General features: G+C 46.1%; 129 protein-coding genes and 3 tRNA genes (1 of these 132 only partly in view). 53 read left to right on the top strand and 79 right to left on the bottom strand.

What is annotated here, in order from left to right:
• Positions 1-509, top strand: partial view of an NAD(+)/NADH kinase gene (locus VX730_08995; GenBank protein ID MEC9292523.1) — the 3' portion only. It extends 343 nt beyond the left edge of the window; the window shows 509 of its 852 coding nt (coding positions 344-852); its start codon lies off the left edge, out of view; its stop codon occupies positions 507-509.
• Positions 510-545: 36 nt separating this feature from the next.
• Here VX730_08995 and VX730_08990 read toward each other — a convergent pair whose 3' ends face one another.
• The 5 genes from VX730_08990 to VX730_08970 all read right to left on the bottom strand — a co-directional run bounded on the left by VX730_08990 (position 546) and on the right by VX730_08970 (position 3,566).
• Positions 546-872: a hypothetical protein gene (locus VX730_08990; GenBank protein ID MEC9292522.1), complete on the bottom strand. Its 327-nt coding sequence runs from the start codon at positions 870-872 to the stop codon at positions 546-548.
• A gap of 25 nt (positions 873-897) precedes the next feature.
• The gene (locus VX730_08985) at positions 898-1,200 is read right to left on the bottom strand and encodes a hypothetical protein (GenBank protein ID MEC9292521.1); all 303 of its coding nucleotides are present in this window, start codon (positions 1,198-1,200) and stop codon (positions 898-900) included.
• Positions 1,201-1,331: 131 nt separating this feature from the next.
• Entirely contained in the window at positions 1,332-1,937 is a 606-nt protein-coding gene (locus VX730_08980) for a hypothetical protein (protein ID MEC9292520.1), read from the bottom strand.
• Between the two features lie 58 nt (positions 1,938-1,995).
• Entirely contained in the window at positions 1,996-2,667 is a 672-nt protein-coding gene (locus VX730_08975; GenBank protein ID MEC9292519.1) for a hypothetical protein, read from the bottom strand.
• 41 nt (positions 2,668-2,708) lie between these two features.
• Positions 2,709-3,566: an N-formylglutamate amidohydrolase gene (locus VX730_08970; GenBank protein ID MEC9292518.1), complete on the bottom strand. Its 858-nt coding sequence runs from the start codon at positions 3,564-3,566 to the stop codon at positions 2,709-2,711.
• Between the two features lie 152 nt (positions 3,567-3,718).
• Here VX730_08970 and VX730_08965 point away from each other — a divergent pair, with 152 nt between their 5' ends.
• From VX730_08965 to VX730_08950, 4 genes are all read left to right on the top strand, one after another.
• Positions 3,719-4,387: an OmpA family protein gene (locus VX730_08965; protein ID MEC9292517.1), complete on the top strand. Its 669-nt coding sequence runs from the start codon at positions 3,719-3,721 to the stop codon at positions 4,385-4,387.
• A gap of 12 nt (positions 4,388-4,399) precedes the next feature.
• Positions 4,400-5,671 carry a hypothetical protein gene (locus tag VX730_08960; GenBank protein MEC9292516.1) on the top strand — a complete coding sequence of 424 codons (1,272 nt, stop codon included), beginning with the start codon at positions 4,400-4,402 and terminating at the stop codon, positions 5,669-5,671.
• 70 nt (positions 5,672-5,741) lie between these two features.
• The gene (locus VX730_08955) at positions 5,742-6,590 is read left to right on the top strand and encodes an NAD(+)/NADH kinase (protein MEC9292515.1); all 849 of its coding nucleotides are present in this window, start codon (positions 5,742-5,744) and stop codon (positions 6,588-6,590) included.
• A gap of 121 nt (positions 6,591-6,711) precedes the next feature.
• The gene (locus tag VX730_08950) at positions 6,712-7,062 is read left to right on the top strand and encodes a hypothetical protein (protein MEC9292514.1); all 351 of its coding nucleotides are present in this window, start codon (positions 6,712-6,714) and stop codon (positions 7,060-7,062) included.
• Between the two features lie 22 nt (positions 7,063-7,084).
• Here VX730_08950 and hflX read toward each other — a convergent pair whose 3' ends face one another.
• The 11 genes from hflX to VX730_08895 form a co-directional block, all read right to left on the bottom strand.
• The gene (gene hflX, locus VX730_08945) at positions 7,085-8,398 is read right to left on the bottom strand and encodes a GTPase HflX (protein ID MEC9292513.1); all 1,314 of its coding nucleotides are present in this window, start codon (positions 8,396-8,398) and stop codon (positions 7,085-7,087) included.
• A 2-nt stretch (positions 8,399-8,400) separates the two neighbouring features.
• Positions 8,401-8,667 (bottom strand): RNA chaperone Hfq, encoded by a 267-nt coding sequence (hfq, locus tag VX730_08940; GenBank protein MEC9292512.1) that lies wholly within the window; start codon positions 8,665-8,667, stop codon positions 8,401-8,403.
• A 154-nt stretch (positions 8,668-8,821) separates the two neighbouring features.
• Positions 8,822-10,273 carry a TrkH family potassium uptake protein gene (locus VX730_08935; GenBank protein MEC9292511.1) on the bottom strand — a complete coding sequence of 484 codons (1,452 nt, stop codon included), beginning with the start codon at positions 10,271-10,273 and terminating at the stop codon, positions 8,822-8,824.
• A 9-nt stretch (positions 10,274-10,282) separates the two neighbouring features.
• Positions 10,283-11,641, bottom strand: a complete 1,359-nt coding sequence (gene trkA / locus VX730_08930) for a Trk system potassium transporter TrkA (GenBank protein MEC9292510.1) — start codon at positions 11,639-11,641, stop codon at positions 10,283-10,285.
• 97 nt (positions 11,642-11,738) lie between these two features.
• A complete protein-coding gene (locus VX730_08925; protein ID MEC9292509.1) occupies positions 11,739-13,061 on the bottom strand; it encodes a sigma-54 dependent transcriptional regulator in 1,323 nt (440 codons plus the stop codon).
• Between the two features lie 40 nt (positions 13,062-13,101).
• The gene (locus tag VX730_08920) at positions 13,102-15,243 is read right to left on the bottom strand and encodes an ATP-binding protein (protein MEC9292508.1); all 2,142 of its coding nucleotides are present in this window, start codon (positions 15,241-15,243) and stop codon (positions 13,102-13,104) included.
• A 13-nt stretch (positions 15,244-15,256) separates the two neighbouring features.
• On the bottom strand, positions 15,257-15,862 hold the full coding sequence (locus VX730_08915; GenBank protein ID MEC9292507.1) for a hypothetical protein: 606 nt from the start codon (positions 15,860-15,862) through the stop codon (positions 15,257-15,259).
• The gene (locus tag VX730_08910) at positions 15,843-17,393 is read right to left on the bottom strand and encodes a cytochrome c biogenesis protein ResB (GenBank protein MEC9292506.1); all 1,551 of its coding nucleotides are present in this window, start codon (positions 17,391-17,393) and stop codon (positions 15,843-15,845) included. The genes VX730_08915 and VX730_08910 overlap by 20 nt, the downstream gene beginning before the upstream one ends.
• Positions 17,394-17,548: 155 nt before the next feature.
• A complete protein-coding gene (locus tag VX730_08905) occupies positions 17,549-17,869 on the bottom strand; it encodes a helix-turn-helix domain-containing protein (protein ID MEC9292505.1) in 321 nt (106 codons plus the stop codon).
• Positions 17,870-17,938: 69 nt separating this feature from the next.
• Entirely contained in the window at positions 17,939-19,021 is a 1,083-nt protein-coding gene (gene dusB, locus VX730_08900; GenBank protein MEC9292504.1) for a tRNA dihydrouridine synthase DusB, read from the bottom strand.
• A gap of 412 nt (positions 19,022-19,433) precedes the next feature.
• Entirely contained in the window at positions 19,434-20,129 is a 696-nt protein-coding gene (locus VX730_08895) for a M48 family metallopeptidase (GenBank protein MEC9292503.1), read from the bottom strand.
• A 157-nt stretch (positions 20,130-20,286) separates the two neighbouring features.
• Between VX730_08895 and VX730_08890 the strand changes: the two genes are divergently transcribed.
• Positions 20,287-20,376, top strand: a tRNA-Ser gene (locus VX730_08890).
• Positions 20,377-20,735: 359 nt separating this feature from the next.
• On the top strand, positions 20,736-21,374 hold the full coding sequence (locus VX730_08885; GenBank protein ID MEC9292502.1) for a hypothetical protein: 639 nt from the start codon (positions 20,736-20,738) through the stop codon (positions 21,372-21,374).
• 36 nt (positions 21,375-21,410) lie between these two features.
• On the opposite strand, the gene VX730_08880 is transcribed toward VX730_08885, so the two are convergent.
• Together VX730_08880 and VX730_08875 are read right to left on the bottom strand one after the other, a co-directional pair.
• Entirely contained in the window at positions 21,411-22,403 is a 993-nt protein-coding gene (locus tag VX730_08880) for a M48 family metallopeptidase (GenBank protein MEC9292501.1), read from the bottom strand.
• Positions 22,404-22,408: 5 nt separating this feature from the next.
• Entirely contained in the window at positions 22,409-22,978 is a 570-nt protein-coding gene (locus tag VX730_08875; protein MEC9292500.1) for a LemA family protein, read from the bottom strand.
• Between the two features lie 167 nt (positions 22,979-23,145).
• Between VX730_08875 and VX730_08870 the strand changes: the two genes are divergently transcribed.
• Complete coding sequence (locus VX730_08870; protein MEC9292499.1) at positions 23,146-23,838, top strand: DUF1223 domain-containing protein; 693 nt, start codon at positions 23,146-23,148, stop codon at positions 23,836-23,838.
• Here VX730_08870 and VX730_08865 read toward each other — a convergent pair.
• Entirely contained in the window at positions 23,835-25,010 is a 1,176-nt protein-coding gene (locus VX730_08865) for an NnrS family protein (GenBank protein ID MEC9292498.1), read from the bottom strand. The two genes, VX730_08870 and VX730_08865, sit on opposite strands and share 4 nt — an antisense overlap.
• 78 nt (positions 25,011-25,088) lie before the next feature.
• Positions 25,089-26,639, bottom strand: coding sequence for a glycosyltransferase family 39 protein (locus tag VX730_08860; GenBank protein ID MEC9292497.1), 1,551 nt, complete (start codon positions 26,637-26,639; stop codon positions 25,089-25,091).
• Positions 26,640-26,695: 56 nt separating this feature from the next.
• Here VX730_08860 and VX730_08855 point away from each other — a divergent pair, with 56 nt between their 5' ends.
• From VX730_08855 to VX730_08845, 3 genes are all read left to right on the top strand, one after another.
• On the top strand, positions 26,696-27,847 hold the full coding sequence (locus VX730_08855; GenBank protein ID MEC9292496.1) for a phosphatase PAP2 family protein: 1,152 nt from the start codon (positions 26,696-26,698) through the stop codon (positions 27,845-27,847).
• Positions 27,848-27,978: 131 nt separating this feature from the next.
• Positions 27,979-28,287 carry a 50S ribosomal protein L28 gene (gene rpmB, locus VX730_08850; protein ID MEC9292495.1) on the top strand — a complete coding sequence of 103 codons (309 nt, stop codon included), beginning with the start codon at positions 27,979-27,981 and terminating at the stop codon, positions 28,285-28,287.
• A gap of 19 nt (positions 28,288-28,306) precedes the next feature.
• Positions 28,307-28,383 (top strand) — tRNA-Met (locus VX730_08845).
• A gap of 40 nt (positions 28,384-28,423) precedes the next feature.
• On the opposite strand, the gene VX730_08840 is transcribed toward VX730_08845, so the two are convergent.
• The 3 genes from VX730_08840 to VX730_08830 form a co-directional block, all read right to left on the bottom strand.
• Positions 28,424-29,122 carry a hypothetical protein gene (locus VX730_08840; protein ID MEC9292494.1) on the bottom strand — a complete coding sequence of 233 codons (699 nt, stop codon included), beginning with the start codon at positions 29,120-29,122 and terminating at the stop codon, positions 28,424-28,426.
• 118 nt (positions 29,123-29,240) lie between these two features.
• Positions 29,241-30,359, bottom strand: a complete 1,119-nt coding sequence (locus VX730_08835; protein ID MEC9292493.1) for a cysteine protease StiP family protein — start codon at positions 30,357-30,359, stop codon at positions 29,241-29,243.
• On the bottom strand, positions 30,359-31,090 hold the full coding sequence (locus VX730_08830; protein ID MEC9292492.1) for a hypothetical protein: 732 nt from the start codon (positions 31,088-31,090) through the stop codon (positions 30,359-30,361). The genes VX730_08835 and VX730_08830 overlap by 1 nt, the downstream gene beginning before the upstream one ends.
• A 180-nt stretch (positions 31,091-31,270) precedes the next feature.
• Here VX730_08830 and VX730_08825 point away from each other — a divergent pair, with 180 nt between their 5' ends.
• Positions 31,271-32,464: a phosphoribosyltransferase domain-containing protein gene (locus VX730_08825; protein MEC9292491.1), complete on the top strand. Its 1,194-nt coding sequence runs from the start codon at positions 31,271-31,273 to the stop codon at positions 32,462-32,464.
• A gap of 103 nt (positions 32,465-32,567) precedes the next feature.
• Here VX730_08825 and VX730_08820 read toward each other — a convergent pair whose 3' ends face one another.
• Positions 32,568-33,767 carry a hypothetical protein gene (locus VX730_08820; GenBank protein ID MEC9292490.1) on the bottom strand — a complete coding sequence of 400 codons (1,200 nt, stop codon included), beginning with the start codon at positions 33,765-33,767 and terminating at the stop codon, positions 32,568-32,570.
• Between the two features lie 310 nt (positions 33,768-34,077).
• Here VX730_08820 and VX730_08815 point away from each other — a divergent pair, with 310 nt between their 5' ends.
• The 4 genes from VX730_08815 (at position 34,078) to VX730_08800 (ending at position 37,519) form a co-directional block, all read left to right on the top strand.
• Positions 34,078-34,533: a TerB family tellurite resistance protein gene (locus VX730_08815; protein ID MEC9292489.1), complete on the top strand. Its 456-nt coding sequence runs from the start codon at positions 34,078-34,080 to the stop codon at positions 34,531-34,533.
• Between the two features lie 100 nt (positions 34,534-34,633).
• Positions 34,634-35,191: a non-canonical purine NTP pyrophosphatase gene (locus VX730_08810; GenBank protein ID MEC9292488.1), complete on the top strand. Its 558-nt coding sequence runs from the start codon at positions 34,634-34,636 to the stop codon at positions 35,189-35,191.
• A 291-nt stretch (positions 35,192-35,482) separates the two neighbouring features.
• Positions 35,483-36,925, top strand: coding sequence for a methyl-accepting chemotaxis protein (locus VX730_08805; GenBank protein MEC9292487.1), 1,443 nt, complete (start codon positions 35,483-35,485; stop codon positions 36,923-36,925).
• A gap of 81 nt (positions 36,926-37,006) precedes the next feature.
• Positions 37,007-37,519, top strand: a complete 513-nt coding sequence (locus VX730_08800) for a septal ring lytic transglycosylase RlpA family protein (protein MEC9292486.1) — start codon at positions 37,007-37,009, stop codon at positions 37,517-37,519.
• A 61-nt stretch (positions 37,520-37,580) separates the two neighbouring features.
• Here VX730_08800 and clpP read toward each other — a convergent pair whose 3' ends face one another.
• Together clpP and tig are read right to left on the bottom strand one after the other, a co-directional pair.
• Positions 37,581-38,240 (bottom strand): ATP-dependent Clp endopeptidase proteolytic subunit ClpP, encoded by a 660-nt coding sequence (clpP, locus tag VX730_08795; GenBank protein ID MEC9292485.1) that lies wholly within the window; start codon positions 38,238-38,240, stop codon positions 37,581-37,583.
• Between the two features lie 171 nt (positions 38,241-38,411).
• On the bottom strand, positions 38,412-39,752 hold the full coding sequence (gene tig, locus VX730_08790) for a trigger factor (GenBank protein ID MEC9292484.1): 1,341 nt from the start codon (positions 39,750-39,752) through the stop codon (positions 38,412-38,414).
• 379 nt (positions 39,753-40,131) lie between these two features.
• Here tig and VX730_08785 point away from each other — a divergent pair, with 379 nt between their 5' ends.
• Complete coding sequence (locus tag VX730_08785; protein ID MEC9292483.1) at positions 40,132-40,665, top strand: YgjV family protein; 534 nt, start codon at positions 40,132-40,134, stop codon at positions 40,663-40,665.
• Between the two features lie 39 nt (positions 40,666-40,704).
• Here the strand turns inward: VX730_08785 and VX730_08780 are convergent, their stop codons facing one another.
• On the bottom strand, positions 40,705-41,298 hold the full coding sequence (locus VX730_08780) for a FecR domain-containing protein (GenBank protein ID MEC9292482.1): 594 nt from the start codon (positions 41,296-41,298) through the stop codon (positions 40,705-40,707).
• Positions 41,299-41,324: 26 nt separating this feature from the next.
• The gene (locus VX730_08775) at positions 41,325-42,182 is read right to left on the bottom strand and encodes a hypothetical protein (protein ID MEC9292481.1); all 858 of its coding nucleotides are present in this window, start codon (positions 42,180-42,182) and stop codon (positions 41,325-41,327) included.
• Between the two features lie 137 nt (positions 42,183-42,319).
• On the opposite strand from VX730_08775, the gene VX730_08770 reads away from it, so the two are divergent.
• A tRNA-Pro gene (locus VX730_08770) sits at positions 42,320-42,396 on the top strand.
• Positions 42,397-42,411: 15 nt separating this feature from the next.
• On the opposite strand, the gene VX730_08765 is transcribed toward VX730_08770, so the two are convergent.
• Positions 42,412-42,540, bottom strand: coding sequence for a hypothetical protein (locus VX730_08765; GenBank protein ID MEC9292480.1), 129 nt, complete (start codon positions 42,538-42,540; stop codon positions 42,412-42,414).
• A 96-nt stretch (positions 42,541-42,636) separates the two neighbouring features.
• Between VX730_08765 and VX730_08760 the strand changes: the two genes are divergently transcribed.
• Positions 42,637-42,888, top strand: a complete 252-nt coding sequence (locus VX730_08760; GenBank protein MEC9292479.1) for a GlsB/YeaQ/YmgE family stress response membrane protein — start codon at positions 42,637-42,639, stop codon at positions 42,886-42,888.
• 115 nt (positions 42,889-43,003) lie between these two features.
• Complete coding sequence (locus VX730_08755; protein MEC9292478.1) at positions 43,004-43,372, top strand: heavy metal-binding domain-containing protein; 369 nt, start codon at positions 43,004-43,006, stop codon at positions 43,370-43,372.
• 123 nt (positions 43,373-43,495) lie between these two features.
• Here VX730_08755 and VX730_08750 read toward each other — a convergent pair whose 3' ends face one another.
• Genes VX730_08750 through VX730_08715 form a run of 8 tightly spaced genes read right to left on the bottom strand, consistent with a single transcriptional unit; the run spans position 43,496 to position 52,821 of the window.
• Positions 43,496-45,499 (bottom strand): AsmA family protein, encoded by a 2,004-nt coding sequence (locus tag VX730_08750; GenBank protein ID MEC9292477.1) that lies wholly within the window; start codon positions 45,497-45,499, stop codon positions 43,496-43,498.
• A gap of 1 nt (position 45,500) precedes the next feature.
• Positions 45,501-45,965, bottom strand: coding sequence for an HAD family hydrolase (locus tag VX730_08745; protein MEC9292476.1), 465 nt, complete (start codon positions 45,963-45,965; stop codon positions 45,501-45,503).
• 5 nt (positions 45,966-45,970) lie between these two features.
• Positions 45,971-46,927 (bottom strand): RluA family pseudouridine synthase, encoded by a 957-nt coding sequence (locus VX730_08740; protein MEC9292475.1) that lies wholly within the window; start codon positions 46,925-46,927, stop codon positions 45,971-45,973.
• A complete protein-coding gene (locus VX730_08735) occupies positions 46,920-48,191 on the bottom strand; it encodes a replication-associated recombination protein A (GenBank protein ID MEC9292474.1) in 1,272 nt (423 codons plus the stop codon). Before VX730_08735 ends, VX730_08740 begins: the two co-directional genes overlap by 8 nt.
• Before the next feature lie 28 nt (positions 48,192-48,219).
• On the bottom strand, positions 48,220-49,596 hold the full coding sequence (locus VX730_08730) for a Do family serine endopeptidase (protein ID MEC9292473.1): 1,377 nt from the start codon (positions 49,594-49,596) through the stop codon (positions 48,220-48,222).
• Between the two features lie 20 nt (positions 49,597-49,616).
• Positions 49,617-51,113, bottom strand: a complete 1,497-nt coding sequence (locus VX730_08725) for a hypothetical protein (protein MEC9292472.1) — start codon at positions 51,111-51,113, stop codon at positions 49,617-49,619.
• Positions 51,110-51,748: a DnaA/Hda family protein gene (locus tag VX730_08720; GenBank protein ID MEC9292471.1), complete on the bottom strand. Its 639-nt coding sequence runs from the start codon at positions 51,746-51,748 to the stop codon at positions 51,110-51,112. Before VX730_08720 ends, VX730_08725 begins: the two co-directional genes overlap by 4 nt.
• A complete protein-coding gene (locus tag VX730_08715; GenBank protein MEC9292470.1) occupies positions 51,748-52,821 on the bottom strand; it encodes a hypothetical protein in 1,074 nt (357 codons plus the stop codon). The genes VX730_08720 and VX730_08715 overlap by 1 nt, the downstream gene beginning before the upstream one ends.
• A 270-nt stretch (positions 52,822-53,091) precedes the next feature.
• On the opposite strand from VX730_08715, the gene VX730_08710 reads away from it, so the two are divergent.
• A complete protein-coding gene (locus VX730_08710) occupies positions 53,092-53,250 on the top strand; it encodes a hypothetical protein (GenBank protein MEC9292469.1) in 159 nt (52 codons plus the stop codon).
• 58 nt (positions 53,251-53,308) lie between these two features.
• Here the strand turns inward: VX730_08710 and ndk are convergent, their stop codons facing one another.
• From ndk to VX730_08665, 9 genes are all read right to left on the bottom strand, one after another.
• Complete coding sequence (gene ndk, locus VX730_08705; protein ID MEC9292468.1) at positions 53,309-53,734, bottom strand: nucleoside-diphosphate kinase; 426 nt, start codon at positions 53,732-53,734, stop codon at positions 53,309-53,311.
• Between the two features lie 131 nt (positions 53,735-53,865).
• Positions 53,866-54,252: a hypothetical protein gene (locus VX730_08700; GenBank protein ID MEC9292467.1), complete on the bottom strand. Its 387-nt coding sequence runs from the start codon at positions 54,250-54,252 to the stop codon at positions 53,866-53,868.
• 121 nt (positions 54,253-54,373) lie between these two features.
• Entirely contained in the window at positions 54,374-54,757 is a 384-nt protein-coding gene (locus VX730_08695) for a hypothetical protein (protein ID MEC9292466.1), read from the bottom strand.
• 123 nt (positions 54,758-54,880) lie between these two features.
• Positions 54,881-55,216, bottom strand: a complete 336-nt coding sequence (locus VX730_08690; protein ID MEC9292465.1) for a hypothetical protein — start codon at positions 55,214-55,216, stop codon at positions 54,881-54,883.
• Positions 55,217-55,346: 130 nt separating this feature from the next.
• Entirely contained in the window at positions 55,347-55,718 is a 372-nt protein-coding gene (locus VX730_08685) for a hypothetical protein (GenBank protein MEC9292464.1), read from the bottom strand.
• Between the two features lie 120 nt (positions 55,719-55,838).
• Positions 55,839-56,216 (bottom strand): hypothetical protein, encoded by a 378-nt coding sequence (locus VX730_08680; GenBank protein ID MEC9292463.1) that lies wholly within the window; start codon positions 56,214-56,216, stop codon positions 55,839-55,841.
• Between the two features lie 27 nt (positions 56,217-56,243).
• Complete coding sequence (locus tag VX730_08675) at positions 56,244-56,630, bottom strand: hypothetical protein (GenBank protein ID MEC9292462.1); 387 nt, start codon at positions 56,628-56,630, stop codon at positions 56,244-56,246.
• Positions 56,631-56,757: 127 nt separating this feature from the next.
• Complete coding sequence (locus VX730_08670; GenBank protein ID MEC9292461.1) at positions 56,758-57,213, bottom strand: DNA polymerase III subunit chi; 456 nt, start codon at positions 57,211-57,213, stop codon at positions 56,758-56,760.
• 79 nt (positions 57,214-57,292) lie between these two features.
• Positions 57,293-58,765, bottom strand: coding sequence for a leucyl aminopeptidase (locus VX730_08665; protein ID MEC9292460.1), 1,473 nt, complete (start codon positions 58,763-58,765; stop codon positions 57,293-57,295).
• Positions 58,766-58,935: 170 nt separating this feature from the next.
• Between VX730_08665 and VX730_08660 the strand changes: the two genes are divergently transcribed.
• From VX730_08660 to rsmA, 5 genes are read left to right on the top strand one after another with little or no spacing between them, the layout of a single operon-like run.
• Positions 58,936-60,039: an LptF/LptG family permease gene (locus tag VX730_08660; GenBank protein ID MEC9292459.1), complete on the top strand. Its 1,104-nt coding sequence runs from the start codon at positions 58,936-58,938 to the stop codon at positions 60,037-60,039.
• Positions 60,036-61,163, top strand: coding sequence for an LPS export ABC transporter permease LptG (lptG, locus tag VX730_08655; GenBank protein ID MEC9292458.1), 1,128 nt, complete (start codon positions 60,036-60,038; stop codon positions 61,161-61,163). Before VX730_08660 ends, lptG begins: the two co-directional genes overlap by 4 nt.
• Positions 61,164-61,216: 53 nt before the next feature.
• Positions 61,217-63,313: an LPS assembly protein LptD gene (gene lptD / locus VX730_08650; protein MEC9292457.1), complete on the top strand. Its 2,097-nt coding sequence runs from the start codon at positions 61,217-61,219 to the stop codon at positions 63,311-63,313.
• Between the two features lie 58 nt (positions 63,314-63,371).
• Positions 63,372-64,523 carry a peptidylprolyl isomerase gene (locus tag VX730_08645; protein MEC9292456.1) on the top strand — a complete coding sequence of 384 codons (1,152 nt, stop codon included), beginning with the start codon at positions 63,372-63,374 and terminating at the stop codon, positions 64,521-64,523.
• A gap of 10 nt (positions 64,524-64,533) precedes the next feature.
• Entirely contained in the window at positions 64,534-65,313 is a 780-nt protein-coding gene (rsmA, locus tag VX730_08640; protein MEC9292455.1) for a 16S rRNA (adenine(1518)-N(6)/adenine(1519)-N(6))-dimethyltransferase RsmA, read from the top strand.
• On the opposite strand, the gene VX730_08635 is transcribed toward rsmA, so the two are convergent.
• The 7 genes from VX730_08635 to fabD form a co-directional block, all read right to left on the bottom strand.
• Positions 65,310-65,777, bottom strand: a complete 468-nt coding sequence (locus VX730_08635) for a hypothetical protein (protein MEC9292454.1) — start codon at positions 65,775-65,777, stop codon at positions 65,310-65,312. The two genes, rsmA and VX730_08635, sit on opposite strands and share 4 nt — an antisense overlap.
• 4 nt (positions 65,778-65,781) lie before the next feature.
• On the bottom strand, positions 65,782-66,417 hold the full coding sequence (locus VX730_08630) for an AAA family ATPase (GenBank protein MEC9292453.1): 636 nt from the start codon (positions 66,415-66,417) through the stop codon (positions 65,782-65,784).
• Positions 66,418-66,442: 25 nt separating this feature from the next.
• Positions 66,443-67,357, bottom strand: coding sequence for an endolytic transglycosylase MltG (gene mltG, locus VX730_08625; protein ID MEC9292452.1), 915 nt, complete (start codon positions 67,355-67,357; stop codon positions 66,443-66,445).
• Between the two features lies 1 nt (position 67,358).
• Positions 67,359-68,609 (bottom strand): beta-ketoacyl-ACP synthase II, encoded by a 1,251-nt coding sequence (fabF, locus tag VX730_08620; protein ID MEC9292451.1) that lies wholly within the window; start codon positions 68,607-68,609, stop codon positions 67,359-67,361.
• 312 nt (positions 68,610-68,921) lie between these two features.
• Positions 68,922-69,158: an acyl carrier protein gene (locus VX730_08615; protein ID MEC9292450.1), complete on the bottom strand. Its 237-nt coding sequence runs from the start codon at positions 69,156-69,158 to the stop codon at positions 68,922-68,924.
• 95 nt (positions 69,159-69,253) lie between these two features.
• The gene (fabG, locus tag VX730_08610) at positions 69,254-69,979 is read right to left on the bottom strand and encodes a 3-oxoacyl-ACP reductase FabG (protein ID MEC9292449.1); all 726 of its coding nucleotides are present in this window, start codon (positions 69,977-69,979) and stop codon (positions 69,254-69,256) included.
• A 16-nt stretch (positions 69,980-69,995) separates the two neighbouring features.
• Positions 69,996-70,943 carry an ACP S-malonyltransferase gene (gene fabD, locus VX730_08605; GenBank protein MEC9292448.1) on the bottom strand — a complete coding sequence of 316 codons (948 nt, stop codon included), beginning with the start codon at positions 70,941-70,943 and terminating at the stop codon, positions 69,996-69,998.
• 195 nt (positions 70,944-71,138) lie between these two features.
• Here fabD and rpsF point away from each other — a divergent pair, with 195 nt between their 5' ends.
• The 3 genes from rpsF to rplI all read left to right on the top strand — a co-directional run bounded on the left by rpsF (position 71,139) and on the right by rplI (position 72,437).
• Entirely contained in the window at positions 71,139-71,522 is a 384-nt protein-coding gene (rpsF, locus tag VX730_08600; protein ID MEC9292447.1) for a 30S ribosomal protein S6, read from the top strand.
• A gap of 30 nt (positions 71,523-71,552) precedes the next feature.
• The gene (gene rpsR / locus VX730_08595; protein ID MEC9292446.1) at positions 71,553-71,873 is read left to right on the top strand and encodes a 30S ribosomal protein S18; all 321 of its coding nucleotides are present in this window, start codon (positions 71,553-71,555) and stop codon (positions 71,871-71,873) included.
• 102 nt (positions 71,874-71,975) lie between these two features.
• Positions 71,976-72,437, top strand: coding sequence for a 50S ribosomal protein L9 (rplI, locus tag VX730_08590; protein MEC9292445.1), 462 nt, complete (start codon positions 71,976-71,978; stop codon positions 72,435-72,437).
• Positions 72,438-72,541: 104 nt separating this feature from the next.
• Here the strand turns inward: rplI and VX730_08585 are convergent, their stop codons facing one another.
• Positions 72,542-74,308: a hypothetical protein gene (locus VX730_08585; protein ID MEC9292444.1), complete on the bottom strand. Its 1,767-nt coding sequence runs from the start codon at positions 74,306-74,308 to the stop codon at positions 72,542-72,544.
• A 212-nt stretch (positions 74,309-74,520) separates the two neighbouring features.
• Between VX730_08585 and VX730_08580 the strand changes: the two genes are divergently transcribed.
• The 9 genes from VX730_08580 to VX730_08540 all read left to right on the top strand — a co-directional run bounded on the left by VX730_08580 (position 74,521) and on the right by VX730_08540 (position 79,622).
• Entirely contained in the window at positions 74,521-74,829 is a 309-nt protein-coding gene (locus VX730_08580) for a hypothetical protein (protein ID MEC9292443.1), read from the top strand.
• 11 nt (positions 74,830-74,840) lie between these two features.
• A complete protein-coding gene (locus tag VX730_08575) occupies positions 74,841-75,131 on the top strand; it encodes a hypothetical protein (GenBank protein MEC9292442.1) in 291 nt (96 codons plus the stop codon).
• 134 nt (positions 75,132-75,265) lie between these two features.
• A complete protein-coding gene (locus VX730_08570; protein MEC9292441.1) occupies positions 75,266-75,556 on the top strand; it encodes a hypothetical protein in 291 nt (96 codons plus the stop codon).
• 10 nt (positions 75,557-75,566) lie between these two features.
• Positions 75,567-75,911, top strand: a complete 345-nt coding sequence (locus tag VX730_08565) for a hypothetical protein (GenBank protein MEC9292440.1) — start codon at positions 75,567-75,569, stop codon at positions 75,909-75,911.
• Between the two features lie 118 nt (positions 75,912-76,029).
• Positions 76,030-76,323, top strand: coding sequence for a hypothetical protein (locus tag VX730_08560; protein MEC9292439.1), 294 nt, complete (start codon positions 76,030-76,032; stop codon positions 76,321-76,323).
• Positions 76,324-76,496: 173 nt separating this feature from the next.
• Complete coding sequence (gene dnaB / locus VX730_08555; GenBank protein ID MEC9292438.1) at positions 76,497-77,969, top strand: replicative DNA helicase; 1,473 nt, start codon at positions 76,497-76,499, stop codon at positions 77,967-77,969.
• Between the two features lie 91 nt (positions 77,970-78,060).
• Positions 78,061-78,525, top strand: a complete 465-nt coding sequence (locus tag VX730_08550) for a hypothetical protein (protein MEC9292437.1) — start codon at positions 78,061-78,063, stop codon at positions 78,523-78,525.
• 114 nt (positions 78,526-78,639) lie between these two features.
• The gene (locus VX730_08545) at positions 78,640-78,885 is read left to right on the top strand and encodes a hypothetical protein (protein MEC9292436.1); all 246 of its coding nucleotides are present in this window, start codon (positions 78,640-78,642) and stop codon (positions 78,883-78,885) included.
• Positions 78,886-79,031: 146 nt separating this feature from the next.
• Positions 79,032-79,622, top strand: a complete 591-nt coding sequence (locus VX730_08540; GenBank protein ID MEC9292435.1) for a hypothetical protein — start codon at positions 79,032-79,034, stop codon at positions 79,620-79,622.
• A gap of 58 nt (positions 79,623-79,680) precedes the next feature.
• Here the strand turns inward: VX730_08540 and VX730_08535 are convergent, their stop codons facing one another.
• The 3 genes from VX730_08535 to VX730_08525 all read right to left on the bottom strand — a co-directional run bounded on the left by VX730_08535 (position 79,681) and on the right by VX730_08525 (position 81,257).
• Positions 79,681-80,025, bottom strand: coding sequence for a hypothetical protein (locus VX730_08535; GenBank protein MEC9292434.1), 345 nt, complete (start codon positions 80,023-80,025; stop codon positions 79,681-79,683).
• Between the two features lie 126 nt (positions 80,026-80,151).
• Complete coding sequence (locus tag VX730_08530) at positions 80,152-80,826, bottom strand: hypothetical protein (GenBank protein ID MEC9292433.1); 675 nt, start codon at positions 80,824-80,826, stop codon at positions 80,152-80,154.
• A gap of 110 nt (positions 80,827-80,936) precedes the next feature.
• Positions 80,937-81,257, bottom strand: a complete 321-nt coding sequence (locus VX730_08525; GenBank protein MEC9292432.1) for a hypothetical protein — start codon at positions 81,255-81,257, stop codon at positions 80,937-80,939.
• A 253-nt stretch (positions 81,258-81,510) separates the two neighbouring features.
• On the opposite strand from VX730_08525, the gene radA reads away from it, so the two are divergent.
• From radA to VX730_08510, 3 genes are read left to right on the top strand one after another with little or no spacing between them, the layout of a single operon-like run.
• A complete protein-coding gene (radA, locus tag VX730_08520) occupies positions 81,511-82,854 on the top strand; it encodes a DNA repair protein RadA (protein ID MEC9292431.1) in 1,344 nt (447 codons plus the stop codon).
• Positions 82,847-83,413, top strand: a complete 567-nt coding sequence (locus VX730_08515) for a CvpA family protein (GenBank protein MEC9292430.1) — start codon at positions 82,847-82,849, stop codon at positions 83,411-83,413. Before radA ends, VX730_08515 begins: the two co-directional genes overlap by 8 nt.
• Before the next feature lie 3 nt (positions 83,414-83,416).
• The gene (locus VX730_08510; protein ID MEC9292429.1) at positions 83,417-83,734 is read left to right on the top strand and encodes a DUF2818 family protein; all 318 of its coding nucleotides are present in this window, start codon (positions 83,417-83,419) and stop codon (positions 83,732-83,734) included.
• Between the two features lie 31 nt (positions 83,735-83,765).
• On the opposite strand, the gene VX730_08505 is transcribed toward VX730_08510, so the two are convergent.
• The 11 genes from VX730_08505 to hemL form a co-directional block, all read right to left on the bottom strand.
• On the bottom strand, positions 83,766-84,035 hold the full coding sequence (locus tag VX730_08505; protein ID MEC9292428.1) for a hypothetical protein: 270 nt from the start codon (positions 84,033-84,035) through the stop codon (positions 83,766-83,768).
• A gap of 118 nt (positions 84,036-84,153) precedes the next feature.
• Positions 84,154-84,555, bottom strand: coding sequence for a hypothetical protein (locus tag VX730_08500; GenBank protein ID MEC9292427.1), 402 nt, complete (start codon positions 84,553-84,555; stop codon positions 84,154-84,156).
• 117 nt (positions 84,556-84,672) lie between these two features.
• Positions 84,673-85,056 carry a hypothetical protein gene (locus VX730_08495; GenBank protein ID MEC9292426.1) on the bottom strand — a complete coding sequence of 128 codons (384 nt, stop codon included), beginning with the start codon at positions 85,054-85,056 and terminating at the stop codon, positions 84,673-84,675.
• A 97-nt stretch (positions 85,057-85,153) separates the two neighbouring features.
• Positions 85,154-85,492, bottom strand: a complete 339-nt coding sequence (locus VX730_08490) for a tRNA-binding protein (GenBank protein ID MEC9292425.1) — start codon at positions 85,490-85,492, stop codon at positions 85,154-85,156.
• Positions 85,489-86,298 carry a hypothetical protein gene (locus VX730_08485; protein MEC9292424.1) on the bottom strand — a complete coding sequence of 270 codons (810 nt, stop codon included), beginning with the start codon at positions 86,296-86,298 and terminating at the stop codon, positions 85,489-85,491. Before VX730_08485 ends, VX730_08490 begins: the two co-directional genes overlap by 4 nt.
• A gap of 12 nt (positions 86,299-86,310) precedes the next feature.
• Complete coding sequence (gene der, locus VX730_08480) at positions 86,311-87,723, bottom strand: ribosome biogenesis GTPase Der (GenBank protein ID MEC9292423.1); 1,413 nt, start codon at positions 87,721-87,723, stop codon at positions 86,311-86,313.
• A 262-nt stretch (positions 87,724-87,985) separates the two neighbouring features.
• Complete coding sequence (locus tag VX730_08475) at positions 87,986-89,296, bottom strand: PQQ-binding-like beta-propeller repeat protein (protein MEC9292422.1); 1,311 nt, start codon at positions 89,294-89,296, stop codon at positions 87,986-87,988.
• A 4-nt stretch (positions 89,297-89,300) separates the two neighbouring features.
• A complete protein-coding gene (locus VX730_08470; protein MEC9292421.1) occupies positions 89,301-89,945 on the bottom strand; it encodes a tetratricopeptide repeat protein in 645 nt (214 codons plus the stop codon).
• 572 nt (positions 89,946-90,517) lie between these two features.
• Positions 90,518-91,228 (bottom strand): RlmE family RNA methyltransferase, encoded by a 711-nt coding sequence (locus VX730_08465; GenBank protein ID MEC9292420.1) that lies wholly within the window; start codon positions 91,226-91,228, stop codon positions 90,518-90,520.
• Between the two features lie 346 nt (positions 91,229-91,574).
• Entirely contained in the window at positions 91,575-92,534 is a 960-nt protein-coding gene (locus VX730_08460) for a hypothetical protein (protein ID MEC9292419.1), read from the bottom strand.
• Positions 92,535-92,550: 16 nt separating this feature from the next.
• Entirely contained in the window at positions 92,551-93,873 is a 1,323-nt protein-coding gene (gene hemL / locus VX730_08455; protein ID MEC9292418.1) for a glutamate-1-semialdehyde 2,1-aminomutase, read from the bottom strand.
• A 141-nt stretch (positions 93,874-94,014) separates the two neighbouring features.
• Between hemL and VX730_08450 the strand changes: the two genes are divergently transcribed.
• The gene (locus VX730_08450) at positions 94,015-94,974 is read left to right on the top strand and encodes a phosphotransferase (GenBank protein MEC9292417.1); all 960 of its coding nucleotides are present in this window, start codon (positions 94,015-94,017) and stop codon (positions 94,972-94,974) included.
• A gap of 27 nt (positions 94,975-95,001) precedes the next feature.
• Here the strand turns inward: VX730_08450 and VX730_08445 are convergent, their stop codons facing one another.
• The 4 genes from VX730_08445 to VX730_08430 form a co-directional block, all read right to left on the bottom strand.
• A complete protein-coding gene (locus VX730_08445) occupies positions 95,002-95,256 on the bottom strand; it encodes a hypothetical protein (protein MEC9292416.1) in 255 nt (84 codons plus the stop codon).
• A 119-nt stretch (positions 95,257-95,375) separates the two neighbouring features.
• Positions 95,376-95,909, bottom strand: a complete 534-nt coding sequence (locus VX730_08440) for a phosphatidylglycerophosphatase A (GenBank protein MEC9292415.1) — start codon at positions 95,907-95,909, stop codon at positions 95,376-95,378.
• 114 nt (positions 95,910-96,023) lie between these two features.
• A complete protein-coding gene (locus VX730_08435) occupies positions 96,024-96,281 on the bottom strand; it encodes a hypothetical protein (protein MEC9292414.1) in 258 nt (85 codons plus the stop codon).
• A gap of 125 nt (positions 96,282-96,406) precedes the next feature.
• A complete protein-coding gene (locus VX730_08430) occupies positions 96,407-96,670 on the bottom strand; it encodes a hypothetical protein (GenBank protein ID MEC9292413.1) in 264 nt (87 codons plus the stop codon).
• A 148-nt stretch (positions 96,671-96,818) separates the two neighbouring features.
• Between VX730_08430 and rnhA the strand changes: the two genes are divergently transcribed.
• The 3 genes from rnhA to VX730_08415 all read left to right on the top strand — a co-directional run bounded on the left by rnhA (position 96,819) and on the right by VX730_08415 (position 98,780).
• A complete protein-coding gene (rnhA, locus tag VX730_08425; protein MEC9292412.1) occupies positions 96,819-97,280 on the top strand; it encodes a ribonuclease HI in 462 nt (153 codons plus the stop codon).
• A gap of 59 nt (positions 97,281-97,339) precedes the next feature.
• Positions 97,340-97,906 (top strand): YqgE/AlgH family protein, encoded by a 567-nt coding sequence (locus tag VX730_08420; protein ID MEC9292411.1) that lies wholly within the window; start codon positions 97,340-97,342, stop codon positions 97,904-97,906.
• 298 nt (positions 97,907-98,204) lie between these two features.
• A complete protein-coding gene (locus VX730_08415; GenBank protein MEC9292410.1) occupies positions 98,205-98,780 on the top strand; it encodes a hypothetical protein in 576 nt (191 codons plus the stop codon).
• Between the two features lie 33 nt (positions 98,781-98,813).
• Here VX730_08415 and VX730_08410 read toward each other — a convergent pair whose 3' ends face one another.
• Positions 98,814-99,137 (bottom strand): hypothetical protein, encoded by a 324-nt coding sequence (locus VX730_08410; protein MEC9292409.1) that lies wholly within the window; start codon positions 99,135-99,137, stop codon positions 98,814-98,816.
• A gap of 165 nt (positions 99,138-99,302) precedes the next feature.
• On the opposite strand from VX730_08410, the gene VX730_08405 reads away from it, so the two are divergent.
• The 4 genes from VX730_08405 to VX730_08390 all read left to right on the top strand — a co-directional run bounded on the left by VX730_08405 (position 99,303) and on the right by VX730_08390 (position 101,679).
• A complete protein-coding gene (locus tag VX730_08405; GenBank protein MEC9292408.1) occupies positions 99,303-100,022 on the top strand; it encodes a ribonuclease III domain-containing protein in 720 nt (239 codons plus the stop codon).
• 77 nt (positions 100,023-100,099) lie between these two features.
• Positions 100,100-100,561 carry a hypothetical protein gene (locus VX730_08400; GenBank protein ID MEC9292407.1) on the top strand — a complete coding sequence of 154 codons (462 nt, stop codon included), beginning with the start codon at positions 100,100-100,102 and terminating at the stop codon, positions 100,559-100,561.
• Between the two features lie 195 nt (positions 100,562-100,756).
• Positions 100,757-101,188, top strand: coding sequence for a hypothetical protein (locus VX730_08395; protein MEC9292406.1), 432 nt, complete (start codon positions 100,757-100,759; stop codon positions 101,186-101,188).
• Positions 101,189-101,337: 149 nt separating this feature from the next.
• Complete coding sequence (locus tag VX730_08390; protein MEC9292405.1) at positions 101,338-101,679, top strand: hypothetical protein; 342 nt, start codon at positions 101,338-101,340, stop codon at positions 101,677-101,679.
• A 52-nt stretch (positions 101,680-101,731) separates the two neighbouring features.
• On the opposite strand, the gene VX730_08385 is transcribed toward VX730_08390, so the two are convergent.
• Positions 101,732-103,894, bottom strand: a complete 2,163-nt coding sequence (locus tag VX730_08385) for a bi-domain-containing oxidoreductase (GenBank protein ID MEC9292404.1) — start codon at positions 103,892-103,894, stop codon at positions 101,732-101,734.
• 163 nt (positions 103,895-104,057) lie between these two features.
• Here VX730_08385 and VX730_08380 point away from each other — a divergent pair, with 163 nt between their 5' ends.
• Complete coding sequence (locus tag VX730_08380; GenBank protein ID MEC9292403.1) at positions 104,058-104,657, top strand: hypothetical protein; 600 nt, start codon at positions 104,058-104,060, stop codon at positions 104,655-104,657.
• A 176-nt stretch (positions 104,658-104,833) separates the two neighbouring features.
• Here VX730_08380 and VX730_08375 read toward each other — a convergent pair whose 3' ends face one another.
• From VX730_08375 to VX730_08365, 3 genes are read right to left on the bottom strand one after another with little or no spacing between them, the layout of a single operon-like run.
• Positions 104,834-105,211: a hypothetical protein gene (locus VX730_08375; GenBank protein MEC9292402.1), complete on the bottom strand. Its 378-nt coding sequence runs from the start codon at positions 105,209-105,211 to the stop codon at positions 104,834-104,836.
• Positions 105,208-106,416 carry a UDP-N-acetyl-D-mannosamine dehydrogenase gene (gene wecC, locus VX730_08370; GenBank protein MEC9292401.1) on the bottom strand — a complete coding sequence of 403 codons (1,209 nt, stop codon included), beginning with the start codon at positions 106,414-106,416 and terminating at the stop codon, positions 105,208-105,210. Before wecC ends, VX730_08375 begins: the two co-directional genes overlap by 4 nt.
• Positions 106,417-106,428: 12 nt before the next feature.
• The gene (locus tag VX730_08365; protein MEC9292400.1) at positions 106,429-108,015 is read right to left on the bottom strand and encodes a ComEC/Rec2 family competence protein; all 1,587 of its coding nucleotides are present in this window, start codon (positions 108,013-108,015) and stop codon (positions 106,429-106,431) included.
• 245 nt (positions 108,016-108,260) lie between these two features.
• Here VX730_08365 and gltX point away from each other — a divergent pair, with 245 nt between their 5' ends.
• The 3 genes from gltX (at position 108,261) to VX730_08350 (ending at position 110,796) form a co-directional block, all read left to right on the top strand.
• Positions 108,261-109,676: a glutamate--tRNA ligase gene (gene gltX / locus VX730_08360; GenBank protein MEC9292399.1), complete on the top strand. Its 1,416-nt coding sequence runs from the start codon at positions 108,261-108,263 to the stop codon at positions 109,674-109,676.
• Between the two features lie 13 nt (positions 109,677-109,689).
• Entirely contained in the window at positions 109,690-110,097 is a 408-nt protein-coding gene (locus tag VX730_08355) for a hypothetical protein (protein MEC9292398.1), read from the top strand.
• A 129-nt stretch (positions 110,098-110,226) separates the two neighbouring features.
• The gene (locus VX730_08350; GenBank protein MEC9292397.1) at positions 110,227-110,796 is read left to right on the top strand and encodes a hypothetical protein; all 570 of its coding nucleotides are present in this window, start codon (positions 110,227-110,229) and stop codon (positions 110,794-110,796) included.
• Positions 110,797-110,837: 41 nt separating this feature from the next.
• On the opposite strand, the gene VX730_08345 is transcribed toward VX730_08350, so the two are convergent.
• Together VX730_08345 and VX730_08340 are read right to left on the bottom strand one after the other, a co-directional pair.
• Entirely contained in the window at positions 110,838-111,605 is a 768-nt protein-coding gene (locus tag VX730_08345) for a hypothetical protein (GenBank protein ID MEC9292396.1), read from the bottom strand.
• 369 nt (positions 111,606-111,974) lie between these two features.
• Complete coding sequence (locus VX730_08340; GenBank protein ID MEC9292395.1) at positions 111,975-112,538, bottom strand: peptidylprolyl isomerase; 564 nt, start codon at positions 112,536-112,538, stop codon at positions 111,975-111,977.
• Positions 112,539-112,567: the final 29 nt, after the last annotated feature.

The raw sequence follows: 112,567 nt of genomic DNA, 5'->3' as shown, positions 1-112,567 counted from the left end.
TACTTGCTGGCGAATTTAAGATTGATAACCGCCCTTACTTTACAGCGCGTATTGGTGATACGGTTCTGCCATTTGTAAATGATGCGGTTCTGAACCGTAAATCTGAACATAAAATGGTCTCGATTGATGTGAAGGTTGATAGTGAGCACGTAACAGAGCGCCGTGCAGATGGGATTATTATTGCAACGCCAACAGGCTCTACAGCGTATAACCTTTCTACTGGTGGCCCGATTGTGCATCCGAGTGTGGATGCCCTACTTCTTACGCCAATTAGCCCACATACACTGACTTTTAGGCCTGTCGTGCTGCCTGCAAATGTGCCTGTTAAGCTGACTCTTAAAACACCAGAAGCCCTACTGAGCCTAGATGGACAAACCTCTATGGAACTGAAAGAAGCGGAAAGCGTGTGCATTGAGAAGAGCCCGCACACTATGAAGATTATTCACAGTAACCGTATGAGTTATTTTGATCTCCTCAGAACAAAACTTCACTGGGATACCAGCCAATAAGAAAAACCCCGCATGTTGCGGGGCTTCTTATTCGAGTTAGTTGGTTTCGCTGACAGTGACAGCAATCTCGTCATAGCTGCGGTTGTCGCGGCTATACACACGGATTTTGGTAATGAGTCCCGAAGGGTCGTGGATTTGATACTCACCTTCTGTCGGTGTCATGACCTGCGCCTCCATCAGTCCACCACTGTTCCCCTCAAGGGAAACTTGCAGCGGGTATGTGGTTTGCGGCAGTAGGTTGTCGTGGTTGGCAGGCTCAATCGCCAGTGCGTAACCAGGTGTGGGTGCCCACATCATACCTTTGAAGGTAATCGTGTCACCATGGCGAACCGCAATAAAGCGGTCCATCATTGGGGTTGTCATAAGATCCCTCCTTCACAAAGAGGGCTTAGTTGCCACAGCGGGTGACAACGTCAACAGACATCCAATTCCCATTGAACTGGAATTTTACGGTTTTGATTTCACCGTTCGGGTCATCAATTTCAAATTGACCATTGATCTGCGTCATCGCACAGCCGCCAACTTGACCTGCGCCTTTGATGGCAACGTCCAGCAGCACTTCACCGGGCTTGGTTGGAATTTCCAACATGCAAGGACCGATTTCAAAACTGTAGTTGGTTGCAGAAGCCATATAGCTGGCATTGAAGATGACTTTATCACCGTTACGAACGGCGCCAAAACTGGGTCCCATAGGGATCTCCTTTTCAAAGCAAGGTTTCAGAAAAAGTTAGATAACAAAGATTACTCGTATTTACACGTAGACGTCGTTTTTAGCTGAGGAAAATAGCAGGGCCAATGTATACATTAATTTTTAAAAAGAATTTAATATTCAATCAGTTGTCCGCCCTCAAATGTCTTGAGAACAAAGCCGTCTTTTTCTGCTGGAATGGCAGCGATCCATTTAGAGGTTGCCATAATCATGAAGGGTTCTGCTGGAAGGCCAAGAAGCCGACCATGATGGTTTTCTGAAAGAGCCACACCAACTGAAATAGTAAAGTCAGCACCGCCTTTAAGCGTATCTGGAGAACTGTGGCTTGCCGCAAAGAGCGCGCCCTTCTCTCTTCTGAGTGTGAGGCAGCCGCCAATATCAAGGTAACAAAGAACAGCGTAAGGTTGATCCTTTAAGCGCAGGCCTGTATTCGGAAGTAGCGGCATGACTGCGCCTTTACCAAAATCAGGATCGGTATAAGCTTTCATTCGAGAACGGTGAATGACCTTTTTAGAATCAAGCATAACTGTTGGAGCGTTCACATCCCAAATTTTAGTGTCTAGCACTTCGCTCTGTGCGCTAAAGCTTCCATCATGTTCTAGAAGAATAAACTGCTCCACAAAGGCCCAAGCGGTTTCAAAGTCTTCATCAGCAAGGCAGTTATCAACCTCTTGAATTAGATCTCTGAGCTCTTCTAAAATGGACGGATTCTCTTTCATAAGATCTATTATAAAACAAAAAGCCCCGCATGTGTAGCGGGGCTTTTCATCGATTAACTCAGACGTGATCATCAGCCATTTTTTCTTCAACATATTGAAGAAGCTGAACAATCGGAACAGCTTCATGTTTATGAAACAAGGCGCAGGTAACGTCAACGAGAGCTTCTTCTTCAATGGGAACAGCAACCGTTTCAGGCCGTTCTGCATTTGCAGGGATAGCCATAAGCTGCATAGCCACCTTCTCTGTTACCTGAAAGGCAAAGAAGTTACAATCATGGTATTGGTTGTGCGGGTCATTGGGCGTTTGAACAACGAATCCGCACAGGCGCTCAGCATGTTCAGTAAACCGCTTTTTCGGAACAAGTGATGTAAAAGCTGTTGCCTTGGCCATAACTTGCTCAAGAGTATCGCTCTCATCCTCGTTTTGGCCTGGGTCTCGAAACTCTTCACAAAGCTCACGGAAACATTCCAGCTCATGAGTCAACACAGGACTACCAAGACTGTAAGGCGTGGCTTTCTTTACACTGTAGAAACCGCCACCTGTGATACCATAGCCTTCACCATGTTCAGTACCACGGCGAGACAGCAGTACAAAAGCTTCATCATCATCAGTGATGTAATAAAACAGCGCACCACAGCCCGGAGCTGCTTTGGGCCACTCGGGATTTTCCAACGCATCGACCTTGGCTTCAAGTTCAGCAATACGTGCCTTCAGTTGTTCTTCAGTCATAAAGACCTCCAGTTAAACGAGAAGAAAGTTAGGAATAATAGCTATATAGCAACCTTCCTTCGTTCCTTCAAGCCCTTTGGCAGTGTTTTTACTGGGATATTTGCCTTAGCATACTCACAGATTTGACGGCTGACATCGCTCACAATGACATGAAGCGTATCAAAGCCATCTGTTTTCTCTAACGTATTGGGATCCATATACAGGTCGCGGTTCAGCTCAATCTGTACACTATGTACGCCGCGATCAGGTTGTCCGTAGCCTGCTACAATTTCACCACCTTGGTATGGGTCATTCACTTTCACTGTTAGGCCATGCTCTTCAAAAGCGTGGGCAATCAGCTTGGTAAAGTTTGGATCACAGGTTGTACCGAAGCGGTCGCTCACTACGATATCAGGGCGTTTTGTACCCTTCTCGTCTAATTCGCCGCCAGAGCTAATGCCAGGCATAGAATGACAGTTCACATGGTAAACCACACCAAACTGGCCATGAAGCTCATCAATTTGGCTTCTTAGGGCGCTGTGGTATGGCTTGTAGTAGTTGTCAATACGATCTGTGACGTCTTCCTTGGTGAGAAGATCATGATAAATGGCGCCGTGTGTGTAGGCTTCTTTCCAAATAAGGCCTTTACCTGTACGCGCGTAACGGCTCTCTTCTGTTGGGACGTAGCACCAGCCATTTTCAACCATGCTTGGGTCAAGGTCACTCAGCCTACGGTTTGTATCAATAAAGTTACGCGGAAAGAGAGATTCCAGCATTGGGGCACCAAGTGATGGTGCAGCGTTAAAGAGTTCGTCTACGTACATATCTTCTAGAGTGCGTAGGATACTTCTTGAAACGCGGTGTTTAAATGTGTCGGGATAATTTTTGCCACTGTGTGGGCTATCAAAAAACGCAGGCACGAGTTCCCCCTGCGGGGTGTGCAATATGAAAGGGTCTTTCATGATTTATTTTCCTTATTTAAGAAATTGAATTCTACACCCTTTTAAAGGGGTTGACAAATCCCTCCATCATCACAAGACTAGCCTTAGTTTAAACAATTTAGAGCATGCATATGAAACCTTATATTTCTCTGGCGCTTAGCGCCCTTCTTGTGGGATGTACAACAACTGGTACACACCCGAATGGTCAACCAAATGAAAACAACAGCGCTGTGATTGGTGCGGTACTTGGTGCAGCTCTAGGTGGCCTTGCAGGTTCTATTAGTGCTGATAACGCTGATAACAAGCGTAAGAACGCCCTTATCGGTGCAGGTATTGGTGCTCTTGCTGGTGGTGTTGTCGGGAACTACATGGAGCAACAAGAAGCGCTCCTTAACCAGCGCCTACAAGGCACAGGTGTAGAAGTTGAACGCCAAGGCGACAACATTCTTCTGAACATGCCAAACAGCATTACGTTTGACTTTAACAAAGCGCAAGTGAAGCCAGATTTTTACGGTGTCATTCGTAACATCTCTGATGTACTTAACGGTTACCCAAGCACATACGTTGATGTGATTGGTCATACAGATAGCGTTGGCTCTGAAGATTACAACGAAGCCCTATCATTCCGCCGTGCGCAAGCCGTAAGCGACATCATGATGGGCGACGGTGTACTAGGCAGCCGTCTTGTTGTGCGTGGTATGGGTGAGCGTCTCCCTGTTGCCAGCAACGATACACAAGAAGGCCGCGCACAAAACCGCCGCGTTGAAATTCTCATTGCCCCTCATAGAGAAGGCTTTTAAAGGTAACCCCGCATGATCAGACGTAGTGGCAAACTCCTCCTTCCTGCACACCATTTGAAGCGTGTCTTTTTGGTGCTTTCTAATAATGCACTGATGACGGTTCTTCGTTTTGTAACGGTTGCGATGATTAGCCACTACCTTGCGGGCGTTCCTGCGATTAATACATTTTTCTACTTCTATTCGGTTGCGATCTTCTTTAACTCAGTGAGTGACTTTGGTCTGCACACAACGCTAACCATTCATGCAAGTGATGATGAGTACTTCACGAATAGGAAAAAAGTAGCAACGGTGCTTGGGTACCGTGTGATTTTTGGAATCACATGTTTTATTTCCTTTATTCTCTTTACCCACATTGCAGGGAATTTAAGTCCAGAGCTATTTGGCTTTGGTCTGGCACTGGCTCTGTTTGCCTCTAACCCGTCTCTTGCAGATCCTTTCATGCATATGTTGCGTGGTAGACAGTATGAGCTTGTTGAAACGTCTCTACGTGTCGCTGAGGCCTTTATTACGATGCTTTCAGTACTACTTGTTATGACGATCTACGAAGTGAAGACGCTGAACCATATTGCACTGGCGATGTCGGCACCGACGCTCATTCGTCTGGCGATCTCAGCGTATATCTTTCACCGTATTAAGCCGATTGAGTTTAACTTCAATATGAGAGACCTCTACGAACAGTTTAGAAGTGTATTCTTTGCAGGGCTCAGCTTCTTGCTATCTAGTTTCCTGATGCGTGCCCCTATTCTTATGGCGCCAATTTTGATGCCTGGGACAGCCATTGCAAAACTTACAATTTCAATGATGCTTGTTCAGGCAAGCCAAATGATGTCTACGCCGGTAAGCCAATATGTGCTCACACGTGTAAAGCGTAAGAACCCGAAAAAGCCGAAAGACTTTGATATGCGTATTATGGCTGTGCCTCCGCTGTTTTATGCGCTGGGTCTAGTCGCTGCTGTATTTGTGATTGGGGTTGCTCAGTTTGATATGCAACTCTTTGGTATTGAGCTGCGTGATACGAACTTCTACATCCTGTGTGCAACGCTACCAATCTTTCTGGTGGGTGACTTCCTGCGTTTCTTCTACATTTATATTGGACGCACGCAGTTGTTCTTTGTTCTACAGTGCTTGATTGTCCTGTTTTACTTTGCAGCTTTCTTTGCTCTAAAGCCGTACTACCCAGATGTAGCACTTGTGGCAGGGTTTGCTGTGGCGCACCTTTGCTTTATGCTTGTTGCTATTGCGATTCCACTGAAGAGTAAGTACCGTATCGTTAAGAAATCTTGACAAAAAATACCTCTCTGTATACATAATAGGTCATCTCTGACTTCTTATCCCTTTTGTTATGGAGGCACCTATGAGTGTGTTTAAAACACTTGCTCTATTTGTTCATCCGAAGATGGATTTCTCTTATCCTGTTTTTGATGAACTCAATGAGCTGGCCAAAAAGTTTGGCGTATCAGTTGTACTGTGTGGGCCAGATGAAAGTCTGATGCCTGTGGTACCTTTCCCGCGCATGGATGTAAAAGATCTACCCTCCAACAGCCTTGCTGTGATTATGGGTGGTGATGGCACATTTCTACATGCTGCAACACCTCTTATGGGGTTAGATATCCCTATGATTGGGATTGACTTTGGCACCATTGGTTTTTTGACCGATACCTCGCCGAAGTATGCTTACATTACCCTCCAGCAAGTCCTGGAAGGTCAATATAATGTTGAGCACCGTCCATACTTTCTTGCGACTGTTGGTGAAACACAGTTTGCCTTTGTGAATGAGGTGGCTGTGAACCGTCATCCGCATGAGCGCCCTCTGGATTTTGATATTTATGTGGAAGGTGAGCTTGTCTTACAAGACTACCGTGGTGACGGAATGATCTTTGCGAGCCCCACAGGCTCTACAGGGTATAGCCGCTCTGCGGCTGGTGCTGTGATGCACCCATCTCTCAAAGCTATGATCATGACACCAGTTTGTGCGCAGTCTCGTGCTGTTCGGCCTCATGTTTTGCCGGATCATTTTGAAATTCGGATGAGTTTGAATGCAGCTGGCGCACAGGGTGGCATGCTTATGTTTGATGGGCAAGCCGGCCCTTGCTCTGTTCTTGCAGGGCAAGCGCTTTGTGTGGGCAAAAGCCCTTATACCTTCCCATTGGTCACCACCAAAGAGCTCAGCTACTTTGAGCGTTATCATCAAAAACTCACGTAAACGATACTGGAAAAGCCTGCTGCATAAGCGGGCTTTTTCTTATTCCGATTGACCAGTCCCACTCTTTCAGATAGAACAAAAGCAATCCAACTTTGTCTTCCGTTTTCTATGGAGATCTCCTATGACTCAACGTATTTTGACAACTCAGGAAAAGTACCAACTTGTCGGCGCAACAACTGTTGTGGCAATGGCTTTGTCTGGTTTTGCACTTATTTTAGTGTTTGCTGCTTATGTTGCAGCCGTCTACTTTGAATTCAAAGCCGCAAAAGAAGTGAAGCAAACAGGCTATCTGCCGATGTATCAATCTGTCGGCACGTTGAAGCTGATTCAATGTGGCATTGGCGCTGGTGCTGTTCTTGCTTTCTCTGCAATGACTGGTAGCATTTTGCTACTGCTGGTTCTTGGCTTGTATGTTTTTATGGCTAAAACTGTTGCGGAAAAGCATGATATTAAACTGGCCATTGGCAAGTAATCGATCAAAGAAAAGCCTGCGTTTAAGCAGGCTTTTTCATGTTTTGTCGTGTCTCGTAAATATGAGGGGCTTCTTCTTGAAGAATGGTTGCCGTTGCGCTGTTTAGCGTCACCTCAATATGCCAGATATCTTCGTTTAGACTACTACTCAATACATCACCATGAGCATGGAGCCATGCCATCCATTTTCCTTCTGACGCATGAACATCAAACACAAAGGTTTTCTCTTCACCGAATAGGTTTTCAGTCATCTTTTGTACAAGCTCTTCTACACCTTCACCAGAGATTGCTGATGTTGGAAGTGTACCTTTTGGCAGGTGGAAGTTAAAGCCACCCTCAACCATATCCATTTTGTTCCCTACATGGAGCATTGGTACCTTATCTGCCTTAATGTTCTTGAGAACTTCACAGACGTCTTGGTATTGTGCGTCAGCATCAGGGCTGCTGGCATCATGGACAATGAGTAGAAGATCTGCGCCAGCCACTTCTTCTAGCGTTGCTGCAAAGGCATCAACAAGTTGGTGAGGAAGGTCGCTCACAAACCCTACAGTGTCAGACAGAATAATCGGCTCATTATTTGGAAGTAAGAAACGACGCATGAGTGGATCTAGCGTTGCAAAGAGCATGTCTTTGGCTTCGGCTTCATCACCCACAAGTGCATTAAAGAGCGTTGATTTACCAGCGTTGGTATAACCTACGAGTGCAACCACAGGAATGCGAGATTTCTTACGGGTCTTACGATGAAGCTCCCTTTCCTTCTCAACACTTACCAACTGCTTTTTAATATTGATAATACGTTCTTGAATCATACGTCTATCAAGCTCAATCTGACGCTCACCAGGTCCACCTGTTTTACCAAGGCCACCACGTTGACGCTCAAGGTGGGTCCATGTACGAACAAGTCTACTCTGTTGGAACATGCAGTGTGCAAGTTCAACCTGCAGTCGACCAGCTTTGGTACGGGCGCGATCCGCAAAAATTTCAAGAATAAGGTGCGTTCTATCAACCACCTTCAGTTCCATCATAAGCTCTAGGTTACGCTGCTGAGAGGGAGACAGCTGGGTATTCACCACAACAATATCTACGCCATTCTCATGGCAGAACTCAGCCACCTCTTCTATTTTACCGCCACCTACATAGGATTTAGGGTTAATACGCTTGAGCGTAACAGAAGAAGAGCCAACAACCTCTAGGTTAAGAGCTTCAGTCAGATTGATGGCCTCTGCGAGTTTATCTTCAGAGGAACGTAAAGAAGGTAGTTTATCCTCCCCCCCTAGAGGAGGAGATTCTACGTGTAGCACATAACAGTTTGTGCCAGTAAAATGTTGTTCGTCCACGCTTAAGCTTCGTTACCAACGTTATCGATATCGAGGATGTCATGCATTTGGAACGCATCTGCAGGCATCACAGTAGAAATGGCATGCTTGTAAACAAGCTGAGTAATACCATCGCGTGTGAGCGTTACGCAGAAGTTATCAAACCATGTTACTTTGCCTTGAAGCTTAACACCGTTTGTTAGAAACACCGTACAAGGTTGACGTGTTTTTCTAAGATGGTTCAGAAACACGTCCTGGACATTATTTGTCTTATCGTCCTTTTTAGCCATTTGCGGCACACTTTCTTTGTCTTTATTATTGACCCCGACTTTTTGCGAGATGGTTTATCGTAAACAACAACACGCCCTCACTCAAGCCTTACCCCTTATATCTCCTTACAAAAGTGTTTCCCCTGTGAAAAAAATAACACACTAGACCACAACTTTATTTACGCCAGAATGCAGGCATAAGGAGCACAAGAAGAGTAAGCAGTTCTAAACGCCCAAGAAGCATAGAGAAACAGAGGACCACTTTAGCAGCTTGTGGTAGCCCTGCGTAGTTACTGGCAGGCCCCACTTCACCCAGACCAGGGCCAAGGCCTGTTAGGGTTGCCCCAGCGGCACTAAAGGCTGTTTCAAGGTCTAGCCCAAAGGCTGCCATAATAATAGAAATGATAATAAACGTAACAAGGTATAAACCTGCAAAGGCCCATACTGCCTGCATCACATCGCTTGAAATGGTACGGTTACCAATTTTAGCGCGCACAACCCCACTTGGGTGCAATAGACGCATCAGCTCTGTTTGACTTTGCTTTACAATCATCATAATACGCAGAATCTTCATACCACCAGATGTAGAACCAGAGCACCCACCCCAGAACATCAGGACAAGCATCGTCATAGGTGCTAGCACTGGCCAAGCGTTGTAATCTGCTGTCGCGTAACCTGTTGTGGTAATTACGGCCATGACGTTAAACAGTGAGTAACGGATAGATTCTGTAAGTTCATAGACATCAAGGAGTGTCAGCATGAGGCTCAGTACAATCACGGCCCCAGCAACAAGTACAACGAACATCTTAAACTCAGCATCACGGGCATAAACCACACGTCCGCTTGTTGTCAGGAACATGTAGTGCAAACTAAAGTTTACCGCACCAAGGAACATAAAGAGTACAGCCACCATTTCAATAGCTAAAGAGTTATAGTACCCCAAGGAAGCATCATGGGTTGAAAAGCCGCCTGTTGCAACTGTTGTAAAGGCGTGCGCTACAGCATCAAACGTATGCATCCCTGCGACACTATAAGCTGCCGCACATAGAATTGTAAGAACTAGATATACGATCCAAAGAAGTTTAGCTGTCTCTTTAATGCGAGGCTGGAGTTTATCTTTTGTAACTCCAGGCATTTCACTACGGTAGAGCTGCATACCACCAATTCCAAGGAACGGGAGAACGGCAACGGCGAGGACAATAATACCCATACCACCAATCCACTGAAGCATGGAGCGCCACAGGAGAACACCGTGATCCATCTGGTCTAAGCCACTCAAAACACTGGCGCCTGTTGTGGTAATCCCTGCAACGGATTCAAACAGTCCATCTACAAAGGTTGGGGCTGCGCCTGTAAAGTAGAGAGGCAAACTCCCAATAACCGAGAGTATAGACCATGTGAGAAACGTTAAGAGAAACGCATCTTTATGGTTCATTGCTTTGCTTGTCCCGCGCATCATAATAATGGCAGCACCACCAGAAACCATGGTTGCAAAAGAGACTTCAAGGAAGATTTTTGCGGCCATACCTTCTTGGAAAAATAGTGCGACAAATGCAGGGATAGACATCAATGCGCCAAAGCCGCAGACGAAAACTCCCAGAACGTAAAAGATCATACGGTAATGCACGACGTCCCCTTACACCATTTGCTCAATTTCAGTAATACACTCAGCGCGAGAGACCATAATAAGTGTATCGCCCTCCTCAATACCAACGTGCGCATCTGCAAAGATGATAGATCCATCACCTTTAAGAACTGCGGATACTTTCACACCATCAGAAAGTCCAAGGCTACCCACTGTACGGCCATGAGATGGAGAGTTGTATGTCACCTTCAGCTCCATCACTTCTAAGCGGCCTTGGTGAATTGTGTGTAGATCTTCTACGCGAGACTTACTGCGGCGCACATGCTGAAGAATACGAGAGGCTGTAATTTCACGTGGTGAAATGACTTTATCAAGACGCAGTGTATCTGCCAGTGGCATCAGCATACGGCTGCTGACACGTGTAATAATGTTTTCTACACCAAACTTACGCGCACTAATAGATGACAGAATATTACTTGGGTCATTACTTGTCATCACAAACACGGCGTCCATTGATGAAATATTCTCTTGAACAAGTAGGTCGCTATCAAGAGCGTCACCATGTAGAACAACAGCATGGTTGAGGTGGTGTGCAAGGTAGTTTGCGCGATCAATATTATTTTCTACAATGCGGATATTTACACCTTGGTGCTCCATTTGTAGAGCAATCTCATAACCAATGTGTCCGCCCCCAATAATCATGACATCCTGCATTGGCTTATCCATGTAGCCAAGCTCTTCCATAATCATGTTGCGATCATTTGTTTTGCACAGAAGGTAAACTTCATCGTTTTCTTCAAGGTGGTCTTCACCGCGTGGGTAAATAATACGCTCGTTTCTGAAGATTGACATGATGCGGAATTCGTACTCCATGCGCTCAAGGACCTCACGAAGTTTGATACCCCTATATGTACAAGCATGTGGGATTTTAACGCCAATCAGACAAAGCGAGCTGTCTGCCATATACGTAACATCAAACGCCCCTGAAACTTCAGCCGCACGTACAACAGCGTCAGCTACCTCTTTCTCTGGACTAATCACCACATCAACTGGCATGTCCTCACGGTTATATAGGCGGTTGTGGGTAATGTTGAGGTACGCCATATCACGTACGCGGGCAATTTTCTTGTTAATACCAAAGAGGCTATGCGCGACTTGGCAGGCAATCATGTTCACTTCATCAGATTGAGTTACCGCAATAATGAGGTGTGCGCGGTCGGCGCCTGCTTGCTCAAGAACATCAGGGTGAGACCCTACCCCTTCCACAATTTGTACATCGACAACATCAAGCACTTGCTGCAACTTGTGTGCATCGCTATCAATCATCACAACGTTATGGTTTTCTGCGCTCAGGTTTTGCGCAATAGAGATCCCGACTTCACCTGCACCAACGACAATGGCATTTAACATAAATTTATAAACTTATTTTTTATTTTTGCTAGCCAGTTATTTTCCCACAAAAAAGAGCCCCCTGACAAGGAGGCTCTTAAAAGGTTTCGCTTAAATATTAAGCTTCGCCGCGTGTTTCGACACCAAGAGACTTAAGCTTACGGTGCAGTGCACTGCGCTCCATCCCTACGAAATCTGCGGTTCTTGAAACATTACCACTAAAGCGAACCAGCTGGTTGCTTAGGTAATTCTTCTCAAATAGCTCACGCGCTTGGCGTAGTGGCATTTGTACCGCTTTTTCCATCATATCTGTGTCTAAACCGTCACCACGCATCAGTTCTGGTGGTAGCATGTCTGGAACAATCATCTTGCCAGGGTGCATGATGATCAGCCATTCAATAAGGTTACGTAGCTGGCGCACGTTACCCGGCCATGTGTAGCTTGTCATGATTGCCATTGTTGCAGGCGCGATCTTTGGCACAGAACCGCTATCTGGAGAAAGAACTTTAAGGAAGTTCTGAACCAGTGTTGGGATATCTGTGTTGCGCTTACGTAGTTCAGGCACATGAATTGGCACTACGTTTAGACGGTAGAATAGGTCTGCGCGGAATTTACCAGCATCAACCATTTCTTTAATGTCTTTAGATGTTCCGCTAATCACGCGAACGTCGGCTTCAATTTGGCCACCGCTCTTAGGATCGTGAATGCGACCATCTTGCAGGAACTTCAGAAGGCGTGCTTGCATGTGTGGCGTTAGGTCAGCAACTTCATCAAGGAAGAGTGAACCACCAGCAGCTTGTACAAGTGTACTTGTGAGGGCCATGTCAAATGTAGCATCAGATACAGCACCTGGTGCGATTGACATAAATGGACGATCTGCACGGCGAGAGCCTTTGTGGATCAGGCGACCAACAACTTCCTTACCAGCACCACTTTCACCCGTTACCATGATACGGCTTTCACCGCTGGCAACTTGCTTAATTGTTTGGCGCACAGTTGCGATCTCAGATGAGATACCAAGAAGTTCTTGAACTTCACCACCTCGGCTACGAAGAAGCATGTTCTCACGACGTAGTTGTGTTTCGCGAATTGCACGGCTTGCTGTGAGAAGTAGACGGTCAACTGAAGGTGGCTTCTCAATAAAGTCGTAAGCACCCTTCTGTGTCGCTGTTACCGCAGTTTCAATTGTACCGTGACCACTAATCATAATAACTGGTAGGTCTGGTGCACGACGCTTAAGACGAGATAGAGTCTCAAGACCGTCCATGCCTTCCATCCAAATATCAAGAAGAACAAGATCAGGAAGTTTCTGACTTACAATATCAAGACATTCTTCACCGCTTGACGCAGTTGCAGTTTTATAACCTTCATCTTCTAGTAGTCCTGAAAGAGAGGAACGAATGTCCCCTTCGTCATCGACAATCAGCACGTAATTGCTCATCGTATAACCCCATTTTTTAATATTGTTTTTATTGGTCTGCCTATTGTTCAACCACAGGCAAACTTAATTCTACTTTGGTGCCGCCCTCTTCTCTTCTTGAGAGTTTGATTTGGCCACCGTGCTGGTCCATCACTCGTCTTACAATCGCAAGTCCAAGTCCTGTCCCTTTCTTACGCGTTGTCACGTAAGGATCAAAAAGCTTGTCTAGGTCTACATCTTCAGAGATGCCGACCCCGTTGTCCTCAATCGACAACAACAGTCTACCACTTTGTGACATATCTACAACAACTTTTATCAATCCGATACGATTTTTTGCATCTGGATGCTCACTTACGGCGTTTGCAGCGTTCTCCAAAAGGTTGGTAAATGCCCGTCTGATATGGCTTTTATCCATATTGACTTCAGCATGCTCAACCGAAATATTTTTTTCGTATGCGATATTTTCGCGGCCTTGCTGTTGAAGCAGAATTTCTTCCTTGATAAGAGGCATAATATCCGCAACTTCTTGTTTTGCCGCAGGCATTCGGGCAAAGTCGCTAAATTCGTTGAGCATCTCACGCAAATCTTCTACGCGTCCGACAATTGTGCCTGTAAGTTGCCCAAACAGCTCTCTATCATCTTCTGGCATGATTTTCGTATATTTGCGCTTCAATCGCTCAGCACTCACCTGAATCGGCGTGAGAGGGTTTTTAATCTCATGTGCAAGGCGACGGGCCACATCTGCCCAAGCTGCAACCTTCTGTGCACTTAGAAGATCACTGATGTCATCCAGTGTCATCACAACAGCTTGTGTTTTGGCACGGCTTTGACGCATTGGAACAAGGCGCAGCAGCATGCGACGCTCTTCCCCGTCTACATTCAGTGTAATCTTACGCTCATCAATCTCAGGAAGTTTAGCCACAAACTCTTCAAAGACATCTTGGAGTTCAGCACTATGGTTCCCAAGACTTTCTCCTTGAGAAAGGCCAAAGCGCTCTTCAGCAATACGGTTACTCAGAATCACATTACCGTTATTATCAAGTGCCACAACAGCTGATGTTACACCTGTAAGTACGGCTTCCATACCGCGGCGGCGTTCATCAAGTTCTTTGTTCTTCTTCTCAAGCAGTTCACGGTTTTGGCGTAGCTGCCCTGTCATGCGGTTAAAGGACTGGGTGAGAATACCAATTTCATCATCGTCTTGTGGAATCAGACGAACATCTAACTCCCCTGCACTCACTTTGTTGGTTGCATAAACAAGGTCTGTAACTGGTGTTACGATCTTACCGGCAAGTGTAATACCCACCCAAATCGCAGCAGCAAGACCAACAAGACCAAGCGCAAGCATAGTGAGCGTGAGTGTGAATCTTACTTCGCTTCTATGTGTGCGTAGCTCATAGTAGTCACGATATGTTTCTTCAGTCTCGTTCATGCGGGCAACAAGAATTGGCTCAATCGGACGAGAGCTTACAAGAACCTTACGTGTCCCCACTGGAGATACGGCATAGATACGGTTGTTCTGGAATGAAAGGTGTGTTTCACCATTTGGAACAGGCTGACGAATCGCACTCAGAACCGCTGTTGGTAGAATAATATCTTCACCAATGTTCTGGCCAAAGAGTGCCCCGTCTGTTTGGAAGACATAAACTTCACTCATCAGGCGTTCGCGTCGTTGATCTTCCAGAGCTTCAGTAAGCCCACGTTCATCTAGCAGAAGAAGTGCATCTGCTACTGGACGTTCACCAAGAATAGATTTGTTTTCAAGAAGGAGTGTTTTCTGTTGCTCTTTTAGGTATGACTGCGCCACTTCAAGCGAGCCATCAAGGGCACGCGTGACACGATCTGAGAACCATGTTTCTAGGCCCTGGTTTAGGACAAAGATAGACGCTACTGAAACCACAAGTGCTGGCATAAACGCCAGCGTACTAAAGATACCCACAAGCCTGACATGAAGCTTAGCGCCAATGAGTGAATTGGTTTTATTCAGGAAGACATCTACTAATTTGCGGCCAATATAAAGTGAAGCCACAAGAATAAGCAGGATGTTCAGTGTAATAATGCCAAGGAAAATGGGCCCTGAAATGGTTGGGGCAATCATAACGCCTGCGACTGATGCGATAATCAAGAAGATCAGAATTGCCATAACAAACCAGCTGCTGGCTTGAATGACTCGACTCATAATTGCACGAACAGACGTTTTCAAAAGGTGCCTCTTATTATTTGTACTTATAGCTGAGCGATGTGCCCAGTGTTGGGTTGAGTAAACTTTCTGGAATGTAACGCATAGCGTAACGTGGCAAGTGGCTAATTTTCTGCCATACATCGCCTTCTTCAAATGTGCCACGGTGGAAAGACAGTTCCACATCAACCAAGTATGTTTCGCCCTTCTCTACATCTTCTGGGTGAATGATGGTTACGTTTGAGAATGAAAGGATAGACGGCATAAGGTCCTTCAATGGAAGGATGGTTGTGTATGTTTCATTGCGATGAAGAGAGACTTCATCTGTAAGAAGGTCGAGTGATAAACGCTTATGCACAGTATGGCGACGCTTGGTAAAGTATGACTTTGTTTTGCTCCACCAACCTTGCGGGCGTACATCAATTGTGAGCATGACTTCCAGTAGCTCACCTGTTTTCAATTGGCTCACAATGGCATCGTAGAAGTTGTCATTATCTCTAAAGATACCTGTTAGCGTGATTTCACCATTATCTTCTTTGGAAAATTCGTAGTGCTCAATATCAGCAATAGATGGCGTCGCGCATAGCAAAGTAACACCCAGAACCAGGGCTGCAAAATAAGCTTTAAGATTTATGCGTCGCATCTAGGTTTAAAATCCATGCTGTTATTCGACCAGTATAGCGCCCTGCATCAACAAAAATGTGGGCTTTTGTTTTGTAATCCACACAATAAACTGTTCCGTGCGGAAAGTAAATCATCAGCATAACCCCCACAAGAAGCAGGATAGAGAACACCCAGAAGGCATGAACAGCAGGGTCGAAACTGACCTGAACACCGCTAAATAGCTTGGGTTCTATGCTTTCTGCATAGTATAAAACCTCTATATCAAACTGTTGTAAAACGCGCACAGTTTGTAAGGCTTTTAATGCAAGAGTGAGACGCTCTTCCTTTGGGTAAGCCTTTACAGCCGTATCTGCAAGCTCACTAAAACGCTGTGGCGAAAGTGGCACGTCATCGTTCTTAGTAAGGCCATTCATGACGGTTTCAACAATATCCCAGCCTGTATCATCCGCAAGGCTAAGACCGAGAAAGATAGGTTGATAAACATCTGTTTCTACCTGAACACCAATTACATCAGGCTGACCAGTAAAACTTCTAAAGCCCATTGGGGATTTAGTTGGTGTTTTTACAACGTAGTCTACTGCGGCGCCATCACTTTGCATGCTTGGGATACTAGTTCCTTCAGCAAGCACCTTAGACGCTACATGCGCTGTTGAATTCATGAACTCAATGCGCACATCATCTTTCTCATGCACTTCATGAATTTTAGCATTTAACTCACTGCTATCATTTGAAAATGTATAACGAATACGCCCGTTTACTTCTGAACCAGCATCACCAAAATCAGATTGGTAAAGCGTGTAAGAACCTACATTAATAGGCTTGTTCACTTGGATGTTCTTATTAAGGACAAGGCCATTATCTTTAATGATATCTAGCTTGGTTTCATAAAACTTAGGAAGCCCTGAGGCGTAGTAATCTACTTTAAAGCCACGATTCACAATAGTAAACGGTAGTGTTTCAAAGCGCATTTCGCCACCTTGTGGCACGATGATTTCAGCAGATCCCTTCCCTTCAGTCAGATTCACGATCCCTCTATATCCAAATACACCTGAGACAAACCCGCTGCCAATGACACCAAGGATGCTGATGTGCAGCACAAAGTAACCAATACGGTTCAGCTTACCAAGGCGGTAAACTGTAAAGCCTTCTTGTGATGTCTGTTTAAGGCTGAATGTACGTTTTGTATAACGATCAATGAGGGCCATTGTATGAGAATCAATCTGCACTTCTTCTAAACGCTTAGGAATAGATTTAGGAACAACTGGTGTCGTGAGGAGCTTTTTGAGAATTTGACGACCACTTTGTGTCAGGCAAGCCGCAACGCTGAGCCCTACAAAGAAGCAGCACCCAAGGAACCACCAAGAGCTAAACAGCTGAGTAAGCCCTGAAAGCTGAAAGACCGCTGACCAGAATTCACCAAAGCGCATATCGTAGTTTGCCGCACTCTCCCCTTGTACAAGGAGCGTACCCGCCACTGAGGCCAGCGCAATAAGAAGCAGGCCATATATGGCTGTGGTCATACGACTCAATACCCATAGAATGGCCTGCATTTAAATCTCTCCATACAGGGCTGCAAAGCCACAGCTTATAAACTTCCGCTCCTCATGTACAAAAGTACACTGTGGTGCAGCTTTTATAAGCCATGACTTTTCGCCTCTGTCTAGCGAGTTTAAGGGAGTATCCATTAAGAAATTTTAAATTTCTCTTAGTGAAGGTTGTTGTTCTTAGGAATCACAATCTCAAGTTCAGTGATCTTCTTACGAAGTGTGTTTCGGTTAATACCGAGGATTTTAGCCGCACGGATTTGGTTACCACGTGCGTAACGTAGAACATGCTCAATCAGTGGCTTTTCTACTTGTTCAATAATTTTACCATGTAGGCCTGGCGCAGGTGTCATGCCACCAAGGCTGTTGAAGTATTGTGTTAGGCAAGAATTAACTGCATCTGGAAGGTTTTCAGAAATACCTTCGCTTGCGTTTACAACTGGAAAAATGCTTGGCTTAGCCTGTTGTTGTGTCGTTGTCATTCTTGTTTCTCCCCTTATTCTTATTTTTATTGTTGTTTATCCACTTCCCCCTCCATGGGGAAGCTTCCTTTATAAAGCGAAGCCACTAAAGCTATCGCTGGAACCGCCTTTAGGCAGGCATGTATCTACTGTATCTTCAGTAGAAGACACGTGTGGGTTCACAGGTACAAAACCTTTTTGAACCGCCGTGTTGTAAAACTCTTCAGTGAGGCCGAGCACTTCATCAGCTGTTGTCATCTGATTCATCGCTCTGCGGTATTCAGCACCGCCAGGATACCCCTTAGTGTACCAGCCCATGTTTTTACGCATCAGGCGAACACATTTGTTTTCCCCGTATAGATCCAAAGACATATTGTAATGCTGCTTCACCACATTCCATTGTGTTTCAGCATCAGGCTCTGGAAGGACATCACCTGTTTGCAGGTAATGTGCCACTTGTCCAAGGAACCATGGGCGACCTTGTGTTGCACGACCAATCATCACACCGTCACAGCCTGAAAGCTCAAGCGCTTTGACTGCATCATTCAGGGTAATGATGTCACCATTCGCAATCACAGGAATGCTCACAGCATCTTTAATCTTTTTAATTTCAGCCCAGTCGGCTTTGCCTTTATACATTTGTTGGCGTGTGCGACCGTGCACAGAAAGTTTTTTAATACCGCAACGCTCAGCGATCTTTGCGATTTCTGCGCCGTTCTTCATTTCTTCAGACCAGCCTGTACGGATTTTAAGGGTCACAGGAATGTTTACCGCTTCAACAACACTTGTCAGAATCTCTTCAACAAGTTCAGGGTCCTTCATAAGAGCAGAACCAGACATCTGGTTGACAATCTTACGAACTGGGCACCCCATGTTGATATCAATAACTTCGGCACCGGCTTCTTCGTTTACGCGTGCAGCAATGGCCATGTTCTTCGGGTTCGCCCCTACAATCTGAACACTCACTAGCCCTTGACCTTCATGGAAAGTTGCTTTTTGACGAGAGATATCGTCTTCACGTACTGTCGCTTCACAAGCGACCATTTCACTCACAACCCAGCCCGCACCAAACTCTTTACAAATTAGGCGGAATGGCGCATCAGAAATACCCGACATTGGCGCTAGGGCGACCGGGTTGTCCAGAGCAATGTGTCCAATAGATGGAGACTGCATTATGCGCGTACTTTCTTCATGGTGGTTTTGAGTGTTTTCCGAACTCGGAGTAACGGTGATCAACACTACTGAAAACCTGCCTCATTTTCAAGCACTTTATGCTTAAATTTTGTGCATTTTTTAGCTTGACATTAATCTTTACCGCTTCCCGCCTTTATATTTTGAAAATATAAAATTTACAAAAATAAATGCGACGCGATTTACTGTCTTGAAATAGCAACTTTTTTGCTATTTCGCCAAAAGGCCTGAACCTTTTGTCTCACGTTGTTCGCCCTCTCGTAGAGAAACAAAACTTAGTTAGGGGTAAATATAAGTAAGAAAAGCAAGCTTTCAAGAGCTATACATGCAGAAAAGACATCAAAAAGAATATAACTCTTCTGTAGCCCGTAAAATAGATTCCTTGCCCTGAATACTAAGACACATACCAATCAGGTACAAAATCGGCGCGTGCTGTTTTGAGTTCGGCATCTAAACTTTTATAGAACGGGTCATGCGTCCCAACCAAATCCCAAAAATCTTGGCTGTGATCCATATGGATGGTATGGCAAAGCTCATGAATCATCACGTAACGAACCAGAGGCTCACTTAGAAACACAAGGCTACGGTTCATACTAATGGTGCCTGTGGTTGAGCAACTTGCCCAGCGGGTCTTCTGGTTACGGTATTGAGTACGAGCAAACTTAAGGCCTGTGCGCTCACTGAGTTCCTCAAGCATTGGCGTAAGGATGCTCGGCACACGTTTATTGACCCATTTAGAAAGCGCTTCTTGCCAAAGGCCGTTTTCATCTGGGGTAATATAGAGTGTTTCCCCCTGCTCTTTTACACGCGCCACAAGAGCAGGTTCTAACATCTGGACAGTGTAACAAAGCTCACCACATGGGAATTGAATCTTCTCTGGTGGCAACGCGTCCAGAGGATCTTTCGGTTTGGGCATGTGCTTAAGGCGTTCTAGGTTTGATTTGATCCAGCCTTCATTATGTAGAAACATACCTTTCACCATACGTGCGCTTGGCTCTCTTGGGCCAACAACCTCAAGGCCTTTTTCAAGGCTGATTTTGAGCTTAAAGCTTTTTGAACGCGCGCTCTTTGTGAATGTGTAATCAAACATAGGCGCATATTATAAGGTTTTCCGCAGGTTGTCACTTGAAGTTTCACCTATTAAAAACAGAGCTCTATATAGCTGCTGCCTAGCATTCAGGCAGTGAACTTCATTTTTTGAAAATTCACGCTTGACAGATACCCCTCTCGACCCTATTCTCGCCGACGGGTACATGGCAGAGCGGTTGAATGCACCGGTCTTGAAAACCGGCAAGGGTTAACGCCCTTCGGGGGTTCGAATCCCTCTGTACCCGCCAGTTTATGAAAACCACCCTTATGGGTGGTTTTTTCATGTGTGCATTTCATAAAGGGATGAGAACCTAAGGTTCGAAAGTGAACATGGAGAGCGCAAGGTAAGGACTAACAGGACGAACCAAAACCTCTATGAGAGCGCAAGGTAAGGACTAACAGGACGAACCAAAGCCTCTATGAGAGCGCCCGTAAGCGAACGTAAGTGAAGCTCAAAGGAGCAAAGCGACTGGCAATCCCTCTGTGCCCGCCACGTAAAGAAGCTTCCTTCGGGAGGCTTTTTTTTATTTGTTGTGATTCTACATATTTCAGTGTATACAAAGAGTATCTACCCATCTTCTTTCAATTTCAAACACAGGAGACCTCTATGCAGGCCCCTTCCCCCTTCTTTGTCCTGAGTAACGCAGGCTGTTTTATGAGCCTGATGGCACCGCGTGATTTTTCAATTACGCATCCTGTGCCTTCTCAGGTGAACTGCCCATCCTTTTTGACGGCCTACCTTTACCGTAAGCTTACAGCTTGCCTTGCGGGTGACGAAGCCTTTAAAGAGCAAGCCCGTAGCACGTATGAAGGCTTTATGACCAAAATTCACGAAGCACGCCCCCATGGTGACGGCGATTGGTTTATGTGGTCGTCCCTCCATTTGGCAGCTGACAGCTTTGTGACAAGGGCCCTTGGCAATGTCCCCTATGCTACCGTGGAACGCTGGGAAGCAAACCATGCGCATACGTGGCAAACCATCCTGCTGACCTACTACTGCACGGATGCAGGCCGTAAGTTCTTTGACGAGGTTATCGATCTGAGCGGTAGTAACGCGCTTGCCTATACATGCACGGATAAGGCATTTGGCATTGGCTTTTCATATGACAATACCAATATCTTCAAGCCTGAAACGTGGACTGGTGAAAACCAGTACGGCAAGGCGCTTCAAAGCTTCCGGGATACGTTGATCAAGAATCCCGGTGCCTATGCAACGGACCCAAAGTACAAAGATCCCTTTAATTAATCGATTGAGAAAGCTCCCCTAGAGGGAGCTTTTTCTTTAAGCCATACCCCTTAAAATTCGGATACGTCTTTCAATTGGGGGGTGGGTTGCGAAGACAGAGAAGAGTCCTGAGTTGAGGCCTTTCATATATGGTGGGTGCTCAATACACATGGCGTCTAACTCATCTGGCAAGTGTTCAATTTTAGATTTTCCTGAGATTTTTTCGAGAGCAGATGCGAGGGCTAGTGGATTTTTGGTGAGTTCGACCGCACCAGCGTCGGCTAGGTATTCACGTTTACGAGAGAGCGAAAAACGAATCAGTAGCGCAAGCAGGCTTGCAAACTGTAGAACGATATAAGCCACAATCATAAAGATGAATAACTGGTTCTCCTTGCCTTTTTTACTACTGCTTGAGCGGACGCGGTAACGTCTATTACGGTGGAACAGACTGATGTACTCTAAAAGAATACTAAAGATGCCCACAAACACGATAGAGATGATCAGGAGCCTGACGTCACCATTCATAATATGCGTGAGTTCGTGTGCCAGTACCGTTTCCATTTCGTCATCATCTAAAGCCTCTATAAGGCCTGTGGTGACTGTGACTGTATAGGTATTTCGGTTGATACCACTTGCAAAAGCATTAAGAGCATCACTTTCAATAACAGCAAGCCATGGCATAGGTAGCCCGCGAGAGATACAAAGATTTTCAAGCATGTTGTAGAGTTCTGGGTATTTGTCTCTACCCACCAAGTCTGCATTGGCCATTTTATTGACAATACGCGTGTTTAAACGGTAAGCAATCAGGAACCAAACAAGGCACGCCCCAGCAATATGTGGCGTGTATTGCAATACCGTGTAGAACGAACCGCTAAAGATGGCCCCTGCATCCACCTGCCCCATTTCACTCTGAATCCAGAATGTAGAGAGTGACAGAATGAGATAGCAGGTCACAAAGATAAGAAGCGGAAAGCCACACAGCAGCATAATAGAACGGGTATTGTTCTTCCAGATATGCTGCTTAAGGCCAACAGATGCGTATTGTGTCATGTGTATTAGAACTCAACCTTTGGTGCTTTGTGCGCTGCTTCAGCTTCATCAGCGTTCAGCTCAAAGAAAGCCTGCTGCTGGAAGTTCATCATGCGTGCAATAAGAACGTTCGGGAACTGCTCTACATAGGTGTTGAGTTCACTTGTAGCATTGTTAAAGAAACGGCGCGCTGCAGCGATCTTGTTTTCAATATCGCTCATTTCAGTTTGTAGCTCTTTAAAGTTCTCACTTGCTTTCAGGTCTGGGTAGTTTTCAGCTACAGCAAAAAGGTTCATCATCGCGCCGCCAAGCATGCCTTCCGCAGCTACGCGTTCATCCATGCTCCCTGCTTTACCAACACGTGTACGGGCTTCTGTTACTTCTGTGAGAAGCTTTTCTTCATGCTTCATGTAGCCTTTAACGGTTTCTAGAAGTTGCGGGATAAGGTCGTAGCGTTGTTTCAGCTGAACATCGATATCACTGAATGCGTTTTTACGTGTTTGTCTCAGCGCAACCAAGCGGTTGTAGATCAATACGCCGTAAGCTGCAATGGCCGCAAGCGCGATCCAAAAAATTGTGCTGAATGAAAATTCCATAAGTATAAAACCTGTTCTTTTATTATTAAGTGCTTAATGCCCAAAAAGTGTAGCACACACAAAGGTCTAAGCAAGGGCGTGTCATTTTTTCAAAAAGGTTTGTAACCAGTACTGTTGCAGTCCCGTATAAGTATGTAGACCCTGAAAGAATACGTGGAAGGATAATAATGAAGTACATGCTGGCGATTTTAGCAAGCCTTGCAGGCGGGACTGCATATGCAGAAGCAGCCCCGAAATCCAAGATTGTGGTTGAGTTATACACATCGCAAGGGTGTTCATCTTGTCCGCCAGCAGATAAAGTTTTACAAGAGCTCTCCGAAAGACACGAAAAGCTAGTACTTCCGCTTTCCTTCCACGTTGACTATTGGAACTACATTGGCTGGGAAGATCCGTTTTCATCAGAAGAAAACACCCAAAGGCAGCGTAAATACCGCGAGGTATTTGGACGCAGCAGTATCTACACGCCACAAGCCGTTATTAATGGTAAGCGTGAGATGGTGGGTTCATACAAGAATGACGTATTTACCGCCGTACATACAGAAGTAAAAATGCTTGATGAACGCCCTGATGTAACGCTGATTCAGAATGCCAAAGATATTACCGTGAGCATTGGTGCGGGTGAAGGCAATGGCGATATTATTGCTGTTGAATATACCCCGCATGAACGCACAGATGTGCTGCGCGGTGAAAACCGTAACCGCAAGCTGACCAACGTAAATATTGTAGATCGATTCTATAAAGTTGGCACTTGGGACGGTAGTGCACAGACGTTTAATATCCCGCGCGGTAAAAGCGAAGGCTACGCGATCTTGATTCAAAAGCCTGGACAGAGGCAGATTATTTCAGCGAACAATCTTTAAGCGCTTTTACCATCAGGTCTCTTGGTAAGAAGCATTCGTGCATATCTGATAGCAAAGAGTCCAAAAGAAGCTGCCCATAGGTAGCCTGATACCTGTACAGACTCTGTATAGTAATTTACCAATACTGTTTCTCCAATAAGTCTTGAGAGAGCAGCTCCCTGCAAAAGAACATAAGCTATAACCATAGATTTGAGTGAAACAATGGGTCTGCCTGTATGGCCAAGGCAGACTCGTGTCATCATGCCGAGAATCATGGTGCCAATCGCGCCAATGGTAAATGTATGTAAAACGGCTTGGAAAGAAACCAGCACGCCAAGCGCATAAAGGCCCTCTAGGAAAAACCCTAGTACCAGCCAAAAGTAGCCAAAATGCAGAATCCAAATGATAGGCACGCTCAATGTTTTGTGACTTTTCCATTGAGTAAGCCTTGCAAGGTGCAATGCAGATGTACAAAGCGCAAGGATACCAAACACGACGCCTGAGAAAGCACTTATATAGCCATAGAGGCACGTGACAAGCAAAATGCTCAACGATATTTCATTTATATACGGGAAAGCTTTGATCTCTATATCATGCCCGCGTTGCGTAAGGCCATTACGTGTAAAGAATGGCAGAACGCGCCCACCAATCACAGCGATAAGAAAGATAACAACATGCACCGCAAGATATAGAAGGTTGCTTGCTGAGGTTTCTATAACACCAAGAACAGATAAGTGGATGCCAATGTTGAGGAGCGTGAAGAGAGTAAGAATAACAAGAAAGGCCATGTTCCTGAGCTGCTCAGCCCTAATAAGCATAGGCGCAAGGCTGAGAATAACAGCAGGAAGGAACGCCCCCTCAATAATAGCCGCATAATGAGCCGGTAGAAAGTCACTCAACATAGCAGCGCGACCAGCCATCCAAAGCACAACAAGGCCGAGCAGTGTCCATGAGCGTACGGGCGGCTGTCCTGTCCAGTTAGCTGAAGCAGTCAGCAAAAAACCAGCAACCACTGCCATGGTAAACCCAAAGATCATCTCATGGCCGTGCCACAGCACAGGGTTCCATAATGTAGGTAGGGCATGAGCGCCAGTATAAGTCAGCACCCATAGCACAATGGATAGAACAGCATAAAGAGCCGCGAGTAAAAAGAATGGCCTAAAACCGATAGACAGGACTGGTAAGGCTTTCATGAAAAATTCCTTTGTTATTACGCCCTCACCTTACTCCTGTTTTAAGGAATAAGAAAGCCCCCAGCTGGGGGCTTCTATTTAGTAAGTTGTGGCCATTTCTGGTCGACCGCCCTTATATCCTCCACACAGAAAGACATTGCGGTTACGCAGATGGATGTTATTTGCATCCGTCACAACAATACGCTGCATGAAACCACAAGACGCAAACAGGCTTGCTACACGTGGTGGAACACGGTTCGCATCAACTACAAACATAGTAAGATTCTGCTTCATTTGCTCTACAGGCCATTCCCATAGGTCGTATTGGTTCATACGGTTACCACCTGGGTTAGCGTAAGCAACACGTGGCTGACCTTTTAGGTAGTAGCTGAGTACTGCAGCGTCACCGTAGCTGCGCACCATGACAACAGGGTCGCCAGCAATACGAGATTTCAAAACATCAATCATGTGCGCTGTTGTCTCCCAACCTTTAAGAGTCACCATTGGGTCTTTCTTAGGGATCGCGCTTTCTGCGCCCACAACCTTAAACGTTGCGCGCATAATAGATGTGTCATGCAAAGCAGATGTCACAAAGGCCGCAAGCAGAATACCTGCAATGGCAAATTTCTTCGCCACTTTACCTCTATCAGCAATGTAGCCTGCAAGAAGGATCACACCACCAAGGCATGCAAGCACTGGCCAGTTGGCTTGTACTTTTGAGCTAAATGACAATACAAAGAAGATGGCAAAGATCGGGAAACTCATCCAGAAGTATAGCTGTGCCTTCTCATCCTTTTTGCAAGATTTACACTTAGTGCACCACCATGCCATAAGAAGCATAATAAAGAGAATGCCGCCCCATACGCCAGCTTGCCCTGCAAGAAACTCAGGCATGGTTTCCATCCATTTAGAGCCAGACTCACCACCAGCTTGTCCAGCAAGGTGCTTAAGGCCTACACCTGCGTTTTGGTAGTTCCAGATCCATACAGGAAGCATTACAATAAGAGATGTTAAACCTGCTACGTAAATGTGTGAGTGGAATAGCCACTTACGACGGTTCTCATCCACAAGAAGGAATAGGAAGAGTAGTGGGTAAAAGATACCTGCACTGTACTTAGAAAGGCCCGCAAGACCAATTACAAGGCCAAGCATAATAAATGGCTTAAGAGGCTTATCTGTCCAATGCCAATCCATCTTAGCGAGCATACCAAGAGCCATTAGCCAGAACAGGCCTGTCACAACATCCGGTACCATAAGAAGGCCACCAGCTGCAAAAATAGGAACAACTTGATACATGGCAAAGGCCCATACACCCGCCTTCTCGCCTTTAAAATCGGCTGCAAGTTTATACACAAGCATCGCACTCAAACCATGAATAAGCACTGCTGGCAAACGTACAAGCACTTCACCTGAAATACCAATCAGGCCAAATGTGTTCGCAAATAGCGCATGAATCCATGTCACCATGGCTGGCTTACTGTAATAGCTTAATTGAAGGGTACGCGACCAATCCCAGTACTGTGCTTCATCAGGCCCAAGATCTAGTGGGCCAAGCCCTATATAAAGAAGCCTCAAGAGCATGAAGATAAGAGTTGCACCAAGAACCTTCTGGCAAGTAGAAAGCGTCTTGATAAATTGAATGGCTGGCATTATGCTGTCCCCCAAAATTATTATTTTTATCTCACTGTTAAGGAGCAAGAAAAAGAATGGCACAAAACAAAGACGATTTCAAATGCGGGCTATGTTTCGTATTTCCTATGGTAGCTGCGGCTATGATTCTCACATGGGTCGTGATGCATTATGGTTACGAAAACCAAATCGCAACTCACATTTACAACCCTGATGATAGCTTGAGCTGGACCCTTCGCCAATACGGTACATGGCCAGTGATGCTCATCACCCTTCTCTCTCTTGTTTACACAATCATTGTGCCGCTGCGCCGCAAGTCAGAAATGCTGCGCACAGCCGCTGCTGCATGGATTGTGACAATGGCAATTGGTACAGGGCTTATCTGTAGTGTGATTACAAAAGACTTTGTTGAGCGCCCTCGCCCACGCGATACCGTGCTGACTGAAGGAACTCTTGACGCAACAATCACAACTAAAGGCAACGCCGCTGAAATCGTTGGTAAGTCATTTGTAAGTGGTCATACAGCTACAGCAGCGATGCTTGCCGTACCTTTCTTTGCACTATGGGGTGCACGTCGTCGTAAAGCCGCGATGATTGTTTTTGCAGCAGGTACAGCTTACGCAGGCCTTATTGCTTACAGCCGCATGGTACTTGGTGCCCACTTCTTAACAGATAACATCTGGGCTTACGTGTTTGTGATCGGAACAGCAGCCTTTGTAACACCTATTTTTGCAAACAGAGATCTCAGCAATAAGATCACTCTCCCTGTTCTCGGTCTAGCAGCTCTATGTGTCGTTCTCTTTAATGACTTTAGAATCAATGTATCTATTGAGCCTATTTCTGATAGATATGACCTCACCTTTACATGTGACCACATCAACATCCTTGCTGATAATGATGAAAGCTACTTTAAGGCAACGGTTACAGGTGCTGGCGCCCCTATTAGTAACGTTAAGCTCTCAGAAAGCCAAATGAAGGTGTCTATGGATACAGGTTTTGGTCTCTTTAGAAAGATGAAGTGTGAAAGCGCTGACGTACGTCTTAAAGCGGGTGAGCGTATTCGTATCCCTAAAAGTGACGAGAACCCGATGAAGATCGTCATTGGACGCTACACACAAATGAACATTGTTGGCGAATGGTACACATTCCACGTCAATCCTAATGTGGGATATATTGACCACACCCCTATTGGAAGATACCCAATGAAGAGCTCAGAAGAGCAAAAATAACGCATTTTCCCGAATTTGAGGCTTGACATTCAGGCCTCAGTTCGGTAAAAGCACTTGTTACTGGCGGAAACACGCCGAAAAGAAGTTTTAATTCAGCCCTCGGGGCACTGAATAAATTAAGGATAAAGATTATGGCTAAAGTATGTGAAATCACTGGTAAGCGCCCAATGTCTGGACACAACGTGTCTCACTCTAACGTGCACACAAAGCGCCGCTTCATGCCTAACCTACAAGAGAAATCTTTCGCTAGCCCAATCCTAGGCCAGACAGTTCGTCTTCGCCTTTGCACAAACGCTATGCGTACTATCGATAAGTTCGGTGGCCTAGATGAGTTCATGCGTAACGTTAAGAACCGCAACACAAAAGCGTTCTCACGTGAAGCGACTCGCCTTCGTAAGCTTATCATCAAGCGTACTGAAGCTGAATCAGCTGAAAAGTAAGCTTTTCTAAATCGTTTACCGCGGGGTGGAGCAGCTCGGTAGCTCGTCAGGCTCATAACCTGAAGGTCGTAGGTTCAAATCCTGCCCCCGCAACCAATTAGATCAAGGACTTAATCATTTCTAATTAAGTCCTTTTTCATTTTATTAGAGTTAAACCAATTTTATCTAGTTCAGCATCAAGTACTTTTTGCATGACTTGCTCTCTCTTTGTATCAATATGCTTTTCTATGAAATCAAATAATTCAAAGTGCTTATCTTCAAAATGCACTGATGATGGTTGAAATAGCTCTGTTCCAATATATGGCGCTGAAAAACTTCCTTTCTTTTTCGAAATAGCAAATGCTAGTCTTGCCCACTCAATACCTTCATCACCGCTATGAGCTGCAAAATGATTTCTAAAACCCATTAATCTATTATGAGTATCAAGCATTTCACCAGAAAACATCTTCTTCTCGAGTTTAACCTTTCTACCATCTGCTGTTGTAAATAGTTTCCCATAAAATGTTACCGTTGCAACAAGGATAGCTTTCAGGTTCAAATTTAAGTCTGTGTATATTTCGCTGCTTCTCTGGAAGTTTTGGCTGAAATCATGGCCATTTTCTTCATGCATAGCCTGAGATAAGTTAGCCCAATATTTAATATTTTTAATATCTTTCTTTAATAAGGTGTAGCCAACAGCTCTTTTAGCTATTTGAGTTTTTATATATTTATGAGGAACCCGCTTTCTTTTGAAAAAATAGCTATAAATAACTTGTCCACTTGATTTATTGACCACAGACCTGCATTCCCAGCCTTCTGGACTCAATTTTTCCTTTTTAATATTTTTGCATCCCAATTGTCGTCCTCTCCTTTTGTTTCATTAAAGCGCTTACATCAAAAAAACAACTATAAGATGCAGGCATTATCTTTGTACAACAAAAAAGGCCCCTTGCAGGGCCTTTTTCAGTTTCGTTTTAGGTGACGTCACGGATGAGCGTCAGCGCGTTGAAGGGCATGTTAGGGTCAGTGATGACCTGAATGCCTTTCGCCTGTGCGGCCAGCAGCGAGTGCTGAACGTTCACGTCGTTCGGGTCCTTGAGCATCAGGATGTCAGGTTCCCGACGCAGCAGCGCCCGCGTCGCCTCAGCAATGCCGGGCTTGATGCGGTTCAGGTCGCTCACGCCATAGGTGCGCTGAACATTCTCCAGATACGCCATCACCTCCTGGTGACGGGCATCCCGATCCGCAGTTACGGCCGGCGCCGTTTGCACACGCCACATTTGCTGATGCACATCATCCAAGAACTTGGTGGAGATGTCATGCGGCTGCAGGTGGCTGTAGTAGACACAGGTGTGGAAGCTGCCGGGTTTCATGTCAATCAGAGCTGAGCGCGAAACCAGACCCGACACCACCGAGTTGAGAATACCCGAAGGCATTACGTAGTCATCGGTGGTGGCGCAAACATCAGCAGTGCCGCCAATGTCCGAAACCACATACAGCTCATCAGAGATCTGTGCGGTGTTTTCGGCGTTCCATTTGGCAACAGCGCTTTTCAGTTCACGGGTGATGGCGCCTTTGGCAGTCCAGCCGTCAACGAAGATGATACTCTCCGCCGGACGACCTTCAACTTCCAGCACATGGCGAATGGCTTCTTCATCCAGACCGCGGTCACGAATGATGGAAACCGCATAGTGCGCCACGTCCATTTTGTAGGCTTTGTTACGCAGAGCCCGCTGGAGCAGCGCACCAATGGGTGTGCCGGCCCGCGCAAGCGAGAGGATGGTGACCGTGGTACCACGGCGCTGCTTCACCTCTTCGGCCAGCCGCAGAATTTCTGCAGCCATGCGCTCTTTGTAACGCTCATGCATCTGGTTGAACAGAGTCATGTATTCAGGCAGCGGCGCCCCTTCCTTCGGAATGGTTTCGCTGTAGTGTGCCTTGCCGGACTGAATGGCCTTTTCCCGTGCGCTGGCGTCCATCACAGCCTTTTCGGGCATGGGAATGGGACGCAGCAGGAAGATGGCATCAGACGGGTGATAGCTACCAGAGAACGGCAGCGGGTTTTCCAGGCGGAGTGCTTGGGATTGAGTCATTAGATATGCTCCATGATTTGAGATTTTGGGGGAACGATGGTGTAGTGACACAGCTGCATGAACGGAAGATCCGTCAAGCTATCTCCTGCACCGATGAAGAGAGGCGTTTGCCTGCTCTGTTGTTGGATGTTGTCCATAAGGAACTGCGTTGCGCGCTCTTTACGAACGCACGGCGGGAGGAACGATGCCCCTCTTCCATTAATATGCAGGCCAGAATTGATTGGCCAGAAATTATGAAAGAGATGTCTTGCCACTGCATCTACATCAGATGCATCATCACCACGCATGGTGATATACAGCGGCACACCAAAGTCATGAACAAGTTCAAGACGACAATCGGCTTCCAGGTGTTTCAGCTCTTTTTCAAAGCTTGCAAGAACCTGATGAAGTTTGGCTGCCCATTCTTCTTGCTCTTTGCCGATGTGATCCTGCCAAGCGGCATCAATCTGGTTGTTTGCATCCAAGAGGGTTGCACCAGAGTTGATGATCTTGTACGAGGAGAAGTTCAGCTTCATGCGGTCAATTGTACGCACACGATCCCTCAAGGTTACAGGTACCACGGTACCCATAGCATTGAGGTGCTGCCAGAACATCAGCTGTTCCATGGTTTGGAAGTTGCAGTCGTTCCCATGCCTGTCGAGCGCTGCGGTAAACAGCGGCCCCTCAGGCGGACATTTCCTTTTGGTTTGCATGAACGTGTCATCCAAATCCACAAAGATCCATGTGGTCATGGGGGAGTTTCCTTTTTCCAAAAAGTAAAGATAGGTGAGTTGTAGGCCTTATATAGGAACAAGGCGGATTTATTTCAAGTGCGTAAAAAAACCATTTACATTGTATACAAGATATTGTATTGTCTTTTCACTATTGAATCTTACCCTTCCATTTTTCCCTCTGGATAAAGGAGTCGTCCTATGACGATTTTTCAGAATACCATCCAATCTGGTGAAATGAGCATTTCCCTTCGCCATCAAGCGATGCCGATGGATCAGCTGATCACCTTTGCCTCGCGTGAAAATCCCAAGCGTGGCTTCTATTTTGTTTCAAAAGTGATGGGCAAGCACATCCCCTGCCAGCCGTCCAAGATGCGTCAAGCCTATGAAAATCTGGCCAACATGATTGACCAGCCGCATGAGCCGACGCTCATCATTGGGCTTGGCGAAGCAGCAACGGGCCTCGGCGCCGGCGTGGCAGACAGCCTCAGCCATCGCATGTCTCATCCGCAAGTTCTGTACATGTACAGCACGCGGCAAGCTGTCGATCAGGAGATCCTGTGTACCTTTGACGAGGTTCACAGCCATGCGCCCAATCACATTCTGTATGAGCCTCAGGGCTACAAAAAGCAGATGTTCAACCGCGCCAAACACTTGGTGTTGATTGATGACGAGATGACCACCGGCCGCACCATCAGCCTGCTTGCTGAAAAGGTGGCCGAGCGTATGCCCTCTGTGGAGCGCATCACGATCATGTCTCTCATCAGCTGGATCTCCGAAGAACGGGAACAGGAAATCGCTGCAACGATGCCCTGCCCCACCGTGTTCCGCAACCTGCTGGCCGGCGAATTCTCGTTTGAGAAGAACCCGAACTACAAAGCAGACCTGCCGACACGGACTGAGAGTGAAATCTCCAGCTCCAATGCACGTTTGGACACGGGCCGTACAGGCCTGCTGATGCCTCATCAGACCATCCAATATGATACCCGCGGCTTTGAACAGCCTCAGGTACCGCTGCTGGTGGTGGGCACGGCCGAATTCACGTTCGAACCGTTTCTGTTTGCAGAACGCCTGGAATGGCTTGGCCACAACGTCAAGTTTTTGGCAACCACACGCACCCCAATTGCCCTTGGCGATGCCATTGAGAACAAGGTGACATTCAACGGGACATATGGCGACAATACCAGCCCTGTGAACTACCTGTACAATGTTCCCATGATGGGGCGTGCCTGTCTGGTTTGCTATGAAAACCAGGAACAAGCCGAAGTTTCGGGCCTGCGGGAAGTGATTCCTGATTTGGTGCCGATGGTTCTGCCTGAGCGCGGTGCTGTGAGCAATCTTCCACCTTTGCGGGTGGTTGCACCTACCCAGATCATGAACGTGGCTGCAGCCTGATAAACGATAGGAATTTCCCCCGCTTTATGCGGGGGTTTTTCTATATAAGGGTATATACAGTGTAAAAAAACACCCCCTGTTACGGGGGTGTTTCTTGTTTCGTTTAGAAGGGCAAGGTGACCCAGTTCAGTTCATTGTTCAGGGCATAGCCCACGAATGCAATGTACAGAAGCCCCATCATGAAGCCGTGAACCAGCTTGATCTTGCGCGGAATCAATAGAACCATAACGGTCAGAGTTGAAACCACCAGAAGAGCAATACGCAGCGACTGGATGTCAGCATCTGTCGGCATGGCAATGGAGCCATTGACAGCGGTAAAGATCAGCAGCGGAAGGCCGAGAGCAATACAGATGTCAAAGGTGTTGGAGCCAAATGCGTTGGCCACAGCATCCTCATAGTTGCCTTTCAGAGCGTCTTTAACAGACAGGATTGTATCCGGAACAGACGAAGCTGCAGCACCCAGAATCAGTGCGGTCACCATCGGGTGAACGCCCATGACATGAGCACTTTCCATGATGCCTTCACCAAGGACGAAGCAAAGAACAACCAGAGCACCAGTGCTCAGGATCAGCCAACGCCAGGCTTTACCTGTGGTCATCGGCTCACCGTCATCATCCTCGTCATCATCCTCTTCTGCTTCTTCAACCGTGTGGTTTTTGGCTTGCCACCACATGTAGAGCACATAAGGAATATACAAGCCAACAAGGCCTGCACCTGCCCAAATTGTCAGGGTCTCAAAACCCAGAACAACAATCAGCGCTGCTTCAGCAATGATCAGTGCAATACCGTCACGCAGCATGGCTTTACGGTCAATCTCAATTTCAGAGATCTTTTCACCGGCCACAACCGACACAATGCCAAAGGTAGCAATGCGCAGCAAGAACGGCGACATGACAGCCATGATCGACAGCATCGGAATGATGTTGCCGTTAAAGACAGCCGAACCCGCCGTTACACTGATCCCCGCGGCAAAAGATGCCGGAGAAACAATGAAGAAAAGCAGAGCCATAGTTGTCCAGAACTCGGGCATTGAGGACCCCATCGCATAGTAGGTTGCCCCTTTTACGCCCGGCGGCATGTTACGTCCGAGATAATCAGCAGCGTCTTCAAAGAAGTTACAGACCCAGGCAATGCCTACCGTAACCACCCCAAACACAACTGCCAAAACGGCGAGTTGCCACAGAAAGGGAAGTGTATTGATAAAGTGTAGCACAGAAGATCTCCTTTCGTGCCAAGTGGGAGGAAAAGTCGCTTCCCTATATAAGGAAGCATGCGAAAAAAAGTATACAAAATCATAAAGCATCCAGACTATAGCCTCTGTATACAAACAATACAAGGGAAACCTCTATATTTTTTAGCCTTTTTTAGAAAAAGTAAAAAAAATGCAAAAAAATTGTATTCAACACTTGACGGCTTCCATTGACCGTCTTATATGTTGGTCATCTGCTACGGCACATATCTTAATTAACGTTTAATCTAAGTTGCTTAACGGCATCCTCTAGATGACACATTGATTGTGAGAGTTCACACGCGCGTGTGCTCAAAGCAGTATCACCGCACAAGGCAATTCCGCTGCGTGCAAATCACTTCCACCAAACCTCAAGGAGAATCTCATGTTTGGTAAACTCTTCAAAAATGCTTCCAAAGCTTTCGACAGTGTTGTTCAGGGTGCAAAAGCCGCAGGCAACCGCCACCTGGGTCCGGACTATCTGAAAGCATGTGCATTCCTGGGCGCCGGCGTTGCTGCAGCTGATGGCTCCATCGACGACAGCGAAGTTCAGGTTCTGGTTGCGGTCATGCGCGACATGGAAGAGCTGAAGGCCTATGGCGACGACGAGATCATGGACGCAGTTTCCGCCGGTGTCGGCAAATGGAAAATCGCTCCTGCGATCGGCAAGATGGAAACCCAGAAACTGCTGAAAGCGCTCGACAACGAAAAGCAGCAGTATGCTCTGGCCATCGGCTGTGCGATCGGCGGCGCCGACGGCGACTTCGACGACGACGAAAAGGCACTGATCTCCGACTTCGCAAAGCTGGTTGGTATCAACCCGGCCGATCTGGGTATTTAAACCACCCAGACTCCGATGCAAATCGATTCAAGAAATGGAAGCCTCACGGCTTCCATTTTTTCTTGTGCCCTGCTTTCTGTTTATTGCTACAATCCCCCTTATGAAAAATATTACATATATTACTGGTAATGATCAGAAGTGGAAAACAGCTCAGGATATTCTGGGTGGCTACGGCATTTTGGTGAGTCGTAAAGCAATTGAGACACCCGAGGTACAATCGCTTCAGGTGGAGGATGTGGCCGCCTTCTCTGCTTATTTTGCAGCAGCCACGTTGGACGCCCCTGTTATTGTGACAGATGCAGGCTTTTACATTGAGGCACTTAAGGGCTTTCCGGGTCCGCTGGTCAAGCATGTGAATGATACACTGACCAGCAATGACATTCTCAATATGATGAAAGATCATGAGAACCGCAGTGTAACGGTTAAAGAGTGTCTGGCTTACTGTGCACCGGGCAGCGAGCCTGTAACCTTCACATCTGAGCAGAAGGCCACATTGGCAACTGAAGCCTCTGGAGAGCGTTCTAGCATTGATAATATCCTCATTTTACCGGGTTTTACGGAAACAGTCGGCACAGCCCCTAAGGAAAAGCTTGAAAAGTACTGGGTTGAGCAGCTGCAACATTATAGAGATTTTGCTGAATTTCTAAGCTCACAGTAGGCTTTGGCGAGGTATGTAAAAAAAAGTTGCTTCCCCCACTTGAAATGGCGGAAAACCAACACCATAACTTAATTACAAGAGGCTGGAACTAATTGACATGGTGTTTAGGGTTTAGTTGGTTTTGATCTCAGCGAGATAGGGTGCTGTACAGTTTTTACTTCCCCCTCTTCATGTGGGCACTCTATGGGCTTAAGGCGGGCAATTATTTGCCCGCCCTTTTTTTTGTTAAATAGGCCCGTTTTTTGCTACTATGGTTTCCAAATATAAAAACAATAAAAATTTGTGAGTTTCATGATTCAAGTGTTTCTACGTCAGCATGGGCTGCTTGCGCTAAGCATTGCGGGCCTTATCGTTCTTTCTACCCTCTCCTACTTTGCGGTTGGTGCCCTCGGTGATGCCGGTAGAGATGTGTACCGTATGGGCACAAAAAAGATGGCACAAAACGCTGAATTTACCCTGATGATTGAGACGCAAAAAGCAGACATTTTAAAAGCTAAGGGTGTGAGCGATGCAGATATGCGCAATCAGCTCCATACAAAGCTGAACAAAGAGGTTGATAAAAGCATTCTCCTTGCCCTCAGTATGGGCTCTAATGAGCTTGCCAACCCAACTAAAGAGCTTAAAACCTCTTACGATGAATACTTTAAACTGCTGCGTAACAGTGAAAAGGATAAAGCTGGCGTTTACCTAGACGGTAAAATTCTTAAAACGTTTGATCTGATTGAGAATGGTATTACGGCCCATCAAAAAGGTGCTATGAACTCATCTGATATGAGCCTCACTCTATTTGAAGACCAAGCACAGCGGGCACAAAACACACTTCTATTTGGTGTTCTCGCTATTATGGCTGTGGTATTTGCAGGCGGTATGATCAGCTCTCGTATGCGCAACACAGATAACCGCAAGACAGTCCTTCTCCTCAGTGATGTACAAAACCTCCTTAAGCAAGTGGTTGAGAGCTCTAACGATAGTAAGACCCTCACAGGCGGCATGACAAAGCGCGCCGTTGCTTCTGTTGAGAATATTCAGAACGTTTCTATTGCCACTGAAAAGAGCACAGAAACAATGACACATCTTTCATCAGCAATTGAGAAGATGGCCACAGCTGCTACAGAGATCAGTAAGCAGGTTGACCAATCTAACAGCATTGCAGGCCAAGCAATTGAGCAGTCTCACGCCAACAGCCGCCTAGGAAATGACCTGCGTAAAGAAGTAGAGAAGATTGGAAGCGTTGTTGAGCTGATTAGTGATATTGCTGAGCAAACCAACCTCCTCGCCCTTAACGCTGCTATTGAGGCTGCACGTGCTGGTGATGCAGGTCGAGGGTTTGCCGTGGTTGCTGAAGAGGTTCGTGCCCTTGCCAACCAAACAAACGAAGCCACAGAAGATATTGTGACGCAGATTGAATCTATCCAAGATATTACATCGCAAATGTCTGACTCGATTAGAATGACAGCACAAACGATTGAAGAGACAAACTCTATTGCCCACCAAGTGAGCCAAGCCGTAACAGAGCAAAGCCACATTACGGGTAGTATTCGTGGCAGCGTGACAGAGATGACCTCTGCGACCTCTCAGATTAATGCTGACATGAGCGAAGTGATTCAGATGGCGCAAATGGTTGGAGACGACGCATTTAGGCTTGAGCAAAGCACAGACGACGTTGGTGAAACAGCCAGCCGCCTACAGATTAAAGTGGGTGCGTTTATCCGCTCGATTAAAGACATCATTTAATTTGATTCATACACTTGAAAATGGGGGCAAATGCCCCCATAACTTTACTTATCGAGTATCTTTAACTTTTGAGGCAATCCAATGATCAAATGGATCAAACGTGCGGCAATGACCGCTTTTCTTCTTCTCGTTGCAAGCGCTACCTTTCTGACCTTCGCCTACATGGACGAAGATGAAATGTTGGCAGCACACAAGGCAATCATCCTTGAAACGCAACCTGAAGCCGACGACGCTGGTGAATCCAGCTACTACGGTGAAAACGCAGTAAAGGAAGTTCTCCAGACCTGTGTTCGTTACTGGGACGGCAAGTGCGAAGTCTTCGACCCAACGCTGATGACAGCGGCGTCGAACAACCTTCCGCTGAACAGCTGTGCACTGGTCACCCGTATTGAAACTGGCGAAAGCATTTTCGTCCGGATCAACGATACCGGCGGCTTTGCAAAATATGACCGCGTCTTGGACCTTTCCATGGGCGCTTTTGCGAAACTGCAAGACACTGATAAAGGAACCATGGACGTAGAAATTCGTCTGGTGGAAAACACCGACCTGTGCCCACACTGGCCAGGCCGCGGGATTGAAACCCGTAAGATGTAAAATCGAGCAGTATGAAAAGGAGCCCTGTGTGGGCTCCTTTTCTTTTGCAGTATATAAAGAACTACTTCTTCTTAGTTGCCTTTGGCTTAGCGCCGTCACGGTGCTCAAGCACTTCATCAATAAGGCCGTATTTCTTCGCTTCTTCAGCAGTCATGAAGTTGTCACGGTCAGTGTCCTTCGCAACAGTCTTCTTATCTTTGCCTGTGTTATCAGCGATGATTTGGTTCAAGCGGTCTTTAAGTTCTAGAATTTCACGGGCGTGAATTTCAATGTCACTCGCCTGCCCTTGGAAACCACCTAGTGGCTGGTGAATCATTACACGTGAGTTAGGCAGAGCATAACGCTTGCCTTTTGCACCAGCAGCCAGAAGGAACGCACCCATGCTTGCCGCTTGACCAATACAGATTGTTGCTACGTCTGGACGGATGAACTGCATTGTGTCGTGGATTGCGAAACCAGCTGTAACTACGCCACCAGGGCTGTTGATGTAAATTGAGATATCGCTCTCAGGATCTTCACTCTCAAGAAACAGAAGCTGCGCCACAATCAGGTTTGCCATATGGTCTTCAACTTGACCTGTTAGGAAGATCACACGCTCTTTAAGAAGGCGTGAGTAAATATCAAAAGCACGCTCTCCACGTGGAGACTGCTCCACAACCATTGGGACAAGCCCGCTCATTGATGGGTCTGTGTGATTTTCTAGAAATGATCTAAATGTCATGGCGTTTGTTTCTTTCTTATTCTTGAGCCAGTAATTAAAACTTAATAATACCTCAGTATAGCTTGCATTGGGGCGTTTGCAAATGCCCGTCCTCTTTAATGCTTAAGGGGGTGCGGCCTTTATGCATAAAAACACCCCGCTATTGCGGGGTGTTTTTATTATAGAGGTCTATTAACCAAGTTCTTGGATAAGCTCTTTCGGATCAACAGTCTTGTCTTTGATCTCAGATTTGCTCATCAACCAGTCAGTCACTTTCTTCTCGTAAAGTGGACCAGCGATTTGGTTACGCTTCTCTGGGTTTGCGTAGAACTTCTCTACTTCGTCCTTACGGTCTGCAAACTGTGCAGAGATTTTAGCAACTTCTTCATCGATTTCAGCATCGCTCACTTGGATGTCTTGTACTTTACCGATTTCAGCAAGTAGAAGGCCTAGACGTACACGGCGCTCTGCAAGACCACGGTACTCAGCACGAAGTTCATCTTCGCTCTTGCCCATGTGCTCAAGGCCCATGCCGCGCTGTTGTAGCTCTTGTAGTTGCTGATTCCAAATGCTATTGAACTCCATGTCCACAAGACCTGATGGGACTGTGAATGCGTTCTTCTCATCTAGTTTATCAAACATTGTACGCTTTAGGCGTTGCTCTGAAGCGTTTTGCAGGTCACGTGTGAGGTGCTCTGTAATTTGTGTCTTAAGAGCGTCTACAGAGTCTGCACCAGATTCTTTAGCGAAAGCTTCATCAATTTCTGGAAGTGTTACAGATTCAACCTTTGTCACTTCAACAGTGAATGTAGATTTCTTGCCTGCAAGCTCAGCATTATGGAAGTCTTTCGGGTATGCGTGTGTGAACTCTTTTGTTTCGCCTGCTTTCATACCAACGATGTGATCTTCAAAACCTGGGATAAGCATGCCTTGACCTAGCTCAACTGTTTGGTCTTTCATTTCACCACCAGGGAAAGCTTCTTTCTCGCCTTCTAGAATACCTGTTGCGTTCAGCGTAATACGGTCAGCTGCTTCTACAGCACCGTCTTTTGCTTCAAATGTCTTACGCATGTCACGTAGACGATCGATAACGCCGTTTACTAGATCTTCGTTTGGCTCAGCAGTTTCACGCTCAAGCTTTAGACCCTCAAAACCTTTAGGTTCGATTGTTGGGAAAAGGTCGACCTTCATTGTGTAAGACATTGCTTGACCTGCAAGAACTTCACCAGCCTCTTCAATGGCTGGCATGCCGGCAGCGCGGATTTCGTTCTTGTTAAGTGCGTCCATAGCAGTTGTTTGGATGATTTGCTCTTTAAGCTCACCATAAACTTTAGAGCCAAAACGTTGGCGGATTACGTCTACAGGAATGTGACCTTGGCGGAAACCGTCAATCTTTTGTGTTTGAGCTAGGTAACCAAAACGTGCATCAGCCATTTTATCGATTTCCTCAGCAGGAATCGTCACAGTGACACGACGCTCAAGTTCGCTAATTTCTTCTACTTTAATGTCCATTGGCATTTCGGCCTGTTGCATGCGGTTTACCCCATCCTTCTTTTTAAAAATTCTCTTCTTTTGCTCCCTGCCCTTTATTTTTTGAATATTAAATTCATAAAATAAAATGCCTCCGCAAAATTTATCTTGGTTTAAAACTTAGTCTTTTTAAAAACAGTGTCTACACCCTGTTTTTGAGTTGTTTTAAACCGCTCAAAAGCTCTGAAGCTTTTGGCTCGGCAACTGCCTCGCACTGCGTACTTGATTTATTTATTCAGCACTGGCCCATAGCCTACTGATTTATGTGTATTTGTAAAGCTTTTTGTAGGTTCTGACAGCTTCTTGTCACTTTTTTGCACTGCATGCTTTTTCAAGGGCTCATAAATTTTTAAGGCATGATGTTTTAGGGTAGGAGAAAACCATGGAAAACATTCAATACTTGGGTTGGGCAGCACTGGTGATTTACCTGATTGCACCCTTGTGCAGAATTCCGCGTAACACAATGAAAATTACAACAATTGGTGAATGTTTTAATATTCTGCTTTATACGCTTTCTATGCAATGGGTGGGCGCGCTTTCTATTACATTAAATACCATTCGAGCTGTATGCGCTATTTACGCATCTGATAAAGTATTACGCTACGCGATGATTGCTAGCTTGAGCCTTGTTTGGGGTGCAACACTTTATTATTTAAAATTCCCTTATGATATTCTTATTGCATTTGCAGCAACTTCTATCGCCTTCTCTCAGAAAAATCGTGATAACTTTTATGCGTACCGTAGCTTCGTTATCCTGTCACAAATTCTATGGATCATGCACTCATACCTAACAGGCATGCACACAATGATGGTGACATGTGCCATTATGGCTGCTGTTCACCTCGTGACTGTAAGCTACTACGCTTACAAGGCGTACAGAAATACTGGAACTTTTAACATATCAGCCTCGCAGTAAAAAAGCGCCCCGAAGGGCGCTTTCTCATACAGATCTAATTTACTCAGCAAAGGTTACTGTTGCTACAGCACGCTTTACTTTCTTCTCAGGCCATTTCTTCGCTGGTGTTGGTGCCATAGACATAGACGCTGTCGCTGTACCTTCACCCGGCTTTAGAATCACTTCTCCACCATCACTCTTAACAGAGACTTCACCATCTACAACAAACACTTCACATGTCGTCTCAAGCATGCCGCCCCATACCGTTGTGCCGCGGATACCCACTGTTGCAAACTCAGTTTTAATCTCACGCTGGGACGTTTGTTTTTTGCCTTTACCTGTTACGTATAGGTAAGCACCTTTCAGCACTTTAAGAATCTGCTTATCTTCTTCAAGTTTAAAGTCTTCTAGAGAAATCGCAGAGTTGCTACCAACAGTCAGCTCAGTCCCTTCAAGAAGGCGTACAAGAACCTTACCGTTAGAGCTTGTTGTAATCATATCTTCTTGGAAGATCTCTGCGCCTTTACGAAGCTGCATGCCATCTACTGTGTAAGCACCACCTTCAATTTTAGTCACATACCCAATCACATCGCCCTTGGCCCACACGATGCATGGAAGAAGTAGCGTAAACATAAATGTAAAAATCGTTTTCATACCCAAAAGGGTAGCACATGGCGAAGTTATCCCCAAATGATTGGCAGAACCGCAAGGTAAGAGAGTCCACCAATAAGAGCCTGTTGCTGCCAGCGCCCTTCTCCCCAGAAAACTGAGGAAATCAGCATTGTCAGCGGTACAGACATTGTCATCGCCATAACAGCAAGAGTCACAGGGATATAAGTGACAAGAAGGCTTAGAATAATCGCCTCAGAAATCAACCATGTAACACCTGCAATCATTGCACTTTTATCGGATAGACGCTCCAGAATCGGCATGCGGCTACGTCCAATAAAGAGAGACGTGAAATAAATCCCAAAGCCAGAAAGTGCGAAATGAACATACCAGTGTGCTTCTGAAAGCACAATTTGATCCGTTACACCTGGTAGTGCCGAGATAAAAATGAGAAGGAAGAAAAGCCATTTGTACTCTTTTGGAAGTTCGGATAGGTGCCCTTTTACCGTAAAGAACAGGCCAAGCACAAATAGAAGCCCTACACTCACCCACTGAAGGCCACTTAAAGCCTCACCAAGGAACATGTTCATACAAGCCAGCACAGCAATCGTCATCATGCCTCTAAACTCTGCACTTGATGAAGAGTGCGTACGGATCTTCTGCATAATCACAATAGTTGACCACAAGGTAAACCCTTTAAAGAAAGACACGAGCCAAATAACTGGAGACAGCGTTGAAGCATGCACAGTTTCATCCCAGTAAAACGGCATCATCGCCAGCGCACCAATACACATCCATAGACCAATAAAGTAAGCTGCATCACCTGCGCGGCGCATCCTTGCAACTGGACGCAAAACAATTGGGCGTGAAAACGCGCACAAAAACAGAATCAGCATTACAATAAATTGGCTTTGAAGAAGTGTTTCCAATACGGTATTCCCTTTTTAAATCTGTAGATATGATATAGAAAAACAGCGCTTTTACACGATAATTTTAAAGAATTTCAAAAAGGGCAAAAAAAGTCGTTGCAAGAATGCAGGGATTGCGATAAAACATCTCAGTCCGTCGGGGATTAGCGCAGCCTGGTAGCGCGTCTGGTTTGGGACCAGAAGGTCAGAGGTTCGAATCCTCTATCCCCGACCATTAAAAGAGCACCCTTTATGGGTGCTTTTTTGATGGTTTGAGTGGGTGGATGAGAACCTCTGGTTCAAAAGCATAGCGCCCGTAAGCTTTACGCATGTAAAGCGCAAGGAGCAAAGCGACTGGCAATCCTCTATCCCCGACCATTAAAAGAACACCCTCTTGGGCGTTTTTTATATCCTCATACTTCTCCCCCTGCTAACATCCCTTCCGATATATTTAAATAATAGAAAGATAGATGAAATGTCTCTTATTGTTTCATTGATTATTGGTGGTGTCGCAGGTTGGCTTGCTGGCAACATCATGAAAGACTTCGGCCACGGTATGGTTAAAAACATTATCATCGGTATTGTTGGTGGTGTTATTGGTGGATTTGCACTTGGCCTTGTAGGTATTAGCCTTGGTTCAGGTATTATCGGTAGCATGATTACAGCGACTCTTGGTGCTGTTCTCCTTCTATGGATTATCGACTTCCTTAAAAAGAAGAAAAAATAAGCTGCTTTATGCATAAAAGGCGCCTTACTAAGGCGCTTTTTTATATTCCCCTCTAGACATTTTCTATCCATCACCTATCATACCTGCAAACACAACCCTAAAGAGGTCTTAAAAAATGAAAAAACAACTTACCTTAGCTGTATGCCTAATTGCCCTTTCTGGCTGCTCTTCTTACCGTACAAACTCAGATATGAGCTTTGACTCAACAGATGCCTTACCTGCACATACTGCAAACCTACTTCCAATTGGCATTGATGTAACTGGTAAAAAATACGATGAGCTTGGCACTGTTAAGGCATCTATCAAAAAACTAACTGCTTTCCACAAAAACCCAACACAAGAGCAAGCAAATATCATTCTTTCTCATGAAGCGAAAAAGCTAGATGCAGATGCTGTGATTGATGTGACTTATGACTCAGGCATTGCACTTGACTCATGGGGGCGCATGAAAGCTGAAGGAACTGCAATTAAGTTCACAAAGTAACTCCACTTTTACTGAACAGAGCATTACCTATACATTAATATCCCTCATCATACCTCTTACGCTAAGTAAGAGCATCGAAATAGAACAGCCCCCAAGCGGGGGCTGTTTTTATTGGATAGGTTTCTAGAATCCTAGAAGACCTTTCAGTTCATTAGGAACAGCCTTGTTAAGCTCTTCCTTAACTTTGTTGGTTGTCTCGTTAATTTTTTTCTTCTGAGCGTCTTTGTTCTGGCCGCTCAGCATAGAGCCAACCGCAGCACCCACACCTGTGCCAAGAGGGCCACCTACGGCTGTGCCGATGGCCGCACCAATACCTTGTGGTGAGTTGAGGTCTGGTTTAATTTTAGGCTTATCAAGCGGGCCAGAAAGCTTAAGAGGAAGTGTCATGAGCGTACCCTGCCCTGAACCAATCTCTGGTGTAATATCCATGTTGATACGCCATTTAGGCAGATCGATCTTACCTTTTGCACTTAGCGCTTGGCTTGACAGCTTCACAATAGAGGATTCAGTTGTAAAGACACCATTCTCCGCTACAAACGGGAAGCTTAACTCCTGTAGCTCGTAGTTTTCACCCCCACCAAAAGCAAGGCCTGAGAATGTTTCTACACCCAGTTTAAGGGCACCGAGAGGCACACCCACAACTTCACCCTCGGTCGCTTTAATGTTTGCTGTACCTTGAATACTGTTTACAAGGTCATGTGCACTACGACCTATAAAGTCAAATCGTACCAAACCATTGAGAGGAATATCAGCCTTCACCTTACCTTCAATAATCTTAGCAAGGTTAAGAGCGTTGATGTTCATCTTCAGGTTACCTGTTGCAGTCTCTTTTGTTGCATCAAGCAGGAACTCAGTCACAAATGAGCCATCATCAGCTTTAAAGCTAAATGGTTCAACTTTAAGAAGACCTTTATGAATATTCACTTTTGCGTTTACAGCTTCAATTGTCGCTGCACCGCACTTTACTGTATCCATTGCAGTGTTTAGGGTCAGGCTTAGGTTATGTAGCGCTGAGAAATCAAGCGGCTCTTTAGAGAAGCGTTCCCCCTTTTTAGCAGCAGGCGCACTTGATGCAGGCTCAGAGGTTGAGCCTTTTGGCGTTTCTGCACCGCAGGCACCCCAATTCATGCCATCAAACTCTGGCACGCTTACAGTGGCTGTACCTGTAATCATGTCGTTTCCGCGGTTTGTGATATCAGCAACCACATGCGCAGATGTATTATTTGCCTTTAGAACAAGCTGAGATGTTTTAAATACCACTGGTGAAGCAAGAATGTCCCCTTCAACTTCAAACGGCATTTCAGTTAGCTCTAGGCCTAGCATCTTGTTGAGCGTTGTCATTAGTGTTGTTGCCTTAGCTGTGAGCGTACCGCTAAATGTTGGCTCGTCCATTAGGTAACGTAGACGACCTTGTGCATGTACAGTGTTACCGTCCATATCTACCTTCATATCCATAGGGATATTCTTCAGCTTACGTAGGTCTAGGGCACCAGCTACCTTGATTGGCACTGTGTTATAACGTACAGAAGCATCAATTTGTGTTTTTGCCAGATCACCTGCACCAAGGTTAATATTCAGATTTTCTACAGAATGCTTCACACCAGCAACTTTGTCATTATAAAGTAAGTTGGCATTTTGAATGGAAATTGTACCAAGAGACGTCAGTTTCTCCATTGGGTTACCACTGCTTTTCTTGGCAGGAGTACCACTTTCGCTACCTGGAGCGCGTCCTGATGTTTCAGGCTTGCCAGCCCAAGATGAACCTTTAGCTGTATTGATAAGGTTGACATCAGGTCGCACAACTTCAATTTCATCAATACCAACCTTCATAGCGAGTAAACTTGTGATACTTAAGCGTACTGCAACTTTATCAGCTGTGAGAAGTGGCTTACCACCCAGATGGCTCTCAATCTCAACACCTTCTATAAGAATAGATGGTTTTGGAAATACTTTAAGCTCACGAATTGCTGCAAGCTTGACAGGTGTATCAAGTGCTGTTGAAGCTTTGGCTTCAATCTGTTCCTTATACTTTGTGAAGTCAATCATTGGAAGAATTACAACTGCAAGAATGGCTACAATTGCAACCAAAACAAAAACAGATACAAATAGATATTTAAGGAACTTCATGTTACACCTTTATTTTTAGTATTTCCTTTAAACACTCCACACTGCGAGCCACGTGGTGTGGCTCTTCATGCAGAACAGATTCATTAAAACTGCCGTAACTTGCATAAATACTAGCAGATTTTACCGCATGTGCCAGCGCAATATCACAGCCATTATCACCAATCATGCAAACATCAGACGGGTCTTCAACAGCGCATTCAATCATAGCCATTTCCAACATTTCTTTTGCAGGTTTAAATGCATTTATACCTGTATGTTGCACGCTATCAATAATGTGAGCCAAGCGGTTTTCTTCAACAAATGCATGGGCTCTACGGTTACCAAGGTCTGTGCAAATTGCTTGCTTTACACCTTGGTTATGCAGGGCTTCAACAACCTCACGAATGCCATCAAACAGCACCCCTGTTCTTGGGTTCTGAAGAGTGCCACTTATATCCCATGCGACAAGCTTATATGGGCACGTCATAATTCTTACTCTGACCAGTCCATAATTTTAAATAAGGCCTGAAAATGCTCTGGCGCAGGCGCATCAATAAGCACAGGTTTATCCTTCTTAACCGGGTGCGGGAAAGAGATTTGACGGGCATGTAAAAACAGTGCGCCATATCCTGTAATATCAGCAATGGCAGATGCGCTGCCACCGTATTTAAGATCACCGACAATTGGGTGCCCCATAAACTGCATATGTACGCGAATTTGGTGCATGCGACCTGTTACTGGGTGTAGAGCTAGCCATGTTAGCCCCTCACCAACACCAAGGCGCCAGTATTTAGTCAGTGCGTCTTGGCCATCTTTTGCCACAACAACGCGTTGCTGCCCTGGAGGGCCGGCTTTTTTGAGGCGGCGGTCACAAATATCTTGCTCGTGGTTCATTTCACCAGCACCAATCGCCCAGTATGTCTTCTGCATTTCGCGTGTTTTAAAGACATCACCAAGCACTTGAGCCATCTCACGGCCTTTTGCAAAGGTCAGGCAGCCTGTCGTGTCTTTATCTAGGCGGTGCACAAGCTTCAATGTTTCATCATATGCTTTTGCCCATGCATCTAGGCTATCTGCTTGCTTAGAACCACCTTGGCTAGAAATACCTGCAGGCTTGTTGATCACCACAAAGTAATCATCTTCATACAGAATAAGCTCTGCAAAGGCTTGCCCTTTACGGCCGCCAGCAGGTGCTTTGCGAATGCTTTCACGGGCTTCATCAATCATAAATGGAGGCAAGCGAAGTTTGTCCTCTGCTTTAACTGTTTCCCCCCCTCTCACACGAGAACCATTCAGGCGAATTTGCCCTTTACGGCACAGGCGACGAACATCTGTAAAGCTTACAGACTTACAAATGTTTGTAATAAAACGGTCTAGGCGTTGGCCATCATCCCCTTTAGGAACTTCAATTGGCTCGAGCTTAGGCTTGTTTTCAACAGCATCAGACATTGTTCAACTTCTTTCTTAAAGCGTCAAAATACGCCATTCTCTTGCCCATGTCACGCTCAAATCCGAGCTCTACGGGCTGGTAGTAATGCGGGCGATCCATCCCATCTGGGAAGTAGTTCTGCCCACTAAAGCCATCAGGCGTATCAGGGTCGTAAGCATAGCCGTCACCATACCCCTGCTCTTTCATCAACTTTGTTGGCGCGTTTAGAATAATCTTTGGCGGCATCATATGGCTGGTTTCAGCGGCATGAACACGAGCTTGCTTATAGGCTTTATAGATACCAATGCTCTTTGGTGCAAGGGCAAGGTAAACAGCACACTGTGCAAGAGCAAGCTCACCTTCTGGTGTGCCGAGCATTTGGTAAGCATCTCGAGCAGCCACCGCTTGCGTGACTGCATTCGGGTCAGCAAGGCCAATGTCTTCATTGGCAATACGAATAAGCCTACGTGCGAGATAAAGTGGATCATCCCCACCCTCTAACATACGACAGAGCCAGTATAGAGCGGCTTGAGGGTCACTGCCTCGGATAGACTTATGCAAAGCACTAATGAGGTTATAGTGCGCGTCCCCGCCTTTATCATGGCTGCTGGCACGCTTTTGTATCAAATTTGTTAGGCCATCTTCATCCAAAGGCTTTGCTGGTGCACTTGCATAAATGGCTTCCGCCATATTGAGGAGCATACGACCATCTCCAAGTGCCATGCGAGCAAGAGTCTCTTTTGCTTCCTTAGTGAGAGGAATCTCCCCTTCCATCTCTTCAGCACGCTGAATCAGACCTGCCATATCCTCTTCAGTCAGAGGGTTGAGTGTTAACACCTGCATACGTGAAAGCAGTGCGGCATTCACTTCAAAGCTTGGGTTTTCTGTCGTTGCACCAATACAGAAGAACGTGCCGTCTTCTACATAAGGGAGGAAAGCATCTTGCTGGGCTTTATTGAAACGGTGAATCTCATCAATAAACACCACTGTGCGCCTACCAACCTCAGCGTTGGCTTTGGCCGTATCTACAACTTTACGAACATCAGCTACACCACTGAGTACAGCGCTTAATGGCTGAAAATCTGCATCAAAAGCACCCGCATAAAGGCGCGCAAGCGTGGTTTTTCCACAGCCCGGAGGCCCCCAAAGCAGCACAGAGACAGGACGGCCTGTTTCTGCTGTACGAGACAGCAGGCTATCCTTACCTGTGATATGAGATTGCCCAACCACCTCATCTAAAGACTGAGGCCGCAGCTTTTCAGCCAGCGGCCTTGTGTCAGGCATTGTATCTGCAAAGAGACTCAAAGTACGCTCACCTCACCAGTGCACGGACAGTACGCCCGCCTCGTTCGTAAACAACCTGCCATGCGCGCGGACGGCGACGGCTTACTTCTACAAGGTCGTCCACTGTTTGGATGGCTTTGCTATTCACTTGTTGAATAATGTCACCTTTTTGAAGCTTCAACATACTGAATGTGCTGCTGCCATGTGGGGCATTCACAACCGCGACACCTTTTTCTGTAAAGGCAAGACCAAGCTCATTGTTTAGAGATGGAGAAAGCTCTTCTACCATATAGCCAGCAAGTGGACCTGAGCCACCAAGCGTGACACGTTTCGTGGGATCACGATCTGGCAGACCTTCAAGCTTCATATCAAAGTTAAGGGTACGGCCGCCTCTAAATACAAGCAGATCAATACGTGAGCCAATACGCTCGCTTGCCAGAAGAGCTTCTAGAGATCCTTTATTGAGAATATCTTCGCCATTCATTTTTACAAGAATATCACCAATTTTAAGACCGTTCTTATCTGCTGGACCACCATCAAGTACATCATTCACAAGTACGCCAGTGACACGATCCATACCCAGCTTAGAAGCAAGTTGCCCTGTAAGGTTTTGGCTGCCAATACCAAGCCATGGGCGTGTAATACGACCTGTACTTAGCACACTCTGAATCACTGTATCTGCCATATTTGAAGGAATGGCAAACCCAATCCCTTGGTTCCCTCCACTACGGCTAAAAATCGCGGTATTAATACCAATTAGTTGCCCGTTTGAGTCAATAAGGGCACCACCACTGTTACCCGGGTTAATGGCTGCATCTGTTTGAATAAAGTTTTCAGCTGCTGCACTCCCTAGGCCACTTCGGCCAAGCGCAGAGACAATACCCATACTTACACTCTGCCCAACCCCATAAGGGTTACCAATTGCGAGCACCACGTCACCAACCTCTACACTGTCACTGTCTGCAAAGCGTACCGCTTCAAAACGCTCACCATTTTTAGGAATAATACGAAGCAGTGCAAGGTCAGTACGTTTATCACCCGCAATAAACTCTGCGTCACGCTCACGTTTGTCACCAAACATGACCTTCACTTTTTTAGAGCCTTGGATAACATGCAGGTTTGTAATCATATGACCGTCTGGCGTGACAATAACGCCTGAGCCAAGAGAGCGTTCAACACGTTGACGCACCGGGCCCGTTTGACCAAAGAACATATCAAAGAAAGGATCGTTAAACATGCTGACACGCTCACGTACAACCTTTTTGGTATAGATGTTCACAACCGCAGGAGACACCTTTTTCACCACATCTTTAAAAGATGTGCGAACATCCCCCATAGTCACAGCTGCCTGAGCAGGGATAACGATAAGATAAAGTGCAAGTACTAGCTTAAGATAGTTTTTCATTTTATTGTTTTCCTTAGTTATTACATGCAAGGTGCCATACCAGACTCCCAAAGGCTCGCAATGCGCTTCAGCACACTTTGTACAGGGCCTTTTTCGTCTGTTTCTGGCATATGACTATTCATAATTTCACAGTAATCGCCACCGCAGTGGAGTTTTACGTTTTCAAGGTCACCGCCCCCGGCTGGGTTCAGGTAACCACATAGGCGCAGAAGTGCGCCTACAAGCTTGGCTTGTTGAATAACACGCTCACTATGGACGCTATGTACAAGTGGCATCATGCTTGGTAGCAGCTCATCTTCATGGCGGAAGTATGTGCACAGGCCAATAAACATACGGTCTTTATGGCTACAGCCTACATAAGGGCCTTCAAGAATACGTTCAAATACGGTATGGCCTCGGCCTGTGGCTTGTTCACGCCAGCCGCACTCCACCATAAGTGACGCCGCCATAACTAGACGGTCAGGCAGGCATGAGAAATGATCGAGAATCCAGCGCGCACGCTTAAGGCCAACCTCAGCCCCAAAGCCACTGCGGTTTGCCCACTCTGTTGCGTAAGTGAGGAGCAGGTCATTATCTTCTGTCTCATAACCACACTGGGTAAACAGTACTCCTTCACGCAGACCAAATGTACCAAAGCGCACGTTTTCCATGCCTGTTGCATTCATAAGCGCGATGAGAGCAGCTGCACGATAAGGCAGAACCTCTTTCCACTCAGGTGTCATGCCTGAAAGGCCATCCATCATAAGTTTACCGTCTACAAGGTCACCAAATACAGCGGCAGCATCATCTTTTTTAATGCGGTAATCATGCAGAATATTAAGCGGGTAACCAATAAGAGACATGTGCATACGCGCCAGTGTGCGCATACCTGAACCAAGAACAATCAAATCTCGCCCTTCAGCTGATGGCAACCAGTCATGTTCACTGATCGCTTTTTCTACAATCTCTTGTGCTTTACGTGGGGTATGGTTACTCAGCTCTTTAAGTGAAAGAATACCAAGCGGGAATGTGGCTAGGCGTCTACGGCCACTACACTCAGAAAGCTCAAGGCTACCGCCACCTAGGTCTAGCACAATACCGCTGGCATCAGGCATACCAGCAAGAGCACCTTCACCAGCAAGAGCAGCCTCTTCTTCACCACTAATAATATGAACCTCAAAGCCGTACTCTGCTTCAATCTCTTTTGCAAAGGCTTCACCATTTTCAGCTTCACGCATCGCGCTACTTGCAACGGCAACAATCCCTTCAGCGCCAACTTGCCCCGCTGTCCATGCAAACCAGTTCAGGGCATCTTTGGTGCGTTTCATGGCTTTATCAGAAAGAACAAACTTACCTTCACCCTTCCCTTTTGCAAGGGCTGTCCATACCTTGTGGTGCACAAGCAGGTGTGGGTACATGGCTTCTGTTTCAACAATAATCATACGGACCATGCTTGAGCCGATATCAATCACGGCAATACGCTTACCGTTAAACGGAGGAATACTCATATCTCTAAAACGTAGATCTAAAGATTTCACGCGTTCTCTCCTTCTAGAACTTGGCGAACAAGTGGTTTTGTAATGGCACGCTTTTCAGCAAGAGCCGTTTCATCCAAGTGGTTCAAAATACCGCGCAGCACGCCCACATCACGGGCACAGCGCATAAGCAGGTATTGAATTACATCAGGGCTAAGTGTCATCTGTCGATCAGACGCCCACTTTACAATAAGGATTTCTAGATCTGACTCAGATGGCTTCTCAATGGCAACTTGGCTGAGCAGAAGCAAGCGAGATTTAAGCTCTGGAATCAGATCACTGCGCTGCGCAATTGGCATCTCACTTGTGACAACACAAGGCTTACTTTCAGTCAGGCAGTGGTTAATCAGCGCAAAGCATGTTTCTTGATGCTTAAGGCTATCTAGGTCAAGCGCTAGAGATGGAAAGTCAAGCTCTGCAATGTCATCTAGCTCAGAAGCTTTCACGTAAAATGCGCCAGATTCACTCACCCATGATTTAAGAAGATGGGTTTTACCAACGCCTTCTTCACCGTAAATTACTAAACCATTGCCAAGATTCTGCAAAGCCTGAAGGGCCCCCTGCACGTGAGCAAGCGGTAGAAAACTCTCAGGTGAGTAATCCTCAAACTTTGGGAAATCCAGCAGCATCTGGTTCATTAGAACATCTGCTCCTCTTTACCATTTAGGCGCCAAACATTACGGATATTTGTATCTTCGAGGTAAAGGTCATGCTTTTTAAGGTATTTGCCAAGTGCCACATGGTCTGTTTGCATGTTAATGACAAATACTGTTTCGCTACGGCTCATGAGGCGGATACCCACTTGCTGAATGAATGAAGCATTCTCAAGAAGCTTCTCAACCTTTTGGATATCCTTCACAGATTCAGCTTTATAACGAAGCAGGAAGTTATTCTCATCTTCTGGGCTCATCATACGGGCGTTACGGTAAGCAACCTCATAGCCGCGCAGTGCTGTATCAGCCATTTTCTCTAACCCTTCAGACAGCGCGAAGACTGTTTGCTCGCGCGCAATATCTGATGCATTTGAAAAGACAGACAATGTCACAATATCATCGCTTAAGTTATGTTCAGCCATAAACACGACAGCCTGATCCGTGCCTGCAATAGCTGCAATTTCATCCAATGCATCTGCGGCCCCAAACTCAAATAGATCTGTCTTAATACCTGACTGTTTGATCAGCTCTGGCTCTACAACTTTGTACGTGAATAGTGTGGCTGTGTCATTGTACTCCTCAAGCAGTGTGCGCCAATCTGTGGCGCTTGATGCCGGGTAAAGCGTACGACCTTCTTTCCATAGTGGAACAACAGCAACCGTTACTGGGCGCATATCTGTGTATGGAACACCGCGGCGCAGAATGGCTTTACGGATTGGGTCACGCTCAAGTGTAATATTTACAGTGAGGGTGTAAGCCCCCTTTTTTCGATTCTCATCCACAACCTCAACAGAACGCACAACGGTTGCTGAAGGGATTTCGCTGGCGATAATGTTCACCATTTGATCATTTCCAGCAGGAATAAGTCGCTCAAGAACATCTACAATGGCATCACGCCCAAGACGGTCTAAAAGCTCAGCACGTTTAGAGGCATCCGTCGTTGTACCTGAGAAGTTATGAAGACGATAGACATTTTCCACAGCAAAGCTACTGAAACTTAGGCTCAGCAACAGGGCAAACAAAACAAGAAGTTTTAAGACTTTGTATTTTTTTATCATGGATGGAACTTTAACGGAGATAGGTGTATTCAACAACAAAAAAGGCTTTGTAAAAATGGCAAAAAAGGCTTGTATACACCAAACCCTCATGCTATTAAAAAGATTCCTGAACCACATGTTACTTTTCACAAATCTCAATCTAAGGAGACGATCATGTCTACCGCACTTCTGGTGATTCTTGGCATTGTTATCGGTGTTGCTGTCGCTGCCATTGGCTTGTACATCTGGTTTGCCGTATACTTTCGCCTGAAATAAGGAGGTCTCCACATTATGGAATTTCTTAAACTCCTGGCTGGTCTACTTGTAGGCGGAGGCCCTGCCCTGTTGGTGTTTGGCCTTCCCATTGCCGCAGCGCTCTCATTTGTTTCTGGTATGGCTCTGGTTATTGCCGTCATCAAAAAAGAAGCAAAAGACGAGCAGCAAAACTGACCTGACATTCGACATAAAAAAGGCTCCCGCTTGGGAGCCTTTTTGCTTAGGTTATCTACTAACCTACTAGCTCTTCATCTTTAAAGAAGAAAGAGATTTCACGAGCAGCTGCCTCTGGAGAGTCAGAACCGTGTACAGCGTTCGCTGAAAGGTCATCGTTGCCACGAGCGAAGTCGTAACGGATTGTGCCTTCTTCAGCGTTGTTAGGGTTAGTTGCACCCATTAGCTCACGGTTTTTAGTGATCGCGCTCTCGCCTTCAAGTACTTGAAGAACAACTGGACCACTTGTCATGAAGCCTACAAGCTCGCCGAAGAATGGGCGCTCTTTGTGCTCAGCGTAAAATAGTTCAGCCTGCTCTTTAGATAGCCTTGCTTTTTTCATCGCTACTGGACGTAGGCCGTTTTTCTCGAAACGGTCAACGATTGCACCAACAACGTTTTTAGAAACTGCGTCTGGTTTGATAATAGAGAACGTACGTTCCATAATTTATATACTCCTTAAACTTTTAGTGTATTCAGGTTTTGTAACGTATTTTTTAGGGATTGGCAACGCATTTTTCAAGTGCCAGACAAAACAAAAACGCCCTTTTTACAGGGCGTTTTCAAAAGTCGATTTTAGTTAAGGAGGCGCAAGGCCAAAGCACGCAGTTCGTCGGAGAATTCAACAAGTTCCTTCACCACAGTAAAGAGCTCACTGTCTTCACCAACCATTTCTTTGACGGCGTTCATGTCCTCAGTGGCATCTTCAGGCTCACTTTGAGCCATCTCCTTCAAAGCGGCAGCCATTTCAGTACCCTCCAGCTCACGCATAATTGCGCCTGCAAGCTGGTTGGAATCATCTGCATCCAGCGCTTTTATTACGCTGGCAACAATTGCCTTGGCTTTCTCATGACGCTCATTGAACACGTCAACTTCCTGCATCATGGCAGCCACGCTCATGAATTCAAAATGGGTTTTGAGCTGATTTAGTTCACCAGCCATTGCTTGTGCAACGCTATACATAGGATAAATCCTTTCAGAAAAAGAGAAAATAAGATAAAAATCAGACAGATCGTATGCCCCTCTCCTGACGCTGTCAAACAGAATAAGAAAAACCCCCACAAATTTGTGAGGGTTTGTTCGATTAACGGCCGCGCCCTGTAAGGGCCAACAAAATGGCAAGGGAGCCACGTGCCCACTCAACCACTTGGTAGAATGTGCTTTCTGAGTCAGTGTCACGGAGCTGCTGCTCCAAAATCACAAATGCCTGCAAGGACATCATCATTCCAACCCATTCATCTTGAGAAACCTTCTCAGAAGCCATAGCATGAATATCAGATGGTTTGCAGCTTGGGAGTGCCTTTACAAGGCCATTAAATGGCTCTCCATTCTTTTGGATGTAATCAAAGGCTTCATCGTAGCGGTCACCATCCATAAGTGAAAGCACGTGACGCACAACAGCCCAGGACTGTTCATAAGCGACAGTTGCCTGACGCAGCGCCATAGACGGATTTTGATTCTGAGACACAAAAGGTCCTTTCATGAAAAAAGAGAAACAAGATAAAGGTTCGCCCTATATAAGGCTCAGCTGCTTTTTTCTGTCAAACACAAAAGCAAAATGCACCCAAGATGGGTGCATTGCAGAATCGATTTACAGGCGCATAAGCAAGACATAAAGAACGTCAAAGCGGGTGAGCTTTTGATGAAGTTCATTAAGCAGGCCTGACGTAGGCGCCGAATCCTGGTATTCCTCCCTCTGTGAAATGATGACAGCAAAGCTTTCATCTTTCCCCAGCTCATCTTGAACAATTGTGATATGTTCACGATCTTCTTTTGATTTTTGGTGGGCTTTCTCAATCAGCATGAGAGCCAACGTTGCATGAGCAGATGCTTTGTTTTCATCCTCCTCCAGATGACGCACAGCATCAGTGTAGCTTGCAACAGCACCATGCGCCAGACGGCGCAGACATTCCTCCATTGAACGCATGAGTTTCCTTTCAAGAAAAAAGGTGTGACAGATTTAAGTGTGTGTATTCACATCTAGGATCATTTCGCAGCCTTGTCAAGAGATCATATGAAAAATGCACCTGATTTTTTAGGTGCATTTAACAATCGATTTAACCGCTCATGATTTGCTTGTAGCGCCCTTCAAAAAAGGCCAGAAAGCCGAGAACATCTTCCTCGTCCTTCTCAGGGGTGCTACGAGAGCGTTTGGCCTGTTCCTGCCTGAAAGTTTGATATGCATTATAGCGCTCAATAAAGGCGGCATCATCAAAGAAGGTGCGTAAGTAGCCCCTAACCTCTGCAGAGCGACCAGCACTGCGGTACAAATCTTCAATGGACTGTTGCAACAGATGCGCCTTCACATACAGGTCAGCATAATCCACTGCGGGATGGTTTTGGATGATCTCGTCTGCCAGCGCAATATAAGCATGAGTGACAGAGTTTACGCAGTTACGTAGAGACATCACGTCGTGTCTATCGAGCATGTAACGCTCCTTTAAAAAGGTGAAGAGATTCTTGATTGGCATGTATCTAAGCTGATGCTGGTGAATTGTCAATGAAAATGCACCCAACAAGGGTGCACTTCAAATTCGCTTTTTTCGCTTTTAAAGCCTCTGCAGCTCTTGGTAAACGCTTTCAATCAGCTCTAGGTTGCCAAACAGCTCTTCCATCTCAGGTGTCAGAGGGTCTTCCACATCCAGCATGTTGATCATATCAATAGTGTGCTGGAACTCTTCACGCGCAGCCTGAAATTCAGCATGTCCCTGCAAGGCATTCTTCGATGCCTCAACAAGTGCCGCATGACCGCGCATCTCATTCACAAGATCACGGAACAGGTCACCCATAATTTTTGAAGCGGCAACTGCGCCTCTTTTTTGGAACTCTTGTGCCCACTCGCCCATGGCCACCTTGACATTATTTACAAAAGAATCACCAACACCAATAGAGAGTTGCTGGCAATCAAAAGGTGTAAGTTCTGACATAATATATATCCTTCAGAAAAAAGAGTGTCAGGTCAAAATCTTTGCGATTTTGATATTGATATGCGTTGCCATCATAAGGAAGGCATTCATACGCTGTTGAGGGCTCATATCATCAGTAACATGAGCATTTTCAATCTGGTTCATGTCGTCTTCAGTCATGCCAGCGGATTCCTGCAGCAGAATTTTCAACTCTACGTCAGCTCCACTTTCTTTCAGCAAGTCTTTAACGCCATCAATATGTTCTTGCGGCAGCATATTCAGCTTAGCCAAAATACGTCTCAACTTGGCAACAGAACCTTCCAGATCAGTCATACCTTCACGGCCTTGAGTAAACATAACGGTCATAACCGACATGCCAAACTCATCAATAGCTTCGTTCAGGTCATTAAACGTGTCTTGAACACTAAGTCCCATAGATTGGTCTCCTAAAAAAGAGAAAGAAAAGAAACGATAGATCATAAATCGAGAATGAGGCTATCGATTTAAAACTACACAGTCAATCAGGAAAAAGAATTAAAAGAGTATACTAACTGAATACAATTCAGGCTTTTTTCTGCCATCCAGTACCTGTATGCTCAAAATAAGAAAGGTCAAACCCTGCATCTTTATAAAGCTTCCAACGCTGGCGTGCTTTGGTCACTTGGTTATCATGTCCTTCAAAGATATCAATGGCTTTTTCATACTCAGCAATAGAGCCGCCCTGCGCGCCACTAACCATCACAAGAATATCTGCATTATTGGCATTTTCTGGCTTTGTGGTTACCAGTACAGGATGCTTATCCACATGCACACCATCAGCCTCTAGGCCGTGTGCAAGAAAGCTCTCCTCTTTATACGTCCAAAGCATTTCATCAATGCGCTCTGCACGCTGAGCATTGGGACACACAACAAGAACACGGTGCCCTGCAGAGGTCACTTTTTCTAGAAGATGCGCAAGTGTTTTATCCGTCGTAGACGGCATTGGGTCTCGCACTTGATAGAAGCCAATATGTGTCATGCCTAGTAATGTACAGGATTGGAGAGCTTTTGCAAGAGAGAAAGCCCCGCAGTTGCGGGGCTTTTCATGTTTTTAGATGTTACTTAGATGTGCTCTCTAGGTAATCGACAAAGAGCCTTACACCAAAGCCGCTTGCGCCTTTAACGGGCATCGCACCTGGGATCTTTTCGCTCATGGCTACACCGGCGATATCAATATGCGCCCAAGGTGTTTTACCCACAAAGTTTTGTAGAAAGACTGCTGCTGTTGATGCGCCACCAAAGCGAGCACCATCATTGTTTAGATCAGCAAGTGTTGGCTTGGCTGCGTAGTCCTTATCAATCGGCATGCGCCACAGACGCTCACCTGTACGCTTACCTGTTTCAGTTAGCGCTTTTGCCATATCTTCGTTTGGCGTAAACAGACCAGCATACTGACCACCAAGTGCCATCATAATTGCACCTGTCAGCGTTGCGATATCAATCACCTCAGTTGGCTTGTGCTTATCAATTGTGTAAGCCATAGCATCCGCAAGAACCAAACGACCTTCTGCGTCTGTGTTCATCACTTCTACAGTTTTACCGTTGTAAGCAGTATGGATAACACTTGGGATGTTACCGTCAGCGTCGATCATGTTCATCACAGTACCGATCACACCAATTACATTCACTTTAGAACCCCGCTCTGCAAGGGCCTTCATAGCGCCCATAACAGCAGCACTACCAGCCATGTCACACTTCATCATGCCCATACCAGCAGTTGGCTTTAGGTTATAACCACCTGTATCAAACATTACACCCTTACCAACAAGGCATTTGTAATCTTTGTTTTTCTTGTCACCTGTGTACTTCATCACAATCAGACGAGACTCTTGCGCTGACGCTTTACCAACAGAAAGAAGTAGGTTAAGCCCCATCTTCTCTAGCTGCTTTTCGCCAAATACTTCAACCTTCATACCTGGAAGTTTTGCAATGTCTTTTGCAACTTTTACCATGTGATCTGGGTTGGCAATGTTAGGTGGCAGGTTCACAAGTTCACGACCAAGGCTTACACCGCCCATAAGTGCCGCAAGGCCTTTTAATTCGCCTTTAAAGTCAGCTGCTTTTTTATGAATTGCATGAACCTTTTTAAGCATACCTTTTTGGTGTGCTTTTAGGTCTGTCTTAAAATCATCTGTACGGTACGCACCAAGGTGAACGCCTTCAAGAACATTTGTGACAATGTTATCTTTAATTGTTTCAAACAGAATCGCTGCGTTTTTAACACCAGCTTTATCAAGCTCAGTACCAACTTGTACGCCCCAAGTTGTGTAAATGCCTCTGTCGTCTTCCTTTTTAAAAGGAGCGCCAATCGCCACAACATGCTGGATAGACTCATGCGCAACAGGGAATGAGATCACCTCACCTGCTCCGCCTTGGAAACGGCTATTTGCAAGCACAGATTCAACTGTATCGCGTACGGCCTTAGGCAGCGACGCTGCACCTTTACCAAGTTTAAGTTTATCTTCAAGCATCAGAACAACTGCGCCTTTAAACGTTTTTGGAAGAGCTTCATTTGCAGCAAAAGAAAGCATGATCGGTAGAACCTTCAATATTATTATTGTTTATTTAGAATTACATATCCTTTTAGTCTGCGTGATTGCCGCAATCCTCACAAGATTTTTCTTTAGTAAAAAGGCAAGGTGCGCTATAACTTGGGGCACGGGGAAGAGAATAAAATAAAAGAGATATTTCAAGATTTCTCATGAAGCTTTTAAAGCGCTATAACTACAAAAACATTATTATGCCTACGTTTATGGCTCTTTTTGTCATGCTTTCTATGACATGGCTAATCCAAAGCTTGCGCTTCCTTGATTTCATGATTAACCGCGGCTTAGAGATGAAGACATTCCTTTATATTACCGTGTTAATTATGCCGCAGTTTCTTGTGATTGTATTGCCTCTCAGCGTATTTGCTGGGGCCAGCTACAACTTCCGCCGTATGAATGATGAGCGCGAAAGCCTCATCTGCCTGTGTTCAGGCTTATCTCGTCTTAAACTTGTTGGCCCTGCCATTAAGCTTGCTGGCTTTATTGTCATTATTGGCTACATTTTAAGTCTCTTCCTGCAGCCACTTGGGCAGCGAACCTTTAAAGACCTCCAGCACCTGATTCGTTCTACAGGTGGTAACCTTCTTATTCGTGAAGGCACATTTAATCAGCTAAATAGTGACCTTATGGTTTATGTAAAAGCACGACCAGCACCAACACGCCTTGAAGGAATTCTTGTACAAGATAACAGTAATGAAGGCGCGCCAATCACGTGGATGGCGCAATCAGGTGAAGTATCTTTTGATTCTGAAGGCCGCCCTCGCCTAAGGCTCCAGTATGGGTCTCGCCAAGAAATTAATGACAAGCAGCTTTCTACATTGAGCTTTGACTCTCACACCATTGATATTGTGAAGCAGTTCACACCAAAAGGTCCACGCTATAGAAAGCCTGATGAGCGTTACCTCCCAGAACTCCTAAACCTCGAGTCAGCGAACAGCGAAAAAGACCGTAACAAGTTTATTGCTGAAGCGCACAAGCGTTTACTATGGCCACTTACACCAATTCCAATGGTCCTTATTGCGGCAGCCTGCCTGCTTAAAAACATGCATAACCGCCAAGCCACACTTCTTGGACCGGGCATGATCGCAACGCTATTCTCAGTACTGTATATTGGGCTCCTTATTGCTACAAACACGCTTGCAAGCGGTGGTAACCAAGCGGCACTCTACGGCCAATGGGCTCTGCCATTTGTGTTTACGTATTTTGCGCTCAGGTCGCTAAGAGAAAAATCCCTTAAAGGAAAGACACTGAAGCCATGACCGAAATGTTTGCCCCATCAGAAGCACGCTACAGCGGTAGTATTCTTTTACGCTACCTGTCTAAGCGTTTCTTTGTGAGCATTCTTTTGAGTGTGATGGCAATGACAACCTTTGTTGCCATGATTGACGGCCTTGAAATGATGCGTCGCTTTGGTGGTGTTGATACCATTAATGGCTTTTACATTGTGCTGCTCATGCTTTACAAGCTTCCTGCTCTTATGTTGGAAGTGTTCCCGTTTTGTATTCTGCTGGCCAGCTTGATTTGTTTTTCAGGCCTTGCAAAGTCTCATGAACTGATTGCCATTCGTAGCAGCGGTGTCCCAGCAAGGCACTTTCTACTTGGTCCGCTGATGCTCTGCCTTATGCTTGGCCTGCTTGATGTATTTGCCATTGGCCCAGCAGGCGCACTCCTCAACGATAAATACCAACGTGCTGAGAATACACTCTTCCCCGGCAGTGCTGAAGGCCTCCTCACTGAAGGCGGTAGCATTTGGTTAAAGCAGAGTGAAAAAGAGCGCTATGAAATGCTGATCTATGCTGAAAAGCTAGAAAACCTTGGCCGTAACCTACATGGCGTCAGTGTTTTCCGCTTTGCCCCTGATGGCCGTTTTATTCGTCGTATGGACGCGGAAAAGATGATCCTTGAAGGCCACCGCTGGGAAATGGAAAACGTCATTATGCTTGAGCCTGATAAGCCAAGCGAGCGCCTGAACCGTTTTGTGTTGCCAACAAGCCTCACTTTGGAAACAATTCAGAATAGTTTTGCCTCACCAGACTCGCTCAGCATTTACTCACTTCCTGAGTTTATTCGCAGTCTAAAGGCTGTTGGTTTCCCATCAGAAGAGCACCAGTTGCATTTCTATAAGCTGCTGGCTAAACCTGCCTTTATTATGGCAATGTTCCTGCTTGGAATCCCCTTTGCGCTTCACTTTTCACGCCAGCGTGGTGTGGGAACAATGGTCCTTATTGGTCTTGTATTTGGCTTCTGCTTTTACTTCTTTAGTAACTTTGTTGGGGCGTACAGTTTGTCGGGTCGCCTGAACCTTGTGGTTGCCGCATGGGCCCCTGCCGGCATTGCGATACTTTTAGCACTTGCATTGTTCCTGCATTATCGGGAAGAATAGTGGGTACAAATTTTTAAGAATTTATAGCGATAAAAAAAACAATAAAAACCTGAATGAACCTATTACGCTCAATTCATACTCTCACTCTTGCTGCTGGTATTTCAGCAGGTGCTTTCGCGACGTCACACGCTGCCGTGACCCCATACCTATTTGACTCTGAAGATATTAGCTTTAACGCTAAAACAGGTGTTGTAACAGCAGAAGGCAACGTAAAGATTACCGCTGAGCAAGGTTCTGTTTGGGCTGATCGTATGACCTATGACAGCGCAACAGGCATCACAACAGCTGAAGGCAACGTAACACTTGTTGACTCTAACAAGACCGCCCTCTTCTTTGACAAAATTGAGCTGAGTGATGATTTCAATTTTATTGTTCTAGATAGTATTAAAGCACGCCTTGGTGAAGACGGCCCTGTGTTTGCGGCTATGCAAGCCACACGTGAGAACGGTACAACTTACCGCCTTTCTGATCTGGCTTACACACCATGTAAACTTTGCGATGAGCACAACCCAGTTTGGCAAATTCGCGCAGGTGAAGTGAAGTATGACGCGCAAGAGCAAATGATGTCATACAGCAAAATGTACTTTGATGTGTACGGTACACCTGTCTTCTACCTTCCTTACATGACACACAGCGTGAATAACAAACCTATTAGCGGCATGCTGCCTCCAACATTTGGAAGCTCTAGCGTTACAGGTCAAGAAATCACTCTTTCTTACTACCAACGCTTTGCTGAAAACTTTGATGCCACAATCCGTAACCGCTACATGACAGAGCGCGGCAACATGCTGATTGGTCAAACACGTTACATTGGCCGTAAGGTTCATGCCATTGTAGACGGCTCTATTATTTCAGACACAAACACAAGTGAAGTACGCTCTCACGCAGAAGTTAAAGCAGTTTATCGCCCACGCCAAGGCATGCGTGTTGGTGTAAACGGTACTCTTATTTCTGATGATAGCTACCTTGACGAGTTCTTTGGTCGTACACCAAACTTTGCACCATTTACAGGCTTTGTAGAGCAAGGTACTGAAGATACTTATGCTGCGATTTATGGCCGCTACTACCACGACCTTCGTGACGGTATTGCCCCAGAAACAACGCCTCAAGTGGCACCTCGCCTAATCTTTGAGCATGTTATGGACGCACCTAAGTCAATTGGTGGTGAATTTAAGTTTAATGTAGATGGCGTTTCTCTAAGCCGTGAGCTTGGCTACAGCCATGACCGCCTAGCAACCCAAGCAAGCTACAGCAAACCATTTACAAGCAAGTACGGTGACCAGTTCACACTTGGCGCTAACGTACGTGCTGACTACTACAATATTGATACAGCAAATAGCGCACAGGATGGCGCCGAGTCACGTGTACATGGCCAAGCCACACTTGACTGGTCTCGCCCGTATGTAAACGCTTCATCAGGGCATATCATTACACCCCGTATTAAGTTGATGCTTTCACCTGTTGGCAACAATCCGAATGAAATTAACAACGAAGACGGTACCGGTTTTGAGCTTGATAGTAGCAACCTCTTCTCTGATGACCGCTTTGCTGGTTACGATGTGATTGAAAGTGGCTCACGCGTTGTTTACGGTGTAGATAACAAATGGGGTACACCAGATAAAATTGGTATCCGTACATTCTTTGGTCAGAGTATTCGTTTTGATAAACACCACGAGACAACAACAACTGGTGGTACTGAGACCCAAACATCTGACTGGGTTGCACTTGCTGAAATTGACCCAACACGTTACCTCAGCGCACGTACAGACATGCGTCTAGACCATGGCACATTTGAGATCCGTCGTATTGATAGTAACCTGCGCCTTGGTGCTCTGGGCAATAACTACATTTCTGTACGTCACTCTCTTCTTGATGGTGGTGAGCATGAAGTAAGCGGTAACGCCTACTACCAACTTGCTGACAACTGGGGGCTTGAGTGGGCCTTTAACCGTGACATGAACGACGGTGGTAAGCTTCTTAAGAATGACATCGGTCTGGTTTACCAACACAACTGCTTCAATGCAACGTTCAGCGTTAACCGTCGCGGGTATAATAACCGTAGCGCTCCAGCTGCAACAGAGTTCACATTTAACGTAGAACTTCTCACTCTTGGGCGCGACAGCAAAGTAGATGTTGATCAGCTCTTCTAATTCTTGATTCTTTAGACGTTTTTAGGCATTATATCGCCTGAAGAGGAAAGGATTTACTATGCGCAAACTATTTACCCTACTACTTGGTGCTTCAATGCTCCTGATTTCAGCAGCTTCTGAGGCCAAAACAGTAGATAAAGTTGTGGCAGTTATTAACGATAATATCATTACACAATCAGATCTAAACGCGCGCTTTGAGCTTATTATGCGTAGCCTTTCTAAAAACCCATCACGTGATGAGCAACGCCTCCTTCTCTTCCGTACACTCAACAGCATGATTGATGAAAGCCTTCTGCAGCAATACGCTTCTAACCGTGGCTTCACAATTCAACGCTCAGATATTGACCTCGCTATTGCACGCTTTGAACAAAGCCGTAACCTGCCACGTGGCGCATACGCTAAAATTACAGCAGGTGTAGAAGAAACAGCTGAACAACAAATTGTATCAGACCTTGTCCTCCAACAGATTATTGACCGCGTTCTTAGAAACCGCGTAAATATTCCAAACAGTGAAGTAGATCAGTTGATTCGTCAGCTTGGTGCAGCAAACATGCGCACTGAGTGGGAAGTTGCTCAAATCTTTATTCCTGTAGGTGAAGCTGAAGGCGCTGAAGACAATGCTAAGTCTCTTGCAGAAACAGCTTACGAACGCGCTTCAACAGAATCTGATTTTGCCTCAGTTGCTAAAGATTATAACACTGGCGGTACACCACTAGACGGCTACCTTGGTTGGTTTGGTGAAGGGGAAATGGTTCCAGTGCTAGAAGAAACAGTCAGAAACCTAAAAGCCGGTGAAGTGTCTAAACCTGTTCGTAGTGGTACAGGCTACCACATTGTACAAGTGAAAGAGCTTCGCTCACTTCCTGGTATCCAAACAGAGCCGGTAACAGAGTACAAACTTAAGAAAACATCACACCTAGAAGATGGCACAACAACTGAAGATGAGTTATGGGTGGCTGCTCCAGACCTGTCAACTCAGCTTAAAAATGTGATTACAAAACTAGACGTTGGTGACACAACGAAGAAAATTCAAAACGGTGAAGACATGGTGACTTACACACTTCTAGAGAAGAAGCGTGCCCTACCAGAAGGCCTAGAAGAGTACCGCGAGCGTGTACGTAACCGTCTTATGGAAAGCCGTCTAGACCTTGCAGTACGCCGCATGATGCGTGACCTACGCCGTGACGCTTTCATTGATATCCGCCTGTAAGCCTTCATAGATGACAGACACACCTAGAATCGACGCAAAGAAGTCCCTCGGGCAAAACTTCCTGCACGATAAATTCATCATCCAAAAGATTGTGGATGCCATTCGCGTAAACCGCGAAGAGACACCACTGATGGAAATTGGTCCTGGTACAGGTGCACTGACGAAACCTCTTCTTGAGTCTGGCGCGACCCTTCTCTCTCTTGAAAAAGACCACCGCATGGAAGACGTGCTTCGTCCGCTTGAAAGTCAGTACCCATTTACACTACACATGGGAGATGCGCTTAAGGACAAATACACTGATATGACTCCTGCCGGAAGCCAACTGGTTGGTAACCTACCTTACAACATTGGTACTGTGATTGTGACCAAAGCTCTGGAAACACCTGAGCATTGGGAGCGCATGGTATTCATGCTGCAAAAGGAAGTTGTTGGGCGTATCTGTGCCAAGCCTGGTGATAAGGACTGGGGCCGTCTTGCGCTCTATTGCCAACTGCGCGCAGATTGCAAGCGCCTGTTTGATGTACCGCGTGGTGCATTCAACCCACCACCAAAGATCACTTCTTCTATTGTTGAGATTGTGCCAAGAGAAACACTGCGCTATGAGTGCAATGTAAAACGCCTTGAAGAGCTCAGCGCTATGGCGTTCAACCAACGCCGCAAAATGCTACGCGCCAGCCTAAAGAGTGCATTTGATAATGTTGAGGACTCTCTAGAATCAGTAGGCATCAAACCAACTGACCGCCCAGAGACGGTCAGCTTAGAGCTATTCTGTAAACTCAGTCTTGTTTAGAAGTTTTCTTGGAAGCCGCCGTTGTAGTTTGCAGGTGCGCGGCTTGCACCCATCCAGTCACCCCATAGAGGAATTGTCGCATTCGGACGAATGTGCTGTGCGTAGTAACGGTGCCCAACACCAATGAGCTGACCATTAGCAAGAAATACAGGTTCGTATTTGTAGTCCCCTTCAAAGCCGCGGCATGGTGGTTCAATGTTAATTTGGTAGAACCATGCAGTCACTGTTCCGCCGTTTCTCATTTTAAAGTTACTTTGGCTTGCAGGTTTACCCATGCGTGAAAGCACATCAGCAGCTTCTTGCTCAGGATAAAGCCCTGCAATGTTTGCGTTATTCATAAACACAGTACGGAAGTGTTTAGGAGAACAGAAGTTACCAGAAACCTGGTTTGCTTCACCACCAAAAATACAGCCAGAAAGCGATACCGTTGCTAAAGCAACCGCCATCAGTTTTGCATAGTTCATGTTTCTATCCCCTCACCTTTACTAGTGCTTGTTGTAGTTCTTTAATTGCTGTTTCTAGGTCAGCATTTGTAATCACAATATCGTAATCATTTAAGTTAGAGCCGCGCATATCTGCATTGGCAAACATATAACCTTCTGTTTCTAAATTCAGAAGATCATCACGGATATGACCCAAGCGCCGCTGAATCGCCTCATCAGGTTCCATGCTGTTCTTTTGACGGTTCGCAAAGCGACGCTCAAGCTCTTCAATACTTGGCGGCAAAATAAGAATACGTGTGCAGCGATCGCTAAAGGCGTTATAAAGCGCTTCTACACCGCTGTAAGTAATATCAGTAATCAGGTCTTTCCCAGCATCTAAGCCTTCTTCAACAACACTTTTAAGTGTGCCGTAGTAATTTCCATAGTGGTGGCTCCACTCAAGAATATCACCCTCATCCATTCTAGCTTTAAATGAAGCTTCATCAAGGAAGTGGTAATCCACACCATCTACCTCACCAGCGCGAGGATCACGTGTTGTTGCTGTTGGGAAAAATGACAAAGTGTCTTCACGCTCAATAAGGGCGTGCATCAACGTGTCTTTACCCGCGCCACTTGGGCCGGTGATAGTGAACAGATGTCCTGATGGTTGCGTACTTGTCATACTTTCCAGTTTACGAGGAAACTGGCTATTTCGCACGACTTCTTAGGGCTTTAAGGTAGGCTTGAACATTTTTCTTATGCTCGTTGTGTGTTTTTGCAAACACATGTCCGCCCTTCCCGTCGGCCACAAAATAGATATATGGCACATCGGCAGGGTTTGCTGCTGCCATAATGGCACCACGGCCCGGGTTAGCAATAGGTGTTGGCGGAAGGCCTTTATGTACATAGGTGTTGTACGGGTGCGGGTTGCGTAGATCTTTTTTACGAATATCTCCGTCGTAATCTTCTAGGCCATAGATCACCGTTGGGTCAGCTTGCAACTTCATGTTAATTTTGAGCCTGTTGGTATAAACGCCTGAAACTGTTTCATATTCATGTGGAAGAGCTGTCTCTTTTTCAATGATAGATGCCAGCGTCACCATTTGATCTCGAGAAAGCAGCGGGCTTAATGGATCTACCTTTGCCCACGCCTCATCTACAACATTTTTCATATCGTATTGCATAGTGGTGATAAGACTTTTACGCGTTGTGCCAATTGAGAACGAGTATGTTTCTGGCAGAAGGCTTCCTTCAGGCACACCTTGTGGAAGCGGCCCTGTTAGACGCTCATCATTCTTGAGCTTTGTAAGAACTTCAGCAACTGTAAGACCTTCTGGAATCGTCAGTTTTTCAAGTGCAACATCGCCTTCAACCATTTTATGAATGGCAGCGCGCATGCCGTCTTCTGTTTCAAACACATAACGGCCCGCATGTAGCGCACCTGTTTGACGTGTCACACGAAGCCAGCCTTCAAAAATAAGCGGACTTGCAATCACACCTGCTTCATCAAGCTGCTTTGCGATAGACTTAACGCTTGATCCTTTTGGGATCAAAACCTCTACAGGCTCAGCGTAAGCATTAAATGTAAGAAGTGCACTTAGGAGAACAACACCAAAGCGCATATTATGACTCAACCTTAGTCAAGACTAGGCTAGCGTTTGTTCCGCCAAAGCCAAATGAGTTGTTCAATACAACATTCATGTCCATTGTGCGCGCCCCTTCTGTGATGTAATCTAGGTTACAGTCTTCAGATGGGTTCTCTAGGTTGATTGTTGGTGGCGCCATACCATCACGCATAGCAAGCAGACAGATTGCTGTTTCAATACCACCAGCCGCACCAAGTGTGTGGCCAATCATAGATTTTGTAGAACTTACGACAGCTTGCTTGCCAACAACGGCTTCAATCGCTCGAGACTCAATACCATCACCCATTGGTGTAGATGTACCGTGTGCGTTTGTGTAATCCACATCGCTACCCGTTAGGCCTGCATACTCAAGTGCAAGAGACATGGCACGTTTGGCACCGTCTCCGTCTTCAGCTGGAGATGTTAGGTGATAGGCATCACCTGTTTGCCCAAAGCCAGCCACTTCAGCGTAGATTGTTGCCCCACGTGCTTTAGCGTGTTCGTACTCTTCAAGTACAAGTACACCCGCACCTTCGGCAATCACAAAGCCGTCACGGTCTTTATCGTAAGGACGACTTGCCTTTTCAGGCTCATCGTTAAAGTTAGTCGAAAGCGCACGCGCTGAGCCAAAGCCAGCTACTGCACTTTTTGTGATACCAGCCTCGGCACCACCAGCCACCATAATGTCCGCTTCGCCACGCTTAATAATATGCATAGCATCCCCTACTGCGTGGGCACCTGTTGCACAGGCTGTTACCACACTGAGGTTTGGCCCCTTAAGGCCATAACGGATCGACACTTGGCCGCTTAGAAGGTTAATCAGCATTGATGGAATAAAGAACGGCGAAACACGGCGCGGACCACGCTCATTCAGGGTCAGCACCGTGCTTTCGATTTCATTAAATCCGCCAATACCACTTCCAAGAATCACACCAGCACGCAGTTTTTGCTCTTCAGTCAGCTCAGTTAGCCCCGCATCAGCCATCGCTTCTGCAGTTGCCACCATACCGTACTGAATAAACACATCTGTGCGCTTTACATCTTTTGCATCCATTGCCACCAAAGGATCAAAGTCCTTCACTTCTGCTGCAATCTTGCACGCATAGTCAGACGCATCAAACTTTGTGATTGGTCCAACTGAGCTTTCACCTGCAAGCAGGCTTTTCCATGTGCTTTCAGCATTAAGACCCGCAGGCGTTACCATGCCAAGGCCAGTAACAACAACGCGGCGGTTTTGTGGATTTTTCATATTAGAGGCTAGCTCCATAGTCATTTGATACAGCGTGGCTATGCAAAATGGCACAGCGTAGCGAACAAATTATGTTTATAAAAGGTTGTGTGGCAGGCTCCACAGAACCTTGCATAAACTGATTTGGGTGGTATTTTGAATGCCATCCTACGGACAGGAGTGAAAATAGCGAACTTTTCAGCTGCTCATCAGGAACGTAACTCCAGCTATGCTCCTTCTTCACATCTAAAAATTTCATCTATTTTTTCCTCCTGCGCTCGTAACCAATGATTATGGAGCTAGCCTTTGATTCCTGAAAGATTCTGTTAAAGGTTACGCAGCAGCTTTTTCTACGTACGCAACAGCGTCTTTAACAGTCATGATGTTTTCTGCATCACTGTCTGGAATTTCGATACCAAACTCTTCTTCCATAGCCATAACAAGCTCTACAGTGTCTAGAGAGTCGGCGCCAAGATCATCAATAAAGTTAGCAGCATCTGTTACTTTATCTTCTGCAACACCTAGGTTTTCTACAACTAGGTCCTTAACGCGTGCGTGGATATCACTCATTTTTATATAACTCCTTTAAAAATAATTTTAGCCCCCGATTAATGGAGGTCTGTGCCCATAATATAGTTCAAAGATTGAATTTATCAACCTAATAATTAAACGTACAACCCACCGTTGACGTGGAGCGTTGTGCCCGTCATGTAGCCAGCTGCGTCACTTGCAAGGAAACGCACCGCATTTGCAATGTCTTCCCCTGTACCAAACTTAGCCGCTGGAATATTTTTAATGAAGTTCGCTTTTACAGCGTCATCAAGCTTTTCTGTCATGTCTGTTTCAATAAAGCCTGGTGCCACACAGTTTACTGTTACACCACGACGCGCCATTTCTTTAGAAAGCGCTTTTGAGAAACCTGTCATCGCGGCTTTACTTGCCACATAGTTTGTTTGTGCATTGTTACCCATGTGCGCCACAACAGACGTCACGTTAATAATACGGCCCCAACGCTTTTTGCTCATTGCTGGCATGAAAAGTTTAGTGAGCTTAACAGCAGAGTTCAGGTTTACGTCGAGCACATTATCCCAAGCTTCATCGCTTTGGCGCATAAACAGACCGTCTTCTGTAATACCTGCGTTGTTAACAAGGATATCAACATCCCCGACGCGCTTAGCAAACTCTTCTAGACCAGCGATATCAGAAAGATCTGCACCAACGTAAGAGTGAGCATTGAGTTCTTCAGCAACTTTTTTGGCTGTTTCTTCACGGCTTGCACAGATGATGACACTTGCGCCTGCATCGATAAAGCTTTTGGCAATATCTTTACCGATACCACGGCTACTACCTGTAATAAGGGCTGTTTTTCCTGAGAGGTCTGCAAACTGCATTATATAAATCCTTGTCTTAGTTATCTACGCGAGACTCAAGCCATGTTTCAATATCATCTGGAGAGTTCAGCGTGGACGTGGTTATAACACCGTCTACGCGTTTTGCAAGTCCTGTGAGTACTTTTCCTGCACCACACTCTACCACTTCAGTTACACCATCAGAGGCAGCGTTAATCATTGTCTCTCTCCAACGTACACGGCCTGTCACCTGCTCAACCAGACCTTTTTCGAGGCTCAGTGTTGAAGCTGTCTTCTGTGCTGTCACGTTTTGGTAAACTGGCATATCAACCGGTGCAAACTGTACTTTTTGCAGAGCGGCTGCCATAACGTCAGCGGCAGGTTGCATCATTGGGCAGTGGAATGGCGCACTTACATTGAGGCGCACAATCTTTTTCGCGCCCTCTACCGCAAGCATGTTGCTCGCTTCATCAACAGATTCATTTGAACCAGAAATCACCACTTGAGATGGGCTGTTATCATTGGCAACAAAGCAGCCTGTTTTCTTCACAATGCTTTCAAGGTTGGCGTACTCCATACCAATAACAGCGGCCATAGCACCCTTACCTGCTGGTACAGCTTTTTGCATCGCTTCACCACGTGTACGCACCAGCCACAGGCCCTCTTTAAGAGTGAGTGTCCCTGCAGCACAAAGCGCCGTGTACTCACCGAGTGAGTGACCGGCAACAGCATTTGCAAATGAGTGGAGGTTAATTTTGTCTGTTCTCTTTTTAATGTATGTCGCAACAGCAACACCAGAGAGAAGAAGTGCTGGCTGAGTATTGGCTGTCTGGCCGAGTTCTTCAGCACTGCCCTCTTTCATCATTTTAGAAAGAGAAAAGCCTAAAAGGTCGTCTGCTTCTTCAAAAAGTTCCTTAGTATATTCGTGCTCCATAAAGCCTTCAGCCATACCAACATGCTGTGAACCTTGCCCTGGAAATACAAATAAAGTGTGGTGTTTTGCCATTTTTCTTACAACCCTATCTTGAAATCTTCATGAGACAATACCAAAGTATCCTGCGAAGCCAAAGCTAAAATATAAGAAAAACCCTTGCAATGTATGCATTTTGATGTATATTGGCGCCACCTTGCTACGCGTAGGTGCGTGGCTAATGTGAACAGCAATAACGCTTTTCACTTAACCCAAAAGGAGAAACAACACATGTCATTTTATGAACTTGTATTTATCGTTCGTCCAGATGTTGTAACAACTCAAGTTGATACTCTGGTAGACAAATTCAAAACAGTTATCACTGAAAAAGGCGGTTCTGTACCTAGCTTCGAAAACTGGGGCCTACGTACTCTTGCTTACCGCATCAAAAAACACCGTCGTGGTTACTACGTAATGCTTAACGTTGAAGCTAACGGTGACATCATCAACGAAGTTGAGCGTCAAATGCGCATCAACGAAGATATCATCCGCTTCCTAACTATTCGCGTTGAAGAGCTGAACGAAGGTCCATCAGTAATGATGTCTCCTAAAAACCGTCGCCGCTTCGATGACTCTGAAAAGTCAGACAAGAAAAGCGAAGAATCAGCTGCGTAAGCTAAACACGTAAAACGGAGAATTATACCCATGACTACTGAAACACAAAACACAGAAGCAACTGCTACTACTGAAGCACCAGCAACTGAGAAAAAAGACCGCGCTCCTAAGTACACACCTCGTCTACTTGGTAAGCCATTCTTCCAACGCAAAAAGAGCTGCCCATTCAGCGGCCCTCGCGCTCAGAAGATCGATTACAAAGACACACGCCTACTTGGCCGCTTTGTAACTGAGTACGGTAAGATCCTACCTTGCCACATTACTGGTGTTAGCCGCATTAAGCAGCGTGAACTTGCAGTCGCTATTAAGCGCTCTCGTCACCTCGCTCTCATGCCTTACAGCGACCGCTAAGAATTCTTCCGCCTCTTCTCTTAAGTGTTTAGAGGCGGAATTTTAAAACCAACCGTTTGCTACACAAATAGAACGTAGCTAACCAAAATAAAGGGACAGACAATGGCACAAGCAAAAGTCATTCTTCTAGAAAAACTTCACGGTCTTGGTGAGATTGGTGAAACAGTAACAGTAAAACCTGGTTTTGCTCGTAACTTCCTCATTCCACAAGGCAAGGCTCTTCCTGCTACTAAGCGCAACGTTGCTAAGTTTGAAAGCATGAAAGCTGAACTTGAAAAAGCTAACAAAGAAAAAGCTGCTGCTGCACAAGCAGTTGCTGACAAACTTGAAGGCGTTAAGGTTACTCTTGGCCGTCAAGCCTCTGAAGTTGGTACACTGTACGGTACAATCCGTCCACGTGACATCACTGAATCTGTTAAAGAACTTTCTGGCGTTGAGCTAGACAAGTCTACAGTGACATTCAAAGCGCCAATTAAAGAAGTTGGTGAGCACACTGCAACGATCACTCTTCACAGTGACGTTATCGTTAGCCTTCCACTAGAGGTTAACCGCGTAAGTGCATAAGTGATAATCACTTTTTAAAAAAGCCCTGCATGTGCAGGGCTTTTTATTTGCTACACAAAGAAACAGGGCCCGAAGGCCCTGTTTTGTTTTTTCGCTTATGCAGTTCAGCTTGTTGCGCTTTTGGCTTTTTCATCTGCCGGAGCAGCTTCCACAGCACCTTTGCGCTTTTGGCCTTCATTGTAGAACATTTTGCCAATGCTGGTCAGCAGCAGTGTTGCGCCCCAGAGAACCAGAGTCTCCACGGTCAGAGCGATGATTACGGCAACAAACAGCTGCCAAACACCTTCGCCCCCTTGATCAAACCATGTGTCATACAGACTGGCTTCATTCGGGACTTCAATGGCCGGCGGCTGATAGCCATCCAGCATCTCTTGCAGCTGAGCTTGCAGTTCATCGTTACCGAGAACCGTTGCAAGGTTGACAATTTCTTGACCTTTGCCCACCTTAAAGGCGGTAGAAGATACGCTGATTTCCGCAAAGAATTCACGCACCTGCTCTTCCAAAGTTTCCTTTGGAGCTTCCCAGTCAATATTGTCTACATCACGGCGCAGCCTTTCGGCCTTTGCAATGAACTCAGCTTCTGCTTGCTTCACAAGGCCAATCATCTCGCTCAGAGACTCAAGGCTTGCACGCGCACTGGCCATACCTTCCGAATCCACGTCTTCTGTCACCAGAATATTCAGATCAGGAAAGTCTTTCAGGCTTTTCAGCACAGCTTCTGCTTTGCTAATCACCGGCTGAATTTGCTGGTTTTTCACAAAGTTTTCTTCATCCTCTGAGAAAGTAGCTCCCAGAGGTGTTGCTTGTGCTTCACGCAGCAGGTCCAAGCGCTGAACAATCTCACCACGCACCAGTTCACACTGGGCACGATAGGTATTCAGCACATCAGCAGCTGTTGCATCCGCTTGCGTTGGCAGTTGCAGTGTCCGCAGATCATTCATGGCAATGCGCACGCCACCATTGATGGGTGACATCGGTGCCTGCAGCATACGTGCAAGAGCGCGATAGCGCGGGCCTTCACCGGCCTTGCCAGAGGCAGAGGTTACAGAACCACCGCTGCGTTCCGCTTCAGGAATCGCAGCAATGTTATCAATCACCGAAGTGAGCGTACCCGGCAAGTTACGGCAGCCATTGGCAGCGTCCCGTGCAGCAGTCAGGACAGATTGACGCAGGTTGGCCGCGCTTACATCTCCTGCAGTGAGGATTTGCATATACGGCTTGCGTGAGTCCAAGATGATCTTTTCTGCAGCAGCAAAAGGCGGACGGTAAGTTTCCATCGTACTGATGGCTTCCGTTGCTTCACGCTGAGACAGTTTCACCTGAAAGGTCTGACGTTGACCCTCACCAAACACCCCTGCCAGAAGCAGGAACAAGAACGATGAGGACAGCAGCAACAGAACAAGCACAGCCATTTTGCTGCTTTTGCCATTTACTGCGGCGGCCATAAAGTCAACCACCATCGCGGCTGCAGCCAGCACCCCAATGCCGTAAAGCACGTTTTGGAATCCAGCGGATTTATCAATCCCACTCTTGGCAAGGCCAAGTGTGTACAAGCCTTCAGAGGCAATGGACGGCACATAGTACACGTAGATGTACGATATGATGACCAGAATGCCTGCAGCAAGTGCAAGGTGAACAACTTGAAGCAAGCCAATGCCCGCTCCGCTCTGTTTGCGCTGCAAGAAGTTTTTGGCAGTCACCACTGCAATGCCTGCAAGGACATACGTCACAAACAGATCCACAGGGGTGAACGCACTCAGGTAGCCTGTTAGGCTGTAGAACAGCCAAACCACACCCGCCAAGAAGGCGAGTAGCACGCCATGCGCTGAGAAAAAGCTCGCGACTTTTTCCATAGGTTTAGAGGTATCCATAAAAGGTCTCCATGAGTTGAAAGCCCGTACTCAGGGCAATGATAAAAAGATACAGATAGTCTTAACCCACTACAGGTGGGAACGATCTGCTTGAAAATCAACCCTTTTAGAAAACATATTTAAGGGTTTTGGTTTGACTATCCCTTCCCCAAGAGATACAAAAAAAGAAATAGATATCATATCTTCCCTTTTTCTACGGAGATCGTCATACCATGGCGCTTTACTACACCCTCTTCCTTGGGTTTTTCGCTGCGGCTTTTGTGTATGCTCTATTAACAGAACATGACCACCGCCATGACCCTAAAGGTCGAATGATTGAAGGCATGCTCTTCCGCTTTTATCGCTTTGTTGGCATGCTCGGGCTTGCTGCTCTGTGCTTGAGTATTACGTTTGAACTGTCATGGCTTCAAGCTATTTGGCAAGTCCTTCTGCTACCAGCAGCGTTCTTTATTGGTGTTTACCTAGGCGATATCATCGCTTATGGCATATACCAAATTAAAGAATACCGTAAACCCAAATAAAGGAAACCATCATGTTTCTTCTACCTATCCTCATGGGCGCAGGTATCTTTTACCTCTTCGCCCTGACCATCCACTACACCAGTCATTCAGATAATAAAGCCTGGGGCATTGTTGTCTTCATGTTTTGGGCAAATGTCATTGGACTTATTGCCTCCATCATGTTTGCTGGTGCTGCCCTTGTCAGTCATATGTCTGGTATAAGTGCTGCGGACACCCTTTCCAGCATTGCAGGCTTGGTCTTTTTCACCTTTGTTGGCTTTCTTATCGCCTCTGGCGTGACGATTTACCGCGCCAACGACTGACGTCTGCACTTCTAAGGCTTAATCGAAAAAACCCTCACCTTTCTGGTGAGGGTTTTTGTTTGACAAAACTTTGCACATGTATACATTAACCCTATACATCATCTCATCTATTTCCGTTTCATAAGGAGAAACACATGGCGATCGCACTCATCATTGCGGCCCTGTTGTGCTTCACTGCTTCTGGTATTGGATGCCTTATGGCCCAAGGTAAAAAGCATGACGGCTCAACTGACGACTGTAAAATTACTGAAAAAGTAAACATCGGTATTTGTACCCTCGGTGCTGCCGCTGCCGTCACTGGTATGTTTTCTTTTGTCTTTGGCTTTATGACCATTGCAACCATTGCTCTGGTTCTGGCCACTCCCATGTTTATGCTGGCCAGCTACAAATGCGGCTATGCATTCATGATCACCCTTCTGCGCTAAAGGAGTCACCATGCCCACACCTGCTGAAATTGAACGTAACCGCCGCAACCGTGGCTATGTCACCTCAACCGAGCTTTGCTTGGACAGACGCACCTTCACCCTCTTCATTCAAGGCGGCCCTGCAAGGCCGCGGACGTTTGAATTGAAGAACATGGAGCGGCTAGATTTCAAAGCCGACGCTTCAGGTGGCAACACCCAGCAAGAGCTGAAAGTCACCTTCCGTAAAAACGGCATACGCACCAGCGAAACATACATTCTGGATGATTACGCAACGCTGACGCGCATCTATGAATATATGGCAGGCCTCAGCTATTTCCACAAAGTGGCCGTTCGCCTCAGCGCTGTACGGCGCTAAACTCGATTTTGACACCCCTGCTATTTAAGTGGGGGTGTTTCACTTGAAAAAGGGTCTTTATGCCCCAATACTTTAGTAACGTAAGTCTTCTGCAATCCCGTTAACCTAGGAGGTTCCCATGTTTTGGGCGTTTTATCTACTCTTTGGCGCTGTGACTTTCATCAGCGGCAACATCTATGGAAATAACATGGACCTGAGCTCGCACAACAGAGCGAGCGGTCTTGAAATGTTCCTGATCTGGGGCGCAGGCATCTTTGTTGGATGCATCGGCTTCTGGATGACCCTCTTCGGCTGGCTGACCAGCAAAGCGTTCATGCAGGATGTTGGCACCGTGCTGGCTCTGCCGCTGTTCATGCTCACTCTCTTCATGATCGGCCTTGCCATCACTGAAGAAAAGGCAGCCACTGCCTGATGATTAATACTCGAGAATAACGTCCTTGTTTTGTGCAAGGACGTTTTCTTTTTTCCCTCCATCTTTTTTATGTTGTATTCAATTCTGCCATTGCATATTGAGGGCAAATCTCCTATAGTTTGAAAACCCAACAAGTTGGCTCAAATTCTGGATATAAGAAGGCTTAAAAACACATGTCACAAGGCACAGCTACAGTTCAAACAGTAGATTTCGGTGGAAATGCAAACCAGCCCGTTCCACATAGTTTAGAAGCTGAACAGGCGCTCCTTGGTCTTCTGATGCTTAACAACCGACTCTATGAAGACGTTGAAGGCACAATTAAGCCAGAATATTTTTACATCCCAACACACACAGCTATTTTTGAAGGTATTCAGCAACTTCTGTTTAAAGGCTATGAAGCAAACCCAATCTCTCTGAAAGAAGTGATTAACGACACCAGCATTTTTGGTGGTAAAGATGAGATGGTGAAGCTCCTCACAGGCCTCTTTGAAAACGCAACACGTGCCGATAACGTACAAACGCTTGTCAGCATCATTTACACGTTTTACCTTCAGCGCCAACTCTTGGAGATGACAGGTAAGCTTGAGCAAGACCTTTCTGGCGCACGTACACTGGATGCGACAACAAAACTGATTGAGCGCATTGAAGCGGAGCTCTTTAAGCTCAACGAGAGTGGTTCAACAAAGGAACTTCAAAACCTTCGCGCCCCACTTGTAACAGTTATTGAACAAATTGAAGAAGCCAAGAAACACCAAGGTCAGCTCCTCGGTGTAGATTCAGGTTATAGCAACCTCAACAAACTGCTTGGTGGTTTCCGTAAATCTGATTTGGTGATTCTGGCAGCCCGCCCTTCTATGGGTAAAACAGCCTTTGCCATTAACGTGGCACAAAACGCTGCTGAAGCACTGCGTAACGGTAAAACTGGTGGCGCGGCCGTTGGTGTCTTCTCACTTGAGATGTCAGCCGACCAGCTTGCAGGACGTATGCTTTCAAGTGCTTCAAGCATTGACTCGGGCCAAATGTCTCGCGGTGAAATTAACGACGCTGAACTTGAGCGCCTTGTACAAGCCGCTGGTGAACTCAGTGAGTACCCAATTATTATTGATGATACGCCGGGCCTTTCTGTGAGCCAGTTCCGTAGTAAAGCGCGCCGTATGGCTCGCCAGCACGATATTGGTATGCTGGTGGTCGATTACCTTCAACTGATGACATCTGAAATGCACGCCCATAACCGTGTGCAAGAGATCTCGATGATTTCACAAACCCTTAAAGGTGTAGCACGTGAACTGAACGTTCCTGTGATTGCCCTCTCTCAGCTTTCTCGTAGTGTAGAGAACCGTGAGAACAAGCGTCCGCAGCTTTCTGACCTTCGTGAATCTGGTGCGATTGAGCAGGATGCCGATGTGATTATGTTCCTATACCGTGAGGAGTACTACCTGACGAAGCTGATGGGTGCAGATGAAAACTCTGAGGAAAACGTAAAGCTCAAAGAGCGCCTTGATAAAGTACGTGGTCTAACAGAACTACTTATCAGTAAAAACCGTAAAGGTTCAACAAAGACACTGACATTCACATTCGACGGTCCAACAACGACCTTCCACGAATTCAGTGGCGAAACTGGCTACCCAGACGGCGTAGACGCTTAGGGATATTCCCGTCTGTCCTTGACAAACGCCCCTCATGTATACATATTAGGTGTATATCTCACCTCTTGTCCCTATTCTCATGGAGTTACACATGTCCCTTATCCCTCGGGAAAAGCGGCTTCCGTACGATATCTTTGAAGAATGTGCCACCGAAGAAGAAGTCATTGAAGCGCTGCGCGCGCATATGGAAGATGGCTGGTGGTTCTTTAAAAATGATGTCACGGATGAGCAAGTCAAAGCCCGCTATTATCAATTGAAAAGGCAGGCTAAAAAATATTTCATTGCCTCATACGATGATTTGGTTGCAACACTCAGAAAAAGAGACCCTAGGCGGCTTTCCGAGTTTGATCATTTCATTGCTGGCCGGTTCAATGTGCCATTCTACATGGTGCAAGAATTCTTTAACGGCGACCCTGAATATGCGGCTAAGCTGAGAGCCCTACTGTGGAAGATTAACACCACGCGGCGCAAACATCACTTGCCTCCTATTGACTATATTCTGGAAATGCACCCAGATAGTCCAGGCACTGTCCGTATTCGGGTTTACCCCGATTAAACGATTTAACAAACCCTCGCATTGATGCGGGGGTTTGTTTTGCTTGCTCCCCCACCTTTCCTGTGTTTTTATGCCAAAACATCAAATACACCTTCCCTTTTTACGGAGCCTCATATGACTCTTCTTCTCTTCGTTCCAATGGCGATTTCATTTATCTTCTTCAGGTTCATTTACAAAACCGAAAAAGATCTCACCGAAGTAAAGCCTTTTATTGCACTCATCTTGCTTACCTCTCTGGCAAGCGGTGGGCATTTCCTCTTAAGCCTCACAGGCATAGTGCTACCAGGCCTCATTTACCTCTTGATTCCATGGGGATTTATTACTGGTGGATACCTTGGAAATATGATGATCAAAAGCTAACCGAAAAAGCCCTTCCAGTAATGCGGAAGGGCTTTTGTTTTAGAGCTGTTCATTTTTTATATTTTCCCTCTTGCATAACCGCAGAAACCCTACTATATAGGGCGAATCGACTTATCTTTTAGCGTTTCTGTAGAAGGACTAAACTCATGATTACCATTCATGATGCGCTGAACCAAAACTTCAATCCAAGGGATGAATATGCTCTTCAAATTATGAAGAACCCAGAAGCTGAAAAAGCCATGGGCGGCTACAAGATTATCTTCCCTAAGCTGGAAGAGTTTTCTCTACAAAATTTTGCAAGCAAAGAAGACGCTCTTGCTGCCTACACCACAATTCTTGCCCAAGGCAATCGTGGCCTCATCAGTCGCAAGCCTGCACCCATCACACCTGAGCAAGCTGCCTTTGCCTTTGATTACTTCATTGGCATTGTATGCGGACGCATCACCAAACTGCAGCAATGGCTGGCCACACTCTATCAATATGAGGATACGCCTTCAGGGCATCTCATTCGTATCACCCTCACCCATACAAGTTTTCCGCATATGCCCATGTGGATGCTTAAAGAATGCGAATCCAGATTACCTTTCCTGAGGCCTGTTCTGGAAGATTGCCTCAATAGCATCAACCAACGCCGCGTAATCAAAGGCCTTGGGCCTATGGAGCTTCAAGCCAAGTATGTAGAAAAGGTAAAGTCTGCCAGCTACATCTTTATGCCAGAGAAATCTGAAGGCACATAAAACGAAAAGAACCCCCGCTATATCAGCGGGGGTTTCCTTTTTAGTTCGATATGTTGAGTCATGATCCTTTACGCGCATTTCTGACAATCATGCCATTGGGGCGCGGCGCCATTGCCAGTTGATGAATCAGCTTGTCTGCTAATTCTTGCTCAATTGTTGCAATGTAAAGTTCGTCTTGTTTTGTCAAAACTTCAAGCATACTCATCCGATCTCCCGGGTAGCATGAAATATCAACAGAAACAATATCATCCTGAATAGAAAAGACAGCCGAATCTTGGCCGTGTGCACATTCAGAAAGAATCACAAGTTTACCACCAGAACAATGGAATTTTGTGACGAACAGTAGGGCAACCTCTCCCTTCAGAGGATCAATGAGGTCCTTCAGTATTGCTTGAGTACACATGGGTGCCTCCTGCGTTGAACGGTCCTTTTAAGATGGGTGTATAATTAGAAGATATACCCAATTGCATACAAAAACAAGTCCTCATATAAAAAAAGCCCCCTACCCAAAGGTAGAGAGCTTCATCGTTTAGCGTTCGTCAATCTCGAACATGAAATGGTTCACATCTGCTACTGTTCTGAGCGCCAGAGCAAAGGTTGCGCCGACATAAGCATCCATATAGAAGGAAATAGCGCCGCCATCATGGTCAAACACTTCAACAGCAATCTTGCCAAAGCTCGTGCCATAAATGCTGACTTTACTGATCTTCTCAGCAGAGATGCTAACTTTAGCCTGTCCACCAGAATCAGCTGTAATTGTAAACTCTATCCCTTGGGGACCAAGCCCGTATTCAGCCGCATGATAAGTGCGATTCAAGCCAACCATTGCAACAGGAACAGAGCGTGAATCAGTGACAGCCTGTTTGTGCGCATAGCGTTCATGCAAGTCCTCTTGCATTTGCTGCGCAACATCTTCAGGCACACGCAAAATCATCCAGCTTTCACCATAGAATTTGACTTCAAACAGCATCATTCTTTTGGTAGCGTAGGTTTTGCGGTTCAAGTAAGGCGCACCCAGAAAGTCATACAGCTCAACGCCGATGTCCATATTGATAATCAGGTCATCTGCTCCCTCCATAGAGAACAGGCGAAGGACCAATATGTTACCTTCCAGAGAAAAGGCTTCAATTTCAGCAAAATCAATCCGGCCTTTCAGGCTGTTTATCAGTTCTGTTGCAGGGGCAAAGACAGGGTATTTTGGCATTCTTATGCCTCCATCAAAAAACGGGAAGATAAATTTTGAGTGCGGCTATAGTATACAAAGATGCTGACAAAAGCAAGAGCCCCCTTTCGGGAGCTCTTTAAAATCTTCGATTATGCGCAGCGTTGTTCCCAGCGGGGCGTCACGTTACACACTTCCTTCAGGAAACCCTGAATACGCTTGAACAGCATTTTTGCCATCTTCAAGGAAAGCTCAAAGACAAGCTCAGTGCCATCACTCAGGAACAGCTCCACACGGCCGCGATCACCATCCATCATATGGGCGTTTTTCGGTAGCGGGCTGAACACGGTGAACGTTCTGATATCTGCCATCGACAGATTCATATATTCATCGTGAGAATTGTGATTTTGAGCGTATTTCAAGTCAAGCTCACGGCCATCTACATTAAAGTAGCGAAGAATATAGGAGACCATGGGAACATCCACTTTAGGTTAAGAAACAGGACGGGCTCAGATATTTAAGTGCCTCTATTATGTAGGGATTACAGGGTGGTGCGTCAAGGGTATTTTTGATAAGATTAGAAACGATTTTAGAGCTCTGCGCCTATGTTCCTGTATGGTAAGCGAAAATTTAATTTTTGTGAGAACCGAAGCGGAACATACTGAACGTATTTGAGCATCGGAAGCACAACAAAAATAAATTTGCAGCAGCATACAGGAGCATAGAATGGCTAAAGTTAAGACCCAATATTCTTGCAATAAATGTGGAACAACGTTTCCACGCTGGCAAGGTAAGTGTGATAGCTGCGGCGAGTGGAACACAATTGTAGAAGATATAGGCGCTGCGAACGCGTCCCCTCTTCTGCCGAAAAAGAACACCGCTAAAGCTGCGCCTATTACATTTCTACATGGGGAACACAAACCTGTGCCTCGTACCCTAACAGGTATGAGCGAATTTGACCGCGTACTTGGCGGCGGTTTTGTTCCAGGTAGTGCCATTCTTATTGGTGGTGATCCTGGTATTGGTAAATCAACGCTTCTTCTACAAACGGCAGCTCACTTTGCAAAAGCCAACAAAGTCCTTTACGTATGCGGTGAGGAATCAACCAGCCAAGTGCAGATGCGTGCAAAACGCCTTGGCGTTGAAAAGGCTGAAGTTGAGCTTTGCCCGATTGCACAGCTTGAAATGGTACTTGCGACCATTAAGCATAACCAGCCTGATATTGTGATTATTGACTCGATCCAAACCATGTTTGCAGAAAGCGCAGATAGCGCACCGGGTACAGTCAGTCAACTTCGTTTGTGTGCTCACGCATTAATTCAAGTAGCAAAGGCTTCTGGCATTGGCCTCATCTTTGTGGGTCACGTCACCAAAGACGGTACCATTGCCGGCCCACGTGTGATTGAACACATGGTTGACGGTGTGCTTTATTTTGAAGGTGACCGCGGCCACAGTTTCCGCCTACTGCGTGCCTTTAAAAACCGTTTTGGTGCTACAAACGAGATTGGCGTATTTGATATGCGCGATACTGGCCTGACTGAAGTGACAAACCCTTCTGCCCTCTTCCTTGAAGGGCGCCCTGAAGGCGCAAGCGGCAGTGTGGTTCTACCTGCCCTCAACGGTACACGTCCACTGCTTGTAGAAGTACAAGCGCTTGTAAGCAAAAGCCAACTCTCTCAGCCGCGTCGTACAACGCTTGGGCTAGACACCAACCGTGTTTCAATGGTTGCTGCTGTACTCGATAAACACGCAGGTACCCCGTTTGGTGAGCATGACGTATTTGTAAACATTGTCGGTGGCCTTAAGATTAATGAACCTGCAGCTGACCTTGCCATTGCCACAGCCCTCATGAGTAGCCTGACCAATACAGCGCTTCCACATGACATGGCTGTATTTGGTGAACTTGGCCTAAGTGGTGAAATTCGTAATGTAACAAGCTCTAACGACCGCGCTGCCGAAGCGACAAAGCTTGGCTATGGCTCTCTGCTTTGCCCGCCATCAGATGGCATGAAAGGCAAGACAGAGTCTATCAAACACATTAGCGACCTACTTGGAGTCCTGCGTGGCTGATCTGCTCTTTGTTCTCTTTATGCTTATTACAGGCCTTACGGGCTATCGTTGTGGGCTATTTAGAGACCTCGCACAGTTTGTAATTTGGTTGCCCCTGTTTGTAAGCAGTGTTTACTTACTCTTCCACGATGCGACGGCTACTGAAGCTGTTTTCATGCGCCAAGGTTCAAGGCTATTTCTCAGTATGGTCGGTATTACCTTCTTTAGCTCCCTTATGGCGCACCTGTTGGATATCACCATCTTTAGAGAGTTCTTTGCTCGTAGACGCCCGAACACCCTCAGCAAGCGCCTTGGCTTTTTTACAGGTGCAGCTCGTGTTTACGTTATGGTGCTTGGGGCCATGCTGGCTCACTTCACCTTTACAGATGAAGACATTCCTTACTGGCTCACAGATAGCTCAGTATTTCTAAAAACCGCCTATAACAATGCAGTTGATATTGAAGAGTACCTCATGAAGAAGGATGTGATTAATAAAACAATTATTCTTTATGATCCAAAACTTGAAGAAGAAAAGATGATGAAAGAGCGCTATGACAAGCTCATGCAAGGAATGCTGTAGCACATGAACTTAACAACAGAAGCCATTGTATTTATTCTAATTTGGATCATTTGGTGCTCTCTTCCGTTTATCACTCCACGTGCCCTAAACCTGCTACCAAAACTTAAAGCAGACACGCTCTTTTGGCGTATGGCAGAATGGCACATTCGCTTCCCTGCCCTTATTGCTATTGGCTACGTGATGGATACCCTCTACAGCAACCGCCCACATGAAAGTTATTCAGCACCTGAGTTCTACGCCATCCTTTATACATCTTCGCTAGTCTTTAGCGTTCCTGCGATTATTTACTATCTCGCACGCCATAAAAAACTAAGTCTATAAATAGAATAAAGCCCCACAAGGGGGCTTTGGTTTAATCGCTTATAAGCGCTGAAAGTTTTCCTTTCAATGCAAAGGCACGTTGAAGAAGTTCTGTAATAGCCTTGCGGTCAGCAGGGTACGTTGAGTAAAACGCCGCATCAATTGCAAGGTCATGCAAAGCCTCTGTCTCAGCCTCAGCTGTCTTGAGCTTGAAATGGGACACCGTCCCCTCACTCAAGGTTTCTAGCCGGTCCATCTCTTGCACCATCAACTGAATGCGATGATCAAGAGCCATGACGGCTAGCTTTTCTTTTTTGAGCATAAGCTCCTCCATAAAACGGAACACAAAATTTAAGTTGGCATTGGTATAACGCTCACGTCCTGAGATTACAACCCTTAACATAAAAGAAACAGCCCCGAAGGGCTGCTTTCACATTCGTTTACATCTCAATCTTAAAACCATGCATCGTGCAGAAGGCTTCATAAGATTTTTTGATCGTGCGGTAACGCACGCTGAGAGCTTCCACAGAACCTTGCGCAAATTCAATGGCGTCTTCATCCGTGAGTGACGGCAGAACCTCTTCACGCATATAGCGGATGCAATCTTGTGCCACAGCCAGAGAGCTCAGCATGCCTTCCTTGATGGTCGCAAGCATATTCAGCTTTTGTTTGTCATCTGCGGGGCCTTGCTCAAGCTCCGTATCAGAAAACTCATAGCCGACCAAATTTTCAGCTTGGTCAATCAACGCTTCAACGCGCGGAACTTCCAGAAGCAGAGCTTCCATATCACCGCGTTGACGGCCATCTTCATCCAGCATATTGCTTGGGTGCTTTCGTGCCATAACAGGGCTCCTTTAAAAAACGGGAAAATCAGTAGAATTTCTATTAGAATAACATTGCATACAGGCTCAAGCAATAAAGAAATAGCCCCCCTTTCGGGAGCTATCTCAGTGAATCGATCAGATCTCTTCGGGCTGAACATCATTTTGGCGACAGAACTTTTCAAGTTCCGTATCCAGCACCAGAAGGTTGCCACGCATCTTCAGAAGCGCTTCTTTGACGTAGCCCAGAGCGCGACGGTCTGTAACAGCCGGCAAGACTTTGTCAATCAGCCAGTCCGCACAGGATTCAGCAACCGCCAGCTTGCTCGCCATGACAGCAGCCAAGTTTTTGGGGTTCACCGCGGGGTCACCCTCTTTTTGAGGGTAGCAGCGCTTTTTCTGCTCCTCCACGTTGTCCACGAGACCTTCAAGGCGTGCAACTTCGGCAGCAACAGCAGCCAGTTGGTTGGTCGGCGCATTGCCATCTTCGTCCAGCATGGTGGAAGGGAATTTTGGGGCCATAAGAGCTCCTCCTTAAAACAGTAAGTAAAATCAGTTAACCTAATTGGTATGGGGCATAAAAAAGCCCCTCGCAAGGGGCCTTTTGTAAAATTATGGATTAAGCAAGCCTGCTACCGAGTGGAAGGTCACCCTTCTCTACTCCTGCAAGAACTACATGGCCGTCTGCGTCGTAAAAGCCAGTAATCAAAACTTCCGACATGAAATCAGCAATTTGACGTGGGGCAAAGTTTGTCACGCACACCACATGTCGGTCCATAAGCTCGTCCTTTGTGTAATGGTGGGTAATTTGGGCGCTGGATTTTTTAATGCCAATCTCATCACCAAAGTCCACCCACACTTTGTAAGCAGGGTTACGGGCTTTAGGAAAATCTTGTACATCCACCACCTTACCAAGGCGGAGTTCAACTTTCATAAAATCATCAAATGAGATGGTCATGCATATGCTCCTCTATGAAATGTCTGGTCAAAGAAATCTACTGAAGGCATTTCCTTCGCCCCCACCTTTTTATTAAGATGTGAAACAACCTTACCTAGATACCTTTTAGGTAAAGCTTTGTGAGCTACCTTTTGCAACTCAATAGAAGCCTCAACCATATAACACAAACAATAATCTATATCTTGCTCAATCCTTGCCTCAAAATCTTGAGTTTCAGCAATCTTATCGCCTGCTAATAGCATTTTATAATATTCGCATAAGCCAGATTCAGATTGTACTGCTTGTTGCACAAGAGAATTTCTGTGTTTAACCTTGTAAGCAATGCTATTAAAAATTTCATTGGCTTGTGAAATATATTCAATTGGCTTAGTAGAAATATCTGCATATCGAGCTAAAGATGAGACTGGAATATCAACTACTGTCACAATTTCCTGCAAAAATTTTGATAAATTGCCGTACTTTAAACCAATTGATAAAATTTCTCTCTCATCTACAGGCTGCTTTAAGCTTCTAAACTCTTTCTTAAAAGACCTAAGATCTGATCTAAAAGAAGAAAGTCCGTCTCTCTTCAAACGTATCAATGTATCAATATGCCCAGACAAAAGAGTTGCTGCCATATTCGTATCTTGGAGCAAAGTTTTATAATCTTTATTTTTCTCTACTTGAAAAATAATCAGTGCTGCACCAAGAGCACCAAAAGCTGCACCTGCAGCAGCGATCATAAAATCTGAATTAATGAAACTAATGAACCAGCCCATTGAAATAGAATCACAAAGAGCAAAAAAAGCTTCACATACTTTAGTCATAGTCACTTACTCTTAGTGTGATCTTGCAGCTTTATGCTTATACGGGTTTTCACCATTACCACGGAAGATCAGTTTAAATGGTACACTTCCAAGATCCAGCTCTTGGCGCATCACGTTTTTCAGGTAGCGCTCGTAGCTTGCTGGCATAAGGTCTGGGCGGTTCATCCACACAACAAAGGTTGCTGGGTCAATGGCCACTTGGCTCATGAACTTAATTTTTAGCATTTTGTTTTTACGCAGTGGCGGTGGGTTTGTGTTCAGCGCAAGCTCAAGCACACGGTTAATTTTAGCCGTACCCATACGCTTTTTACCAATTTCCGCAGCTTTAAGAACGCGTGGAATAATCTTCTCTACGTTTTTACCTTTAAGGGCAGATACTGTGAGGAATGGAAGTTCCTTCACTTGGTGGAAGCCGTAGTATAGGTCTTCCATAAGGTCAAACTTAAGCTTCTCACGCTCATCACCTGAGATAAGGTCCCACTTGTTAATCACAACAACCAGTGGGCGGCCATCGTTTGTGGCTTTTTCTGCAATCTGGATATCCTGCTTTTCGAGCGGTTGCTGCGCGTCAATCATCAGTACAACAACGTCAGCCTTACCAATGGTTACAAGAGCGTCTGCTGCACTCTTCTGCTCAAGCTCTTCTGTAATCTTTGCTTTTTTGCGAAGTCCCGGTGTATCAACAAGCTCAATAATACGACCGCCCTCAACTTCATACAGTGTCCCTACACTCTCACGTGTTAGACCAGCAATATCACCTGCGAGCATGCGCTCTTCACCAAGGATGGTGTTAATGAGAGTTGATTTACCAGCGTTTGGACGACCAACAATCGCAAGTTTAAGTGAGGACACATCATTCGGACCACGTTTATCTGCGCCCATAGCGTCTTGTAGCTCGTCCTCTTCTGGAGTCACTTCAATAACAGGTGCTTCTGATGGTTTGTAGTGCTTTTCTACAAACTCAGCAATATCATCAAAACCAATCGCGTGCTCAGCAGCAAGCATAACAGGTTCGCCAAAACCAAGGCTCCACGCTTCCATTGCGTTATCGTGTGCATCACGTGTATCTGCTTTGTTGACAAGTAGAAGCACAGGCTTCTTCAGTTTACGGAGGAGTCCTGCAACGTACTCATCCTCAGCTGTCACCCCTTCTCGTCCATCAATGAGGAAAAGGATCACATCTGCGCTTCCAGCGGCTTTTTCTGCAATCTTGTTCATATCACCAGCAAGGCCAGTAGCACGACCTTCAAGACCCGCTGTATCAACAACAGTACAAGGTAGACCTGCAATCATGCACGGCCCTTCACGGCTATCACGCGTTACACCTGGTACAGGCGCAACCATGGCACGCACACGGCGTGTCAGCTTGTTAAATAGTGTTGATTTTCCGACATTCGGACGGCCAGCAAGGGCAATTGTAAACATGGGTCTTCTCTTTAAATTGTTTAGCAGTGTATACATACAGGAATATGGGCGTTTGGGCAAGTGGAAACAACTAAGATGTTTGCCTGTACAAGTGGGAGCAACGCGACCCAAAACCTTAAGAGGTTTTGGCGGTACAAAAGCATTTATTTTAGGGCTGCGTGCAGAACTAAAATTCAAAAGAACTTTTGTACCAAGACAATAGTTTGCGGAGAATTTAAAAACCGCCAACATGGTGGCGGTTTTTAAAAGCTCAGAGCAAGCCTTACTTGTAAGCAATAATCTCCGCATCATCGCTCATAAAGTAGAGCGTGCCGTTTGCGGCAATTGGCGCAAGGCTAATCTGATCTTTCAGGTTAGAGATGCGCGAAGGCTTACCACTCTTCGGATCAACCGAAACAGCGTAACCGTTGTTAGATACAACAATCAGGCGACCACCAGCAAATAGAGGGCCACTCCAGAAGTTTACGTCATCACGTGCATCTTCAGGCACAAGGCTTGTTAGCTCACGTACCCAGCGTACACGACCGTCAATGCGGTGTACGTTTACGAGTTTGTTATCAGATGTCACGATGAAGATTGCGTTACCAGCAACCCATGGCATTTGAACAGCGCTCAAACGACGCTCCCAGAAACGTCGACCTGTTTTGAGGTCAAATACACTGAGCCAACCGTTGTTGTTCACCACGTGTACCATGCCGCTTGCAATCACAGGCGTACCTTCAATGTCTACCAAGTTTGCAAGTGGATCAAAGCTGTTATCTGATGACAATGCATTATGCCATAGGTAACGACCATTACTTGCGTTTAGGGCGTAAATTTCACCACTTGAGTAAGGGACAATCGCCACCTGCTCATCTACAGCAGGAGGCGCACCACCCATAAGAGCAAGAGCTTCTTCCAGGCCTGAGTGCAGCCACGCTGTTTGACCAGTTTTCTTATCAAGTGCGAACAGGCGGTTGTTGTGGCTTACCACGTAAAGGTGTTCACCCTGAATAGCCGGTGATGCACGTAGTGGCATACCTAGGTTTTCTTTCCAAACTTTATCACCAGTCTTCGCGTTCAGTGCAAACACTTCACCGCTACCTGTTGTTACATATACAGTTTGGCCATCAACTGCGAGACCACCGCTAAAGCTTTCAAGCTCGCGCTCGTCAATCTTAAGTTTTTCTCTCCACAGACGGTCACCCGTTTTCGCGTCTAAAGCAACCACTTCACCACAGCTGTTCATTGCGTAAACGCTGTCCGCGTAAACAACTGGTGGGTTCAGGATAAGACCTGTTTTCGCCATGCCGCAACCAATGCGCTCACGCCATGCTTCGTCTACGTTTTTTGGTAGAGCTACATGTGTTGGACGGTGGTGAGAAAAACCACCAACCTGTGCCCAAGTCTTCAGAGGAATTTCCTCAGGAAGAAGAAGTGGCACATCGTAGAGGTCTGTATCAGGAACCAACTGGCTACTGCTTACAAGAACGTCAATACGCTCACCTTTAAGTGGCGGCTTTTTATCGCCTCCACATGCGCTGAGAGCAAGCACACAAAGGCTTAGCGCAAATGATTTTTTAAGATTCAACATGGGATTATAGTCCTGCTTCTTCACGTAGAATTGTGATCTGTGTTGTTGCACGCTGGAAGGCGTTTGGAGACACTTGATCGTCACCGCTGTTTACGATGGCTTGGTAGTAGTCAAACGCTTCAGCAGTGTTGCCTTGAGAAAGGGCGATATCAGCAAGAGCTTCTAGTGAGCTAATGCGGTATGTGCCCCCTACTGCGCTCAGCTCAACAAAGAGAGCTTGTGCAGCTGGAATGTTTGTGTAACGTGTTGCTGTGGCTTCGTAGAATTTTGCAAGTTCTTTAAACTCAGCCGGCATTTTGCGAGACTGCATATCAGAGAAGATACCAGCCGCTTTTTCGTATTCACCATTGTTCATAGCTTCACCACCAAGCTTAAAGCCTGCAAGCATTCCAAAACCACTAGCAGATGTTTCTTCTAGGCCTTTAAGAGCGTCCGTGTTGAGCTCTGTGCCAGCAACGCTCTGCCAGTATGTTTTTGCTTCAGTGTGCAGTTGCACTTCAGTGTAGTTAGAGTAACCCTTGTAACCAACAACACTTGCGAACATAAGGCCGACAGCACCTAGAATGTGAAGCTTGTGCTTCTTCCATAGGTTTTCCATACGCTCAGCGTGTAGATGTTCATCAACTTCACGAAGAAATTCATTTGTCATTGGTATTTGTCCCCTTATTAAATCAAACCGAGTTTGTAGCCTTAAATGAACAGGCTTTTTTCTTAATTTTTAAACGTGTAGAAAGTTTTAACATGATATAGAAGCATGATGCAACTTTATAGGCTGGGTTTGCATAGAAACTGTGCTGTTTGTTTTTATTATAGGCTTGCTTCCAGTCTTTCATTTTTAAAATTATAAATTTTCAAAATAAAATCCAACGCAAGCTATGGTGATTCGCTACGCTCACCCTGCGGGCGGCTATACCTTACGGCATCCCGTCTGCGTCGCTAAAGCTCCTGTCTTGGTTTAAAGCCCTGAGGCTTTTGGCTCCGCTTCGCCACGCACTCTAGTAGGCCAATTTTTAGGTGCTTCATGGTCGCATGCGAGCACGAATAGTGCGAGCCGCAGACCTAAGGGGCTGCGATGCTTGCCCGCAGGGTAATGCTACGCCCGAGCGAGTAGCGAGGCGGGCAAGCTAAATATAAATAAAAGCAGTTAATGGCTAGCATATTCCCAGTAAACAAGGCACCATTGCAACATGTAAAGCTGGTAAAAAAAGTATTAGCCGTGCATTATTTCGGCTGGTAATTCTGCGCAAAGATAAAGATCTCTTTTGAGTCCTTACGGCTCGACTCTGGCTTAAAGAAACGCACAGTTTGGAAATGCTTACGTAACTCATCTCTAAACTGGACTTCTTCTCCACCTTGGAAGAGTTTGCAGTAGAACCAAGCACCCGGACGCATTGTTTTCAGCGCAAAATCAAGCGCCATTTCAGCAAGGCCCATAATTTTCATGTGGTCTTGTCCTGCATGGCCTGATGTTTCTGGTGCAATATCACTCAAAACACCATCCACCCCTTTCGGACACATTGCGAGAAACTCTTCATAAACTTCATCATCTGTGAAGTCACCTTTAAGGAAAGTCATACCTTCCATTGGGTCCACTGGAAGTTTATCTAAAGCATAAACTTGTCCACCTGGAAGAACACGCTGAGCCACGACTTGGCTCCAACTTCCTGGTGCAGCACCAAGGTCAATAATATGCTGACCTGCTTTAAGGAGCTTAAACTTGTCATCTGCCTCAAGCAGTTTAAAAACAGCGCGAGAGCGGTAGCCCTGCTTACGGGCAGCTGTTACAAAGTGGTCGCTTTCTTGACGGTCGAGGTAGCGACGAGATGAAACGCTTACGTTCTTCTTACCAATCCATGCACCGCGTTTGATAGGTTTTTTGATGGTTTTATCCTTTACTCTCTGGCTTTGATTTAGAAAATATAAAATTTTCAAAACCAAATCCACCGTAAATTATTATCTTGGCAAAAAAGATATTGGGCCTTTTGGCCTTGACTACAAGTCCAAAAGAGCTCTTTTTTACCGCTCAAAAGCCCTGAGGCTTTTGGGTCGCTTTGCTCCCACTCCATAAGGCCCATATCATAGCTTTTCAAAAAGCCTATGCGCAGCGAATAGCGGAGCCGCAGGCTTCAGAGACTGCGGCGGCATAAAGCAATTATGCCCAGATTATAAAAGGTGGGCATGCTAAAAAAGCTTTATGCCAAGACCATACACGGCGGTAGATTTAAATTTTGAAATTTTATATTTCTAAATTTAAAGATAGAGAGCCGTGAAGACCCAGCTAAGCTGCAAGCCCCATACCTTCGCCAGCAGCGGCACTGAGTAGAAGCCCGCGACCAAGGCCACCTGCTCCAATTGTAAAGCCTTCAACGCCAACAATATCCATAATCACTTTCATAATGAGTGTGGCAGGCGTTACAAGGTGCGCGCTCTTACCGTAGATGTAATTATTATCACGACGACGGTCTGGGCCAAGATCTAGGTAACGCTCAAATACATTCTCTAGGTCTGTCTTTGTTGTCCAGCGACCTTCTAGGCTCACCATCTGCTCAAGTTCTGTTTTTGTAAGGTAACGCACAACAAACATAGGTGCGCCTGCAATAAGAAGTGATGTTTTCTTTGTAAACTGGTCTTTCCACTCAGCCAGCTCTTCTTCAAGTGTAGAGCGGATTTCTTGCTCAAGCTTTTCAATTTCAGTTGGCTCAATAAAGTCTTGCTCAAAAATATCAGCGTATGTGGCTGCGCCAAACTTAAAGCCGCGCATTTCCTTCACTTGGCCGCCTTTGCTGAGGAGAGCAAATTCGTTACTTCCCGCACCAGATTCAACAAATACTGTCAGGTCTGCATCAGGGTCAATCAGTTTACGGTTCCCTTTAAGAGCAACCTCAACCTCTTCCATGTGACCAAGCTGATGAATGTTTAGGCCTGACTCTGCACGGAGAGCCTCAAGTAGAACACCTGCTTCATCCGCATGACCAATCACAGATGTGGCTGCAATATGTGCACGCTTTACACCATAAGTAATCATAGTGCGCTGTGCATGTGCCATCCAGTGAGCCAGATCATCAATGTTTTGCTCATCAAAGCTATTTCCATGCACAAGGTCGCCAGCAAGGCCATGCACGTATGAATCCTCAAAACGTACATCTACCACGCCATCGTGACTTACGTGACCAATAACCAAGCGCGCCGTTGACGTGCCAAGCTCCAGACCTGCGTAAATATCCCCAGTATCGATCATAAAGCCCCCTGCTCCCTTACGTATTTTTAATTTTCATCGCTGCACGACGCATAGCCGTGAACGTGATATCTAGAATGTTTTCATCGTGGCATGTGCCAAAGAACCATGTTTCGTATGCTGATGGCGGCAGGTAAATGCCTTCATCAAGCATAGCGTGGAAGAACTTCTTAAACATTTCAATATCTGTGTTTTGCACGTCTTCAAATGTGTAAGGTTGTTCTTCACTAAAGTAGATGCTGAACATGCTACCAACGCGGTGCGTTGTAATCGGAATGCCCACATCAGAAAAGATTTTTTCGCTTTCTTTCTGAATCTTAGCGCCTGTTTCTTCAAGTCCTGCATAAACTTCAGGTGTAAGTTGCGCCACTGTTGCAATACCAGCTGAAACAGCAAGCGGGTTACCAGAAAGTGTACCGGCTTGGTAAACATCACCAATCGGGCTCAAGCGATCCATAATCTCCTGCTTACCACCGTAAGCCGCAAGTGGCAGACCACCACCAATCACTTTACCAAAGCAAGAGAGATCAGGCTCAATATCAAAGAGACCTTGTGCACTCGACATGCCTAGGCGGAAACCAGTCATCACCTCATCAAAGATAAGAACCGTACCGTACTTGTCGCAAAGCTCACGTAGTGTTTTCAGGTAGCCTTCTTTAGGAGGTACGCACCCCATGTTCCCTGCAACGGGCTCAAGGATCACACAAGCAAGGTCATCACCGTGCTCCATAAATACTTTCTCAAGCGCATTCACATCGTTAAATGGTGCCACGCATGTAAGTTCAGCAAGGGCTTTTGGTACCCCTGCACTTGATGGCGTACCGTGTGTAATAAGGCCACTACCAGCTGCCACAAGAAGGCTATCGCCATGGCCGTGGTAGTGTCCTGCAAATTTAAGAATTTTGTCTCGGCCTGTGTAGCCACGCGCAAGGCGAATTGCGCTCATCGTTGCCTCAGTACCAGAATTTACAAGGCGAACTTTATCAATAGAGGCGTGGCGATCCACAATAAAATCAGCAAGAGCTGTTTCGCGGTCTGTTGGTGCACCAAATGATGTGCCCACTTCCATTACGTTTTTAACAGCATCGAGTACACGTGGGTTAGCGTGACCAAGAATCATAGGGCCCCAGCTGCCGATGTAATCTACATATTGGTTGCCGTCCATATCTTGCAGGGCCGCACCATCAGCACCCGCCATAAATACAGGAGTGCCACCTACTGCGCCAAATGCACGCACAGGTGAGTTCACGCCACCTGGAATCAGCTTCACAGCACGGTCAAATAATTGTTTTGAAAGCGCATAGCGATCAGGTTTTACATCTACAGTATATGTCTGTTGCATATCAAAGCCCCTTTATTGATCTATCAAGTATAGCGAACTGTTGCTAAAGGGCAATGGTAGACCTCTTTTTTTCTGGGACTTTTAAGCGTACTTGGTGCATGGATGCATCATAAATGCCCCTCTTTGTGATATTCTTACAAAATGGCTGTGATACATAACATTCAAGACACAAAAATTAAGGCAGAGACAGAAGCGCTCTATGGCCTTGATGTGCACTCTATTGCCCCGATTCCAGAGGGCAGCGAGAACTCGAATTACCTCCTTGCAACAAGCGAAGGTGAATTTGTTTTAACCCTGTTTGCAGAACACTACTGCGAAGCACAGCTTGAACCTCGTACACATATTATGCCTTTCCTGGCGCTCAATGGCATGGCCGTGCCTGCTATTGTACCGTCACAAGACGGCGGCTACCTCACAAAGATTGCTGGTGAGCTTGCTGTGCTTCAGCCAAAGTTGATTGGTCATCATATTACAGAAGCAGAGATTGAGCGTGAGCACGTACGTGCTATGGCCACTCACCTTGCTATGCAGCACTGCCTGCCTGTACCAGATGATATGAAGACCCTCACTCATGAATATAGCCTGAAGAAGATGCACGGCTTCATGAAAGAGATTGAAGACTTTGATCACCCTCATAAAGAGGCGGTTGAAGCAGCTAAAGCTTCACTCGAGAAGCTCAGCACAAAAACATTTAAATCTCCACTGGCTATTAGCCACGCGGATCTCTTCCCAGATAATACGCTCTTTTCTAATGGCACAACGCTTACAGGCGTGATTGACTGGTGGATGGCTTGCCCTCTTCCTTGCCTGCTTGACCTTGCTATTGTTGCCAACGCATGGTGCTGGGATGAAGAGCACAAAGAACCACACATTACGTTTATGGACTCTCTAGAAGATACATACCGCGTACTCAGTATGCTGCCTTACGAACTCTGGAAAGAAGAATGGCCGCTCATGCTTGAATTTGCTGCTCTGATCTTTGTAGTCATGCGCCTAAGAAACCCTGTTATGGGCAAAGCACAAGAGATTCTAGATGCCAAACCTGTAGATCCGTGGCTTAGCCGCCTGCTCTACTGGCAGGAACATAATAAAGACTTATAAACAAGAAACAGCCCCAAGGGGCTGTTTTTATTTTCGAATATAGCTATACGCAAGTGACAGCCCCAAAAGGCCAAAATACCCAATGCCCCCCGCAACCACAATCACCCAATAAGGCGGCGCAACAGAAAGAGCAAAGTAAGCGACAGTATAGGTTGGGATAGTCAGGAGATACCCCAGCGCTAGAGCCAGAATGCGGTGGTTAATACTAAAGTACCACAGCACAATGAACTCCATAATGTAAGCAAGTGCCCCTGCCAACATAAACGCAAAGAATGCTGACATGATAAACCTGCCTTGGTTCAGTAGAAAAAGATAAAGGTGAGCGATACAAAACGTATACAGCTAAACCTGTTTCAGCGTCAACAACAAAAACAGCCCCGAAGGGCTGCTTTTTATTCGATTTATCCAAAGGCAAACCACAGCACAACTATGGCAAATAGAGCGGCAACACCGTCATCCAGCATTACGCCCCACGGGCCTTCAAATTTTTCATCCATCCAGCTGATGGGTGGCGGTTTCACCATGTCAAAAAAGCGGAACAGCACAAAAGCGAGAAGCCAATGCCATGCTTCACCAAGGCCGAGCCAAGGGAATGTGAGCACCACCATGGCCATACCAAACACTTCATCAATCACGACACTTTTATGGTCATGAATGTTTGTATGCTCTTCCACCACACGGCAAGCCCATACGCCCACCACAAAGCTCAACAGCGTAAAGATAGCCAGCGCCCCTACGCCACCAAAGGTGTAAATAAGCCAAATGAACGGCAAGCTTGCCACCGTACCAGCAGTACCAGAAAGTGGCAGATGCCCAGAACCAAACCAAGTGGCAAGCCAAAAGCCTGCATGCGGGTAAGGATACGGCAAAGGTTCTACTTTGTATTTTTCCTGCCTGCCTTTCATATTAAACAGACGGTTTAAAGAGTCTCTCATAAACACTCCAAGAGATAGGAAAAGATTGAGATGTATACATTTAGCGCAATATAGGCAGCTTCCCCATAAAGCGCAACAAAAAACAGCCCATAAGGGCTGCTTTTCAGTTCGATTCTATTTTTGGAGCATATCCCATAGGTATTGCCCAAGAAGGAAATAACCGAGCAGAATACCTGCAAGGGAATCCATGGGACCGGCAATTGGGCCAAGCAAAAGATGACCAACAAAACTACAAACCATAAAAGCGCCAACGCCCACAAGAATTTGCATCATCATGTCGCCATACAGCTCAAACTTGATAATCACGTAATTGCGAAGCACAAAGGCAAGACCACCAAGCGCAGCAAAAACAATCAGTCCAATCGGTGTCATAAGAGACCTCATCATGTAAAAGAAAGAAAAAGATAAGTTGTTCCTCTATGTGATAGCAAATCATTCAAGAGCCGACAAACAAAAACAGCCCTTTCGGGCTGTTTTTACATTCGATTTCAAGAAATTTATCTTTTAAAGATATTACCGAGAGCACTGCCAATAACAACATAACCAACATAACCAACAACAGTACCAATAAGCATATCTATAAACGTGTCTGCAGAACCCAGCGCAAGGTCAGTACAGGCCAGTAAAGCAAGTGCAATAAAAAAGCCTGTAAGTCTTTGGTGAGTTCCTTTTTGGATATTGAATATGATCACGATAATATCACGGACAAATGCCGCAAAAACGCCAGCGCATATAAAAGCGAAAAGGCCAAGAAGAGTCATAGGAACCTCATTTGAAAGTTAACGATGAGAAAAGTTTGATAGATATCAGATGCCCTAATATAAAAAGTGCCACTTTATAAGTCAATTAAATCTCCCATTCTCTCAAAACAACATTGCTTTTTAACGCCCCTCATCCCATGATGTGGACATGACTGAAAATAATAAAAATAAAACCATTCATATCTATACAGATGGCGCATGCAGCGGTAACCCAGGCCCTGGTGGCTGGGGCGTTTACATGCAGTACAACGGCCACGAAAAAGAGATGAGCGGCCATGAAGAGCACACAACCAATAACCGTATGGAACTTACCGCGGTGATTGAAGCGCTCAACACACTGAAAAAACCTTGCGATATCCTTCTGCACACGGATTCAACATACGTAATGAAAGGTGCGACAGAATGGATGGAAGGCTGGAAGAAGCGTGAGTGGAAAAACGCTGCCAAAAAACCGGTTGAAAACCGTGACCTTTGGGAACTTCTTGATGAAGCGATGCAGCGCCATACCATTACATGGAAGTGGGTTAAAGGCCATGCGGGCAATGTCGGGAATGAGAAAGCTGACACGCTTGCGACGGACGCCATAAAAAAGAGTAAAGAAGAGGAATAACCTTTTCTGCTCACTGGTGTAGGGGTACACTAATAAATAGATGTGTTAGGGACAAAAACATGAATAACGGCATCATTACTAACTTTACTGGTCATCTGTTACTTGCAACGGATTCTCTTAAGTACTCATATTTTGAGAAAGCTGTGATCTTTATTTGTTCCCATAACAATGAAGAAGGCGCAATGGGACTTGTTCTCAACTCCCCTCTTCCAGCAACGAATTTTGAAAATCTCTGTGATGATCTTGATATCGAACAAATCAGCAATGCATCACCAACCATTCTTTCTGGTGGCCCTGTAGAGCCAAACCGCGGGTTTGTTCTGCATGGTACAGATTACAATCACAAGCTTACTGTTCCAGTAACAGATGACATTATGCTCAGCGCAACAACAGATGTGATTGAAGCCACAGCCAAAGGCACAGGCCCTGTAAGCCAAAACCTTTGCCTAGGTTACAGTGGCTGGGAGCCTGGCCAGCTTGAGTCTGAAATTTTTGAAGATAGCTGGATGCTTGTACCAGCAAGCCGCGCGCTTCTGTTTGAAACACCAATTGAGCACCGCTACGAAGCAGCTATGGCGTCTGTTGGGCTTGTTGGTTCATCGATGATGACTTCTGCGCTGGCTTAGATTTTTTTATGAAACTGTTTTATCGCACATAGCTTTGCATGTGCGCTTAGATGTTTTTCGCATTCGCTCAAAACATATGTGATTCGCTACGCTCACCCTTCGGGCGGCTATGCCTTTGGCATCCCGTCTGCGTCGCCAAGGCTCCTTTCTTGGGCTTCGCCCGCTCAAAACCCTCCATCTCGGGTTTTGGGTCGCTTCGCTCCCACTCGTACAGGAACCACCTCCTTGAAATCAAACCTCTCTATCCCCATACTTTAAATACAACCAAATATCTCCCTGACAATTATAGGAGGCAGAAATGCTGAAATACGTTGCGCTTTCTTGCGCTTTGTTGCTGCCGACTCTTTCCTCCGCAGCAAATGTCACTGAAACATCTCCCGCAGATGAATCCCAAGTTTCTGAAGAATGCATCCGCAGCACCGGTAATGTGCTCGCGGCCATGCTCGAAACATCTCCACCGCTCTTCTACCTGCTGGATGAAGACGACTCAAACAACGAGCCCACTGATGTGAATGCGTTGAACAACATGGGCTCTTCGCTGATGCGCAGCATCCAGAACGGCTGTGATGAAACGCTGTTGAGCCATATGGCCACAATGATTGCGCCTGCGTATATTGAAGCTGCTGCTGAAAGCCACAAGTTCAACGTTCGCGCTGACATGACACCGGTTCAAGCTGTTTGCCATATGGCACGCAGTGAGATCTGGAAACTCAAGCGAAAAGCACCGCGCGGGTACAATACAGCTTTTCGGGCGGGTGACCCCGCGCTCCCATGGGGGCTGGCCATTGATATCCGCGAAAACCTGACCGAATTGGAAGCCTGTCAAACCGCCTTCACTCAGGCGCGTGAAGAAGGTTACTACGTCGGAGAATAAACGATTTTTTGAGACAGCCTTACGGGGCTGTTTCTACTTTTTATAGATTGGAGAAAGGGTTGCTTCGCCAGAATCATCAGTACCAAGAAGAAACCCTTCAGGTTTCACCTCTTCTTCTTCCATGTTTTGGAATACTGTAAACTGGCCCGCACGCATCACAACACCAGGTTCTTTTTCATAAAGTTTCCAGCCCACATAAATAAGGCCAGCAGTCAACAGAGCAATAATAACCAAAAGGCCTGCAATAATACGAGATTTATGGCGATGGTAAAGATACACCCAACGTTTAAATTTATGAGGTGTACCATCCTTTTGAACCCGCTCAGCGAGCTTCATTCTGCGCTCTGCAGTTGCCATATAATGTCTTTATCTCTTATTTGTCTGACAAGCTCACCATACTGTGAAACCCATTTATTAACCAAGAGATTTCAATAAAATTTGACAAAAATAATCATGGCATGTATACACGCAGAATATAACACATCTGCCTCCCTTTTCCCGATATGTATAAGGAGTTCCATTTTGGACTTAGAAGAATTCCAAAACAAACTCGGGTACACCTTCAAAAACCCTGATCTTCTTTCTACCGCACTAGAACGCGGCGCGACCAACGAGCCAACCATGTCGGTTGCGCTTGAGCACATTGGTGACGCTATCGTTTCGCTTGTGGTCCGAGAACTACTCACAGCACTGTATGGCAACCGTAAACAAGACTACTATGAACGCCTTGTGAACAACCATACCATGGCCCTGATTGCCCGCCGCATTCCACTGCAAGCCGCTTCTAGGGCATTTTGCCAGTACGAGTATTACCTGATCAACAAAAGCATTGCCAACCTGCTAGAAGCAGTTATTGGTGCGCTCTATCAAGATGGTGGCCTCCTGCCCGCACAAGACCTGATTTGGCGCATCTTTCCCTTCCAAGGGGTTCTGGTGCATGACTTTGTCCCACCTGAGATCAAAGGAAAGAAAAACGCTGAAAACCGCCTTCGTGAGTTTGAAAACTCAAAGTTTCTCATCAAAGATGCTTACGAAGCCTCCCCCTTCAAACGCTCTATTGACTATCACGTTGATATGGCGCAACGCAAAGATGCAAACTTCTCCCCCGGCATGCTCTATTTTGAACTAGAAATGGCGCATAAATGGGATACGCTTTTCATGCCGAATGACATTGTCAAGCAAGCACATGAGGCCTATGGCCCGCCCGTCTCTCTCCAAAAAGAAACAGACGTAATCTCTTGATGTAAGTTTTGGAAGTTCTTACATCATGATGCACCCTTTAACTTCCGCCCTCCCCGCCAGATAGAAGGAGATCTTCCATGGCAAAATCCACTGTTGTCACATTTGTGATCCAAAACGCCGCTGGCCAGCTGATGATGCAGGTCCGCAATTATGTCAACGCTGAAGGCAATAGCCCTGGCCAACTGAGCCTGTTCGGCGCCCATCACCCCGGTGGTGCGGTTGATGTTCCGGCCATTGTTTCTCAGGAGCTCGGCATCAACGTGACCGCTGCTGACGTGCAGTTTGTTGGCCACGTGCTGGATGACAATGTCGCAGGCCGCGTCAATCTGGTTCACAAAATCAATGTGGCCTACGACAGCGCACTGGTTGACCAAAACCCCGCCGGCAAAGACCTGATGGAAAAGATCGCGACCGCACAGGGCATGGGCGTCGTTGCCGTTGGCAAAGACGACCTGAAAGCCGCTCTGGAAGCTGGAAACGTCAGTGCCATCAGCGCTCAGATCCTGAAGGAACACCGTGGCCTGAAGCCACGCGCGTAACCCCCGGCAAACAATCGACTGATTAAAGACAAGCCCTCCATAACGGAGGGTTTGTTTTTTATTAATAGGCCTCTTCATAAAAAAGTATCAAACACTGCGTACCGTTTATAACAGAGTCCTTCCTCTGCAATTGGGTGCGTACCTTCTATGAAACTTCACACAAGGGAGCCGCACCTAAACGTGCGGTAAAATGACATGAAAACTTTTCTGACTTTTGTTGCACTTCTGATGGCATACATTACGGCTACCGCCTTCACATACTTTGTGATTCCATCTGATTGGGTGGCATCCATGTTTGTGACCGGCTATGGGCTCTACGCCTTCATGCTGGCTATGGGGTACTTTCTCATTCTCCTCACAGGTGATGTGGAAGGCTTTCAATCCAGCATGACTGTCATCAGTGGTCTGATGCTGATGGTCACCAATGTTCCGCTGGAGCATGTGGCTGCCATGGATATTAACATGCATGGCACAGCAAGCTTTGCGCACATTGCTGGCATGTTTGCACTGAACTGGCTGTTTGGCTTGGCCATCTTTATGATTGGCACACTGCCTTATCTGTCCAGCAAGGCACAAAAGCGTGGCCGCTATTCGCGCCGCGTCAACCGTAATGCAATTTACGGCTAATCGACTATGAAAATGCAGCAGTCCCTACGGGGGCTGTTTGTTTTTTGGCTAATGCCCTCCTCTATAAATAAGTAATAAACATCTAGCGTACCATTTAAACAGAGCCATTCGGGCTCTGAATGTGGTGCGCGCTTCTGGAGTTTTCCAACATGAAAAAAGTACTCACCATGCTCATTGCAGGCCTGATTGCTGCAGCATTCGTTCTCGCGGGTGCATTTGTACCCCTAAAAGAAAACAATCCGTTTTTAGATCCGGCAGAATGCACAGAGCACCGTGTTGCAATCAGTGTCATGATGCACAATGCAGAAACTTACAATGAACCGTTTGACGGTTTTGTTGCAGGCGCCCACATGGACGACTTGCAGGTATTGGGTTGCAGCAAAGGGGTTACCCAAAAGTTCCTCCTTCTGGAGTTGGCCAAGTTCAACAAACAAGCTGAAGCTTCCGACTGGGAGTTCTTCTATCAGCGTCTTGAACGTCTGACTTGGTAAAAAATCGAAAAAGGGCCGCATCTCGCGGCCCTTTTACTTATTTCCTGAAAGATTAGAGTTTTACAGGCTCGCCTGTTTTTAAGCTTTCAGCAGCTGCGAGTACTACGCGAGAGCTATGCAGGAAGTCATCTAGACTTACTGAAAGTGGTGCATCCCCCTTAACCGCATCAATAAAGCTACGCAGTTCAGCGCCGTGACCTTTATCTTGGCCACCAGTCAGTAGAGCTTTCCACCAGCTTGTTGCACGTACTTTACGTGTTTTACCGCCTTTAACAATGAAGCCTTTTCTGAAGTTATCAATGACACCAACCATGCCGCCACCGTACATTTCAATACGCTCTTTACTAAAGCGTGTGTCCCCTTCACTTGTGTAAACCACAGATGCGATACTGCCGTCTGTAAATGTGAGGGTAATGTTGTAGTTGTCTTGGCCTGCACCACGTGTTGTTTGAATCGTCTCAACACTATGGCCAACAAGGCCAACGGCTAGGTCTGTAAAGTGACAGACTTCACCCAGCAGACGACCGCCACCAATTGAGCTATCGTGCTGCCAGTTGTCACCCGGAATAAAGCCAGCATTTACGCGTACAATCACCTGCTTAGGGCCTGTAACGGGGCTAAATGTATCCATAAGTGCCTCTGTAAATGGAGAGAAACGACGGTTAAAACCAACCATCAGCACTTTACCGCTATCGCGCGCTGTTTTCTCAACGCTGTCTAGCTGCTCAGATGTGAGAGCCAGAGGCTTCTCAACAATCACATGCTTACCAGCTTTAAGAGACTGAGTCACAAGCTCTGCGTGGCTATCATGACGCGTTGCGATAAATACTGCTTGTGTTTCACTATCACCAAGCACATCTTCTGTTTTGCTTGTTGCGTAGCCAAAACCAAAACGCTTGCCTGCCGCTTGCGCGCTTAGGCCACCCTTAGAGATAATCCCTGTTAGGCTTACGTCTTTCATTTTCTTCATTTTTGGAATCATGACACCGCGTGCAAAGGCACCGGCACCAATTACACCAAAGCCGATTGTATCTGTTGCAGTAGCTGTTGGCTGAAGCGTTACTTTAGGTGTGCTACGTGCGCTATCGCTACGGCCGTAAGTGAGTACAACACCAAGCTGAGGTACGCTCTTGTTCACAACAACTTCGTAAGCTTCTTCCGCTTCTTCAATTGGGTATGTGTGGCTCATGAGAGGCGCAATTTTCAGATCACCTGTTTCCATGAGACGGATCGCCTCTGCAAGGTTTTCACGCTCTGTCCAACGTACGTAACCGATTGGGTAGTCTTGACCTTTTTGCTCGTAGTTCGGGTCGTAACGACCAGGACCATAAGAACGAGACACAACGAAGTTCAGCTCTTTTTGCATGAAGTCACGGTGCGGAAGCGTTGTGCCTGTTTTACCGATCAGAACGATATCTGCACGGTCACGGGCCCACGTTGCAGCTTGCTCAATAGGGCGAGAGCTATCTGTTGCTGCACAGATAAGAACTTTGTCAAAACCTTTGCCTTTTGTGAAGCTTGAAACTTTATCATCAAGGTTGCCATCTTCTAGGCTGTGAGCGGCTTCAATACCGCACTCTTTGGCAATATCAATACGGCCTTTGTCGTAATCCACAGCAAATACTTTAGCACCAGAAGCACGGGCAATCTGTGCAGCCAACTGACCCACAAGACCAAGACCCATCACAAGGATTGTATCACCAAGTTGAGGCTTCGCACTTCTAAAGCCGTGCATAGCAATAGATGTCAGCGTTGCAAATGAGGCGTGCTCAAAGCTTACATTCTCAGGAACTGGCACAACCAAATTTTTAGGAATGGCGTTAATTTCAGCGTGGTTGGCAAGGCCAGCACCCGCAACGGCTACACGGTCCCCTTCTTTGTAAAGGTGTTTCATGTCTTCACTTACGGCAATCACGCGGCCAGCAGCACTGTAACCAAGCGGTAGTGGCTGCTCAAGCTGTGCGTACACAGCGTTCATTGTGCTGAACAGGCCATCACGTTGCATTTTATCAACCACTTTACTCACAAGGTCTGGACGCTCTTTGGCTTTACCAAGCGCGCTCTTGTTTGCAAAATCGATCAGCATTTTCTCTGTTCCTGCACTAATAAGCGACGCTTCTGTCGCCACAAGAACTTCACCACGGCCGAGGCTTGGCGGAGGAACATCTGCAAGTTCTGTTTTACCTGTACGGATTTGCTGAACAACTTGTTTCATGAGGTCTTAAATTCCTTGAATCGTTAAACACGCCACATATTTGCAAAAAACAGCAAATTTGTCGAGTGATTAGTTTCGGTTTGCTCAAGTATACACATGCTGCTATATTCCACGTAATTCTTATCTTTTCCCTCCCCTTTTCTCTATCAAATGAGGTTTACCCATGCCCAGAACACCCATGCTGGACCTTGGCGATATTGATGTATCTCCTCGTCCTTTCCGCCACATGCCCGGCGAAGGGCTTTTTATTGAGGACATGAACCTGTTCGCCTATGAAGACATCGCTAAAGCGGCGTCATCTCGTGAGCAGGCCCGTACGACAATGCTCAAAGCAGCCATCAAGGCGACAAAAGGCAATACACCTGAAGAGCAAGTTGACTATGTTGAGGCTTATTTGCCTGTGATTGAACAGCGCATTGAAGAATCCCTCAGCAAAGCAGCGACACACTTGGGTATCCGTGCTTCTCAAGCAGCTGAACGAGAGTTGCGCAAAGCTAAATCCAAGCGCAAAAAGCTGATTAAACTACCTGTTTACAAGTTTGTTGAACACCATGGCGGCAGCGGCCCTTTGTTGCATGACACACAAAACTGCTACCTCGTCTGGGACAACTCCCATATGAATTACATGGTTGCAGGTCTGCGTGAGCAATTTGGAAACAAATTCAGCACCAGCTTTCAGGTGATGCCCCATGTTGAAAAATGTGATGGCGAAACCTACCGGACCAAACAGGTTTGCCTGGTGATCCGTTTCATGCAAGATTAATCGAACACGCAAAAGCCCCCAACTGGGGGCTTTTCATTTTTTTATACAACTCGCTAGATGCGAGCGAAAATAATTGATTGCGAGAACCGCAGCAGAACGTACTGAAGTACTTGAGCAGCGGAAGCGCAGCGAGCTATTATTTGCAGCCGCTTATAGTAGAATTGTATAGAAAAATTTTATGACGTATATCCAAGCACTCTAGCTCTAAAATCAGCGGGAATATTTTCTCGTTTAGTGCAAGGTACAAGCACCGTATGGAAATGCGCTTTAGCACTTTCTACAAGTTCGTCTTCATCACAGTCAAGCAGCGCTACAAAAGCTGGTGAGAAATGCCCTTTGGCCGCAAGTTTAAAGCTGTCTGCCTTAGCTGCCATATCATCTGAGGCGTTCACTTTGCAGATCATGTCTACACCTTCAGGTGCCTCGCCCGCTTCCCAAAGGTGAATATCACCACCAATGTTCATGGTACCGCTGCGCCCAGCAAAAAGCTCAGCAAGCGTAATGCCGCCCGTCTCTTTTGAAAGCTTAATATTTACGCCGTTACGCTGGCTCATGCCCATACTCCTCGTGTATCTACAATAGCTTTACCGTCTAGCTCAGCAAGTGTAATTCCCATAAACTCTTTATGGTTTGTAAGCATGGCAACCACGCCTGCCTCTTTAAGAGCAGCTTGCGTATCCACCACATCAAAGCCGTCCATGCTGTCAACGTATGGTTCAACAATCAAAATTTTAGCATCTGTCTTCTGTTTAAGAAGGTGCGCAATTTCTACACTTGGAGATTCACGCAGGTCATCTACATCAGGCTTGTAAGCCATACCAAGTAGAGCGACAGTATCTGTGCCTGTTTGCTCAATCCCTTTCAGGATTTGCTCTACCACGTAGGCAGGTTTGGCATCGTTAATGTTACGCGCAAGGTGCGTAAGTTTAGCTGTTTCTGGTGCGCCAGAAACAATAAACCAAGGGTCTACGGCAATGCAGTGTCCGCCAACGCCTGGCCCTGGGAAGTGCACATTCACACGCGGGTGACGGTTCGCAAACTGAATCACTTCCCACACGTTCAGGCCCTTCTCATCACAAATGGCACTCAGTTCATTAGCGAAAGCAATGTTGATGTCTCGGTATGTGTTTTCAGTCAGCTTCACAAGTTCAGCTTGCTCAGCAACCGTTTCAAACACAGCACCTTTTACAAATGTTTTATAGAACGCTTTGGCTTTAACAGCCGCTTCTGGTGTAAGGCCACCAACCACGCGGTCATTTTCAATCAGTTCCGTTAGAATTTGCCCCGGCAAAACACGCTCTGGGCAGTAGCAGTAATGTAGCTTGTCTTTCAGCTCTGGGCGCGCCGCTTCAATCACGTCAGCAACATTTGCGCGTGTGGCACCTACAGGGCTTGTTGATTCAAGAATAATCAGGTCATCTTCTTTAACCAGAGAACTAATAGCATTCGCTGCGCTTTCTACGTAGCTCATATCTGGCTGAGGTACACCGCCCTCTTCACCTTTAAATGGTGTTGGCACAACAATCACGTAAACATCTGCGGCTTGTGGCGTTGTAAAGGCTTTAAACGCACCAGATGACACAGCGCTTTCAACCGCTGCATCCAAGTCTGGCTCAATCACATGAGCACGACCACTATTGATAATATCAACGGTCTCTTGGTTGACATCACAGCCAAATACTTTATGCCCATGGCTGCCCAATACAGCTGCCGTTGGAAGACCAATATACCCAAGACCAATAACGCTTACGTTTGCCAATTTATGAATCCTTTATTGTTCAGCGCCACTGTAACGCAAGTATTTACGTTTTGCGAGTGCCTTTTTAAGCGGAAGTGAAAGCAAGCCGAGCACGCTTATCAGAGCCAATAAAATGACACGCTCTCGCGAGATATCAAACACCCCGAACGGAATGGTTTCTATCCAGTACGACCATCCAATCAGAAGCTCAGCCCCCCACTGAGCCATCCACCAAAACGGTGCATCTAAACCAAGCGGCATCAGCACCACAGCCAGTAACGCCATTGGTAGAATAATAAGACCTGTGAGCGGTACTGCTACAAGGTTTGCAAACAAACCAAGCAGGCTCACCGTACCAAAATGCCAAGCCACAAACGGCATTGTGGCCAAAGCTGCAATAAGGCTCCCAATAAATACGCCTTTCATATAACCAAACGGCATATGCCACCAGCCCATGCTCCAGTGATAATGTTCTTTATATCCCACACGAGAAAACAGCATTAAGGCAAACGCTGCCACAAAACTCATCTGGAAAGACGGGCCTGCCACACTGTAAGGCCACAGTGCAACGACCACCCAAACAGCGACACAAAGCAGACGCAGCGGGTTGGCATTATGGTTAATCAGAATAGCTGTTAAAAGCAGCCCAAGCACCACACTTGCACGCACTGTTGGCAAACTTGCTCCCGCCATCAGCATATAAGCGATACACAAAATAAGTGCAGGCACAGCGGCCCACTTTTGTGTATTGATGCGGTTAATAATTTTAGGATGGAAACCAATCATACGGCGCAGGCCAAAGTAGGCAAGCCCAGTAACCAAAGCAAGGTGCAAACCTGAAATGGCAAGCAGGTGTGAAAGCCCTGCGGTACGAAATGCATTTTTGGTTTCATAAGAGACACCATCGCGGTGACCTGTCATAAGCGCTGTAAGTAGTGCACCACCCTCGCCTGATGTGCGAGATTTCACAAGATCGTAAAAGCCTTGGCGAATTTTCCAGTATGTAAGTTTTATAAAGCCAACATCTCTTGCAGGTGCACTTTCTAAGAGTGATGAATTTGAAATAAGCCCTTGGCCATAGCCTCTGAGTGTAGGGCCATAAAAACGTGCATAACCAATAGCGTCAAACGTGTCGCCTTCTTTCATCGCTTCTGGTGCAAAGGCTTTGCCTTGAATACTGGCGCCCTCACCCACCTTTAAAACTGAGACCTGATTTGCCGCCACACTGAGGCGTGCAGATGGCACATCCACTGTACCGAGATGTGTAAACAAGCGAGGCTCTTCTAACCATACGTTATAGCGGCCATTCGAACGCTCAGAAATACTCTTCACAATACCGTGTGCCCAGAGTGTACGATCACTTAAGCTCTCTGGCGGCTGAGGTTGAAAAGAAAGATGAAATAGCGTACTGGTGAGCGCAAAGGTGAGCGCCACAGCGTAAAGTGCCTCTTCTCTCCAAAAGCGAATGAGCATTCCTAGAGAAATAAACAAAGCTCCCAATGGGGACTTATAAGTTACCATCCCTTCTAGCTGCATAGCCACACTCACACCCAGCAGCAGTAAGACCGCACAAATGAGCGGTGTTTTGGTGACTTTGAGAATGTTGAGTATGCTTGGCATGTGGTCCTTTGAAGCAGCTTTATCGCATATAGCTGCGCATATGCGCTTATATTGTTTTTCGCTTTGCTCAAAACGTACGTCTTGGGCTTCGCCCGCTCAAAACCCTCCACTTCGGGTTTTGCTCGCGCAGTCGCGCTCGTCGCATATTATGACACACCTACAAATCCTCACCAAGACACTTCACCTCCTACACGTTTTCATGTATAAATTCCTCAATGTAATTTTAAATATAAGGTGTTCTTCATATGACAAAACCGGTTAAAACACGTTTTGCCCCTTCTCCAACAGGCATGCTGCACATTGGTGGTGCACGTACTGCGCTTTTTAGTAAGCTTTATGCACATCATGCTGGCGGTGAATACGTGGTCCGTATTGAAGACACTGACCGTGAACGCAGTACTGAAGAAGCCGTACAAGCCATTAAAGATGGCCTAGACTGGCTTGGCCTTGGCCCAGATAACGGTGAGTACGTTTTCCAAACATCTCTTGTAAAAAAGCACACTGAAGCAGCGCATAAAATGCTGGCGAACGGTACAGCTTACAAATGCTTTGTCACACCTGAAGAACTCGACGCCATGCGTAAAGAAGCAGAAGAGCGTGGTGAAATGCCGAAATACGACGGTCGTCACCGTAACCTAAGCGAAGAAGAAATCGCTGCATTTGAAGCAGAAGGGAAACCTTTTGTTGTGCGTATTAAGATCCCTGAAAGTGGTAGCACGGCTTGGGAAGATGACGTACAGGGCCGCATTGAAATTGCCAACACACAGCTAGATGACTTTGTTCTTCTCCGTAGCGATGGCACACCAACATACAACCTTGCTGTGGTTGTTGACGATGCTGAAATGGGCATTACACACGTGATTCGTGGTGATGACCATATTAACAATACGCCAAAGCAAATCCACATTTACCAAAATCTTGGTTACGATGTACCAACATTTGCGCACCTGCCGCTTATCCACGGTAAGGACGGTAAAAAGCTTTCTAAGCGTACAGGTTCGGTTGATGTCATGCACTACAAAGACATGGGTTACCTATCTACAGCTCTTAACAATTACCTGATGCGCCTTGGTTGGGGTATGGGTGATCAAGAAGTGATTTCATGGGATGAAGCCGTTACAGCATTTGAGCTTACAGCTGTCAACAAAGGTGCGTCTATCTTTGATTTTGATAAGCTAGACTGGCTCAACGGTGAGTACATCAAACAAATGAATAACAACGACTTATTCAACAAAGTAAAACCATTTTTTGAGCTTGACGGTACACCAATGCCAGCAGCAGCTGCTGACCGTGTCAGCAAGCTTATGGACGCCCTTAAGCCACGTGCACGTCGCCTGACTGACTTTGTCGATGTGGCTCAGTTTTGCCTATTTGATGGCCGCCCAGGCCTTGCTGATGCGAAAGCGGAAGAAGTTCTTAAAGCGGGTATGGAACACGTTAACGGCCTTGCTGATGCTCTAGACATGCAAGACGACTGGAGCGAAGAGTCTCTAGACGGCGTTGTAAAAACATACGTGAAAGAATCAGGCGCCAAGTTCCCTGCTGTGGGTATGCCAGTACGTGTGGCTCTGACAGGCACAACACAGGCACCAAGCGTTGGTGCTATCCTCAGTGCTCTTGGCAAAGAGGAAAGCCTAAAACGCCTTGGCCATAACCTATAAAGGATCGCTCATAATGAAAACTCTACTCATTACCGCCCTCACCCTAAGTGCTGTAAGCGCGCATGCCTCACAGTATCCACTTCAGCCTACATGTGACATCACAGGTAAAGTGCTCAAGGTTGAGAAACGTAATGAGCCCGGACGCGGCATCTCTGAAGGCCATACACATAAATACCTAGATGTGACTGTACGTGTAAAACAAACGGCGCACCCTGAAAAGGATGAGTGTGGCAACATGGTTGGGAGTGAGCATATTTACCAAATGCATGGTGGCATGCTGAACGCCTTGAAAGCCCCTAAACCTGAAACCTGCATAAAAACTAAAACCAATGTATCCGGCGATGGTAACTTTATGTTTGGGAACTGGCTCAGCGAAATTGAAAAGCTTCCTATGGACACATGCATCGAACTCTCTAAATAATAAAGCCCCCACATGGGGGTTTTATTATGACATTTCAAATACGTATCCCACATTGACAGCCCCCTTACAAACAAGGTATAGAATAAATATTCCGTATCTTGTATGTTCTTTTTTCTAAGGATTTCTCCTATGCGTAAACTTATTTTGGCAGCATTAGCTGTTCTGTTAACCTCAATTTCTTTTGCTTCTGCCGAAGAAGATGCAACAAGCCCCGCATTTGAGCGCGGTTTCTTTTCCAATAATGTGGAAATGATTGTACAGGGCATGGCACAACGCAGCCTGCCCACCGAAGAGATGACCTTCACAGAAGGCTTGGACTTCATCGCAAGCATTGCCATCAATCTGTCCATTTTGGACCATAGCCTTACCACAGGCAAAGAGACTTCCAAGTTCAGCTATGTGCAGCCGGATGATGGCCTTCGCTATTATCTACAGGCAGACTTGAACCGGGATGAATATCGGTACTATACACCTTTGTACAATGTTCTTGAGACCGAAGGTGGCGTAGAGCAAATCAGAAGTGTATTGCGCTATGATACTGTAGACACCAACAGATGCCATTATATTTCCTACCAGTGGGAAGACTACGACCCTGCGGCATTTGTCATTTGCGAAAATGCTCTTAACAACCCCTCAAACGTTGTTTACTACATTCAAGAAGTTCCTGTCCTGCAGGGACTTATTGACCTGATCGATTAAAAGCAAAAGGCCCCCGTTTGGGGGCCTTAGCTATTTTCGTGTTACTGGACGGTGATACGTCCGGGTTTGTCGCAGGTGGCGCCTCCTTCCAGCTGGATATACTCCAGCAGCGCCCAGCTTGCTTCTTTGGTCCACAAGATGTAATCTTTGTTCACATCAACCACCAACACCGGAACTTGATTGACCTCAACCACGATATTGTTGGTACCGTAGTTTTCAGAGGTGGTCAGAACAACGCTGTAGCCATGCGGAATCGCAAGGTCAGAGTTCGACACCCAGACGTCATCAGAACGGATAGCCAAATGCTCTAGCAGAGCATACAGCGAAGCCCGCATCTGTACCTCATGTCCACCAGACCAGCGCATATTGCTCGGCAGGCCGCAGTCATAGTGTAGAAGAGCAAGAAGCGGCAAACGGCCCGAGCGATCCATCTCGCTCAAACGAGATTGAACTTTCTTGCGCGCCTTCTCAATCATTGGAACATGAACACCTGGCACTTGTGCCAGCTCAAAAGCCAGCAAGTAATGGAACCACAATGTCCGACCTTCCTGCTTAAAAGCATCTTCCAGAAGATCGAATGGATTGTCATAATCTAAGTGAACGGCTTGTTCCACGGTTTTCATGTGTTCATCACCGTATTGGTTCTTTTGGGATCGCGCGAGCTTGGCACAGATGTGCGCACGCATTTCCATACGCGGCGCTTGGCTCCATTCATTTACCAAACAATGCGCAACAATGGCATGAGCCAGAATCTCATCAGCTTCATAGCCCTTGGGAAATTCATACAGTTTGATTTTTTGAGTTTTCATAGGTATTGCCTCCATTGGCAATGTGCGCTGAACCATTACAGCGTCTCAGCATACGAAATGCTATCTCATGCAAAAAAGATCCTGCACGGCTAAAAAGGAATGCCCACACGGGGCTTGCCTTTGTAGCAACCCACCATGGGTAGATAGGGATTCCAAGAGAGAAATCCTATGCTTAAGGTATATTATGGGTATTAAAAACACCTTTTTCAAGGCATGAAAAAACCGCCCGAAGGCGGTTTTTATGAAGATATCAATTCGCTTTCAGCTGACGAAAATTCTTTTTGGGAGAGCACACGAAGCGGAGTGTATTAAAAATACATGAGCATCGTCGCGCAGGCCAAAAGGGATTTGCAGACGCTGAAAGTAGAATTAAGACGCCTTCTCTTCTTTCACGTCTGACGCAAGTTGCATCTTAATGATTGTATCAGGATCGTCTACTGAGCCGTTCGCCCACTGGTCGCCCTTCTTAATGCCATCAACGTGTTCCATACCATCTGTTACTTGGCCCCATACAGTGTATTGGCCGTCTAGGTGTGGCGCTGCTTCAAGGCAGATGAAGAACTGGCTGTCAGCGCTGTTCGGGTCCATAGCGCGTGCCATAGAAACTGTACCACGAAGGTGTGGTTTGTCGTTAAATTCAGCGTCTAGGTTTTTACCGCTACCGCCTGTACCGTTACCCTGAGGGTCACCAGTTTGAGCCATAAAGCCTTCAATCACACGGTGGAATTTAAGACCATCGTAGAAACCTTCACTTGTAAGTTCTTTAATACGAGCAACGTGGTTCGGTGCTACTTCTGGGAAAAGTTCAATTGTTACGCGACCGTCTTTAAGGTCTAGGTATAGAGTGTTTTCCAAATCTTTTGCCTCCGCTGTTTGGAATGCTGAGCCTGCAAATAGTGCAACGGCTAGCAAGAGTTTCTTTAAGCTTGTCATGGGTATATCACCTTTATTCTTATTATGCA

It is taken from the genome of Pseudomonadota bacterium, assembly GCA_036141575.1.
Lineage (GTDB): Bacteria > Pseudomonadota > Alphaproteobacteria > UBA2136 > JAPKEQ01 > JAPKEQ01.
Note: the sequence above shows the minus strand (reverse complement) of the source record. Positions and strands in the feature narration are given on the sequence as shown.

Bases quoted from the DNA above. Each gene is read 5' to 3' on its own strand.
- rpsF (MEC9292447.1), top strand. From the start codon at position 71,139: ATGTCATTTTATGAACTTGTATTTATCGTTCGTCCAGATGTTGTAACA.
- VX730_08690 (MEC9292465.1), bottom strand. From the start codon at position 55,216: ATGCGTTCAATGGAGGAATGTCTGCGCCGTCTGGCGCATGGTGCTGTT.
- lptD (MEC9292457.1), top strand. From the start codon at position 61,217: ATGAACCTATTACGCTCAATTCATACTCTCACTCTTGCTGCTGGTATT.
- VX730_08615 (MEC9292450.1), bottom strand. From the start codon at position 69,158: ATGAGTGATATCCACGCACGCGTTAAGGACCTAGTTGTAGAAAACCTA.
- VX730_08835 (MEC9292493.1), bottom strand. From the start codon at position 30,359: ATGACTCAATCCCAAGCACTCCGCCTGGAAAACCCGCTGCCGTTCTCT.
- VX730_08355 (MEC9292398.1), top strand. From the start codon at position 109,690: ATGAAAACTCTACTCATTACCGCCCTCACCCTAAGTGCTGTAAGCGCG.
- VX730_08985 (MEC9292521.1), bottom strand. From the start codon at position 1,200: ATGGGACCCAGTTTTGGCGCCGTTCGTAACGGTGATAAAGTCATCTTC.
- VX730_08420 (MEC9292411.1), top strand. From the start codon at position 97,340: ATGAATAACGGCATCATTACTAACTTTACTGGTCATCTGTTACTTGCA.
- VX730_08815 (MEC9292489.1), top strand. From the start codon at position 34,078: ATGTTTGGTAAACTCTTCAAAAATGCTTCCAAAGCTTTCGACAGTGTT.
- VX730_08580 (MEC9292443.1), top strand. From the start codon at position 74,521: ATGGCGCTTTACTACACCCTCTTCCTTGGGTTTTTCGCTGCGGCTTTT.
- VX730_08470 (MEC9292421.1), bottom strand. From the start codon at position 89,945: ATGACAAATGAATTTCTTCGTGAAGTTGATGAACATCTACACGCTGAG.
- rnhA (MEC9292412.1), top strand. From the start codon at position 96,819: ATGACTGAAAATAATAAAAATAAAACCATTCATATCTATACAGATGGC.
- VX730_08450 (MEC9292417.1), top strand. From the start codon at position 94,015: ATGGCTGTGATACATAACATTCAAGACACAAAAATTAAGGCAGAGACA.
- VX730_08740 (MEC9292475.1), bottom strand. From the start codon at position 46,927: ATGTCTGATGCTGTTGAAAACAAGCCTAAGCTCGAGCCAATTGAAGTT.
- VX730_08490 (MEC9292425.1), bottom strand. From the start codon at position 85,492: ATGACCATCTCATTTGATGATTTTATGAAAGTTGAACTCCGCCTTGGT.
- VX730_08400 (MEC9292407.1), top strand. From the start codon at position 100,100: ATGGCAAAATCCACTGTTGTCACATTTGTGATCCAAAACGCCGCTGGC.
- VX730_08525 (MEC9292432.1), bottom strand. From the start codon at position 81,257: ATGGTCTCCTATATTCTTCGCTACTTTAATGTAGATGGCCGTGAGCTT.
- VX730_08925 (MEC9292509.1), bottom strand. From the start codon at position 13,061: ATGAGCAATTACGTGCTGATTGTCGATGACGAAGGGGACATTCGTTCC.
- VX730_08395 (MEC9292406.1), top strand. From the start codon at position 100,757: ATGAAAACTTTTCTGACTTTTGTTGCACTTCTGATGGCATACATTACG.
- VX730_08410 (MEC9292409.1), bottom strand. From the start codon at position 99,137: ATGGCAACTGCAGAGCGCAGAATGAAGCTCGCTGAGCGGGTTCAAAAG.
- VX730_08510 (MEC9292429.1), top strand. From the start codon at position 83,417: ATGAACTTAACAACAGAAGCCATTGTATTTATTCTAATTTGGATCATT.
- fabF (MEC9292451.1), bottom strand. From the start codon at position 68,609: ATGAAAAATCCACAAAACCGCCGCGTTGTTGTTACTGGCCTTGGCATG.
- VX730_08670 (MEC9292461.1), bottom strand. From the start codon at position 57,213: ATGACACATATTGGCTTCTATCAAGTGCGAGACCCAATGCCGTCTACG.
- VX730_08660 (MEC9292459.1), top strand. From the start codon at position 58,936: ATGAAGCTTTTAAAGCGCTATAACTACAAAAACATTATTATGCCTACG.
- VX730_08535 (MEC9292434.1), bottom strand. From the start codon at position 80,025: ATGTGTACTCAAGCAATACTGAAGGACCTCATTGATCCTCTGAAGGGA.
- VX730_08755 (MEC9292478.1), top strand. From the start codon at position 43,004: ATGAAAAAACAACTTACCTTAGCTGTATGCCTAATTGCCCTTTCTGGC.
- VX730_08730 (MEC9292473.1), bottom strand. From the start codon at position 49,596: ATGAAAAACTATCTTAAGCTAGTACTTGCACTTTATCTTATCGTTATC.
- VX730_08565 (MEC9292440.1), top strand. From the start codon at position 75,567: ATGCCCACACCTGCTGAAATTGAACGTAACCGCCGCAACCGTGGCTAT.
- VX730_08760 (MEC9292479.1), top strand. From the start codon at position 42,637: ATGTCTCTTATTGTTTCATTGATTATTGGTGGTGTCGCAGGTTGGCTT.
- dusB (MEC9292504.1), bottom strand. From the start codon at position 19,021: ATGCAGTCTCCATCTATTGGACACATTGCTCTGGACAACCCGGTCGCC.
- VX730_08860 (MEC9292497.1), bottom strand. From the start codon at position 26,639: ATGCCAGCCATTCAATTTATCAAGACGCTTTCTACTTGCCAGAAGGTT.
- VX730_08440 (MEC9292415.1), bottom strand. From the start codon at position 95,909: ATGAGAGACTCTTTAAACCGTCTGTTTAATATGAAAGGCAGGCAGGAA.
- VX730_08685 (MEC9292464.1), bottom strand. From the start codon at position 55,718: ATGCTCGATAGACACGACGTGATGTCTCTACGTAACTGCGTAAACTCT.
- lptG (MEC9292458.1), top strand. From the start codon at position 60,036: ATGACCGAAATGTTTGCCCCATCAGAAGCACGCTACAGCGGTAGTATT.
- VX730_08460 (MEC9292419.1), bottom strand. From the start codon at position 92,534: ATGATCGATACTGGGGATATTTACGCAGGTCTGGAGCTTGGCACGTCA.
- rplI (MEC9292445.1), top strand. From the start codon at position 71,976: ATGGCACAAGCAAAAGTCATTCTTCTAGAAAAACTTCACGGTCTTGGT.
- mltG (MEC9292452.1), bottom strand. From the start codon at position 67,357: ATGCGCTTTGGTGTTGTTCTCCTAAGTGCACTTCTTACATTTAATGCT.
- VX730_08990 (MEC9292522.1), bottom strand. From the start codon at position 872: ATGACAACCCCAATGATGGACCGCTTTATTGCGGTTCGCCATGGTGAC.
- VX730_08750 (MEC9292477.1), bottom strand. From the start codon at position 45,499: ATGAAGTTCCTTAAATATCTATTTGTATCTGTTTTTGTTTTGGTTGCA.
- VX730_08585 (MEC9292444.1), bottom strand. From the start codon at position 74,308: ATGGATACCTCTAAACCTATGGAAAAAGTCGCGAGCTTTTTCTCAGCG.
- VX730_08560 (MEC9292439.1), top strand. From the start codon at position 76,030: ATGTTTTGGGCGTTTTATCTACTCTTTGGCGCTGTGACTTTCATCAGC.
- VX730_08495 (MEC9292426.1), bottom strand. From the start codon at position 85,056: ATGGCCCCAAAATTCCCTTCCACCATGCTGGACGAAGATGGCAATGCG.
- VX730_08340 (MEC9292395.1), bottom strand. From the start codon at position 112,538: ATGACAAGCTTAAAGAAACTCTTGCTAGCCGTTGCACTATTTGCAGGC.
- VX730_08715 (MEC9292470.1), bottom strand. From the start codon at position 52,821: ATGATAAAAAAATACAAAGTCTTAAAACTTCTTGTTTTGTTTGCCCTG.
- VX730_08635 (MEC9292454.1), bottom strand. From the start codon at position 65,777: ATGAACTATGCAAAACTGATGGCGGTTGCTTTAGCAACGGTATCGCTT.
- VX730_08630 (MEC9292453.1), bottom strand. From the start codon at position 66,417: ATGACAAGTACGCAACCATCAGGACATCTGTTCACTATCACCGGCCCA.
- VX730_08875 (MEC9292500.1), bottom strand. From the start codon at position 22,978: ATGGAATTTTCATTCAGCACAATTTTTTGGATCGCGCTTGCGGCCATT.
- VX730_08390 (MEC9292405.1), top strand. From the start codon at position 101,338: ATGAAAAAAGTACTCACCATGCTCATTGCAGGCCTGATTGCTGCAGCA.
- VX730_08855 (MEC9292496.1), top strand. From the start codon at position 26,696: ATGGCACAAAACAAAGACGATTTCAAATGCGGGCTATGTTTCGTATTT.
- VX730_08960 (MEC9292516.1), top strand. From the start codon at position 4,400: ATGATCAGACGTAGTGGCAAACTCCTCCTTCCTGCACACCATTTGAAG.
- VX730_08570 (MEC9292441.1), top strand. From the start codon at position 75,266: ATGGCGATCGCACTCATCATTGCGGCCCTGTTGTGCTTCACTGCTTCT.
- VX730_08430 (MEC9292413.1), bottom strand. From the start codon at position 96,670: ATGACTCTTCTTGGCCTTTTCGCTTTTATATGCGCTGGCGTTTTTGCG.
- VX730_08895 (MEC9292503.1), bottom strand. From the start codon at position 20,129: ATGTTTGATTACACATTCACAAAGAGCGCGCGTTCAAAAAGCTTTAAG.
- VX730_08950 (MEC9292514.1), top strand. From the start codon at position 6,712: ATGACTCAACGTATTTTGACAACTCAGGAAAAGTACCAACTTGTCGGC.
- VX730_08745 (MEC9292476.1), bottom strand. From the start codon at position 45,965: ATGACGTGCCCATATAAGCTTGTCGCATGGGATATAAGTGGCACTCTT.
- hfq (MEC9292512.1), bottom strand. From the start codon at position 8,667: ATGGCTAAAAAGGACGATAAGACAAATAATGTCCAGGACGTGTTTCTG.
- VX730_08810 (MEC9292488.1), top strand. From the start codon at position 34,634: ATGAAAAATATTACATATATTACTGGTAATGATCAGAAGTGGAAAACA.
- rpmB (MEC9292495.1), top strand. From the start codon at position 27,979: ATGGCTAAAGTATGTGAAATCACTGGTAAGCGCCCAATGTCTGGACAC.
- VX730_08975 (MEC9292519.1), bottom strand. From the start codon at position 2,667: ATGACTGAAGAACAACTGAAGGCACGTATTGCTGAACTTGAAGCCAAG.
- VX730_08800 (MEC9292486.1), top strand. From the start codon at position 37,007: ATGATCAAATGGATCAAACGTGCGGCAATGACCGCTTTTCTTCTTCTC.
- VX730_08645 (MEC9292456.1), top strand. From the start codon at position 63,372: ATGCGCAAACTATTTACCCTACTACTTGGTGCTTCAATGCTCCTGATT.
- VX730_08785 (MEC9292483.1), top strand. From the start codon at position 40,132: ATGGAAAACATTCAATACTTGGGTTGGGCAGCACTGGTGATTTACCTG.
- VX730_08545 (MEC9292436.1), top strand. From the start codon at position 78,640: ATGACTCTTCTTCTCTTCGTTCCAATGGCGATTTCATTTATCTTCTTC.
- ndk (MEC9292468.1), bottom strand. From the start codon at position 53,734: ATGGAACGTACGTTCTCTATTATCAAACCAGACGCAGTTTCTAAAAAC.
- VX730_08550 (MEC9292437.1), top strand. From the start codon at position 78,061: ATGTCCCTTATCCCTCGGGAAAAGCGGCTTCCGTACGATATCTTTGAA.
- VX730_08915 (MEC9292507.1), bottom strand. From the start codon at position 15,862: ATGCGACGCATAAATCTTAAAGCTTATTTTGCAGCCCTGGTTCTGGGT.
- rpsR (MEC9292446.1), top strand. From the start codon at position 71,553: ATGACTACTGAAACACAAAACACAGAAGCAACTGCTACTACTGAAGCA.
- hemL (MEC9292418.1), bottom strand. From the start codon at position 93,873: ATGCAACAGACATATACTGTAGATGTAAAACCTGATCGCTATGCGCTT.
- VX730_08780 (MEC9292482.1), bottom strand. From the start codon at position 41,298: ATGAAAACGATTTTTACATTTATGTTTACGCTACTTCTTCCATGCATC.
- VX730_08385 (MEC9292404.1), bottom strand. From the start codon at position 103,894: ATGAAACAAGTTGTTCAGCAAATCCGTACAGGTAAAACAGAACTTGCA.
- VX730_08980 (MEC9292520.1), bottom strand. From the start codon at position 1,937: ATGAAAGAGAATCCGTCCATTTTAGAAGAGCTCAGAGATCTAATTCAA.
- radA (MEC9292431.1), top strand. From the start codon at position 81,511: ATGGCTAAAGTTAAGACCCAATATTCTTGCAATAAATGTGGAACAACG.
- VX730_08415 (MEC9292410.1), top strand. From the start codon at position 98,205: ATGCTGAAATACGTTGCGCTTTCTTGCGCTTTGTTGCTGCCGACTCTT.
- VX730_08675 (MEC9292462.1), bottom strand. From the start codon at position 56,630: ATGGGACTTAGTGTTCAAGACACGTTTAATGACCTGAACGAAGCTATT.
- VX730_08965 (MEC9292517.1), top strand. From the start codon at position 3,719: ATGAAACCTTATATTTCTCTGGCGCTTAGCGCCCTTCTTGTGGGATGT.
- VX730_08680 (MEC9292463.1), bottom strand. From the start codon at position 56,216: ATGTCAGAACTTACACCTTTTGATTGCCAGCAACTCTCTATTGGTGTT.
- VX730_08530 (MEC9292433.1), bottom strand. From the start codon at position 80,826: ATGCCAAAATACCCTGTCTTTGCCCCTGCAACAGAACTGATAAACAGC.
- VX730_08870 (MEC9292499.1), top strand. From the start codon at position 23,146: ATGAAGTACATGCTGGCGATTTTAGCAAGCCTTGCAGGCGGGACTGCA.
- der (MEC9292423.1), bottom strand. From the start codon at position 87,723: ATGTTTACAATTGCCCTTGCTGGCCGTCCGAATGTCGGAAAATCAACA.
- VX730_08575 (MEC9292442.1), top strand. From the start codon at position 74,841: ATGTTTCTTCTACCTATCCTCATGGGCGCAGGTATCTTTTACCTCTTC.
- VX730_08910 (MEC9292506.1), bottom strand. From the start codon at position 17,393: ATGCAGGCCATTCTATGGGTATTGAGTCGTATGACCACAGCCATATAT.
- VX730_08350 (MEC9292397.1), top strand. From the start codon at position 110,227: ATGCGTAAACTTATTTTGGCAGCATTAGCTGTTCTGTTAACCTCAATT.
- VX730_08885 (MEC9292502.1), top strand. From the start codon at position 20,736: ATGCAGGCCCCTTCCCCCTTCTTTGTCCTGAGTAACGCAGGCTGTTTT.
- VX730_08700 (MEC9292467.1), bottom strand. From the start codon at position 54,252: ATGTATAGCGTTGCACAAGCAATGGCTGGTGAACTAAATCAGCTCAAA.
- rsmA (MEC9292455.1), top strand. From the start codon at position 64,534: ATGACAGACACACCTAGAATCGACGCAAAGAAGTCCCTCGGGCAAAAC.
- VX730_08500 (MEC9292427.1), bottom strand. From the start codon at position 84,555: ATGGCACGAAAGCACCCAAGCAATATGCTGGATGAAGATGGCCGTCAA.
- VX730_08765 (MEC9292480.1), bottom strand. From the start codon at position 42,540: ATGGTCGGGGATAGAGGATTGCCAGTCGCTTTGCTCCTTGCGCTTTAC.
- VX730_08445 (MEC9292416.1), bottom strand. From the start codon at position 95,256: ATGTCAGCATTCTTTGCGTTTATGTTGGCAGGGGCACTTGCTTACATT.
- VX730_08805 (MEC9292487.1), top strand. From the start codon at position 35,483: ATGATTCAAGTGTTTCTACGTCAGCATGGGCTGCTTGCGCTAAGCATT.
- VX730_08865 (MEC9292498.1), bottom strand. From the start codon at position 25,010: ATGAAAGCCTTACCAGTCCTGTCTATCGGTTTTAGGCCATTCTTTTTA.
- VX730_08830 (MEC9292492.1), bottom strand. From the start codon at position 31,090: ATGACCACATGGATCTTTGTGGATTTGGATGACACGTTCATGCAAACC.
- tig (MEC9292484.1), bottom strand. From the start codon at position 39,752: ATGCAACAGGCCGAAATGCCAATGGACATTAAAGTAGAAGAAATTAGC.
- fabD (MEC9292448.1), bottom strand. From the start codon at position 70,943: ATGGCAAAACACCACACTTTATTTGTATTTCCAGGGCAAGGTTCACAG.
- VX730_08375 (MEC9292402.1), bottom strand. From the start codon at position 105,211: ATGAGCCAGCGTAACGGCGTAAATATTAAGCTTTCAAAAGAGACGGGC.
- dnaB (MEC9292438.1), top strand. From the start codon at position 76,497: ATGTCACAAGGCACAGCTACAGTTCAAACAGTAGATTTCGGTGGAAAT.
- VX730_08665 (MEC9292460.1), bottom strand. From the start codon at position 58,765: ATGCTTTCTTTTGCTGCAAATGAAGCTCTTCCAAAAACGTTTAAAGGC.
- VX730_08820 (MEC9292490.1), bottom strand. From the start codon at position 33,767: ATGCTTTATGATTTTGTATACTTTTTTTCGCATGCTTCCTTATATAGG.
- VX730_08475 (MEC9292422.1), bottom strand. From the start codon at position 89,296: ATGTTGAATCTTAAAAAATCATTTGCGCTAAGCCTTTGTGTGCTTGCT.
- VX730_08955 (MEC9292515.1), top strand. From the start codon at position 5,742: ATGAGTGTGTTTAAAACACTTGCTCTATTTGTTCATCCGAAGATGGAT.
- gltX (MEC9292399.1), top strand. From the start codon at position 108,261: ATGACAAAACCGGTTAAAACACGTTTTGCCCCTTCTCCAACAGGCATG.
- VX730_08380 (MEC9292403.1), top strand. From the start codon at position 104,058: ATGCCCAGAACACCCATGCTGGACCTTGGCGATATTGATGTATCTCCT.
- trkA (MEC9292510.1), bottom strand. From the start codon at position 11,641: ATGTTAAATGCCATTGTCGTTGGTGCAGGTGAAGTCGGGATCTCTATT.
- VX730_08880 (MEC9292501.1), bottom strand. From the start codon at position 22,403: ATGACACAATACGCATCTGTTGGCCTTAAGCAGCATATCTGGAAGAAC.
- VX730_08540 (MEC9292435.1), top strand. From the start codon at position 79,032: ATGATTACCATTCATGATGCGCTGAACCAAAACTTCAATCCAAGGGAT.
- VX730_08905 (MEC9292505.1), bottom strand. From the start codon at position 17,869: ATGACAACGACACAACAACAGGCTAAGCCAAGCATTTTTCCAGTTGTA.
- VX730_08720 (MEC9292471.1), bottom strand. From the start codon at position 51,748: ATGAACCAGATGCTGCTGGATTTCCCAAAGTTTGAGGATTACTCACCT.
- VX730_08505 (MEC9292428.1), bottom strand. From the start codon at position 84,035: ATGCTCAAAAAAGAAAAGCTAGCCGTCATGGCTCTTGATCATCGCATT.
- VX730_08735 (MEC9292474.1), bottom strand. From the start codon at position 48,191: ATGCCTGACACAAGGCCGCTGGCTGAAAAGCTGCGGCCTCAGTCTTTA.
- VX730_08485 (MEC9292424.1), bottom strand. From the start codon at position 86,298: ATGACTAAAGTATGTGAAGCTTTTTTTGCTCTTTGTGATTCTATTTCA.
- VX730_08710 (MEC9292469.1), top strand. From the start codon at position 53,092: ATGGAATTTCTTAAACTCCTGGCTGGTCTACTTGTAGGCGGAGGCCCT.
- VX730_08435 (MEC9292414.1), bottom strand. From the start codon at position 96,281: ATGACACCGATTGGACTGATTGTTTTTGCTGCGCTTGGTGGTCTTGCC.
- clpP (MEC9292485.1), bottom strand. From the start codon at position 38,240: ATGACATTTAGATCATTTCTAGAAAATCACACAGACCCATCAATGAGC.
- VX730_08345 (MEC9292396.1), bottom strand. From the start codon at position 111,605: ATGAAAACTCAAAAAATCAAACTGTATGAATTTCCCAAGGGCTATGAA.
- VX730_08365 (MEC9292400.1), bottom strand. From the start codon at position 108,015: ATGCCAAGCATACTCAACATTCTCAAAGTCACCAAAACACCGCTCATT.
- VX730_08825 (MEC9292491.1), top strand. From the start codon at position 31,271: ATGACGATTTTTCAGAATACCATCCAATCTGGTGAAATGAGCATTTCC.
- fabG (MEC9292449.1), bottom strand. From the start codon at position 69,979: ATGCAGTTTGCAGACCTCTCAGGAAAAACAGCCCTTATTACAGGTAGT.